Annotated in this window: 103 protein-coding genes, 11 pseudogenes and 1 riboswitch (2 of these 115 running past the window's edge); of the genes and pseudogenes, 50 read left to right on the top strand and 64 right to left on the bottom strand. The window is 70.9% G+C overall.

Features of this window, described 5'->3' with window-relative positions; genetic code table 11:
* From ACYUED_RS43530 to ACYUED_RS43515, 4 genes are all read left to right on the top strand, one after another.
* Positions 1-1,411, top strand: partial view of a SulP family inorganic anion transporter gene (locus ACYUED_RS43530; RefSeq protein WP_491289905.1) — the 3' portion only. It extends 302 nt beyond the left edge of the window; only the last 1,411 of its 1,713 coding nucleotides appear in the window; its start codon lies off the left edge, out of view; it ends in the stop codon at positions 1,409-1,411.
* 123 nt (positions 1,412-1,534) lie between these two features.
* Positions 1,535-1,999, top strand: coding sequence for a Crp/Fnr family transcriptional regulator (locus tag ACYUED_RS43525; protein ID WP_491289904.1), 465 nt, complete (start codon positions 1,535-1,537; stop codon positions 1,997-1,999).
* Positions 2,000-2,043: 44 nt separating this feature from the next.
* Positions 2,044-2,703, top strand: coding sequence for a CBS domain-containing protein (locus tag ACYUED_RS43520; protein ID WP_491294711.1), 660 nt, complete (start codon positions 2,044-2,046; stop codon positions 2,701-2,703).
* Positions 2,704-2,873: 170 nt separating this feature from the next.
* Positions 2,874-3,578 (top strand): response regulator, encoded by a 705-nt coding sequence (locus ACYUED_RS43515; RefSeq protein WP_491289903.1) that lies wholly within the window; start codon positions 2,874-2,876, stop codon positions 3,576-3,578.
* 39 nt (positions 3,579-3,617) lie between these two features.
* Here ACYUED_RS43515 and ACYUED_RS43510 read toward each other — a convergent pair.
* A pseudogene (locus ACYUED_RS43510) lies at positions 3,618-3,801 on the bottom strand (hypothetical protein); the annotation flags it as partial.
* 307 nt (positions 3,802-4,108) lie between these two features.
* Here ACYUED_RS43510 and ACYUED_RS43505 point away from each other — a divergent pair.
* The 4 genes from ACYUED_RS43505 (at position 4,109) to ACYUED_RS43490 (ending at position 7,178) form a co-directional block, all read left to right on the top strand.
* Positions 4,109-4,306: a hypothetical protein gene (locus ACYUED_RS43505; RefSeq protein WP_491289902.1), complete on the top strand. Its 198-nt coding sequence runs from the start codon at positions 4,109-4,111 to the stop codon at positions 4,304-4,306.
* Positions 4,307-4,455: 149 nt separating this feature from the next.
* Positions 4,456-5,481 (top strand): 6-phosphofructokinase, encoded by a 1,026-nt coding sequence (locus tag ACYUED_RS43500; RefSeq protein WP_491289901.1) that lies wholly within the window; start codon positions 4,456-4,458, stop codon positions 5,479-5,481.
* Positions 5,482-5,675: 194 nt separating this feature from the next.
* On the top strand, positions 5,676-6,128 hold the full coding sequence (locus tag ACYUED_RS43495) for a pyridoxamine 5'-phosphate oxidase family protein (protein ID WP_491289900.1): 453 nt from the start codon (positions 5,676-5,678) through the stop codon (positions 6,126-6,128).
* Positions 6,129-6,599: 471 nt separating this feature from the next.
* Positions 6,600-7,178 carry an Rv1733c family protein gene (locus tag ACYUED_RS43490; protein WP_491289899.1) on the top strand — a complete coding sequence of 193 codons (579 nt, stop codon included), beginning with the start codon at positions 6,600-6,602 and terminating at the stop codon, positions 7,176-7,178.
* Positions 7,179-7,456: 278 nt separating this feature from the next.
* Here the strand turns inward: ACYUED_RS43490 and ACYUED_RS43485 are convergent, their stop codons facing one another.
* The 7 genes and pseudogenes from ACYUED_RS43485 to ACYUED_RS43455 form a co-directional block, all read right to left on the bottom strand.
* On the bottom strand, positions 7,457-7,975 hold the full coding sequence (locus tag ACYUED_RS43485) for a DUF2231 domain-containing protein (RefSeq protein ID WP_491289898.1): 519 nt from the start codon (positions 7,973-7,975) through the stop codon (positions 7,457-7,459).
* Between the two features lie 107 nt (positions 7,976-8,082).
* Positions 8,083-9,561 carry an aspartate ammonia-lyase gene (locus tag ACYUED_RS43480; RefSeq protein WP_491289897.1) on the bottom strand — a complete coding sequence of 493 codons (1,479 nt, stop codon included), beginning with the start codon at positions 9,559-9,561 and terminating at the stop codon, positions 8,083-8,085.
* A 65-nt stretch (positions 9,562-9,626) separates the two neighbouring features.
* A pseudogene (locus ACYUED_RS43475) lies at positions 9,627-9,767 on the bottom strand (hypothetical protein); the annotation flags it as partial.
* 33 nt (positions 9,768-9,800) lie between these two features.
* A complete protein-coding gene (locus ACYUED_RS43470) occupies positions 9,801-12,635 on the bottom strand; it encodes an ATP-binding protein (protein ID WP_491289896.1) in 2,835 nt (944 codons plus the stop codon).
* Positions 12,636-12,857: 222 nt separating this feature from the next.
* The gene (locus ACYUED_RS43465) at positions 12,858-13,232 is read right to left on the bottom strand and encodes a WhiB family transcriptional regulator (RefSeq protein ID WP_491289895.1); all 375 of its coding nucleotides are present in this window, start codon (positions 13,230-13,232) and stop codon (positions 12,858-12,860) included.
* A complete protein-coding gene (locus ACYUED_RS43460; RefSeq protein ID WP_491289894.1) occupies positions 13,229-14,662 on the bottom strand; it encodes a sugar porter family MFS transporter in 1,434 nt (477 codons plus the stop codon). The genes ACYUED_RS43465 and ACYUED_RS43460 overlap by 4 nt, the downstream gene beginning before the upstream one ends.
* 153 nt (positions 14,663-14,815) lie before the next feature.
* The gene (locus tag ACYUED_RS43455; protein WP_491289893.1) at positions 14,816-15,805 is read right to left on the bottom strand and encodes an ROK family glucokinase; all 990 of its coding nucleotides are present in this window, start codon (positions 15,803-15,805) and stop codon (positions 14,816-14,818) included.
* A gap of 371 nt (positions 15,806-16,176) precedes the next feature.
* Here ACYUED_RS43455 and ACYUED_RS43450 point away from each other — a divergent pair, with 371 nt between their 5' ends.
* Positions 16,177-16,599: a cupin domain-containing protein gene (locus ACYUED_RS43450; RefSeq protein WP_491294709.1), complete on the top strand. Its 423-nt coding sequence runs from the start codon at positions 16,177-16,179 to the stop codon at positions 16,597-16,599.
* 53 nt (positions 16,600-16,652) lie between these two features.
* Positions 16,653-19,481, top strand: coding sequence for an ATP-binding protein (locus ACYUED_RS43445; RefSeq protein ID WP_491289892.1), 2,829 nt, complete (start codon positions 16,653-16,655; stop codon positions 19,479-19,481).
* Here ACYUED_RS43445 and ACYUED_RS43440 read toward each other — a convergent pair.
* Positions 19,478-22,228, bottom strand: coding sequence for an AAA family ATPase (locus ACYUED_RS43440; protein ID WP_491289891.1), 2,751 nt, complete (start codon positions 22,226-22,228; stop codon positions 19,478-19,480). The two genes, ACYUED_RS43445 and ACYUED_RS43440, sit on opposite strands and share 4 nt — an antisense overlap.
* Positions 22,229-22,682: 454 nt before the next feature.
* Here ACYUED_RS43440 and ACYUED_RS43435 point away from each other — a divergent pair, with 454 nt between their 5' ends.
* The 3 genes from ACYUED_RS43435 (at position 22,683) to ACYUED_RS43425 (ending at position 25,175) form a co-directional block, all read left to right on the top strand.
* Positions 22,683-23,120: an SsgA family sporulation/cell division regulator gene (locus ACYUED_RS43435; RefSeq protein WP_491289890.1), complete on the top strand. Its 438-nt coding sequence runs from the start codon at positions 22,683-22,685 to the stop codon at positions 23,118-23,120.
* 322 nt (positions 23,121-23,442) lie between these two features.
* Positions 23,443-24,798 (top strand): NAD(P)/FAD-dependent oxidoreductase, encoded by a 1,356-nt coding sequence (locus ACYUED_RS43430; RefSeq protein ID WP_491289889.1) that lies wholly within the window; start codon positions 23,443-23,445, stop codon positions 24,796-24,798.
* Complete coding sequence (locus ACYUED_RS43425) at positions 24,795-25,175, top strand: hypothetical protein (protein WP_491289888.1); 381 nt, start codon at positions 24,795-24,797, stop codon at positions 25,173-25,175. Before ACYUED_RS43430 ends, ACYUED_RS43425 begins: the two co-directional genes overlap by 4 nt.
* 14 nt (positions 25,176-25,189) lie before the next feature.
* On the opposite strand, the gene ACYUED_RS43420 is transcribed toward ACYUED_RS43425, so the two are convergent.
* Positions 25,190-25,651: a hypothetical protein gene (locus ACYUED_RS43420; RefSeq protein ID WP_491289887.1), complete on the bottom strand. Its 462-nt coding sequence runs from the start codon at positions 25,649-25,651 to the stop codon at positions 25,190-25,192.
* A gap of 187 nt (positions 25,652-25,838) precedes the next feature.
* Between ACYUED_RS43420 and ACYUED_RS43415 the strand changes: the two genes are divergently transcribed.
* Positions 25,839-26,705, top strand: a complete 867-nt coding sequence (locus ACYUED_RS43415; RefSeq protein ID WP_491289886.1) for a sigma-70 family RNA polymerase sigma factor — start codon at positions 25,839-25,841, stop codon at positions 26,703-26,705.
* A gap of 119 nt (positions 26,706-26,824) precedes the next feature.
* On the opposite strand, the gene ACYUED_RS43410 is transcribed toward ACYUED_RS43415, so the two are convergent.
* On the bottom strand, positions 26,825-27,565 hold the full coding sequence (locus ACYUED_RS43410; RefSeq protein ID WP_491289885.1) for an SDR family oxidoreductase: 741 nt from the start codon (positions 27,563-27,565) through the stop codon (positions 26,825-26,827).
* A gap of 453 nt (positions 27,566-28,018) precedes the next feature.
* Here ACYUED_RS43410 and ACYUED_RS43405 point away from each other — a divergent pair, with 453 nt between their 5' ends.
* The 10 genes from ACYUED_RS43405 (at position 28,019) to ACYUED_RS43360 (ending at position 39,285) form a co-directional block, all read left to right on the top strand.
* A complete protein-coding gene (locus ACYUED_RS43405) occupies positions 28,019-28,888 on the top strand; it encodes a patatin-like phospholipase family protein (protein WP_491289884.1) in 870 nt (289 codons plus the stop codon).
* A 26-nt stretch (positions 28,889-28,914) separates the two neighbouring features.
* Positions 28,915-30,111: a macrolide family glycosyltransferase gene (locus tag ACYUED_RS43400; protein ID WP_491294708.1), complete on the top strand. Its 1,197-nt coding sequence runs from the start codon at positions 28,915-28,917 to the stop codon at positions 30,109-30,111.
* Positions 30,111-30,599 carry a hypothetical protein gene (locus ACYUED_RS43395; RefSeq protein ID WP_491289883.1) on the top strand — a complete coding sequence of 163 codons (489 nt, stop codon included), beginning with the start codon at positions 30,111-30,113 and terminating at the stop codon, positions 30,597-30,599. The genes ACYUED_RS43400 and ACYUED_RS43395 overlap by 1 nt, the downstream gene beginning before the upstream one ends.
* Positions 30,596-31,534, top strand: a complete 939-nt coding sequence (locus tag ACYUED_RS43390; protein WP_491289882.1) for a hypothetical protein — start codon at positions 30,596-30,598, stop codon at positions 31,532-31,534. The genes ACYUED_RS43395 and ACYUED_RS43390 overlap by 4 nt, the downstream gene beginning before the upstream one ends.
* Positions 31,535-32,073: 539 nt before the next feature.
* A complete protein-coding gene (locus ACYUED_RS43385; protein ID WP_491289881.1) occupies positions 32,074-34,407 on the top strand; it encodes a heavy metal translocating P-type ATPase in 2,334 nt (777 codons plus the stop codon).
* A gap of 249 nt (positions 34,408-34,656) precedes the next feature.
* Positions 34,657-34,944, top strand: coding sequence for a CBS domain-containing protein (locus ACYUED_RS43380; protein WP_491289880.1), 288 nt, complete (start codon positions 34,657-34,659; stop codon positions 34,942-34,944).
* A 183-nt stretch (positions 34,945-35,127) separates the two neighbouring features.
* Positions 35,128-35,637 (top strand): universal stress protein, encoded by a 510-nt coding sequence (locus tag ACYUED_RS43375; protein WP_491289879.1) that lies wholly within the window; start codon positions 35,128-35,130, stop codon positions 35,635-35,637.
* Between the two features lie 69 nt (positions 35,638-35,706).
* Positions 35,707-36,213, top strand: a complete 507-nt coding sequence (locus ACYUED_RS43370; RefSeq protein WP_491289878.1) for a flavodoxin domain-containing protein — start codon at positions 35,707-35,709, stop codon at positions 36,211-36,213.
* Between the two features lie 330 nt (positions 36,214-36,543).
* The gene (locus ACYUED_RS43365; protein ID WP_491289877.1) at positions 36,544-37,878 is read left to right on the top strand and encodes a phosphoribosyltransferase family protein; all 1,335 of its coding nucleotides are present in this window, start codon (positions 36,544-36,546) and stop codon (positions 37,876-37,878) included.
* Positions 37,879-38,007: 129 nt separating this feature from the next.
* The gene (locus ACYUED_RS43360; protein ID WP_491289876.1) at positions 38,008-39,285 is read left to right on the top strand and encodes an APC family permease; all 1,278 of its coding nucleotides are present in this window, start codon (positions 38,008-38,010) and stop codon (positions 39,283-39,285) included.
* Positions 39,286-39,319: 34 nt separating this feature from the next.
* On the opposite strand, the gene ACYUED_RS43355 is transcribed toward ACYUED_RS43360, so the two are convergent.
* Both ACYUED_RS43355 and ACYUED_RS43350 read right to left on the bottom strand, forming a co-directional pair.
* A complete protein-coding gene (locus ACYUED_RS43355; RefSeq protein WP_491289875.1) occupies positions 39,320-39,628 on the bottom strand; it encodes an Rv3488 family transcriptional regulator in 309 nt (102 codons plus the stop codon).
* A 97-nt stretch (positions 39,629-39,725) separates the two neighbouring features.
* Positions 39,726-41,006, bottom strand: coding sequence for an FAD-dependent oxidoreductase (locus ACYUED_RS43350; protein WP_491289874.1), 1,281 nt, complete (start codon positions 41,004-41,006; stop codon positions 39,726-39,728).
* Between the two features lie 110 nt (positions 41,007-41,116).
* On the opposite strand from ACYUED_RS43350, the gene ACYUED_RS43345 reads away from it, so the two are divergent.
* From ACYUED_RS43345 to ACYUED_RS43335, 3 genes are all read left to right on the top strand, one after another.
* The gene (locus tag ACYUED_RS43345) at positions 41,117-41,671 is read left to right on the top strand and encodes a cation-transporting P-type ATPase (protein ID WP_491289873.1); all 555 of its coding nucleotides are present in this window, start codon (positions 41,117-41,119) and stop codon (positions 41,669-41,671) included.
* Entirely contained in the window at positions 41,568-41,924 is a 357-nt protein-coding gene (locus ACYUED_RS43340; RefSeq protein WP_491289872.1) for a helix-turn-helix domain-containing protein, read from the top strand. Before ACYUED_RS43345 ends, ACYUED_RS43340 begins: the two co-directional genes overlap by 104 nt.
* Before the next feature lie 922 nt (positions 41,925-42,846).
* Positions 42,847-45,876 (top strand): glycoside hydrolase family 2 TIM barrel-domain containing protein, encoded by a 3,030-nt coding sequence (locus ACYUED_RS43335; protein ID WP_491289871.1) that lies wholly within the window; start codon positions 42,847-42,849, stop codon positions 45,874-45,876.
* A gap of 190 nt (positions 45,877-46,066) precedes the next feature.
* On the opposite strand, the gene ACYUED_RS43330 is transcribed toward ACYUED_RS43335, so the two are convergent.
* Both ACYUED_RS43330 and ACYUED_RS43325 read right to left on the bottom strand, forming a co-directional pair.
* Entirely contained in the window at positions 46,067-46,264 is a 198-nt protein-coding gene (locus tag ACYUED_RS43330; protein WP_491289870.1) for a hypothetical protein, read from the bottom strand.
* 57 nt (positions 46,265-46,321) lie between these two features.
* A complete protein-coding gene (locus ACYUED_RS43325) occupies positions 46,322-46,786 on the bottom strand; it encodes a cyclic nucleotide-binding domain-containing protein (protein WP_491289869.1) in 465 nt (154 codons plus the stop codon).
* 306 nt (positions 46,787-47,092) lie between these two features.
* Between ACYUED_RS43325 and ACYUED_RS43320 the strand changes: the two are divergent.
* The 3 genes and pseudogenes from ACYUED_RS43320 to ACYUED_RS43310 form a co-directional block, all read left to right on the top strand.
* Positions 47,093-47,299: pseudogene (locus tag ACYUED_RS43320) on the top strand (sodium-independent anion transporter); the annotation flags it as partial.
* Positions 47,300-47,617: 318 nt separating this feature from the next.
* Entirely contained in the window at positions 47,618-48,082 is a 465-nt protein-coding gene (locus ACYUED_RS43315) for a cyclic nucleotide-binding domain-containing protein (RefSeq protein ID WP_491289868.1), read from the top strand.
* A 19-nt stretch (positions 48,083-48,101) separates the two neighbouring features.
* A pseudogene (locus ACYUED_RS43310) lies at positions 48,102-48,398 on the top strand (CBS domain-containing protein); the annotation flags it as partial.
* A 295-nt stretch (positions 48,399-48,693) separates the two neighbouring features.
* On the opposite strand, the gene ACYUED_RS43305 reads toward ACYUED_RS43310, so the two are convergent.
* From ACYUED_RS43305 to ACYUED_RS43265, 9 genes are all read right to left on the bottom strand, one after another.
* Positions 48,694-49,005 (bottom strand): SHOCT domain-containing protein, encoded by a 312-nt coding sequence (locus ACYUED_RS43305; RefSeq protein ID WP_491289867.1) that lies wholly within the window; start codon positions 49,003-49,005, stop codon positions 48,694-48,696.
* A complete protein-coding gene (locus tag ACYUED_RS43300) occupies positions 49,002-51,491 on the bottom strand; it encodes a glycoside hydrolase family 65 protein (RefSeq protein ID WP_491289866.1) in 2,490 nt (829 codons plus the stop codon). The genes ACYUED_RS43305 and ACYUED_RS43300 overlap by 4 nt, the downstream gene beginning before the upstream one ends.
* Before the next feature lie 122 nt (positions 51,492-51,613).
* Positions 51,614-52,489 (bottom strand): universal stress protein, encoded by an 876-nt coding sequence (locus ACYUED_RS43295; RefSeq protein WP_491289865.1) that lies wholly within the window; start codon positions 52,487-52,489, stop codon positions 51,614-51,616.
* A gap of 503 nt (positions 52,490-52,992) precedes the next feature.
* Positions 52,993-54,063, bottom strand: coding sequence for a zinc-dependent alcohol dehydrogenase family protein (locus tag ACYUED_RS43290; RefSeq protein ID WP_491289864.1), 1,071 nt, complete (start codon positions 54,061-54,063; stop codon positions 52,993-52,995).
* A gap of 148 nt (positions 54,064-54,211) precedes the next feature.
* Positions 54,212-54,445 (bottom strand): MBL fold metallo-hydrolase RNA specificity domain-containing protein, encoded by a 234-nt coding sequence (locus ACYUED_RS43285; protein ID WP_491289863.1) that lies wholly within the window; start codon positions 54,443-54,445, stop codon positions 54,212-54,214.
* A 2-nt stretch (positions 54,446-54,447) separates the two neighbouring features.
* Entirely contained in the window at positions 54,448-54,891 is a 444-nt protein-coding gene (locus ACYUED_RS43280; RefSeq protein WP_491289862.1) for a hypothetical protein, read from the bottom strand.
* Between the two features lie 205 nt (positions 54,892-55,096).
* Positions 55,097-55,612, bottom strand: a complete 516-nt coding sequence (locus tag ACYUED_RS43275; RefSeq protein ID WP_491289861.1) for a hydrogenase maturation protease — start codon at positions 55,610-55,612, stop codon at positions 55,097-55,099.
* Between the two features lie 234 nt (positions 55,613-55,846).
* A complete protein-coding gene (locus ACYUED_RS43270; protein ID WP_491289860.1) occupies positions 55,847-56,269 on the bottom strand; it encodes an Hsp20/alpha crystallin family protein in 423 nt (140 codons plus the stop codon).
* A 141-nt stretch (positions 56,270-56,410) separates the two neighbouring features.
* Complete coding sequence (locus ACYUED_RS43265; protein ID WP_491294706.1) at positions 56,411-57,133, bottom strand: CBS domain-containing protein; 723 nt, start codon at positions 57,131-57,133, stop codon at positions 56,411-56,413.
* A gap of 205 nt (positions 57,134-57,338) precedes the next feature.
* Between ACYUED_RS43265 and ACYUED_RS43260 the strand changes: the two genes are divergently transcribed.
* On the top strand, positions 57,339-58,229 hold the full coding sequence (locus ACYUED_RS43260) for a universal stress protein (protein ID WP_491289859.1): 891 nt from the start codon (positions 57,339-57,341) through the stop codon (positions 58,227-58,229).
* Positions 58,230-58,272: 43 nt separating this feature from the next.
* A complete protein-coding gene (locus tag ACYUED_RS43255; RefSeq protein ID WP_491289858.1) occupies positions 58,273-58,443 on the top strand; it encodes a hypothetical protein in 171 nt (56 codons plus the stop codon).
* 153 nt (positions 58,444-58,596) lie between these two features.
* On the opposite strand, the gene ACYUED_RS43250 is transcribed toward ACYUED_RS43255, so the two are convergent.
* From ACYUED_RS43250 to ACYUED_RS43235, 4 genes are all read right to left on the bottom strand, one after another.
* Positions 58,597-59,037, bottom strand: a complete 441-nt coding sequence (locus ACYUED_RS43250; RefSeq protein ID WP_491289857.1) for a pyridoxamine 5'-phosphate oxidase family protein — start codon at positions 59,035-59,037, stop codon at positions 58,597-58,599.
* A 115-nt stretch (positions 59,038-59,152) separates the two neighbouring features.
* Positions 59,153-59,827, bottom strand: a complete 675-nt coding sequence (locus ACYUED_RS43245) for a helix-turn-helix domain-containing protein (protein WP_491289856.1) — start codon at positions 59,825-59,827, stop codon at positions 59,153-59,155.
* A 253-nt stretch (positions 59,828-60,080) separates the two neighbouring features.
* Positions 60,081-61,073, bottom strand: coding sequence for a CapA family protein (locus ACYUED_RS43240; protein WP_491289855.1), 993 nt, complete (start codon positions 61,071-61,073; stop codon positions 60,081-60,083).
* 629 nt (positions 61,074-61,702) lie between these two features.
* Positions 61,703-62,932, bottom strand: coding sequence for a lactonase family protein (locus ACYUED_RS43235; protein ID WP_491289854.1), 1,230 nt, complete (start codon positions 62,930-62,932; stop codon positions 61,703-61,705).
* Between the two features lie 378 nt (positions 62,933-63,310).
* On the opposite strand from ACYUED_RS43235, the gene ACYUED_RS43230 reads away from it, so the two are divergent.
* Positions 63,311-63,682, top strand: a complete 372-nt coding sequence (locus ACYUED_RS43230; RefSeq protein ID WP_491289853.1) for a thioredoxin family protein — start codon at positions 63,311-63,313, stop codon at positions 63,680-63,682.
* Between the two features lie 44 nt (positions 63,683-63,726).
* On the opposite strand, the gene ACYUED_RS43225 is transcribed toward ACYUED_RS43230, so the two are convergent.
* Positions 63,727-64,314, bottom strand: a complete 588-nt coding sequence (locus ACYUED_RS43225; protein ID WP_491289852.1) for a rhodanese-like domain-containing protein — start codon at positions 64,312-64,314, stop codon at positions 63,727-63,729.
* Positions 64,315-64,395: 81 nt separating this feature from the next.
* Here ACYUED_RS43225 and ACYUED_RS43220 point away from each other — a divergent pair, with 81 nt between their 5' ends.
* Positions 64,396-64,683 (top strand): metal-sensitive transcriptional regulator, encoded by a 288-nt coding sequence (locus ACYUED_RS43220; protein WP_491289851.1) that lies wholly within the window; start codon positions 64,396-64,398, stop codon positions 64,681-64,683.
* An 18-nt stretch (positions 64,684-64,701) separates the two neighbouring features.
* Here ACYUED_RS43220 and ACYUED_RS43215 read toward each other — a convergent pair whose 3' ends face one another.
* From ACYUED_RS43215 to ACYUED_RS43205, 3 genes are all read right to left on the bottom strand, one after another.
* Complete coding sequence (locus ACYUED_RS43215) at positions 64,702-65,448, bottom strand: sulfite exporter TauE/SafE family protein (RefSeq protein WP_491289850.1); 747 nt, start codon at positions 65,446-65,448, stop codon at positions 64,702-64,704.
* The gene (locus ACYUED_RS43210) at positions 65,445-65,831 is read right to left on the bottom strand and encodes a rhodanese-like domain-containing protein (protein WP_491289849.1); all 387 of its coding nucleotides are present in this window, start codon (positions 65,829-65,831) and stop codon (positions 65,445-65,447) included. The genes ACYUED_RS43215 and ACYUED_RS43210 overlap by 4 nt, the downstream gene beginning before the upstream one ends.
* 66 nt (positions 65,832-65,897) lie before the next feature.
* Positions 65,898-67,262, bottom strand: coding sequence for an MBL fold metallo-hydrolase (locus ACYUED_RS43205; protein WP_491289848.1), 1,365 nt, complete (start codon positions 67,260-67,262; stop codon positions 65,898-65,900).
* A gap of 172 nt (positions 67,263-67,434) precedes the next feature.
* Between ACYUED_RS43205 and ACYUED_RS43200 the strand changes: the two genes are divergently transcribed.
* Positions 67,435-67,848 carry a DUF302 domain-containing protein gene (locus tag ACYUED_RS43200; RefSeq protein ID WP_491289847.1) on the top strand — a complete coding sequence of 138 codons (414 nt, stop codon included), beginning with the start codon at positions 67,435-67,437 and terminating at the stop codon, positions 67,846-67,848.
* Positions 67,849-67,995: 147 nt separating this feature from the next.
* Here ACYUED_RS43200 and ACYUED_RS43195 read toward each other — a convergent pair.
* From ACYUED_RS43195 to ACYUED_RS43090, 22 genes and pseudogenes are all read right to left on the bottom strand, one after another.
* Positions 67,996-68,163, bottom strand: a pseudogene (locus tag ACYUED_RS43195) (O-acetyl-ADP-ribose deacetylase); the annotation flags it as partial.
* Positions 68,164-68,295: 132 nt separating this feature from the next.
* A pseudogene (locus tag ACYUED_RS43190) lies at positions 68,296-68,459 on the bottom strand (Rrf2 family transcriptional regulator); the annotation flags it as partial.
* A gap of 53 nt (positions 68,460-68,512) precedes the next feature.
* Positions 68,513-69,730: an acyl-CoA dehydrogenase family protein gene (locus tag ACYUED_RS43185; protein WP_491289846.1), complete on the bottom strand. Its 1,218-nt coding sequence runs from the start codon at positions 69,728-69,730 to the stop codon at positions 68,513-68,515.
* A gap of 378 nt (positions 69,731-70,108) precedes the next feature.
* Positions 70,109-70,666 (bottom strand): NADPH-dependent FMN reductase, encoded by a 558-nt coding sequence (ssuE, locus tag ACYUED_RS43180; RefSeq protein WP_491289845.1) that lies wholly within the window; start codon positions 70,664-70,666, stop codon positions 70,109-70,111.
* Between the two features lie 278 nt (positions 70,667-70,944).
* Positions 70,945-72,093 carry an LLM class flavin-dependent oxidoreductase gene (locus ACYUED_RS43175; RefSeq protein WP_491289844.1) on the bottom strand — a complete coding sequence of 383 codons (1,149 nt, stop codon included), beginning with the start codon at positions 72,091-72,093 and terminating at the stop codon, positions 70,945-70,947.
* A pseudogene (locus tag ACYUED_RS43170) lies at positions 72,086-72,466 on the bottom strand (LLM class flavin-dependent oxidoreductase); the annotation flags it as partial. The pseudogene ACYUED_RS43170 and the gene ACYUED_RS43175, both read right to left, overlap by 8 nt.
* Complete coding sequence (locus ACYUED_RS43165; protein WP_491289843.1) at positions 72,442-73,818, bottom strand: NtaA/DmoA family FMN-dependent monooxygenase; 1,377 nt, start codon at positions 73,816-73,818, stop codon at positions 72,442-72,444. The pseudogene ACYUED_RS43170 and the gene ACYUED_RS43165, both read right to left, overlap by 25 nt.
* Before the next feature lie 20 nt (positions 73,819-73,838).
* Positions 73,839-75,047, bottom strand: a complete 1,209-nt coding sequence (locus ACYUED_RS43160; protein WP_491289842.1) for an LLM class flavin-dependent oxidoreductase — start codon at positions 75,045-75,047, stop codon at positions 73,839-73,841.
* A gap of 77 nt (positions 75,048-75,124) precedes the next feature.
* Positions 75,125-75,211 carry a putative leader peptide gene (locus ACYUED_RS43155; protein ID WP_366343657.1) on the bottom strand — a complete coding sequence of 29 codons (87 nt, stop codon included), beginning with the start codon at positions 75,209-75,211 and terminating at the stop codon, positions 75,125-75,127.
* 59 nt (positions 75,212-75,270) lie between these two features.
* Positions 75,271-75,996 carry a GNAT family N-acetyltransferase gene (locus ACYUED_RS43150; RefSeq protein ID WP_491289841.1) on the bottom strand — a complete coding sequence of 242 codons (726 nt, stop codon included), beginning with the start codon at positions 75,994-75,996 and terminating at the stop codon, positions 75,271-75,273.
* Between the two features lie 89 nt (positions 75,997-76,085).
* Entirely contained in the window at positions 76,086-77,111 is a 1,026-nt protein-coding gene (locus tag ACYUED_RS43145; RefSeq protein ID WP_491289840.1) for an ABC transporter substrate-binding protein, read from the bottom strand.
* 65 nt (positions 77,112-77,176) lie between these two features.
* Positions 77,177-77,974, bottom strand: coding sequence for an amino acid ABC transporter ATP-binding protein (locus tag ACYUED_RS43140; protein ID WP_491289839.1), 798 nt, complete (start codon positions 77,972-77,974; stop codon positions 77,177-77,179).
* Complete coding sequence (locus ACYUED_RS43135; RefSeq protein WP_491289838.1) at positions 77,971-78,951, bottom strand: amino acid ABC transporter permease; 981 nt, start codon at positions 78,949-78,951, stop codon at positions 77,971-77,973. The genes ACYUED_RS43140 and ACYUED_RS43135 overlap by 4 nt, the downstream gene beginning before the upstream one ends.
* A gap of 322 nt (positions 78,952-79,273) precedes the next feature.
* Positions 79,274-79,382: riboswitch (SAM riboswitch) on the bottom strand.
* A 264-nt stretch (positions 79,383-79,646) separates the two neighbouring features.
* Positions 79,647-80,009, bottom strand: a complete 363-nt coding sequence (locus tag ACYUED_RS43130; protein ID WP_491294704.1) for an ATP-binding cassette domain-containing protein — start codon at positions 80,007-80,009, stop codon at positions 79,647-79,649.
* A 17-nt stretch (positions 80,010-80,026) separates the two neighbouring features.
* Positions 80,027-80,212: a hypothetical protein gene (locus tag ACYUED_RS43125; RefSeq protein WP_491289837.1), complete on the bottom strand. Its 186-nt coding sequence runs from the start codon at positions 80,210-80,212 to the stop codon at positions 80,027-80,029.
* The gene (locus ACYUED_RS43120; RefSeq protein WP_491289836.1) at positions 80,205-81,530 is read right to left on the bottom strand and encodes an LLM class flavin-dependent oxidoreductase; all 1,326 of its coding nucleotides are present in this window, start codon (positions 81,528-81,530) and stop codon (positions 80,205-80,207) included. Before ACYUED_RS43120 ends, ACYUED_RS43125 begins: the two co-directional genes overlap by 8 nt.
* Positions 81,527-82,585 carry an aliphatic sulfonate ABC transporter substrate-binding protein gene (locus tag ACYUED_RS43115; protein WP_491289835.1) on the bottom strand — a complete coding sequence of 353 codons (1,059 nt, stop codon included), beginning with the start codon at positions 82,583-82,585 and terminating at the stop codon, positions 81,527-81,529. The genes ACYUED_RS43120 and ACYUED_RS43115 overlap by 4 nt, the downstream gene beginning before the upstream one ends.
* Before the next feature lie 49 nt (positions 82,586-82,634).
* Positions 82,635-83,366, bottom strand: coding sequence for an ABC transporter ATP-binding protein (locus ACYUED_RS43110; RefSeq protein ID WP_491289834.1), 732 nt, complete (start codon positions 83,364-83,366; stop codon positions 82,635-82,637).
* Complete coding sequence (locus ACYUED_RS43105; RefSeq protein ID WP_491289833.1) at positions 83,363-84,259, bottom strand: ABC transporter permease; 897 nt, start codon at positions 84,257-84,259, stop codon at positions 83,363-83,365. The genes ACYUED_RS43110 and ACYUED_RS43105 overlap by 4 nt, the downstream gene beginning before the upstream one ends.
* The gene (locus ACYUED_RS43100; protein WP_491289832.1) at positions 84,256-85,152 is read right to left on the bottom strand and encodes a TauD/TfdA dioxygenase family protein; all 897 of its coding nucleotides are present in this window, start codon (positions 85,150-85,152) and stop codon (positions 84,256-84,258) included. The genes ACYUED_RS43105 and ACYUED_RS43100 overlap by 4 nt, the downstream gene beginning before the upstream one ends.
* Positions 85,153-86,318: 1,166 nt before the next feature.
* Positions 86,319-86,480, bottom strand: a pseudogene (locus tag ACYUED_RS43095) (pirin family protein); the annotation flags it as partial.
* A 362-nt stretch (positions 86,481-86,842) separates the two neighbouring features.
* Positions 86,843-87,058 (bottom strand): annotated as a pseudogene (locus ACYUED_RS43090) (transposase); the annotation flags it as partial.
* Positions 87,059-87,074: 16 nt separating this feature from the next.
* Between ACYUED_RS43090 and ACYUED_RS43085 the strand changes: the two are divergent.
* From ACYUED_RS43085 to ACYUED_RS43075, 3 genes and pseudogenes are all read left to right on the top strand, one after another.
* A pseudogene (locus ACYUED_RS43085) lies at positions 87,075-87,284 on the top strand (MFS transporter); the annotation flags it as partial.
* An 87-nt stretch (positions 87,285-87,371) separates the two neighbouring features.
* Positions 87,372-87,803: a hypothetical protein gene (locus ACYUED_RS43080; protein WP_491289831.1), complete on the top strand. Its 432-nt coding sequence runs from the start codon at positions 87,372-87,374 to the stop codon at positions 87,801-87,803.
* A gap of 50 nt (positions 87,804-87,853) precedes the next feature.
* Positions 87,854-88,444, top strand: coding sequence for a TetR/AcrR family transcriptional regulator (locus tag ACYUED_RS43075; protein WP_491289830.1), 591 nt, complete (start codon positions 87,854-87,856; stop codon positions 88,442-88,444).
* Positions 88,445-88,582: 138 nt separating this feature from the next.
* Here ACYUED_RS43075 and ACYUED_RS43070 read toward each other — a convergent pair whose 3' ends face one another.
* Positions 88,583-89,389, bottom strand: coding sequence for a class II aldolase/adducin family protein (locus ACYUED_RS43070; protein WP_491289829.1), 807 nt, complete (start codon positions 89,387-89,389; stop codon positions 88,583-88,585).
* Positions 89,390-89,429: 40 nt separating this feature from the next.
* Positions 89,430-90,971 carry a succinic semialdehyde dehydrogenase gene (locus ACYUED_RS43065; protein WP_491289828.1) on the bottom strand — a complete coding sequence of 514 codons (1,542 nt, stop codon included), beginning with the start codon at positions 90,969-90,971 and terminating at the stop codon, positions 89,430-89,432.
* Between the two features lie 143 nt (positions 90,972-91,114).
* Here ACYUED_RS43065 and ACYUED_RS43060 point away from each other — a divergent pair, with 143 nt between their 5' ends.
* From ACYUED_RS43060 to ACYUED_RS43040, 5 genes are all read left to right on the top strand, one after another.
* A complete protein-coding gene (locus tag ACYUED_RS43060) occupies positions 91,115-92,086 on the top strand; it encodes an SMP-30/gluconolactonase/LRE family protein (protein ID WP_491289827.1) in 972 nt (323 codons plus the stop codon).
* 76 nt (positions 92,087-92,162) lie between these two features.
* Complete coding sequence (locus ACYUED_RS43055) at positions 92,163-93,029, top strand: SDR family NAD(P)-dependent oxidoreductase (RefSeq protein WP_491289826.1); 867 nt, start codon at positions 92,163-92,165, stop codon at positions 93,027-93,029.
* Between the two features lie 112 nt (positions 93,030-93,141).
* Positions 93,142-94,344, top strand: a complete 1,203-nt coding sequence (locus tag ACYUED_RS43050) for an amino acid deaminase/aldolase (RefSeq protein ID WP_491294702.1) — start codon at positions 93,142-93,144, stop codon at positions 94,342-94,344.
* Between the two features lie 42 nt (positions 94,345-94,386).
* The gene (locus ACYUED_RS43045; protein ID WP_491289825.1) at positions 94,387-95,658 is read left to right on the top strand and encodes an MFS transporter; all 1,272 of its coding nucleotides are present in this window, start codon (positions 94,387-94,389) and stop codon (positions 95,656-95,658) included.
* A 44-nt stretch (positions 95,659-95,702) separates the two neighbouring features.
* Positions 95,703-97,046: a D-arabinono-1,4-lactone oxidase gene (locus tag ACYUED_RS43040; RefSeq protein ID WP_491289824.1), complete on the top strand. Its 1,344-nt coding sequence runs from the start codon at positions 95,703-95,705 to the stop codon at positions 97,044-97,046.
* Positions 97,047-97,323: 277 nt separating this feature from the next.
* Here the strand turns inward: ACYUED_RS43040 and ACYUED_RS43035 are convergent, their stop codons facing one another.
* Both ACYUED_RS43035 and ACYUED_RS43030 read right to left on the bottom strand, forming a co-directional pair.
* Entirely contained in the window at positions 97,324-98,154 is an 831-nt protein-coding gene (locus tag ACYUED_RS43035) for a response regulator (RefSeq protein ID WP_491289823.1), read from the bottom strand.
* A gap of 68 nt (positions 98,155-98,222) precedes the next feature.
* Positions 98,223-99,188, bottom strand: a complete 966-nt coding sequence (locus ACYUED_RS43030) for a pirin family protein (protein WP_491289822.1) — start codon at positions 99,186-99,188, stop codon at positions 98,223-98,225.
* A gap of 109 nt (positions 99,189-99,297) precedes the next feature.
* Between ACYUED_RS43030 and ACYUED_RS43025 the strand changes: the two genes are divergently transcribed.
* The 3 genes from ACYUED_RS43025 to ACYUED_RS43015 all read left to right on the top strand — a co-directional run bounded on the left by ACYUED_RS43025 (position 99,298) and on the right by ACYUED_RS43015 (position 100,681).
* Positions 99,298-99,780 carry a MarR family winged helix-turn-helix transcriptional regulator gene (locus tag ACYUED_RS43025; protein WP_491289821.1) on the top strand — a complete coding sequence of 161 codons (483 nt, stop codon included), beginning with the start codon at positions 99,298-99,300 and terminating at the stop codon, positions 99,778-99,780.
* Positions 99,777-100,220 (top strand): MarR family transcriptional regulator, encoded by a 444-nt coding sequence (locus ACYUED_RS43020; protein ID WP_491289820.1) that lies wholly within the window; start codon positions 99,777-99,779, stop codon positions 100,218-100,220. Before ACYUED_RS43025 ends, ACYUED_RS43020 begins: the two co-directional genes overlap by 4 nt.
* Positions 100,221-100,333: 113 nt before the next feature.
* Positions 100,334-100,681 (top strand): tetratricopeptide repeat protein, encoded by a 348-nt coding sequence (locus ACYUED_RS43015; RefSeq protein ID WP_491294700.1) that lies wholly within the window; start codon positions 100,334-100,336, stop codon positions 100,679-100,681.
* A gap of 98 nt (positions 100,682-100,779) precedes the next feature.
* On the opposite strand, the pseudogene ACYUED_RS43010 reads toward ACYUED_RS43015, so the two are convergent.
* Positions 100,780-102,172: pseudogene (locus ACYUED_RS43010) on the bottom strand (PepSY-associated TM helix domain-containing protein).
* 151 nt (positions 102,173-102,323) lie between these two features.
* Between ACYUED_RS43010 and ACYUED_RS43005 the strand changes: the two are divergent.
* On the top strand, positions 102,324-102,968 hold the full coding sequence (locus ACYUED_RS43005; protein ID WP_491289819.1) for a peptide deformylase: 645 nt from the start codon (positions 102,324-102,326) through the stop codon (positions 102,966-102,968).
* Positions 102,969-103,058: 90 nt separating this feature from the next.
* Here the strand turns inward: ACYUED_RS43005 and ACYUED_RS43000 are convergent, their stop codons facing one another.
* Positions 103,059-104,492: a dihydrolipoyl dehydrogenase family protein gene (locus ACYUED_RS43000; protein ID WP_491289818.1), complete on the bottom strand. Its 1,434-nt coding sequence runs from the start codon at positions 104,490-104,492 to the stop codon at positions 103,059-103,061.
* A 120-nt stretch (positions 104,493-104,612) separates the two neighbouring features.
* Between ACYUED_RS43000 and trxA the strand changes: the two genes are divergently transcribed.
* Positions 104,613-104,999, top strand: a complete 387-nt coding sequence (trxA, locus tag ACYUED_RS42995; RefSeq protein WP_266592285.1) for a thioredoxin — start codon at positions 104,613-104,615, stop codon at positions 104,997-104,999.
* A gap of 54 nt (positions 105,000-105,053) precedes the next feature.
* Here trxA and ACYUED_RS42990 read toward each other — a convergent pair whose 3' ends face one another.
* From ACYUED_RS42990 to ACYUED_RS42980, 3 genes are read right to left on the bottom strand one after another with little or no spacing between them, the layout of a single operon-like run.
* Positions 105,054-106,490, bottom strand: coding sequence for a benzaldehyde dehydrogenase (locus ACYUED_RS42990; protein ID WP_491289817.1), 1,437 nt, complete (start codon positions 106,488-106,490; stop codon positions 105,054-105,056).
* Positions 106,491-106,520: 30 nt separating this feature from the next.
* The gene (locus ACYUED_RS42985) at positions 106,521-107,699 is read right to left on the bottom strand and encodes a 4-hydroxybenzoate 3-monooxygenase (protein WP_491294698.1); all 1,179 of its coding nucleotides are present in this window, start codon (positions 107,697-107,699) and stop codon (positions 106,521-106,523) included.
* Between the two features lie 26 nt (positions 107,700-107,725).
* Complete coding sequence (locus ACYUED_RS42980; RefSeq protein WP_491289816.1) at positions 107,726-108,772, bottom strand: LacI family DNA-binding transcriptional regulator; 1,047 nt, start codon at positions 108,770-108,772, stop codon at positions 107,726-107,728.
* A 95-nt stretch (positions 108,773-108,867) separates the two neighbouring features.
* On the opposite strand from ACYUED_RS42980, the gene ACYUED_RS42975 reads away from it, so the two are divergent.
* Complete coding sequence (locus ACYUED_RS42975; RefSeq protein WP_491289815.1) at positions 108,868-109,539, top strand: TetR/AcrR family transcriptional regulator; 672 nt, start codon at positions 108,868-108,870, stop codon at positions 109,537-109,539.
* A gap of 42 nt (positions 109,540-109,581) precedes the next feature.
* The gene (locus ACYUED_RS42970) at positions 109,582-110,715 is read left to right on the top strand and encodes an FAD-dependent oxidoreductase (RefSeq protein WP_491289814.1); all 1,134 of its coding nucleotides are present in this window, start codon (positions 109,582-109,584) and stop codon (positions 110,713-110,715) included.
* Positions 110,716-110,747: 32 nt separating this feature from the next.
* Here the strand turns inward: ACYUED_RS42970 and ACYUED_RS42965 are convergent, their stop codons facing one another.
* On the bottom strand, positions 110,748-111,107 hold the 3' portion of the coding sequence (locus ACYUED_RS42965; protein ID WP_491289813.1) for a TetR/AcrR family transcriptional regulator. 321 nt of this gene lie beyond the right edge of the window; 360 of the gene's 681 nt are visible here — the last part of the coding sequence; its start codon lies off the right edge, out of view — the gene reads right to left on this strand; the stop codon is at positions 110,748-110,750.

Below are 111,107 nucleotides of genomic sequence, written 5' to 3'. Positions count from 1 at the left end.
CGCGGGATCGGACCCGGACCGGTACGCCACGCTGGCCGCCACCCTCGCCATGACGGTCGGCCTGCTGTGTCTGGCGGCATGGGTGCTGCGCCTGGGGTTCATCGCCGATCTGCTCTCCCGCCCGGTCCTGATCGGCTATCTGGCGGGCGTGGCCCTCATCATGACGGTGGACCAGCTGCCCAAGCTGACCGGGGTGCCGACGACCGGGTCGGTCTTCTTCGTCCAAGTGTGGTCATTTTTCGGGAACTTGGGGCAGGTCCACGCGGCCACGCTGCTGTTCTCCGCCGCCGTTCTCGCCCTGCTGTTCGCGGTGGCCCGGTGGGCGCCCGCGTTTCCGGGGCCGTTGCTCGCCGTGGTGCTGGGCACGGTGACCGTGATCGTCCTCGGCCTCGACGACCGGCTCGGCATCAAGGTGATCGGGGAGGTGCCGGCGGGGCTCCCCGACCTCGGCCTCCCGGATCTGACGGAGGTGCCGCATCTGGTGCTGCCCGCCCTGGGAGTCCTGCTCGTCGCGTACACGGACTTCATCCTCACGGCACGGGCCTTCAGCGGCGGCGAGGACGGAGCGGCGGATCTGGACGCCAACCAGGAGTTCCTGGCGCTGGGCGCGGCCAATCTCGGCGCGAGCGCGGTGCACGGGTTCCCGGTGAGCAGCAGCGCCAGCCGCACCGCGCTCGCCTCCTCGGCGGGCGCCCACAGCCAGGCCTACTCGCTGGTGGCCGGCGCGGGGGTCGTCGCGGTCCTGCTGTTCCTCAGCCCTCTCCTCGCGCGGACGCCGTCGGCGGTGCTGGGCGCACTCGTCGTGTACGCCGCCACCCGCATGATCGACCTGGCGGGCTTCCGCCGCCTGGCCTCCTTCCGCCGCCGCGAGCTGCTCCTGGCGTTCGGCTGCCTGGCCGGGGTGCTGGCCCTGGACATCCTCTACGGAGTACTGGTCGCCGTCGGCATGTCGGTGGCCGAGCTGCTCAGCCGGGTGGCCCGCCCGCACGACGCCGTCGAGGGGCTGGTGCCAGGGGTGGCCGGCATGCACGACGTGGACGACTACCCGACGGCCCGCACCATTCCGGGCCTGCTGGTCTATCGCTACGACTCCCCGCTCTTCTTCGCCAATGCGGAGGACTTCCGGCGGCGTGCGCTGGCCGCCGTCGACGAACAGACCGAGGAGGTCCACTGGTTCGTCCTCAACACCGAGGCCAACGTGGAGGTCGACATCACAGCCCTGGACGCGGTGGACGACGTGCGCCGTGAACTGGTCCGGCGAGGCGTCGTGTTCGCCATGGCACGTGTCAAGCGGGACCTGCTGGACGACCTGCGGCCGTACGGGCTGCTGGACTCGGTCGGCGAGGAACTGATCTTTCCCACGCTGCCCACGGCTGTGGCGGCGTACCGGGAGTGGCGCCGCGGCCGGTAGCCGGAGGTGCCCTGCGTATGCCGCCGGGTGGCCCCGGGCCGGGGCCGGGTGGCCCATGGTCCATGCCGCTGCGTGCCATCACGCTGGAAGCGGCCAGTCGAGACGCGCTCCTGGAGGCCTGCCATGTACGGTCCCACAACGACGATCATGCCGCGGGCGCTGCCCGCCGAGCACCGGCAGCGGCTGATGGACGTGGCCCGGGAGGTGTCGCTCCCCCAGGGCACCCGCCTCTTCGAGGAGGGCAGCAAGGCCGGCCGCTTCTGGATCATCCGCACCGGCACGGTCGAACTCGACATGCGCGTGCCCGGCCGCCAGGCCGCCGTCATCGAGTGCCTCGGGCACAACGAACTCGTCGGCTGGTCCTGGCTGTTCCACCCGCACACCTGGCACCTGGGCGCGGAGGCGGCGACGCCCGTGCGGGCGTACGAGTTCGACGCCGTGGCCGTGCGCGCGATGTGCAAGGAGGATCCGGCGTTCGGCGAGACCGTCGCCCGCTGGGTGGGCGAGGTGGTGGCCCACCGGTTGCGCACGGCCCGTACCCGGCTGCTGGATCTGTACGCCCCGTACGGCAGCGGGAGCGCGCGATGAACGTGCCCTTCACCCGTGAGGAACGGAGTGCCGAAGGAGCGACCGTGCACGGGTCGCCGCACATCGTCGCCGATGTGATGACCCGCGCCGCGATCACCGCCCGACGCGAGGACTCCTTCAAGGACCTCGTGCGGATCATGCAGGACCACAGGATCAGCGCACTGCCCGTGGTGGACGCCGTCGGCCGGGTCATGGGGATCGTCTCCGAGGCGGACCTGCTGCCCAAGGAGGAGTTCCGCGACAGCGATCCGGACCGGTACACGCAGCTGCGCAGGCTGTCCGACCTCGCCAAGGCGGGTTCGGTCACCGCTGAGGAGCTGATGACCTCGCCCGCCGTCACCGTCCGGGCCGACGCGACGCTCGCACAGGCCGCCCGGATGATGGCACGGTCCAGGGTCAAGCGCCTGCCCGTCGTCGACGCCACGGGCCGGCTGGAGGGTGTCGTCAGCAGGGCCGACCTGCTGAAGGTGTTCCTCCGCGACGACGAGGCCATCGCGGAGGAGATACGGCGGGAGGTCGTGGCGTATCTCTTCCCGGCTCCGGCGTCCGCGGTGTGGGTGGAGGTCCGCGAGGGCGTCGTTCTGCTCGCCGGCCGGGTCCGGGACCGTGCCCTGGTGCCCGTGGCCGCACGACTGGCCCGGGCCGTGGAGGGTGTGGTGGACGTGCGGTTCGACCTGGCCGGGGACGGCCCGGCCGCGGAGTGAGCCACTGGGCGCCGGGCACGCGTGCCGCCCCTGTACCGCAGTCTGCCTGCCGGGCTTCTTCGATGTAGCTTCGGTGGTGGGGCCGGTCGGCCCTAGTGAGTCCGCCCCCGGCACGTCACGATCGTCTGAGGGCGGCCCGTCCGCCACTCATCGGGGAACGAGGGGTCGGCATGACCGAGGCACGCACTTTCACGGCACAGGACCCGATCCGCGTCTTCCTGCTGGACGACCACGAGGTCGTCCGGCGCGGCCTGGCCGATCTGCTCGACTCCGAGCCGGACATCAGCGTGGTGGGGGACGCCGCGAATGTCGAGCACGCGCTGGTGCGGGCGCCCGCCGTGCGGCCGCACGTGGCCGTCCTGGACGTACGCCTCCCTGACGGCGACGGCATCTCCGTCTGCCGCGACCTGCGCAGCCGCATGCCGGAGCTGGCGGTGCTGATGCTGACGTCCTTCGACGACGAGGACGCCCTGCTGGACGCGATCATGGCCGGTGCGTCGGGCTATGTGCTCAAGCAGATCAGGGGCTCCGACCTGGTCTCGGCGGTTCGTACGGTCGCCTCGGGCCAGTCGATGCTCGACCCCGCCACGACCGCTCGGCTGATGCGCACGCTGCGCACCGAGCCCGCCGAGGCCCCCGAGCTCGCACCCGAGCTCGCGAGTCTGTCGCCGCGTGAACGGGAGATCCTCGCACTGATCGGGGACGGCCTGACCAACCGCGAGATCGGCAAGCGGCTCTATCTGTCGGAGAAGACCGTCAAGAACCACATCTCGCGGCTGCTGGCCAAACTCGGCGTCCAGCGCCGGGTGCAGGCCGCCGTGCTCGCCTCGCAGCTGGAGCAGCCCGAGTCCGGGGACCGTCCCGCACGGCGGTGACGCCCCGGGGCCCTCCGGCGGTCCATGGGGCCCTACGGCGCGCCGGATGTGGCCGTAACGGTTGCGACAGCCGTTCCCAGTCCGGTTCGGCGAGGTCGCCGTAGCCCTCGAACTGGCCGATGACGCCCCGGTGGAAGGGCATGTGAAGTGAGCGGGAGACGTCCTCCCACTGTTCGCGTTCCCCTCCGTCGAGGCCCGTGCGCTCGACGAGTTCCCAACGCTGTCGACGGTGGCGGAGGTGGCCCGTGACTGGTTCTCCGCCCACCTGGCGGCGGTGGGCTCTGCTCCGGGGCGTGCGGTCCCGGGCCCTCGCCCGTGGTCGGCGCCGTGACCGGCCGTGTGCCGGGGCCGCGCCGCCCACCTCCTGCAGACCGCCCTCGTCGTCCCGCTCGGCGGCACGCACCAGCTCTCGCAAGCACGACATGACGATCGTGACCTCGTACAGGCAAGTGGTCGTCGCGTCGGACACGGCGCCACCTCCCGCCCCTCCCTCGTCATGATCGGACGGCCGCCATGAGGGGACGGCGTTCATGATCGGACGGCGGCACGGCCTGGTCATGCGGCCGAAGGTCCTCGGCGGCGGGCCTTCAGGGCGGGTCGCCGACGGAGTCACCGACGCGCCGAAGGTCCTCGGCGGCGGGCCTTCAGGGCGGGTCGCCGACGGAGTCACCGACGCTCATCATGGAAGGAGAGGCACCCGGTTCGGCGAGTCGCATGCGCAGAGGTGAGCCGCGTGGCTCTGTCCGTACGACACGGGCCGGGAAACGTGCCGGAGCGAGCCTGCGAGACCGCTGAGGCGCCCGAGGCCGAGTGCGGACAGCCGGGCTTCGAGCGCGACGACGAGGCATGCCCGCTCCGGGCGGAAAGGGAGGAAGCCATGAAGGTCGCAGTGCTGACCGGCGGCGGTGACTGTCCCGGCCTCAACGCCGTGATCCGCAGCGTCGTCCGCAAGGGCACCCAGGAGTACGGCTTCGAGTTCGTCGGCCTGCGGGACGGCTGGCTCGGTGCTCTGCAGGGCAACATCGTGCCACTGGACATCGCCCGCGTGCGCGGGATCCTGCCACGCGGCGGAACCATCCTCGGTTCCTCCCGCACCAACCCCCTCAAGCACGAGGACGGAGTGCGGCGCATCAAGGACACCCTGGCCGCGCACCAGGTGGACGCACTCGTCGTGATCGGCGGCGAGGACACGCTCGGTGCGGCCACCGAGCTGAGCCGCCAGGGAGTCAGTCTGGTCGGCGTGCCCAAGACCATCGACAACGACGTGCCCGGCACCGACTACACCTTCGGCTTCGACACGGCCGTGGGCATCGCCACCGAGGCCATCGACCGCCTCCACACCACCGCCGAGTCGCACATGCGCACCCTGGTGGTCGAGGTGATGGGCCGGCACTGCGGGTGGATCGCCCTGCATGCCGGCGTCGCCGGCGGCGCCAACGTGATCCTCCTCCCGGAGCGGCCGTTCGACATCGACCAGGTCTGTGCCTGGGTGAAGAGCCGATTCAGGATCAACTACGCGCCGATCGTGGTCGTCGCCGAGGGGGCCGTCCCCAAGGAGGGGCGGATGATCCTCAAAGACCGGACGCTGGACGAGTACGGGCATGTACACCTGTCCGGCATCGGCGAGTGGCTGGCCCAGGAGATCTCGGCGCGTACGGGCACGGATGCCCGCACCACTGTCCTTGGCCACGTCCAGCGTGGCGGCACGCCGAGCGCCTTCGACCGGTGGCTGGCCACCCGCTTCGGCCTGCACGCCGTCGACGCGGTCAAGGACGGCGACTTCGGCGTCATGGTGGCCCTGCGCGGCACCGACGTCGTCCGCGTCCCGCTCGACGAGAGCCGGGGCAGGACCAAGACGGTCGATCCGGCGCTGTACGACGAGTTCGAGGTGTTCTTCGGCTGACCTGCCGCTGTCGGACCTGCTCTCTCCGCGCCGGCCGGCTGAGCCACCCGAAGGCCGATGTGGGGCCGTTCGGTCCCGCGACGGGACCAAACGGCTCTGGTGGTGCAGGCCGACGCGTCGTTCCATGGCGTGATCGGGCCCGCACCCCAGCGGCACCGCAGCCCCTGAACGACCGACACGTACGGATACCCACCATGGCCCTCCGCCCCGCCCGGCCGATCCTCGTAGGACCACGCCGCAGCACCGACCTCGACAGGGCCGAAGCGCTGCGGCTGCTGGGCAGTGTGTCGTTCGGACGGATCGTCTTCACCAACCGGGCGCTGCCGACCATTCGGCCCGTCAACCATGTCATGGACAACGGCGACATCGTCATCCGCACACACGAGGGCGCGGCCCTGACCTCACGCACCGGCCAGGCCGGTTCGGCGGGCGTCGTCGTCGCCTACGAGGCCGACGAGATCGACCCGCGCACGCATCTGGGCTGGAGCGTGGTGGCCACCGGCTATGCGCAGCTGGTGACGGAACCGCAGGAACTGGCCCGCTACCGGCGGCTGCTCAACCCGTGGGTGAGGCAGACGATGGACTACGCCGTGCGGATCCGCCCCGAACTGGTCACCGGTGTCAGGCTCGACGCCGACGACGGCTGACATGCCGGCGGCCGGTACGGCGGCCGTGCGGAGCACCGCGTCGTCCGTGAGCGGGGAGGGTGCCTGCTCGAGTCGACGGACGCAAGGGTCCCTTCCGGGTCGGGTCCCGGGCGCGGAGCCCATACGGGACGTACTTGCCCACCTTCCGTTCCCGCCCCTGGCGACCGACAGGGCGTATCGGGTCACCTCACGGGGCCGGGGCGCGCCCCAACCGGTCGGCATCACGGCCAGAAGGCAGTGGGCACGGTGTCGGGCGGGTTTCCTTCGCCCAGGGAACACGAATGCAGGAACGCGGAGGCGAGTACCGCGCCGCTCCGCCTTTTTGCGCCTGCGCCACCAGGCCGAACGGCCCGTGTGCGGGCACCCTGAAGGTCCCGATCGGCCCTCTCGTTCCGCCTGACAGGCCCATGCCGCGGCGGCATGGCGGCTGCCACCGTAGGGAGTGAGAACCGGATGGGGAGGTGCGGTCCCGTGGGCAGCAGGCGTACGCGAAAGCTGTTCTGGCGGTGGCGCGGCAACTCGCTGCGCCGACGTGACGACGTCATCGAGGCGTGGATCGTGTTGATCGTGTGGGCCGTCGTCGCGGTGGGAGGCTCGCTGGTCGGCCTGCTCACGGCCCGTGCCGCCGACGACGTGTTCGCCCGCCAGCGCGCCGAGCGTCACGCCGCCCGGGCCGTACTCCTCACGGACACGTCCAGCAGCGTCTCCAGGTTCGCGGGCGCGAGCGACCGGATCCTCGCCAGGGTCCGCTGGACGACCGCGGACCACTCCACGCACTCGGGCAGCGCCCTGGTGGACGTGGGCATGAAGGCCGGTGCCTCGGTCGTGATCTGGCTGGACGATCGGGGCGAACTCACCACCAGGCCGCCCGGCCAGGGTGCGGCTTCCCTCGAATCGGCCGTACTGGGCGCAGGCGCCGCGCTGGGTCTCGCCGGTATCGCGTGCGGCGCCGGAGCGGTCGCACGGTGGCGGCTCGAACGGCGGCGTACCGATGAGTGGGGCGAGGAATGGGACGTGGTCGGCCCTCAGTGGGGGCACAGGACCGGTTGACGCGCTGCCTGATCCCTTGTGAGCACGATGCCGGCGAGATTCCCGTTTCCGGCGGATGCCCGCACCCGGCCCTCCCCCGCCCGGCCCTCCACTCCGACGAACCAGCGTGACGTGCAGGCCTTTCCGGGGGCCCGCGACCACCGCGACCGCGCCCGGAGAAGTCGCCGGCAGCTGCGATCCGCGGGTGTGCCGCGGTGGTCGCAGAGCCCGCACCCGTTGTCACGTGCCGGCCCGCCCCTGACCTGCCCACCCCGACGTCGGGATGAGCCCGCGTCAGGTCAGTTGTCGTCCCCGTCGCCACTCGACGCCGTCTTCGAGTAGCCGTCGTGCCAGGCGGCCTTCGCCCCCGAGTCACCGATGCGGTAGACGTCGACGACGGCTCCCGCGGACACGATGAGCGACAGCACCACGGCGGCGATGCGCATCGGCGTGGCGGACAGGCGAGTGCGGGGAGAGGTCCCCGACGCGGACGCGGCGGTGCGGCGAGCCGCCCACCAGACGACGACCGTCAGAACGAACAGGCCGCCTGCCCACGGAAGCATGCCGTCGCCGAGCTCGGCGTGCCGGCGCACCAGCGCGTTGCTGCCGACGTGTTGCTCCAGCCACTCCCCGGCCGACGTGGTGAGGGGAACGCTCAAGAGCGTGACCAGGGCCAGCAGCGGCAGCACGATGCCCAGGCGCTGTGCCGCCGTCGGCCGGATCGCGCAGACCACGAGGGCCAGAGCGGTCAGGGGGACGAGCACAACGACGATATGCACGAGCAGTATGTGCGCGGGCAGGCCGTTGACCAGGCTCATTGGTGGCTCCTCCAGCAGGGTTGGCACACGTGGTGTTGATCAGTCGCGCCAGCCTGGCACAGGAAGTTCTCAGCTTCTTCTGAGCGTACGAAGGCCTGGCCCTCGGCTCAGGGCCGGACGCTCCGGCACGGAACGTCGTCCGCTCCGTGGCCGTCCCGAACACGCCCCGGTTCCAGGTCCGCGCGCACGTGCCGGTGCCCCGTGAGGGCTTCAGGGCAAAGGATCGTGTCCAGTTGGTCGGTGGTGAGAAGACCCGATTCGGCCGCGAGGTCCTTGATGAGACGGCCGGAAGCCCTGGCCTGGCGGGCGAGGGAGGTGCTGGCGGCGTAGCCGATGTACGGGGCGAGCGCGGTGACCAGGCCGATGGAGCGGTGAACGCCGTCGTGGAGGTGGTCACGGTTGGCTGTGATGCCGGGGACGCAGCGGGCGGCGAGCGTGTCACAGGCAGCGCGTAGGTGGGTGAGGGAGCGCAACAGGCCGTAGGCGATGACGGGTTCGAACGCGTTGAGCTGGAGCTGGCCCGCTTCGGCCGCCATGGTCACGGTCAGGTCGTTTCCGATGACCTCGAAGGCCACTTGGTTGACGACTTCCGGGATGACCGGGTTGACCTTGCCGGGCATGATCGAGGAACCGGCCTGTACCGGTGGGAGGTTGATCTCGCCCAGTCCGGTGGTCGGCCCCGACGAGGTCAGGCGCAGGTCGTTGCAGGTCTTGGAGAGCTTGACCGCGACTCGCTTCAGGACGCCGGAGAGCTGGACGAAGGCCCCGCAGTCCTGGGTGGCCTCGATGAGGTCACCCGCGGACACCACCGGTTCGCCGCTGATCCCGGCGAGGTGGGCGCAGGCCAGCTCCGCATAACGGGGGTGGCCGTTGATGCGGGTCCCGATCGCCGTACCGCCGAGGTTGCATTCCAGGAGCAGGGCGCCGGCCTCGGTGAGGCGCAGGCGATCCTCTTCGATCATGACGGCGTACGTGGTGAATTCCTGACCGAGTGTCATGGGCACCGCGTCCTGGAGTTGGGTGCGGCCCATCTTCAGCACGTCGCTGAACTGCGCAGCCTTCGCCGAGAAGCTGCCCGCCAGGCCCTCCAGGGACGCGCAGAGCTGTCGCAGCGAGGTGACCAGGGCCAGGCGCACGGCGGTGGGGTAGACGTCGTTGGTGCTCTGGCCGAGGTTCACGTGGTCGAGTGGGTGGATGACCTCATAGAGGCCACGAGGGTGGCCGAGGAGCTCCAGTGCTCTGTTCGCGATGACCTCGTTGGCGTTCATGTTCGTCGACGTCCCGGCGCCACCCTGGATGGGATCGACGACGAACTGGTCATGGAGCTGTCCCGCGCCGATCTCCTGGCAGGCCGTGATGATCGCGTCGGCGACCTCCGAAGGCAGCAGGCCCAGGTCGCGGTTGGCTGCCGCGGCGGCCTGCTTGACCGCAGCCAGCGAGGCGATCAGGTCAGGGAACTGGGCGATGGTCGACCCGGTGATCGCGAAGTTCTCCAGGGCCCGCACCGTGTGCACGCCGTAGTAGGTGTCGGCGGGGACCTCCTTGTCGCCCAGCAGGTCGTGTTCGATACGCGTGACTGCCGCCATCCGGTGCTCCTCTTCATCGCGGGGCCCGTCGGCAGGCCACCGCCATCCGGGCCCAGTGTCACCCTTCAACATGCAGAATGCAATATATTGGTGATGGTGAAGATCCTCGGGGACACCGTAAGGACAACGGCGCCCTGCCCACCGAACGGGACATCCTTCAGCCTGCGCCGAGAGGAGTCATGCACCCGGTCCGAGAACCCACTGCAGTCCGGGCAGTCCGCTTCGGCCGCGCCTGCACTTCAGCGAGACCGGGCCGCCTTCACGCCTGGCGTCTCGGCCGCCGGGTGTCCGTCGTGGAGTGCCGAGAGCGCGGCGGCGAGCTTGCCGCGGCTGGTGATGCCCAGGCGGGGGTAGATGCGGTACAGATGGGCTCCGACGGTGCGGTGCGAGATGAACAGGCGCTGGCCGATCTCCCGGTTGCTCAGTCCCTGCGATGCCAGCACCGCGATCTGCATCTCCTGAGCCGACAGCCGGTCGCTGGTGTTCGCATGCCGCCGGCTGCTCGACTCTCCGGCGGCGCGCAGCTGCTCGCGAGCCATCTCGGCCCAGGGCCGCGCGCCGACCCGGTCGAACTCGTCGCGGGCGATGCGCAGCGGGTTCCGGGCGTCCACGTTGCGCCGTTGCCGTCGCAGCCAGCGGCCGTGGTGCAGGTGCAGCCGGGCCCGCGACAGGGCCCAGCCGGCGGGCAACGCGGCCAGCGCCGCGGTGTAGCGCTCCTCCGCCGTGTCGTCCGGCGCCAGCACCGCCTCGGTGTAGGCCTGGGCCACCACCATCATTTCCGAGGGCAGCCGGGCGGCCAACTCGGGGAGCCCGTCCAGGAGTTCCCGGGCCCGCCGCACGGTGCCCGCGGCCACTGCGGCGTCCGCCAGGTCCGGTGCGAGCAGCCAGCGGCTGACCGAATGGTGGTGCGGGTCGGTCGGATCGAACGCGCGCGCGAGAATGTCGTACGCCTCGGTCGTGTGGCCGTCGAAGAGCGCGAGCAGGCCCTCGACCTGCTGCGCCATCACGGCGGCGAACGGCATGCCGGGGAACAGCCGGTGGGCACGGAGCTCGCCGAGCATCCGCGCCGCGGCGTCGGTCTCCCCGCGCAGCGCCGCCACCAGGCTCCCCGTCGCCTTCACTCCCAGCCAGACGATCCATTCCCCGGTCTCCTCGGCCAGGGCGAGTCCTTCGCCGGACTCCTCGCGGGCCCGATCGAGCTGACCGAGGTAGACCCGCGGCCAACTGCCGGCAAGTGACCGGGCGAGCAGTCCGAGCCTGCCCTGCGACCGCCACGCCGCGGCCGCCAGCGACAGGTACCGAGCCGCGCGGGTGACGTCGCCCAGGACCATCGCGCCGCTGCCGAGAAAGTGCATGATCCGGCCGTCCTGGTGGTCCGGCCGGAGGGCGTCGAGCCGTGCGATCACCTCGGCGCCGTGCCGGTACGGTTCGGTGTACGCCCTTACCGTCAGGACGACGGGCCCGTCCGGATCGGGGTCCCAGCGGTCCAGTTCGGCCGCGGCCAGCGTGCGCACCCGTGCGTCGCCGTCCTGGAAGAAGCAACGGGCAGCGGCCCGCCACAGCAGGTTCTCGGCGACCCGCACGGCTCCCGCGTCGAACGCGCCGGCCGCCGTGGTCACCATGTCCTCGATGCGGCGGTGCGGGTCCTCGGGTTCGAACGCCGCCTTGTCGGACACGACCATGAGGCGGGCCCGTTCCAGTGGGCCGAGTTCGGTCATGTCGGCCTGGTCGAGCAACAACTGGGTGTGGATCCTGTCGTTGATCTCACTGGCCGACTCGACAGCCCGGACCAGGATTTCGGTCCTGCGGCGCGGGTCCTGGACGAGCTCGGCCGCCTGGCGCAGGGCCGGGACGGCCGACGCCACCTTGCCCCGGGCCAGCGCGGTGTCGGCGAAGCGTTCGAGCCGCGCTGCGAGTTCCGCGTCCGGGCCCAGCGATGCGGCAGCGAGGTGGAGGAGTTGGCGTTCGGGGGTGTCGGCCATGGCCGCGGCGATGGCGCGGTGGGCGGCCAGCCGGTCGGCGACCGTGGCGCGGGTGTAGATCGCCGAGCGCATCAGCGGATGCCGGAACTCAAGAGCGCGGCCGACCAGGACGACCAGGCCCGCGTCGACCGCCTCCTGCACCGTCTCCACGGAAACCGCCGTGCCCGTCAGACGACTCGACACGTCCAGCAGCCGGTTCAGTGGTGCGTTGGGCTCGGCGGCCAGGGCCAGCAGGAGCGTGCGGCACTCCGGGCTCACCGAGTCCGTACGTGCGGCGAACGCGTCCTCCAGCCGCTTGGTCAGCGGCAGATCGTCCAGCTGCGGTGCCATGTCCTGCACCGTCTTGGGCAGCTCGACCAGGGCCAGCGGGTTGCCCTCGGCGCGTTCCAGGATGAGGGCCCGCATCGGCGCCGGCAGGTCCGGTGCACCCGCGTCGAGCAGTTCGGCGGCGGCCGACCGGCCGAGCGGCTGCAGAGGCAGATCCGGCTGCGCGCTCGGGGCGTAGGTCTCGGGCGGGCGGGGCCGGGAGGCCGCGATGACCAGTACGGGGAGGTCGCGGGTGCGCCGGGCCACGAATCTGAGGACGTCCCGGCTCGGCGCATCGATCCACTGCACATCGTCGACGAGCAGCAGGAGCGGCTGCCGGTCGGCCTGGTCGGCGAGCAGTTCGAGTACGGCGAGTGCGACCCGGAAGATGTGGGGCTCGTTCTGCGTGGCGCTGAACGCGTCGACCAGTGCCGTCCGATGCGTGGCCGGCAGCTTCCCGATGCCGTCGGCGGCCGGCCGCAGCAGCAACTGCAGGGCTGCGAACGGCAGCCACAGCTCGGTCTCCACACCGGCTGCGCTCAGCACCTTGAAACCGCCCTCGGTGCCCTCGGCGCCGACCGTGCGCAGCAGAGCCGACTTGCCGACGCCGGCGGTGCCGTGGATCAACAGCGCAGCGCCGCGTCCGTCCGCCGCGTCCGCCAGCAGCCTGCGCAGGACGCGCAGCTCCTCGTCCCGGCCGATCATCGCGCGGGGGCTGGGTTCGGCCTGAGGAAGGCTCCGGCTGCTGGGCTGAGCATGTGCGGCTTCCTCCGTGCAGAGTGTCACGTCGCACGGCATTCTAATCCCGACCCATTACACCCTCGGCGGGATCGCACCATCAGTCAAACGACTTAACCGTCGCCAGTACGGCGACGCCGAGGTGGGGACTCGACGGCGCAGACGCGACAGAACCGGCCGGGCTGGTGGCCCCCGGCCGGTTCTGTCGATGACGGCGCCGTCGGGATCAGCCCGGCGTCAGGATGAACGCTTTGCGGAAGTTCGCCATGTTCACGGCGCAACCCATGACGACTCCGGAGGGGCGATCCACGTCCTCGGTTCAACGAGGAGTTCGGCGGGTTCAGGTGACCGGGTGCGTACGGCCGGCGGCGGCCCCATGCGGAGGAGCGTCTCGCGTGTCTCCTCGGTCAGACCGCCCCAGATCCCGTGTCGTTCCCGGTGATCGAGCGCGTACTGCCGACACAGGATCTGCACCGGGCACCGATCGCAGATCATCAGCGCCCGCCGGACGCTCTCCAGGTCACCCGGAGGCGGGAAGAAGGTCTCGATGTCGGTGCCTCGGCAGGACGCGGCCGGCCACCAGCCCGCCACCGAACGGACGGGCAGGGCACGGTTGTCCGGCCGGAGGGTACGTGGCGCTGTCATCCCATCTCCTCCAGCTTCCTGCCGTTGGTCTCGCGCACCCGGACGGCGACGAAGACGAAGGAGAGCACGGCGAAACCGGCGTAGACGGCGTAGGTCGACGACAGATTCCAGTCGGACATGCGGGGGAAGCTCTCGGTGACGGCCCAGTTGGCGATCCAGTTGGCGGCGGTCGCCACCGACATCGCGGCGGCGCGGATCCGCAGCGGGAACATCTCGCCGACCATCACCCAGAGCACCACACCCCAGGAGACCGCGAAGAAGAAGACGAAGGCGTGGGCGGCGACCAGCGCCACGGTGCCCTGCGTGTCCGGAATGGACAGACCACTGCCGCTCCCCGTCTTGTACGAGAACGCCCAGGCGGCGACGGACAGCGAGACGGCCATGCCGGCGGAGCCGGTCAGCGCGAGCGGTTTGCGGCCGACCCGGTCGATGAGAAGCATCGCCACGACGGTTCCCACGATGTTGATGATCGACGTGGACAGACTGATCAGCAGGGAGTTGGACTGGTCGATGCCCACCGACTGCCACAGCAGCGACGAGTAGTAGAAGATGACGTTGATGCCGACGAGTTGCTGGAAGACCGCCAGCCCGATGCCGACCCACACGATCGGCAGAAGCCCGAAGCGGCCGTCGAGCAGATCGCGTACCCGCGGCGTGTGGCCGGTCTTGAGCGCGTGCTGGATCTCGGTGATCCGGTCCTCGGCGCCGTCGTAGGTGCCCTGCAGGTCGCGCAGTACGGCGAGGGCCTTTACCTCGCGGCCCGTGGCGACGAGGAAGTGCGGCGACTCCGGGATGCGCAGGGTGAGGAACAGGTAGGCGAGTGCCGGGACGACGGCGGCCATGAGCATCCACTGCCAGGCATGCAGGGCACCCAGCTGGTTCTCGCTCCTGCCGTCGGCCCCTTGGGCGATGCCCCAGTTGACGAGTTGGGAGGCGGTGATGCCGAGCACGATGGCCGCCTGCTGGAACGAGGCCAGCCGGCCGCGGTGGTCGGGCGGTGCGACCTCGGCGATGTAGGTGGGCCCGATCAGCGAGGCTAGGCCGATCGCCATACCGCCGACGACACGCCAGGCTCCCAGGTCCCAGGCGGAGAAGGGCATGGACGAGCCCAGCGCACTGATCGCGAAGAGGACGGCGGCGAGGTGCATCACGCGCGGACGGCCGATGCGGTCGGCCAGACGCCCGGCGACGGCCGCTCCGAAGGCGGAACCGAGCAGGGCGGAGGCGACGATGGTGCCCGTCTCGCTGGAGGTGACGTCGAATCGGTGCTGGATTCCGGTGACGGCACCGTTGATGACGGCGCTGTCGTAGCCGAACAGGAAGCCGCCGATCGACGCTGCCGCAGAGATGTAGGTGATGCGCCGGAGGTTGGGCCGGTGGAGCGTGGCCCTTGATCGGGCCTGCCCCCTGGAAGAGGCGTTCGCGGTCATGGACAAGGACTCCTTCACAGGACCGGGTGCACGGACGTACGGCGGGGCTGCCGGCCAGGCGGGCGTGCCGGTCGTAGAGGACGTGGATCTGCATGACGACTGCGCTGGTGCGCGGGCACCGCTCTGCGTGTCTGTCGGCGTGTGCGCCGCCGGTCAGAGACTGGCTGCCGGGGATGAGAGCAGTTCGTGGACGCGGGCGAGGCCGGCTGCGCCGACGAGACCGGCGTCCGGTCCGAGGGTGGCGGTGCGGACCGCGGCGTGGACACGGTGCTCGCCGCCGCCGAGGGCCCGGCGGTAGGAGATCTCGGCCGGACGCCTGATCAGCTCGCCGGTGTCGCCGAGGCCGCCGCCGATGACGAGGACGGACGGGTCGAGGATGGACGCGAGGTCGGCGAGAGCCTGTCCCAGCCAGCGGCCCGACTGCGCGAACACATCGAGGGAGAAGGGGTCACCCCGGAGGGCCGCCTCGGTCACGTGGTGCCCCTCAAGGCCGGAGGGGGTGCCGTCGCCCAGGGCGAGTACGACCGCGGCCCGTGCCGGATCGGCGGCCGACATCTCGCGGGCCCGGCGTGTGTGAGCCGCTCCGCTGGCGTACTGCTCCATGCAGCCGTACTGGCCGCAGGGGCACCCGAGCCCGTCGGGGACCGCTCGGTAGTGGCCGATCTCCCCGGCCATGCCGAAGTGGCCTCGGAAGAGCCGGCTTCTGCTGATGACGCCTCCGCCCAGGCCGGTACCCGCCATGACCATCAGCATGTCGTCGTGCCCGGCACCGGCTCCGTGAATGAACTCGCCCCATGCGGCGGCGTTCGCGTCGTTCTCGACGACGACCGGAAGCCCGGTGGCCTCCTGGACGATGTCCCGGATCGCCTTGTCGTGCCATCCCAGGTTGGGTGCGAAGCGCACCGTCGAACGGTCCGCGTCCACGTATCCGGCGGCGCCGACGCCGACCGCCCGGACGTCGTCCCAGCCCCAGCGGACCCGCTGGACCGCCTCGGCGATCGCCTCGGCGATCCGGTCCGGGTCGTTCGGGGTGGGGATGCGTACACGGGAGACGACCTTCCCGGCGGGGTCGACCGCCCCGGCGGCGATCTTCGTGCCGCCGAGATCGACACCGAGAGTGAGACCGCCGTTCTGTTCGTTCATGCGGCACCGCCCACACCGTCGAACCGACGGGACGCGTGCCGACGCGTGTGTCCGCCTGACCACCGCGGACCGACGAGAGCGAGAAGCATGGTGTGTTCCTAACGTTGTGACGCAGTGTGAATGTGCGGAAGAGCCGGCTCATCACCATCCGGAACTCCGGGCACGGCGGCCTCGGCACCCCGGGGCGACGGTTCGCCGCAGGCCCGGGAACTGCTTCAGCTTCCGGGATCCGGCCGCGATTTGCTTGAGTCATTCGACTGCGTCGTGAACGCCGTCCGCCCGCGCTGTCACACACGCGGACCGTGCCCGGTCTTTTCCTGTGAAGCAGATCGGATCGACGGAGGGATGACACGGTGTTGGAGATGGGATCAATGGGCGGGCACGGCGGACACGGGGACCAGGAGGGGACCGGCCCCAGGATGCTGGCGGACGTCAGGCCGCCCTTCGTGCCGGACGGCGCTTCGGCGATGACCGTGCTGGTCGAGTGGCCTCCGGGACACCCCGGTACGCCACCGCACCGGCACTCGGGGCCGTGCTTCGGCTACGTCACCGAAGGCGCCGTCCGGTGGGAACTCGAAGGCGAGCCCGAGCGGGTGATCAAGGCCGGTGAGACCTTCTGGGAGCCGGGCGGTGAGGTGATCCACTACCAGAACGGCAACGCGCTGTCGGACACCCCGGCCAAGTACGTCGTCGTCATGATGTGCGCGCCCGGCGAGCCGATGCTCACGCTCGTCGACGACGAGGAGCTGGAGAAGCGGGCCCACCTGCGCGCCCCGCGGCCTTCCGCCGACTGAACCACGGCCCGCAGACGGGGAGTTCGTCACGTCAGTTCTCGAAGGGGGCCACTGTGGCCGGTGATGGGTCGGTGTCGCACGGCACGGCCGAGGGGTTGGTGGGACGCGACCAGGAGCTGGAGCTGCTCCGGTCGTACGTCGACCAGGTGCTCGGCCACGGTGGGGTGCTGCTGCTGTCCGGGGAGCCGGGCGTGGGCAAGTCCGTTCTCCTGGACGCCGCGGCGGAGGCGGCGACGGCGGTCGGTGCGCTCGTGCTGCGCTCGGCCGGGGTCGAGTTCCTCGCGGATCTGAGCTTCTCCGGGCTGAACCACGTACTCGAACCGTTGCTGCACGAGCGCGACGGGCTCGACCCGGCACACCGCGAGGCACTGGCAGTGGCGTTGGGCGCGGGTGACGGTGACCCAGTGGACCGGCTGGTCGTCTACGGGGCCGTACTGGCGCTGCTCCACCGGGCCGCGAGCACCCGTCCGGTTCTGCTGATCGTCGACGACCTGCAATGGATCGACCGGGCCAGCGCCACGGCGCTGGCGTTCGTCGCCCGGCGGCTGACCGGGAGCCGGGTGGGCCTCCTCGCCGCTTCACGGCCGGGGTTCGAGAGCTTCTTCGAACGTGCGGGACTTCCGGAACTCACCGTGTCACCGCTGGACGACTGGGCCGCAGCCGACCTGGTCGGCAACCGGTTCCCGCTGCTCGCCGGGCGGGAGCTGCGGCGTGTCCTCGCACAGGCCCAGGGCAATCCGCTGGCCCTGCTGGAACTGCCGGCCGCACTCGACGACTCGCGGGGCAGCGCGGGAGTGGTGCTGTCCGAGGTGCTCCCGCTCAGCCGTCGACTGCAGGATCTGTACGCCTCCCGGGTCGCGGAGATGCCGGCACCCACCCGCCGGCTGCTGCTTCTGGCCGCGCTGGAGGACAGCGGCGACCTGCCGGTCCTACGGGCCGCCGCCCCCGGCGAGGACGTGCTGTCCCTTCTGGCCCCCGCGGAGCGGGCACAGCTGCTGCGGGTCGAGCACCAGGGCCTGGGACGGCTGTCCTTCCGCCATCCCCTGATCCGCGCGACGATCGTGTCGGGCGCGACCAGCTCTCAGCGCCTGGACGCCCACCACGCTCTTGCGGAGGCACTGCCCGATCAGCCCGATCGCCGGGCGTGGCACCTGGCCGAAGCCACACCCGATCCGGACGAGCAGGTCGCGGCGCTCCTGGAGCACACCGCCCATCGGGTCCGCCGGCGCGGCGACGCCGTCGGCGCCTTCAACGCGCTGGTACGAGCCGCCGACCTCACTCCCGGCACCGCGGAGCGCGGCAGACGGCTGGCCGAAGCCGCCTTCGTGGGTGCGGACGTCGCCGGAGAGCTGCGCACGGCGGCCGAACTGCTCGTGGAGGCCCGGCGCGCCGACCCCGAGCTCAGGGGATCGCTGCGGGCGGCGGCCGCGGCCTCCAACGTGCTGCTCAACCGCGACGGTGACGTCAACACCGCGCACCGGCTGCTCGTCGGTGCGATCACCACCCGCGAGGGCCGGTCCGACGGCGACGACGAGTCGCTCGCCGAGGCACTGTGCACGCTGCGCAGGGTGTGTCTGTTCGCGGGCCGACCCGAGTTCTGGGACGCGTACCACGCCGCAATGTCCCGGCTGACCGTGCGGATGCCTCCCCTCCAGGAACTGCTCGGCGATGTCTACGCCGACCCGGCACGCTCGTCCGCGACCTCCCTCGGCCTGCTCGACGCGGTGATCCACGACCTGCACCGGGAAGCAGACCCGAGCCGGATCGAACGGATCTCGTTGGCGGCACTCTTCGTGGACCGGGCGACGGGGTGCCGTGCCGCTCTCTGGCCCGTCGTCGACGACGGGCGCGAAGGCGGCGCGGTCACCTCGGCTCTCATCGCGCTGGTGGTGTTGTGCCTGGACGACTTCATGACAGGTCGGTGGGAGGAGTGCGGACGTCTCGCGGCAGAGGGGCTGGCGCTGTGCGAGGCCCACGGCTATCAACTGCTGGCCCAGCAGTTCCACCGGGCCCGGGGCCTGCTCGCCGCGGCGCGGGGCGAGGACGGCACGGTAAGGGAACTGGCGCAGGGGATCACGGAGTGGGCCGGACCCCGCGGCGCCCGAACCGTCGAGCACTTCGCACGGCACATGACGGCACTGGCCGCCCTGGGACGCGGCGACCACGAGGAGGCCTACCTCGACGCATCGGCGATCAGTCCTGCAGGGGTGATCGCCCCCCATGCCCCGCTGGCTCTGTGGGTTCCGATGGACCTCGCGGCAGCCGCCGTCCGCAGCGGACGCCGAGCCGAGGCACTCGCGCATGTCGCCGCGATGCGACAGACAGGTCTGCCCGGCATCTCCGGCCGCCTCGCGCTGGTCACCGCCGGTTCGGCCGCGATCGCCGCCCCCGAGGACCGGGCCGCGGGCTTCTTCGAGGAAGCGCTCGCCGTTCCGGATGCCGAGCGCTGGCCCTTCGATCTCGCCCGGGTCCGCCTGGCCTACGGGCAACACCTGCGTCGCACACTGGCGGTCAAGGACGCCCGGGTGCACCTCGCCGCCGCCCTCAAGACCTTCCGCCGTCTCGGGGCCGTCCCCTGGGCCGCGCGGGCGGCCGAGGATCTGCGGGCCACCGGCCGCACCGCCACCCGGGCCCACCAGGACCTGGGGACCACTCCGCTCACGGAACAGGAACACCAGATCGCCGCCCTCGCCGCCTCAGGAATGACCAACAAGGAGATCGGCGAACGTCTGTTTCTCTCCCACCGAACCGTGGCGGCCCACCTGCACCGGATCTTCCCGAAGCTCGGCATCACCTCCCGTGTCACGCTCGGCGAGGCCCTCGCCCAGCTGCCGCAGCAGCAGCCCCGCGCGGAGCGGTCTCCCCCCTCCTCGCAGCGCTAGAACGCGGCACCCGGGGGAAGAGACGCGAGCGCGTCCCTGAGTGCCGCGCGTGAGGCGATTCCGAGTTTCGGGAACAGCTGATAGAGATGCGAGCCCACGGTCCGGGGCGAAAGGTGCAGACGTTCGCCGATCTGCTTGTTGGTCATGCCCGAGACAGCAAGCGCGGCGATCTCCCGTTGCTGCGCGGTGAGAGTCACGGAGCCGCGCTTCGAGCCGGTCCGGGACCGGCGGGTGGCACGCAGTTCGCCCGCGGCCCGCTCGGCCCACGGCTCGGCCCCCAGGAGCTCGAACGCCTCGGCCGCCGCGTCCAGTTGTGCCCGGGCCTCCGTGACGAAGCGCATGCGCCGCAGACGCTCCCCGTAGGCCAGTCGTATCCGGGCCAGGTCGAAGGGCTGATCCTGCGCCCCCGGGACGGCCAGGGCCCGCTCGAAGCGTCCGACCACGTCGTCATCGGGTGCGACGAGTGCGGCAGAGCCCGCCACCAGCAGCGCCAACTGCGGGGAGAGCGCCGCGATACCTGCCTCCTGCATCGCACGCACGTGTGCCTCCGCCTCAGCGGTGCGCCGGGTGCGCACCGCCGCCTCCACGAGGTCCATGCAGGACCACAGCGCCTGCGGAGCGTGGGCCGCGAGTCGGCCGGCGGAGCTGATCGCCACGGCATGGCGGTACGCGCACTCGTAATCGCCCGCACCGAGTTCGGCGAGGACCCGGGCGTGGTCGGCGAAGGCCACCGCCTGCAGAACCCCACGAGGCATGGCCCACTGCGTGATCCGGTCGGCCAGTCCCCGGCTCTCCTCGACGCGTCCGTGGACGGCGGCGAGCAGGGCCTGGTGGTACTCGAAGTACCAGGAGAAGAACGGGACTTGGCGCTCCTCGCAGATCCTTAGGCCCTCGGCGGCCAGCGTCCCGGCCTCCTCCCACCGGCCGTTCGGGAAATCCTGCAGACACAGGTGCATGAGCGCGTCGATGTGCCGACGGAGGTGGCCGCCCCGGCGTCCCTGACGGACCACACGCCAGGAGGCGTCCCGTAGCTCCGTGAGCCGGTCGGGATGGACGGAGGCCGTACCGATGCGGACGATCTGCCCCGGATCCTCTCCGTTGTGGACGCCGACGAGGATCGAGTCGAGTTCCTGACGGTCGGTCAGGTCTGTGGGTGCCGGGTCCGCCGGTGTCCTGCCGCAGGCGGAGAGCAGCGGCGGAGCAGTCGGCTTCAGGCGGTCGAGGGCGGCGTGGAAGGGTTCCCACAGGGCATCGCGACCACCGGACCAGCACACCAGCAGCAGGACGTGCAGTGCCTCGATGAGGGCGTCGTCCTCGGCGTCGTATCCGTGGGTGCCGCTCTCGATGGCCTCCACCAGGAGGCGGTGAGCCATGTCGATGTCGCCGTCACCGCCGTTGAGCAGGAGGAGTGCTGCCGTGGCGGCGGTGAGCGGAGACCGAGGGAGGTCCGGGTCCGCGTGCCGTGCGCGGTCGAGGAGCTCCGACGCCGCGCGCAGCTCGCCGGTCGCGTCGGCACCGAGGTAGGCGGCCCGCGTGAGTCGGCGTCCTCGGTCCGCGGGACGGGGGCTGAGCTCGGCGGCCCTGGTGAACGTGGCGACGGCTGCCGTGGCGTCACCTCGTCGGGAGGCGCGATGCCCGGCCTCCTCGAGCAGGGCGGCAACCCGCTCGTCGGGAACGAGGGTTGCCCGGCCCAGGTGCCAGGCCCGCCGCTCGGGTGTCTCCGCGCGGATCTCGGCGAGCGCGCGATGAGCCTGGCAGCGCTCGGTCAGGGTGCTGGTCTCGACGACCGCGGCCCTCATCAGCGGATGGCGGAAGGCGACCCGGCGGTTCGTGTCGTCGACGGTGATCAGGCGGTCCGATTCCGCCTCTGTCAGCGCTGCGAGAGTCCTCGTGTCCTCCGATCCGGCCCGCAGGACACCCGGATCTCCGGTGTCGTCGAGGGCGAGGAGCAGGAGGAGGCGGCGCGATTCGGCCGGAAGGCCGGCCACGCGCGAGGCGTGCAGGTCCCGCACACGTGGGGACAGGGGCAGTACGTCGGGCAGATCGGCCAGCGCCCTGCGTTGCGGGCCGCTCAGCGCAGCGGGCAGTTCGACGAGCGCCAGCGGATTCCCGTGGGCCTGCCTGAGGACGCGGTCCCGTACAGGCGCGGCCAGCCCCGGAAATCGGGCTCCGAGCAGTTCCACGGCCGCGTCGCGATCCAGCGGCGGCAGCTCGAACTCGGTGAGCCCGTCCGGCTCGAAGAAGGTCTCGGCTCCCGACCGGGAGGCGGCGAGGAATCCGATACGGCTTCCCGCCAGCCGCCGGGCGACGAAGCCCAGGACAGCCGAACTGGCCCGGTCGAGCCAGGCGAGGTCGTCCACGACGATGAACACAGGGCGTTCGGTTGCCGCTCGGCGCAGCAGGAGGAGCACCGAGTCGCAGACGTGAAGCTCGTCGGGCAACGGATCACCGCCGTAGCCCAGCGCGCCGCGCAGAACCCTCCGATGTGTGTCTCCCAAGCGCTCGAACCGGTCGTTCAGCGGCAGCAGCAACTGGTGAAGACCGGCGTAGGCGAGTTCGGTCTCGAACCGGACGCCGACGGCCGACAGGACCTGGGCACCCGCCCCCGACATGCCCCTGGCCATCTCATCGAGCAGTACGGTCTTGCCGACCCCCGGCTCTCCGGTGAGCAACAGGGCACGGCCCGCGGCCGTTCCGGACCCGAGCAGCGCCCTGATCTCCTGGAGTTGCCGCGCACGGCCCACCACCCTGCCCACCACGCCAGGGGGCTGACTGCCGTCCGCGTCCAACCGCACGGTCTCACTCGGCGGTTCGGGCGTGGCGCTGCGTGATTCCGGTGTGGGACGGTACTGCGGCCATCGTGAGGGCAGGTGCCCTGCAGCGGTCGGGGGCAGCCGTTCGACACGCGAGCCGAGGGACATGGGTACTCCGTAGGTTGCGCCGTCCTTCCCACCCGCACGGCGGGAAAGCTCGGGCTCACCGTGCACCCGGCCCGCGAGGACAAACATCAGTAACGTGACTGCGCGGCGACTCTCGGGTCATTTGTGCGCGGCGGCTCCCGAGTCATTTGACTGATGGTGCGAGGGCGCGGGGCCTCGCAGAATCGTGATGTCCCTGAATCACACCGACGGGCACATGACGCACCACACCGTGTGCCCACCGAGCCCCCTTGACCCCACCGGTTTACCGAGCGGTGATGTGATGAGAGAACCCGACAGTTTCACTGTGGTGGTGTGCCGGATGCTTGTCCGCCTGGTCGTCGCCGAAGGAGTGGACCGGCCCGTGATGCTCGATCTGTCCTACGACAGAGGCGATCCCTACGCGGTGTCCCTGACGTTCCACCTGTGCACTGACGCGACCGTGCGCTGGGTGGTCGGCCGCGATCTCCTTCTGGACGGGCTGGAGAAGCTCGCCGGCGTCGGCGACGTCCAGGTCTGGCCTTCCCGGCGCCCATGGGCGGGCAGGGTGCACATCGCGCTGTGCCCTTGTGCCAAGCAGGAGGCGGTCGTCGTGACCGCTTCGGCACGAGCCCTCGAAGCCTTCCTGCGGCGAACGCTGGCGATGGTGCCCTCCGGCACCGAGGAATGCCACCTGGACGTGGACGCTGCCGTCCACCAACTCCTTGAGCGACCCCGGTGAGTCGCTTCGACAGGGGCCGTCCGAGCCGGACGGACCGGCGCGGGACAAGGTCGCAGGCCGAGCCCCGGCTACAGCCCCCAGACGCAGACCCAGGCGCGAGACGCAGGAACTCGAACTGCATCACGACACGGAACTGACGGAACTCGTCCACACGCTCACCATCGAGATCCACAAAGCGGTGAACGCCGCGGCCGTTGGCGAATCGAACACGGGCGACAACACGGAGCAAGTACCCACATCTCCGGCCTGAGCCGCCCTTGTATGTCACATCAGCCGGGCCCGGGCGGTCTAAGTGGTGGCGGAGAACAAAGCAGAGGGAATCATGCGTGAGATTTTGATCGTCGGCGGCGGCTATGCGGGCTTTTACACCGCGTGGGGTCTGGAGAAGGCGCTGCGTCCGGGCGAGGCGCGGGTCACGGTCGTCGACCCGCGCCCGTACATGACCTATCAGCCCTTCCTCCCGGAGGTGGCGGCGGGTTCGGTGGAGGCACGCCACGCAGTGGTGTCGTTGCGGCGGCATCTGCGTCGTACCCGGCTGATCGCGGGGACCGTCACGGAGATCCGTGACGCGGACCGTACGGTGCGCGTCCGCCCGGCGCACGGGGAGGCCTACGACCTGAGCTACGACATCCTCGTGGTCACCGCCGGGGCCGTCACCCGCACCTTCCCCATTCCCGGCCTCGCGCAGCAGGCCATCGGTCTCAAGCACGTCGAGGAGGCGGTGGCGATCCGGGACCGGTTGCTGACCGGGTTCGACCAGGCGGCATCGCTGCCGCCCGGCCCGGAGCGGCGACGGCTGCTCACCGTCACGGTGGTGGGGGGTGGCTTCTCCGGCGTCGAGGGCTTCGGCGAACTGCTGTCGCTGGCGAGTGCGCTGCTCAAGTCCTATCCGGAACTGAGCAGCAGCGACCTGTCCTTCCACCTGGTGGAGGCCAGAGGCCGGATCCTGCCCGAGGTGAGCGACAAGCCCGGGGCCTGGGTGGTGCGCCATCTGCAGGGCCGCGGTGCGCACGTGCACCTGAACACGCAGCTCGTGTCCGCCGAGGACGGGCATGTCGTGCTCTCGGATGGAACGCAGTTCGACTCCGCGCTGATCGTGTGGGCCGCGGGCAATGCCTCGAACCCGGTCGTGCACAACCACACGGACCTGCCCCTGGACGAGCGGGGCCTGCTCCTGGTGCGCTCCGATCTCCGGGTGGGCACGGACAGCGAGCCGGTGGCGGACGTATGGGCGGCCGGAGACGATGCCTCCATTCCCGACCTGGCCTCGCCCCTGCCGGGCGCCCGGACGGTGCCCAACGCCCAGCACGCCGTACGGCAGGGCAGGCGGCTGGCCAAGAACCTGGTGGCCGACCTGCGCGGCAAGCGCGTGCGGGAGTACCGCCACAGCAGTCTGGGTGTCGTGGCGACGCTGGGGCTGGGGCGGGGAATCTTCCAGTACAAGCGCATCGTCATCAAGGGTTTCCCGGCCTGGCTGATGCACCGGGGCTACCACGTCCTGGCCGTGCCCAGCTGGGAGCGCAAGATCCGCGTACTGACGGTCTGGCTCACCGCGGCCCTGACCGGCCGGGACCTGGTCTCGCTCGCCTCCGTGCAACACCCCCGCGATGCCTTCGTCACGGGGAGCCGGACGCAGGGCCAGGGCGCCGGCCGTGCGAAGGAGGGGAGCGCGGCATGACCATGTGGAGTTCTCGTTTCCACCGGGGGTACACCATGGACGCACGCGAGGAGGCCGCCCGCGGCCTGACCGACATCGAGGGCTACCTCTACCAAAGGGCCCATCTGGGAGCGGCACACCGGCGCGTGGCGGACTTCACCGCACGGGTCAAGGACCTCACCCCGCAGCAGAAGCGGGACATCGAGGGGTGGTACCTCGACGAGCAAAAACACGTCGCCCGCATGGTGACCGACCACATCGCCGAGCGCGTCGACGTACTGGAAACACAGCACCAGGCCCGAATCCGGCAATGGCTTCGGGGCACACTCACCGCCATGACGCTGATCACCCTGGCGATGATCGCGTGCGTGGCGGTCATCCTGGAATCCTCGGCGTGACCGCCGTAGGCCCGCTAGGAACGACCGGCGCGATACAGCCCGCGTCCGGCGCGCCGGATGCGGGAGGAGGCGACGAGGCGATCGAGTGTGCTGCGGACCGCGTTGATGCTTCCACTGTCGGCGTCACGGCCGAGCGCCACCGCAACATCGCGGGCCCGCACATCGACGTCACCGACCTTGGTGAAGTACGCCATGATCTGCTCGGTGAGCCTGCCGTACTGCTTGTGCCCGTCTTCGTCGGTGTCCGGCTGCGAGGCGGCGGGCGCGCCGTCCTCGTCCACCGGCGCATCGACGATCGGGGCGACGCCCACGCTGGCCAGGGCGCCGAGGGCACGCTGGAGCGAACCGAGATGTGCCACGACCGCGGCCAACTCCCTTTCCAGCGCCTGCTTCTGAATCTGTAGCCGGGCCAGTTCCTCCTGAAGGCCCTCGGCCGTGACCTCGATGCTGTGTGCCGTACGGCTCGCGGAGACCATGAGTTCTCCCCCTCCTCAACCCTTGTCGACATCATATGCAGTGCTTCGAGTGTCAGACAGAGCATTTCAGTGTGCCGAACAGTGGGATTTCGCAGGTTCGTGAAAGACATTGTCCAGTTCTGTCACAGGTACCCGTCTGCCGCGGTTCAGGCAGCCGACGGGGCGGAGCAACGGAGGTCAATGGATCATGTACGTCCAACCGTCCCCCATCCCACCTGGCGACCTCGACGAGGCCGTCGCCGTGTTCGTGCGCCACCGCGGGCGGCTTTTCGGGATCGCCTACCGCATGCTCGGCAGCGCGGTCGAGGCCGAGGACGTGGTCCAGGAAGTGTGGCTGCGCTGGCAGACGACCGACCGCTCGGTGGTGGTCAGCCCCGTGGCCTTCCTGTCGAGCGCGACGACCCGTCTGGCCATCAACGTCGCGCAGTCGGCGCGCGTGCGTCGGGAGACCTACATCGGGCCGTGGCTGCCAGAGCCCGTCGACACGGGCGCGGACCCGGAGGTCGGCGCGCAGCGTGCCGAGGCCCTGGAGTTGGCGCTGCTGCTGGTGCTTGAGCGACTGAACCCCGTCGAGCGCGCCGCCTATGTGCTGCGCGAGGGGTTCGACTACGCCTACGCCGAGATCGCCGACATGCTCGAGCTCAGCCTCGTCAATGTGCGGAAGATCGTCAGCCGTGCGCGTCGGCACCTGCTGGACGAGCAGCGGGAGAGCGTGGACGCGGCCGAGCACCGACGCCTGCTGAACGCGTTCGTCTCGGCGGCTCGCACGGGAGATGTGGCGTCACTGGAAGCCCTGCTCACGCCTGATGCCGTCAGCTTCTCCCACGGCAACGGCACGCGGGGCCGTGCCCGGGTGGCCGGACTCCCGGCCCGTCGGCAGCTCCGGCGGGAGGCGGAGCCCGAGCTGGTCGATGCCAACGGCCCTACGGGCGTGGTGGTTCCACCGGGACGGCCGGACCCTCGCTTCCATGACCGCCGCCTTCCTCGATTCGCGTCCCCGTCCCGCGATGTTCCCCGGCGCCGTGCCGCTCGGTGTGTGACGGCGGCGTCGTGACGTCCTCTCAGCTGCCATGGCCTCTCGTCCGAGCCGGCGCCTTTGGCGGTATGGGGCCGGTTCCAGGACCGTCGTCAGTCGGCGTCGAGCCCGAAGAAGACGGTTGGGTGCCGGCGACGTCATCGCCGCGCGAGCCACTCGGAGAAGGTTTCACGGCCCAGGTGGGCGTCCGCCCCGGGCAGCAGCGCCCGCCGCGCGAGCATCGCCCCGAAGAAGGGGGTGTGGGCGTCGGCGACCACGTCACACATGTAGCCGCGCGCGGCCAACAACTTCGCGGTGACGTCGTCGAGGCGATGCTCCTCCGGGCCGGCGACCTCCAGAACACCGGACAGCGGTACCCCCACGGCGACATGGGCGATCTCGGCGGCGACGTCGTCGGCCGACACGGGACGGATCAGTACGGGCGCGACATGAACGGCGTCTCCGTACGTCGCCACGCGCGACATGTACTCCACCGACTCGAAGAACGGCGTGGTACGCACGATGGAGTAGGGCGTGGGAGAGTGCCGCACCCGTTCCTCCTGCAGCGCCTTCGCGCGGAAGTAGCCCGACTGCAGGCGGTCGGCCCCCACAATCGAAAGGATCACATGATGTCCGGCGCCCGCCTTCGCCGCGGCCTCCAGCATGTTGTGGGTTCCCGCGCCGAAGAACGCCCGGCTCTCCAGTTCTCCGCGGGAGGGCGTGTCGGTGAGGTCCACCAGCACATCGGCGCCGCGCATGGCCTCGGCGAGGCCCTTCCCTGTCGTGACGTCGACGCCGTCACGACGTGATACGCGCATGACCTCCACACCGTGATCCCGGAGTCTGGCGACCGTCCTGGAACCGATCAGACCAGTGGCTCCTGCCACGACGACTCGCATTCCTGGCCCTTCCCGTCGAGGGGTCGGTGACCCCACTGAGCTTCGTGAGGCGGCTGTGGTGTCGACCCCTCACACCATCTAGGACAGGTCTCACCTCAATGTTGTGACACTGATGTGGGGCTGGGTGTCACAGATTCGTGCGGAGCCCGGTCATCACCAAGACGGCCGTGTCGGTCATGGCCGACGCCCTCTGCTTCACAGCCCGGCGTCCCTCAGGACGGCTTTGCCCTCTGCGCCAGGCAACCGGTGTCACACATTGTGTGGCAGCCCGGTCCTAGTTGGGGAAGCGATCCGATTCGGTGCCCATGGTGAGAAAGGTGGATCATGAGAGTTGCTCGCCGCCGGAAATCAGTCTCATCGGCGCACTTCGGCCTCAGCGGAGGAGAATCGAGCCAACCGGCCGGAAAGCCGACGACGGCGGGTTTGCGGGCCCTTCCCCGTCCTGTGGCCGTCGTGGTGGGCGCCGGCGGTGTGCTCGGAGCGGCGCATATTGGTGTCGGGTACGCGCTGGAGCGCCACGGATTCGTCCCGGACATGATCATCGGAACCTCTGTGGGTGCGCTCAACGGGGCCATCGCGGCCGCCCATCCCGACAGGGCCGCGCCGTGGCTGGACCACGTGTGGACCCAATTGCGCCGCCGTGACGTGTATCCGCTCGGCTACCTGTCCTCACGGACCAGCCTCTTCACCGATCGCGGCCTGCGTCGACTGATCGCCCGGGCAGGACTGCCGTCGCGGATCGAACAGTTGGCGGTCCCCTTCACCGCGGTGGCCATGGACCTGGTCACCGGCGCTCCGGTGCTGCTCGATCGGGGAGACCTCGAATCCGCGCTCCTGGCCAGCGCAGCAGTTCCCGGGATGCTGCCCCCCGTGGATCGCGCGGGCCGGACTCTCGTCGACGGCGGGGTGATCGCCTACGTCCCGGTGCTGGCGGCCCGGCAGGCCGGGGCGGCCAGCGTGGTGGTGGTGGCGACCGGGCCGGAGAGCTCGCCGTTGCGCCCCACGGTTCCGCGCCGCCGTGCCAGTGCGATCGCGGCGCGGGCCGGGCTGCTGCTGTTGCACCACCAGATCGAGCGTGATCTGCAGGAGGTGTCCCGGCACATCCCGACCGTCGTGCTGCCGACCGGCATCGAGGACTGGCCCGCACCGTGGGACTTCGGCCACTCACAACGGCTGATCAGCACCGCGTGCCTCACAGCGGGGAATTTTCTGGACGGACTGCGCATCACGGGGCCGGGGCTGTATCGGGTCGCCGACTCTCCGGTGGCATCCGCAAGCGCGGACGCGGCATCGATTTCTTCCATGTCAGGGGTGGGCCTGTGAGTACCATCGCGTTCCTCAGTATCGGCATGCACGGGCACATCAACCCGACGCTTCCGGTCGTGGCCGAGCTGGTTCGGCGCGGCCACGCCGTCACGTACCACACCTCGCCCGCGTTCCGTCAGGAGATCGAGTCGACCGGCGCGACGGTGCACCTGTACCCCGGGGGCGACCGGCCGTTTCCCGATCCGCCGACGCCGGTCACGTGGATGGAGTCACTCGCGAGCACCGCCGTTCGCCTGCTGCCCGCTGTGCTCACCGACCTGCGCCGCGACCGTCCTGACCTGATCGTCCACGACAGCGCCTGTCTGTGGGGCGCGGTGGCGGCACGCGAACTCGGGGTGCCGGCGGCCTCCTCGTTCACCACGTTCGCCCTGAACCGGCATGTCCCGAGCCCCACCCGTGGCTCCTGGGAACTGCTGACCGCGGCGGCGGCTCAGCCTCGCAGTGTCCAGGGCTACCTGCGGTCCCGCTGGGCGCTGCACCGTCGCTTCGACGCCCGCGGGCTGCCCCTCCTCGACCTGGCGAACATCCGCCAGCCGCTCAATCTGGTCTACACCTCACGCGCGTTCCAGCCGGCCGTCGAGGAATTCGACCACTCCTACCGGTTCGTCGGCCCAAGCATCGGCGCCCGACCGGTCGATGTGTCGTTCCCGGCCGATCGGCTGCGAGACCCGGTGCTGTTCGCCTCGCTGGGCACGGTGTTCAACGCCGACCCCCAGTTGCTGCGCAGCCTGGCCACCGCGCTCGCCCCGCTGGGCGGCACCGTGATCGTCTCCACCGGGCAGACCGATCCAGAGGCGTTGGGTCCGTTGCCGGCCAATGTGCTTGCCCGCCGCTTCGTGCCACAGCCGGAGGTGCTGGCCCGCGCGGCGCTGTTCGTCACCCATGGCGGGATGAACAGCGTCAACGAGGCCATGTACGCCGGGGTTCCGCTGCTGGTGGTCCCACAGGGCGCCGATCAGCCGATGGTGGCCCGGCGCGTCGTCGAACTCGGCGCCGGCCTGTCGCTCCGTACCCAGGACGTCTCAAGGGACTCGGTGCGCGCCCTCGCCCAGCAACTGCTCCACGAGCCCCGGTTCCGAGCAGCCGCGAGCACGCTGCAGGTCGCCCAGCGCGAGGCGGGCGGATATCGGCGCGCCGCCGATGAACTCGAGCGGTACCTGCAAGCGGCCGGCCCGGCGAGTCAGCCGTCTGCGTCGATCCGGCGCATCGAGGCTGAGTGATGTCGTACGCCGTCGTTGTTCTCCTGCTGCTCGCCGGGCTGTCGGAGGCCGCCGGGCGCATCGTGCCTCTGGTAGCGCGCCGGCCTGGTATGTCGCGGACTCTCGTGGCCAAGTCGCTGCTGGCCGCCGGCCTGGTCGAGGGTGTTGTGTTCGCGCTGTGGCCGCTGACCGCGTGGACCCTGGCCGGGTTGGCGCTGTCCTCCACGCCGCCGGGCGCCGGCTTGGTGTGGACGCCGAGCCTGGTCGCCCCGCTGGTACTCGCTGCCGTCCTCGCGTTCCCCTTGCTCGGGCCTCTGCTCCACTTCTTGCTCTTTGTGGGGGTGGGGGCAGGTCTGGCGAGCCCGCTCGCCGCGGCAAGCGGGCTCGGCTGGTGGAGCGCCGCCGGATGCGTCGCCGTCGCCGGAGCCGGGCTGGGTCTCGCCGTAGAGGCTGTTCGGCGTCTTGTCGTCAGGATCAGCGCGACCGCAGCACAGGAGTCGATCGCATGAACGACTACTTGCTCTGGGTCTGCCTGATCGGGCCTGTTCTGCTGGCCGAAGCTCTGCTGGCCCGCTACGAGGTTCTTGCCTACGCCGCCGGCTGGCGGGCCCCTGTCAGCGAGCTCCCGGAAGGCGTTCCCTACGCCCGGGGTGCGGCCCCTGACAGCCCCCCGGATGCCTATCTGGTCTACCTCGACGGCATCGGCAAACGCCGCGTCCGTGACAGCCGGGACGGCGGCCAACTGGTCAGGGCCCTGATCTCCGGCGCGCCGGAGCTGCGAGTACTGGGACAGGTGCAGCCGTACTCCCCACTGGCCGACCCGCTTGCCGATCGGCCGGCGTGGGCGTGGCTACGCCGCCACATCGGGCTGCTGCTGTTCCTGCACAATGTCGTGCAGACCTTCGTCGCTGCCGACCAGCGCTACCGCCCCCTGTACAACCGGGCCGTCGGCTCCCAGATCGGCACTCAGCTCCGGCTCGCCGGCTACCGGCCCGACAGCGGTGTCCCCGTCGTGCTGCTCAGCTACAGCGGCGGCGCCCAGGTCGCCACGGGCGCGGTGGCCGAACTGCACACCCAGCTACGCTGCCCTCTCCTGCTGATCACGCTCGGTGGGTTCCACAACGGCGCCAACGACCTCACTCATGCCGAGCACCTGTATCAGCTCACCAGTGCGAACGACCAGATCGAGCGGGTCGGCACCTGGATCTTCCCTCAGCGCTGGCGACTGTTCCGTCGTAGCGGTTGGAACCGGGCCCGCCGGGCCGGGAAGATCACCGTGCAGCGGCTCGACCCGGCCACTCACTTCGGCCCGGACAGCTACATCAGCCCGACGGCTCAGCTGCCCGATGGCCGCAGCCACCTCGACCGCACCGCCGACACGGTGATCGCGGTCATTCACGCCCACCGCAGCGCGACCGTCGCGCAAGGCGACCCGATGCCATGAGGGTCTCGACCGGAGCGCACAGCGCAGGGCCCGGCACGACGGCTCGTTCGGCCTCCCGTGCCGCGCTCTGTACCGCGGCCGGGCTCGACGGCGATCCGTCGACTCCCACCACAACCGGACCGTTCATGGCAGCCCCTCCGACTCCGGCCTGCTCCGGGCCGGCTCCTCCGTGAGGCGGGACCATCGCGGCATAGTGCGGCGGGGGCCGTACCCGCCCCTGTCGACGGGACGGCCCCCGCCTCCCCTGACGGGACCCAGCGTCCGCCCGCGAACACCGGGCCGCAGTGGGCCGTACGGGCCCAATGGCACACCGTCCGGCCCTCCCTCACCGCTCGGTCGGCGGCCAGCCTGGAGGTAGGAGGCACGTTGCGCGGCATCCGTCGCGCCGACTCCGGAGGTGTGCCATGACCGGACCTGTCGTCGTCGGACTCGACGGCTCCCCCGCAAGCGTGACGGCCGCATGGTGGGCGGCTCGCGAAGCCATGGACGCCGTCGTCCCGCACGACTGAGCCGCACCGGCCGAAGGAGCGAGGCCCGACATGGACCGTGTCACCGCGAGGAAGCAGCTGCGCCGGCTGTACACGGCCCTGTTCGTGCCGCCGACGCCCGAGTCCGTACTGCTGTGCCTGACCACGGCCGCGCTGGTCGCGGGCGCTGCCTTCCGGCTCGCCGGAGCTCCCGGGCTCGCCGATCTGTGCTGGGCCGTCGGCACTGTGACCGCCGTGGTCCCGGCGATCGGCTGGGTGCTGGAGACGCTGCGGCACGGCCGCGCGGGCGTCGACGTGATCGCCGTTCTCGCCCTCGGCGGCACTCTGGTGGTGCACGAGTACCTCGCCGGAGCGCTGATCGCGCTGATGCTTGCCTCCGGTCGCACCCTTGAGGCGGCGGCACAGCGGCGCGCCTCGCATGATCTGCGGGCCCTGCTGGTACGGGCGCCACGTACCGCACGGGTCCGTACCGAGACCGGCGTGCGCACGGTTCCCTCGGCCGAGGTAGCCGTCGGTGACCTACTGGTCGTGGGGCCCGGCGAAGTGGTGCCCGTGGACGGCCGGGTGGCCGCGGTGACCGCAGTCCTGGACGAGTCCGCGCTCACCGGCGAGCCGCTGGGTGTGGAGCGTCCGCAGGGCGAGGCGGTGCGCAGCGGAGTGGTCAACGCGGGCGGCGCCTTCGAGCTGCGGGCCACCGCGACCGAGCAGGACAGCACGTACGCCGGGATCGTCCGGCTGGCCCGGCAGGCGGGCGCGGAGTCGGCCCCCGTGGTGCGGCTGGCCGACCGGTACGCGGCCTGGTTCCTGCCGCTGTCGCTGGCGGTCGCCGGTCTTGCCTGGCTGGTCAGCGGCTCCGCCGTGCGGGCGGTGGCGGTGCTGGTGGTGGCTACGCCGTGTCCGCTGCTGCTGGCGGCGCCGGTGGCGCTCGTATCCGGTCTGTCCCGGGCCTCCCGGCTCGGGGTGGTGGTCCGGGACGGCGGCGCCCTGGAGAACCTCGGCCGAGCCCGCACGCTGCTGCTCGACAAGACGGGCACACTCACCGGCGGCCACCCCCGCGTGCTCGACGTGGCCGCCGCGCCGCGTTGGCAGCCCACCCAGGTGCTTCGCCTCGCGGCATCGCTCGACCAGTACTCGCCGCACGTCCTGGCGCGGGCCCTGGTCGACGCGGCCCGCGACCGCGGCCTGCACCTGTCCGTGCCCGCGGACATGTCGGAGGAGCCCGGGCGGGGTGCGTCCGGAACGATGGCCGGGCGCCGGATGACGATCGGCCGGCGTGCCGACGACGCTCGACTGCCGGACTGGGCACGGTCGGTGGAGAACCGGGCGCTGCTGGACGGAGCGGCCGTGGCCTGGCTCTCCGTGGACGGCGATCCCGTCGGTGCGGTGCTCCTGCGCGATCCGCTGCGTCCCGACGCGCCGCGTACCCTGCGCCGCCTGCGCGCCTCGGGTATCGAACGACTCGTGATGATCACCGGCGACCGTGCCGGGCCCGCGCGCGAGGTGGGCGCCGTCCTCGGCCTCGACGACGTGCGGTCCGGCCTCACGCCCGCCGACAAGGTCGCCGCGGTCCGCGCCGAGCGCGAGCGCGCGGTCACCGTCATGGTGGGCGACGGCGTCAACGACGCCCCGGCCCTGGCGGCCGCGGACATCGGTGTGGCCATGGGTGCTCGGGGCTCCACGGCCTCCTCGGAGGCCGCCGACATCGTCCTGACCACGGACCGGGTGGACCGGCTGGCCGACGCCGGGGCCATCGCCGTACGGGCCCGGCGCATCGCCGTGCAGAGCGCGCTCGGCGGCATGCTGCTGTCCCTGGCCGCCATGGCCGCGGCCGCCTTCGGGCTGCTCCCGCCGGCCGCCGGCGCACTGCTGCAGGAGGGGATCGACGTCGCGGTGATCCTCAACGCCCTGCGGGTGCTGCGCGACGACCGGCGGGGCCGGCCGGTGCTGCCGCCGTCGACGGAAGCCCTCATCCGCCGCTTCGCAGCGGAACACGACGACCTGCAGGATGTCCTGGACGCCGTACGCGACGCGGCCGACCGGCTGTCGGACGGCGCAGGGACCGAGTCCCTTGCCGCGGTGCGCGAGGTGCACCGGCTGCTCACCGAGCGGCTGCTGCCGCACGAGTACGCCGAGGAACACCAGTTGTACCCCGCGCTCGCCCCGACGCTCGGCGGCCCCGAGGCGACGGGCACCATGAGCCGCGCGCACGCGGAGATCGAACGGCTCGCCCGCCGCGTCGCCACCCACCTCACGCTGACCGGCTCCGACGGGTCCCTGTCCCCGGAGCAGCTCGACGACCTGCGGGCCTGCCTCTACGGCCTGCACAGCGTGCTGCGCCTGCACTTCACCCAGGAGGAGGAGAGCTACTTCTCCCTCGCACCCTGAGTACCCGCCCGCGGGACCCGCCTCGCCCGCCGGCCGGGCTGCCGGTGCGCCAGGTGATGACCCGCGAGCCGGTCACCGTCCGGCCCACGACGACCGTCGCTGCGGTGACGGCATGCACCGCGAGACGACCGTCGACCGCCTGACGTTCGCGGCGGACGGCACCATCCAGCCGGTGCTGCCGACCCTCCAATCGGTCGGGCCTTCCTGGCCGAGAGGCCGCGTCGGCGCCTGCCGTCACTCCGCTTTCCGGTGCTCGCGGCGGACGGCACACCGGCCGGACCGGTCACGGTCGGACTGATCAACCGGGTTCCCCTGCAGGCCCGTTCGGCTGCCACCGTCGCCGACGTGATGCACCCTCACCGACGTTGCGACCACGACCCCGGCGAACCGGTCGTGGACCTGATGCCGCGCCGGGAGGCGAGCAGGGACCGGCGGGCCCTCGTCCTCGACACCGGGCACCTCGTCGGCATCGTCACACTCGCCGACATCAGCCGTGCCGTGTCCAAGCTGACGGCGACGCCCCGGCAGCGGACGTGACCTCCCAGCAGCTCAACAGCAGAACCCTCCCGGTCCCGCTGAAGGCGCCCGTCGAGAGGTCCGACGTGCCCGCCGCGGCCCCGGGACAGGGCCCGTTGGTCACCCACACGGTGCCGCTCGGCCCACGCGACGGCCCGCCGGTACGGGGCACGGTGAAACCAGAGACCTTCAAGGGAGGCAGCCGTGACCGAATGCGCCGAGGGCAAGGGCATCGTCGTGGGCGTCGACGGTTCCGAGGCCTCACGCGCCGCACTGCGCTGGGCCGTCGAGCAGGCACACGTCCTCGACGCGGACGTGATCGCCGTGCACGCCTGGGAACCGGCCACGACGTTCGCCCCCTACGCCCCCGTCTCCGCGTGCCCCACGCCCGCCGAGCAGCGCGAACGAGCGGCCGAGGTCCTCGCCACCACCGTGCGCGCGGCCTTCGGCTCACGCGTCGACGCCCGCATCCGCGCCGTGCTCATGGAGGGACCGCCCTCGCATGTCCTGCTCCGGCAGTCACGCGGCGCCCTGCTGCTCGCTCTTGGCCGCAGGACCCACGAGCAGTGGGAGCTGCCCGCAGTCGGGCCGGTGGGCCGCGAGTGCCTGCGCCACGCACCGGTACCCGTCGTCATGGTCCCCGCCCCCGACCGGTCCGAGGTCCCGCTGACGGCGGCCGGGGCGCCCGGTCGCGTGCGAAGTGGCGTCGGGTAGCCGACGCCATCCAGGACACCGGACGCTCGGTCCGCGGAGGACCCGGGCTTGCAGAACGAGGTGAGATCCATGGACGTCCTCGTCGGATACGCGACCGCTCACGGTTCCACCCGTGGGATCGCCGACCGTGTGGCGGCCGGACTGGACAAGGCGGGCCTGCGCGTCGAGGCCAGGGATCTGCAGACCGTGGACGACGCCGACGCCTACGCCGCTTTCGTCCTCGGCAGCGCCGTGCACGGACAGACCTGGCTCGACCCTGCCAAGGCCTTCCTGCGCGACAACGCCGACGTCCTCGACTCCCGCCCGGTGTGGATCTTCAGTGTCGGGATGCCGGCCGCCCTGCGCGGGCCCTGGAAACGCCTCGCACCCAAGGAGAAGCCGGTGATCGTGGAGAGCCTGCCCGGCGAACTGCCCTACCGGGACCATCGCCTCTTCTCGGGTGTCATCGCGCCGGACCAGCTACCCCTCACCGGGCGCCTTCTGTTCCGCCTGGTGGGTGGCCGTTTCGGTGACTACCGTGACGGGGACGCCGTGGACGCCTGGACCGCCGGGATCGCGGAGGAGCTGGCGCGCTGACCGCGCGCCCGGCCCCGGGTTCGCACTACGGGCCGTACGGCCTCGTGACCGCGGCGCACGGGTGGGCCGATCGGGCCCGACACGGTCCGCTTCGGCCCGTGATCCGGGGTCGAAGGCCTCATGGTGGCGCCCTCCGTCCGGGACAAGGCTGGTCGGTGTACGCGGCGCCGGGATCACCGGCACCTTGTGGGCCACTCGGCGGGAGGCGGCGGTCACGAAGGGGATACAGGAAGCCCGTCGCTCCAGGATTCCGTACCGGCCGGAGCCTCAGGCCCCGCGCACGCCCTCGGGGCAGCCTCTCCCCCACTGAGCGAGAACGAGGCGGTGACCATGCGTTTCGAGGACCGTACGGATGCGGGCCGCCGGCTGGCACGCCTGCTGGGGCAGCTGCGCGGCCAGGATGTCGTCGTCCTGGGACTGCCCAGGGGCGGGGTGCCCGTCGCCTTCGAGGTGGCGCGGGAACTCGACGCTCCGCTGGATGTCCTCGTGGTGCGGAAACTGGGCGTGCCCCGGCAGCCCGAGCTGGCCTTCGGCGCCGTCGGAGAGCACGGGGTCCTGGTGCTCAACGACGACGTGATCGAGCGGACGGGCCTGGGACCGGCCGAGCAGCACAAGGTGGAGCAGGTCGGACGGGCCGAACTGCGGCGGCGGTCGGACCGCTACCGCCGCAACCGTGCGCCCATCCCGCTGACCGGGCGGACGGTCGTGGTCGTCGACGACGGGCTGGCCACCGGCGCCACCGCCGAGGCCGCGTGCCGGGTCGTCCGAAATCTGGGTGCGGCCCGGGTCGTGCTCGCCGTGCCCGTCGGCGCGCAGCGGACCGTCGTCCGCCTGCGGGGAGCGGCCGACCAGGTGGTCTGTCTCTCCTCGCCACGCTTCTTCGGCTCGGTCGGCGCCTGGTACCGGGACTTCACGCAAATCCCCGACGCGGAGGTGACCGATCTGCTGCACCGGGCCACCCGCCCCGCTCGGTCCTCTCCCCTCTCGTCCGCCGCAGATCCCCCGCCCGGGAACCGGGAGATCGAGATTCCCACGCGGCATGTGCGGCTGGCCGCGCGGTTCGTGCTGCCCGCGGGGGCACCGGCCGTCGTGGCCTTCGCGCACGGCAGCGGCAGCAGCCGCCACAGCCCGCGCAATCGGTACGTCGCCGGAGTCCTGAACCGGGCGGGGCTGGGCACGCTGCTGCTGGACCTGCTCACCGAGGACGAGGAACGCGTCCGGCACAACGTCTTCGACGTCGTGCTGCTCGCCGGTCGGCTGCGTACCGCCGCGGCCTGGGCGCGCCTCGAAACCGGCCTGCCCGTCGCCTACTTCGGGGCCAGCACCGGGGCCGCCGCCGCCCTGGAGGCCGCCGCCGGTGATGCCGGGATCCGCGCGATCGTCTCCCGTGGCGGCCGCCCCGACCTGGCCACGCCCGCCGCGCTGGCGCAAGTGCGCGCCCCCACCCTGTTCGTCGTCGGCTCCCTCGACACACGGGTCCTGAGCCTGAATCGGCTCGCCGCCGACTGGATGCACTGCGACCACCGCATCGCCGTCGTCCCCGGCGCCACCCATCTCTTCGAGGAGCCCGGCACCCTGGACACGGTCGCGCAACTGGCGCGCGACTGGTTCACCGCCCACCCCGCGCTACCACCCGCCGGAATGTCGCCACGCCGGTCGGCGTGATCGACCCGACCCATGACGGTCAGGGCATCCGACGTGCGAGGTGGTGTGGATACGGCAGCGCCACCTGTCGTTCATCCCCGCTCTATATCGTCATGCGATATCGGCGGACGACAGAGAGGCGGGGGCGCCGTGAGGCAGGCGTCGCAGGGCGGCACGACGGCTGTGTTGGAGCGGCGGCTGGGTGTCTTCGACGCCGTCGTCATCGGGCTCGGATCGATGATCGGCGCCGGGATCTTCGCCGCCCTGGCGCCGGCCGCGCGGGCGGCAGGCTCGGGGCTGCTGGTGGGACTGGCGGTCGCGGCCGTGGTGGCGTACTGCAACGCCACGTCCTCGGCCCGGCTGGCGGCCCGGTATCCGCAGTCGGGTGGGACGTATGTGTACGGCCGCGAACGGCTGGGCGAGTTCTGGGGATACCTCGCCGGCTGGGGATTCGTGGTGGGCAAGACCGCGTCGTGCGCGGCGATGGCGCTGACCGTCGGCTCCTACGTGTGGCCGGAGCAGGCGCATGCCATCGCGGTGGCCGCCGTGGTGGCCCTGACGGCGGTCAACTATGTGGGCGTGCAGAAGGCCGCCCGGCTGACGCGGGCGATCGTGGCCGTGGTCCTGGCGGTGCTGGCTGCGGCCGTGGTCGTCTGCCTGACCTCCTCGGACGCCCGATCCGGACGGCTGGACATCGGCTCGGACGCCTCCGTCACCGGCGTGTTGCAGGCGGCCGGGCTGTTGTTCTTCGCGTTCGCCGGGTACGCGCGGATCGCCACTTTGGGCGAGGAGGTACGCGATCCCGCGCGCACGATTCCGCGGGCGATTCCGCTCGCCCTGGGCATCACCCTCGCCGTCTACGCGGCGGTCGCGGTGTCCGTGCTCACCGTCCTCGGGCCGAGCGGCCTGGCCCGGGAGAGTGCGCCGCTGGCCGAGGCGGTGCGGCAGGCCGGGGTGCCGGGGCTGGTTCCGGTGGTTCGTGTGGGGGCGGCGGTGGCCGCCCTGGGCTCCCTGCTCGCTCTGATTCTCGGCGTCTCGCGCACCACGCTGGCGATGTCCCGTGACCGTCACCTGCCGCATGCCCTGTCCGCCGTGCATCCGCGTTTCAAGGTCCCGCACCGCGCCGAGCTCCTGGTCGGCACCGTCGTCGCGGTCCTCGCCGCCACCACGGACGTACGCGGCGCGATCGGCTTCTCCTCCTTCGGCGTGCTCGCCTACTACGCCGTCGCCCATGCCTCCGCCTGGACGCTGACCGAGGAGGAGAACCGGCCGCCGCGCCTCGTCCCCGTCGTCGGGCTGGCGGGCTGCCTGGTGCTCGCCTTCACGCTGCCCGCCTCGTCGGTGGCCTGGGGTACGGCCGTTCTGGTGCTGGGAGCCGCAGCCCATGGCGTGCGCCACAGCATCACCGCGCGCGGGGCGTCGTCGTAAAGCCTGCCCTTGGACGAGGCCGTGTCCGTGTTGTTCAGGCGGAGTTGTCGTCGCCCAGGACTTCGCGGGCCAGTTCGGCGAGCGCCTTGCGGTCCTCGGCCAGGGCCTGCCTCCCGGCTTCGGTCGCCTTGTAGATGCGGCGGGTACGGCCGTCCACGAGGCGCTGTTCGGACGTGAGCAGCCCTTCGGCCTCCAGCCGATGCAGGGTCGGATACAGGGTGCCGGGGCTGATGTCGTAGCCGTGGTGGGCGAGTTCCTCTGTCATCCAGGCGCCGTGGATCTCGCCCTCAGCCGCGTGATGCAGGATGTGCAGCCGTACCGCGCCGCGCTGGAACTCCCGCACCCGTCCACCTCCGCGCCCCGACAGGCGGTCACGAAACCGATATCGGCAACCGATCCTACGGGGGAGCAGGCGGACGCTCGACGGGAGTTCAGGAGCCTCAGCCGTTGGCGGCCGAGCGGGCAGCGTGACGGGCGATGCCTGTCGCGGCGAACTCGGTCCCGGCCACGAACCGCATCATCGGCCCGAACATCGGAGCGGCGAGAGATCCGGTGAAGTACAGGCCCGGCACCGACGCCTCCAGCGCGGCCGACAGGTGAGGCGCATTCGAACCACGCACGCAGACCAGAGCGCCCCGCAGCGCGGGAGACAGGAACGGCACCGCGTCCAGGTCGAGCCGATAGCCCGTCGCCGCCAACACGTGATCGACGATCAAACTCTCGGCCCCATGCGGCCCGGCCAGTTCCAAGCGCACCCCGGCCTGAACCGCCTCGGCCCGTGTGACCCGGCAGGACGTGCGTACCCGCACGATGCCCTCGACCCGGTCTCGCAGCCACCAGCCTCCCGACGGCCCCAGCGCCCGCCGGAACAGCAGCAAGCGGGCGGCCGCCGGCATCCGCCGCACCCCGCCCGGCGCCTTGCACACCGCGGCCAGAATCCAGCCAGTACCCAGCGGCGAGGCGGGTTTGGTCACCCGCTCGGTCCAGGCCCGGGCCGGCTCCGGCCTCATCCCCCACAGCACGCGCGACTCGCGGACCAGTACCTGCGCCTCGGCGCCGGACTCGTGCAGCAGGGCGGCGCTCTCCAGGGCGGACTGACCGCCGCCGATCACGGCGACGCGACGACCGGCATAGCGTGACAGGTCGGTGTGGTGGCTGGTGTGGGACACCGACGCGCCGGCCCCCGGCCCCTGCGGGGCGAGGCGCCGCAACTCCGCGGGGATGTGAGCGAGACCGTTGAGGCCGGTGGCCACCACCACGGCGGCCGCCGCGATCTCCTGCCCGTCATCAAGACGGACGCGGAAGCCCGACCCCGGCGAGATCTGGTCGACGGCGACCACCCGGGAAGGTTCCACCCCGCCGACGTACTGCTTCTGGAACCACATCCCGTAGCGCACGAAGACATCGCAAGGGATCGGCGTCAACTCGGTCAGCTCCGGCTCGCCGTGCACCCGACGGAAGTCCGCCAGTCGCCCGCCCGGCTCCGGCGCCGAGAGGTCGGTGGCCTCCGGGGTCGACTTCAAGAACATCCCGGTGGCCATGGCATGCCGCCAACTGCCCATCACCTCACCGAAGATGCGCACGGGCACGCCCGCGGCCAGCAGGTGGGCGGCCACCGACAGCCCGTACGGGCCGGCCCCCACGACGACGACCGGAAGCCCGGCGCACCCGGTGAACCCCCGCCGATGGGCAGGGCGTTGCCCCGGAAGCGACTGCGTCATGCATCCCCCTGCATGTCCCGACGCCGCCTTCCCCAAAGCAGCGCAAACCTCGGGATGGCGCGCACGGCGCTACGCCGAGACACCTGTCCCCCTCCGCAGCTCAGTCTGACGTGTCGCCCGGTATCGGTCGACGATATCGGCGCACGTTGACCAAAACCTGGTCGAACCGAGGCTGCGGATTGCCCACCCATCCCCCTGGCCTCAGCAGGCCCACGAGCAGGCGTCCGGTTTGGTCATGTCCGGGACTCCTGCGCCGAAGGCGCCCACAGGGAAAATCCGCCGCTCCTGCAGGCCGGGGGGCCCATGGCGGTCCCGTCTCCCGCGGCAGAGGGTGGAGGGGAGAGCCGTCCTACGAGTCCGGGGGTCCGGTGCCGAGTCGTCTCACAGCGCGTGCCTCGACCAGCGGCGTCGCATCGGCGACGGGCACGGCCTCGCCTCCCGACCCGTCGGCGCCACCCGTGCAGCGGCTGCGTGCGGACGAGGTGTTCACGGCGTTCGGCGGTTCGCCGCGCGGGCTGTCCACCGGTGAGGCAAGCGCGCGGCAGGGGATGCATGGACTCGATGAGCTGCCTCGCCCGCGGCGCGAGGGCGTGTGGCGGCGCTTCCTGGCCCAGTTCACCGCTGCGCCAGCTCATGGCCGAACGGGGCATGTTCCAGACGTCTGACTTGGTCCCGCTGCTGGCCGAGCGGGGCATCGCGCTTTCGCGCGAGCAGGTCTACCGGCTGGTGACGCAGCCGCCGCAGCGGCTGAGCATGGATACCCTGGTCGCGCTCTGCGACATCCTGGAATGCACCCCGAACGACCTGATCAAACCCGAGGTCGTCAACGCACAGGTCCGTAAGACCGCCGACGGCCAGACCGGAGACCTCCCGGTCACTCGGCGCCGGACCGTTATCCGCCGCCCCGATGGATCATGACGAGCGAGCAGACGCTCCGGCAGCGCCGACGTGAACTTGAGCAGGTGAGGGTCCGTCTGGTCGGCCACATCCAAGGGGCGACGGGCCGGCGCTTGACGCCCGCGCAAGTCCAGGCCGCTCTTGGGCAGGCGAAGGCCTGGGCGCCCGCTCCCGCCGGGGAGTTGGACAGGCACCTGGCAGAGCATCCGAATGCGCTGTCCGCTCCGTCCCCGCACTGCCCCGAGACGCTCGTCCGGCTCGCACATCTGCTGGACGAGGCGGGCTTCGGCGACGCGGTCAACAGGCCACGATGTGTCCGCTGCGGCCGCACGGACCCGCTGCCCCTGCGGGCGTCGCCGCAAGGCCGGTGCTGCGGCTGGTGCGCCTCCAAGACCCGGATCAAGATCTGCGGCCGGTGCAAGAAGGACGGGCTGATCGTGACCCACCGTGAGGACTGTCCGATCTGCCGACGCTGCTACGTCAAGGACCCACTGGTCGTGACGGAGTGCGCCGGCTGCGGCAAGAAGCGCGCTCCGGGCAGTGCCAAGGACGACTGGAGTACCTACCCGGCAGCCCGCGTGATGACCAAATCCCGGCCGTCGTCGTGCCGCCCAGTACCGACAGGACCCCGTAGCTGGCCATCGTCCGGACGCGTCCGGACTCTCGCCCAACTGCGGGGTACCAACCCCGACCATTCCGTCGACGCTAGGCGGCTCGTGCGTCAGCCACGCCCTCCGCCGCTCGTCTACTGGGGTGTCGGCGCGGCGTTGGCCCGGATCACCCTCGCCCCACCGGACCATGTCACCCAGTCCGAGGGCATCCCCGCGCAGCCTCGCAGCACAGCCCATCCCCCGCAACGGCCCCGTGCGATGGCGGCGCTTCCCGCAAGACGCCTTCGATAGTACGGTCGCGCGCGTCACCTGCGCCCGCCGGAGGATTCTGCATGTCCGCACGCTATTTCGAGGACTACACACCAGGCCACGGCAGGGCCGCGCCACGCGCGGCCCTGGACTCCGACGCCCCCAGAATCGACCTCAACGGGGAGTGGGCGTTCCGGTTCTCACCCACCCTGCGCCCGGAACCGGACGGATTCGAAGCCCCGGACTTTGACGACGGCTCCTGGGACGCCCTTCGCGTCCCCTCGCACTGGCAGCTGAACGGCTACGGCCGGCCCATCTACGTCAACATCGCCTACCCGATACCGGTCGACCCGCCCTTCGTCCCGGACGAGAACGAGACCGGGGACTACCGCAGGACCTTCGACCTGCCCGCCGGCTGGGCGGACACGCCGGTGGTGCTGCGCTTCGAGGGCGTGGACTCCTGCGCCCGGGTCTGGCTCAACGGCCGCGAGCTGGGTGTCACCTACGGCAGCCGTCTGCCGAGCGAGTTCGACGTGACCGGGCTGCTGCGGCCCGGTCGCAACGTGCTGGCGGTCCGGGTGCACCAGTTCTCCGCCGGCACCTACCTCGAGGACCAGGACACCTGGCGCCTGTCGGGTATCTTCCGCGACGTGTCCCTGCTGGTCCGCCCCGCGGGCGGCATCCGGGACGTCTTCGTGCACGCCGACTACGACGCGGACACCGGCGCGGGCCGGCTCCGGGTGGAGGCCGACGCGGACGCGCCCGTGCGGATCGACATCCCGGCCCTCGGGATCCACGACCAGCCGGCCGAGAGCGAGTTCGCCTTCGCGGCGGTACGGCCCTGGAGCGCGGAGGATCCGCAGCTCTACGAGGCGTACCTGGCCACCGGCAGCGAGCGGGTCCGGATCCGGGTCGGGTTCCGCAGCGTGGCCGTCGACGAGGCCGGGGTGCTCCGGGTCAACGGCCGTCGGACGGTGCTGCGCGGCGTGAACCGGCACGAGTTCGACCCCGATCACGGCCGTGCACTCTCGCTCGAAGCCATGTGCCGCGACGTGGAGTTGATGAAGCAGCACAACATCAACGCCGTGCGCACCGCGCACTACCCGCCGCACCCCGCGTTTCTCGACCTGTGCGACGAGCTCGGCCTGTGGGTCATGGTCGAATGCGACCTCGAGACCCACGGCTTCGAGCACGCCGACCCGGAGCGCTGGCAGCGCAACCCCTCCGACGACCCCCGCTGGCACGACGCCTGCCTGGACCGCATCGAGCGGACCGTGGAACGGGACAAGAACCACCCGAGCGTCATCCTGTGGTCGCTCGGCAACGAGGCCGGGGACGGCCGTAACCTTCGGGCCATGTCCGAGTGGGTCCGGCAGCGCGACCCGTCCCGCCCGATCCACTACGAGGGCGACCGGCTCGGCGAGTACACCGACGTCCACGCCGAGATGTACCGGCCGCCCGCCGCCGTCGCCCGGATCGGCCGCGGACAGCTGCTGCCGGGCGAGGTCAACTACCCACCCCGCGCCGGCTCCGGCGACCCGGCGGACGACCCGCGCAACCGCAAGCCCTTCCTGCTCACCGAGTTCGCCCACGCCATGGGAAACGGGCCCGGAGGGCTGGCCGAATACCTGCAGCTGTGCGACGAGTATCCGCGGGTCCAGGGTGGCTACGTCTGGGAGTGGATGGACCAGGGACTGCGCACCCACGACGCCCAGGGGCGCGAGTTCTTCGGCTACGGCGGCGACTTCGGCGAGGACCTGCACGACGGCAACTTCATCTGCGACGGCCTGGTCCTGCCCGACCGCACCCCCTCCCCCGGTCTCCTGGAGTACGCGAAGGTCATCGCCCCCGTCCGGATCGGCCCCGGCCCGCAGGCGGACACCCTCACGGTGGAGAACCACTACGAGGTGCTGGACCTGTCCCACCTGCGGTTCACCTGGTCGCTGGCCCGCGAAGGGGTCGAGCTGGACCACGGCGTGCTGCCCACACCAAGGCTCGCGGCCGGGGAGCACGGCCGGCTGCCGCTGCCCCGGCCGGCCCCGCCGGGCGGACAGGACGGCGCAGGCGAGCTCTGGCTCACCGTCCAGGCGGAGCTGGCCAAGGCCACCGACTGGGCCCCCGAAGGTCACGTGGTCGCCTGGGGACAGCTCCAGCTCTCAGCGACCGGCCGCCGGCAACCGATCGGCCTGCCGGGCCCGGCCCGCAGCGAGGGCGAGCACATTCTGCTCGGCCCCGGCCGCTTCGACCGGACCACCGGAGCTCTGCTCTCCATCGGCGAACTCCCCCTCCACGGACCACGGCTGAACCTGTGGCGCGCCCCCACCGACAACGACCGCGGCTGGCACCAACGCGACGCCGCCTACTGGAAGGACCGCGGGCTGGACCGACTGCGGTGCCGCACCGTCTCCGTCACCCCTGACGCACATGGCATGACCGTCGTCGTCCGCAGCGCCGCCGCCGCGGGCAGCTCCGGCTACCTCACCACCTACCGCTGGGACAGTGACGGTGACAGCCTGCGCCTGCGAGTGCATGCCGAACCCGTCGGCCACTGGCCGGAGCGAGGCGACGACTTCCCCGACACCATGGTGGACCCGGCACTCCCGCCGGAGGAGTACCACGAGCTGGTCCGCAGGAACAGGTCCCGCTCACTGGCCCGCATCGGACTCGACTGGGAGATCCCCGCCGTCTGGTCCCAGGTCGAGTGGTTCGGCGCGGGCCCGGGCGAGGCCTACCCCGACTCGCATCAGGCAGTTCGCGTCGGACGTTTCCACGCGACCGTGGACGAGCTGCAGACGCCCTATGTGCGCCCCCAGGAGAACGGCAACCGTGCGGACACCCGCCGGGCCACCTTCACCGACGGAGCCGGGAACGGACTGCGCGTCGCGGGCGAAGAGCCGTTCCATTTCGCCGCCCGCCGCTGGACCGACCAACAGCTTGACGCCGCACGGCACCACAGCGATCTCGTCCCGGGCCCGGTGATCCACCTCCACACCGACCACGCCGTCCAGGGCCTCGGCACCGCCGCTGTGGGTCCCGGTGTCCTGCCTCAGCACCGGCTCGAACTCACGTCGGCGGAATTCGCGTTCATCCTGACTCCCCTGCACCAGAGCTGAGACCACCGAGCGGCCCGCCGCACCAGAGTTCCTGGTGCGGCGGGCCGCTCCGTGCTCCGATGGCCAGCCCTGCTCGGCCCCACGCGAGAACCGCATCTGCCTGTCCCCGTCGCCGCGCCCGCCGTGTCTTCCATGCCACTGACCGGTGTTCGACAGGATCAGGACCCACACAGCCGCCCGGATCCAAGGTCTACCGGAGGTCCGCGGTCCACGCCCGGTACGGAGCCCACGTCAACACTGCGCCGCCAGTCCGCTCGCGCAGCCAGGCCAGTTGGACGGGCGGGTTGGAGCCATGGCCGCCGCCGTGGTCGGCGAAGGACCAGACGGTCATGGTGCAGTCCTCGCCCGCGTAGTGGTTGAAGGAGGCCTTCATCGCGGAATAGCGCATGGTCAGAAAACTGCTTCTTCACCAGTAAGGCCCGGCCCCGTGCCGGTCACCACGACCTCAGCCCCGGGCTCCACTGCCATATGGCGCGTACAGGTCCAGCAGACGGGTGCGGGCCGCGTTCAGCCTGCGGACGACGGCCTCGCCCACCCACAGCGCGATCGAGCGCCCCATCTCGGGATCGGCCTCACACATCTGCCGGACAGCCTCGGCGTCGAACTCGTGGGCCCGCACCGGACCCACCGTCCGGGCACCGAACCGCCACCTGTGAGGCTGGTACAGCCAGGACCAGCCGAGGAGTTCACCGGCTCCCAGGGTGTCGATCACGGCCGCGCGGCGTCCGGGCACGCGCATGTCGAGGGCGATGGTGCCGGACTCGACGATCCAGAAGTGATCGGCCCGGCCACCCTCGACGAACAGGCGGGTGTCCGGTGGGTAGCACACATCGTGCGCCATGCTCATGAGCCTCCCCCGGTGCACGGCGGGGAGGTTCCGCGTGATGCGAGATGTGGTCACGGTGGTCATGGCTGCGCCTCCTCCTGCGATCCCCTGCCTTCAGAGTCGGCCACGAGAGCGGGGAGCACATGGGCCGATCGGCCCCCGTCAAGAAGGCCGGCGGGGCCGGCTCCGCCTCCCACGGGGCCCCCGGGTACGGCTCAGTCGTTCCAGGTCCGGCCGGCCGGCCCCACACAGTCGCGTGGCGGACCCCGGCAGACGGGATCCGCCACGCTGCCGCGGTCGTCGACTCCACGACCGACGGCTCACAGCCTCTCCGCGATCACGCTCCGGCGCCCCGTGCCGAAGGTCGGTCCTCGCCGTCCTGGCGATGGACCGGTGCAGTGGTTCGGCCCGAACACCGAGGCCACCGTCAGGTGGACATCACCGCCCTTGACGCGGTGTCGACGACGTGCGCCGGGAACGCACCCGCCGCGGGTTCATGTTTGCCCTCGCCCGGGTGGAACAGGACCTCCGGGACCACCTGGAGGCGTACGGGCTCGCCGAAGCGGTGGGCAGGGAGCGCGGATCTTCCCCACCCTGCGCATGGAGCCATGTCAGCCCTTCACGAGCGGGGGGCCGCGGTCGGGTGCGGTCACGCGTCGTCGTTCCGGGAGGCGGGGTGCTCGATTGGCGCCGCTCCACGCGCCGCTGCTGCGCGCGCAGATACGGCGCGTCGAGCGCCGTACTGAGCACGAAGGTGACAGCCATGGCGATCACCAGGAGCGAACTGTCGCCTGCCACCAGGGTGGCGCGGGCCGCCGGACGGCCCGTTCGTGGGACCGGGTGGCCCCTGGCCCGTCGCGGGCGGCGGGCCCACGCTGGCAGTGGTAGCTCCGTACGCCTGACCGGAGGCACGTCATGAACGCTCCAGCCATCATGAGCATGCCGCGGGCGCTGTCCGCCGAGCACCGTCAGCGGCTGCTGCGACTCGCCCGGGAGGTGTCGTTCCCGATGGGAGCCCGGCTCTTCGAAGAGGGAGGTCGCGCCGACCGGTTCTGGATCATCCGCACCGGCACGGTCGACCTCGACATACGTGTGCCCGGTCGCAGGCCGGCCGTCATCGAGTCCCTCGGACACAACGAACTCGTGGGCTGGTCCTGGCTGTACCCCCCGCACACCTGGCAGTTGGGCGCCGAGGCGTCCTCGCCGGTGCGGGCGTACGAGTTCGACGCCACCACCGTGCGGACGATCTGCGACGAGGACCCCCACTTCGGCCGGAGCGTGGCCGTGTGGGTCGGCATGGTCGTGTCGCACCGGCTGCAGGCGGCCCGCATCCGGCTGCTGGACCTGTACGGCCCGTACGGCAGCGGGAGCCTCGGGTGAACGCGAGCGCCAAGGCGTCATGCATGCCTTCCCGCACATCGTGAACGACGTGATGACCCGGGACGTGACCGCCGTGAGCCGTGGGACGGCCTTCAAGGACATCGTGCGGGTCATGCAGGACCGCAAGGTCAGCGCGGTTCCCGTGGTGGACGGCGGCGACAAGGTCCTGGGGATCGTCTCCGAGGCCGGCCTGCTGCCCGAGGAGGAGTTCCGTGACAGCGGCCCCGACCGCCGTACCCGGCTGCGGCGGCTGTCCGACCTGGCCAAGGCCGGCTCGCTCACCGCCGACGAGGTGATGACCTCACCCGCACTCACCGCCACGCACGTCTGACCTTCCGCATCGGTCACCCCCCTCAGGCGCGCCCCGAGGACGGACACGCCTGAACGGTCTCCCCAGATCACCGCTGACGGGAGGAGTGGTCGCCCGTCGGGGCTCGCCGACGCGGAGGAGCGGGGCCGTGGTCGGTGAGATCTGGAGGCCTTCCGCGGCCCGGCGCAGGGGCCCGCCCTCCTCGACGACGCAGACGGCCGGTTGCTGTCAGAGGTGCATCACGGTGGGGCACCTGGGCCCTTCTCCTGCTGGTCGGGGCGGGCGGTGCGACCGCTGCGAGTCAGTGTTTGGCGAGGGTGGGGCCGTCCCCGCGCAGCACGGCCAGGTGGCGGCGGTACTGCTCCTCGTCGATCTCTCCCCGGGCGAAGCGCTCCGCCAGCAGTTGCTCGGCCGAGGCGACGGTGGCGTCGGGGGGAGGGGTGGTGGGGGTCTGCGGGGGCATCGAGGCGTTGTTCAGGCTCCGGTAGACGAGCACGGCCACGGTGATGAGCAGAGCCCACAGCAGGACCATGGCGATCGACATCGTGAACCAGCCCCATCCGTTCATGTCGTGCCCGTTCCAGTACATTCCGGACCTCTTCTCGTCGCTCATGGCGTGCGACATGTCGTACGCGCGAAGTCCTCTTGACCGACAGCCTCACACCCCGGAGGGCCGACGGAGATGGGCCGTCCGGTCTCGGCCCGGGTCCATGCGGCCCCCGTCTGCCCTAACTCCCCCAGCACCAGCCGGCCGGTGTCCCCCGGCTGCATGCAGACCGCCCGGTCCGGCAGTCGTACGTCGATCGGTGAGCCGTCGGACGACGGCACCGCGATCTCCAACAAGCCGCGCTCCAGCCGCAGCCGCACACCCCAGTGCTCCTGGTAGCGCAGGGCGAACCCGTAGGAGGACAGCTCCGGCAGCGGCACGGGATCGAGCCACAGCGCCCCACCTCGCGTCTCCAGTCCGGTCAACCCGCGCTGGACGAGATCGAGAGTGCCGGCCATGGCGCCGAGGTGGATCCCCTCGCCGGTGGTGCCGCCCTGCACGTCGGCGATGTCGCCCCGGAGGGCCTCCAGGCAGAACTTCCACGCCTCCGCGCGCCGGGCACGGGCCAGCACCCAGCCGTGGACCAGCCCACTGAGCGTGGAGCCGTGGCTGGTGCGCTGCAGGTAGTGGTCCACGGTGCGCCGCCAGACGTCCTCGTCCAGCCGCAGCCCCAAGCGACGGAACAGACCTTCCAGTTCGGCCGGTGAGAAGAGATAGCCGAGCATGAGGACGTCGGCCTGTTTGGAGGCCCGGTAGCGGTTGGCGGTGTCGCCCTCGGCCTCCAGGATCCGGTCCAGGCGCCGGATGTCGCCATAGCGTTCGCGGTAGCCCTCCCAGTCGAGCTCGGCCAGGTCGCCATAGCCCTCGAACTGGCTGATCACACCCTCGTGGAAAGGCACATGGAGCGTCCGCGAGACGTCCTCCCACTGTTCGAGTTCGCCGCCGTCCAGCCCTGCACGCTCGACGAGTTCGCGCCGCCGCGGTTCCGGCAACGACTCCAGCAGCTCCATGGTGCGGGCGAGCACCCAGGCTGCCGTGACGTTCGTGTACGCATTGTCGTCGAGGCCGGGCTCCTTCGCGTCGGGGTACGCATCGTGGTACTCGTCGGGACCCACCACGCCTTTGATGCGGTGCCGGCCGAGGCTCTCGTCCCAGGTGGCGGAGTCGGCCCAGAAGCGGGCGATCTGCAGCAGCATCTCGGCGCCCTTGGTGTGCCGGAACTCGGCGTCACCGCTCGCCTCGCAGTACTGCCACACGTTGTACGCGATGGCCGATCCGACGTGGTGCTGGAGGCGGGAGTGATCGGGCAGCCACCGTCCCGAGCGCGGGTTGAGGTGCAGCCGCTGGGACTCCTCGCGCCCGTCGCTGCCGCTCTGCCAGGGATAGAGCGCACCACGGCGGCCCAACTCCCGCGCGGCGGTGCAGGCCTGTTCGAGGCGCCGGTGGCGGTAGCGGAGCAGCGCGCGGGACACCTCGGGGAAGTGCAGGTTGAGGTAGGGCAGGACGAACAGCTCGTCCCAGAAGACGTGTCCGCGGTACGCCTCGCCGTGGAGTCCGCGGGCGGGCACGCCGACGTCGAGGTCGGCGGTGTGCGGGGAGAGCGTCTGCAGGACGTGGAAGAGGTGCAGTCGCAGCACAAGGCCCGCCTCCCCGTCGACGTCGAGGTCGGCCCGGCGCCAGAGCTGGTCCCAGGCCGTGAGGTGCGACTCCAGCAGGTCGTCGAAGCCCGGCGCCCGGGTCACCCGGTCGACGGCGGCGAACAGCGGATCGCTGATCGCCGGGTCGCGCGAGGTGTGCACGGCGACGGTCTTGTCCACGACGGCGGTACGTCCGGCCACGAGGTCCAGGCTCAACCGCTGGACGGCGCGCGGGACTTCGTGGCTGATCGTGGCCGGCACGCCGGCGTCGAGGCGGGCCGCCATGGCGATGCGGATGTCCGAGGTGCGGGTGCGGCAGCGCAGCCACACCGTGTCCGGGGCGGCCGTCCCGGTGTGCACGTGGGTGAGGTGGCGGCCGTCGAGGTCCCGGTAGCGGGTCACGCCCGCGTTGGTGACGGAACCATCGAGGGCGGCCTCGACATCGAGCAGGCCGGAGAAGCCATCGGCCGTGAACTCGGTGCGCAGGGCGGCGACATGGGGATCGGCCATGTGCACGAGCAGCTGCTGACGCACCGCCAGTACGCGCCCCGCACCGAGGTCGAACCTCGTTCGGCGCTCCATCAGCCCCGCGGACAGGTGCAGGGTCTCCCGGTGCTCCAGCACGGTCGCCGTGTCGGGCGTGAGCCACGGCCCGCCGGCGAGGCGGAAGCGGAGCGGCAGCCAGTTCGGCAGGTTGACCATGTCCTCGTTCTCGACCTGACGGCCCGCCACGTCCGAGGTGAGCCGGTTGTAGCAGCCCGCCACATAGGTGCCGGGGTAGTGCACCCCGTCGGCGGGGCACTCGGGCAGCGCCCCCCGCGTGGCGAGGTAGCCGTTTCCCACCGTGCACAGCGCCTCCCGCAGGCGCGCGTCGGCGGGCTCGTAGCCCTCGTACTCCCAGGTCCAGCCCGTCACGTCGGTTCTCCTTGTGCGACCGGTTCTCCAAGATCGGGTACGGCGATGTCGGCACCGTGCCACAGCACCGACCGACGCCCCGCAGCATCGCGGGACGTCATCGGGTGTGCGGCGGCGCGTGGTCACGTCTGTTGCGGCACGATGGCCACCGGGCAGTCGGCGTGGTGCAGCAGCATGTGCGCGACCCGGCCGAGCTGGAGACCGACGTGACCCTTGCGGCGCTGGGCTCCGACGATCAGGAGGTCGGCGCCGGCCGAGCGGTGCAGCAGCACCTTGCGGGCCGGTCCCTCCACGGTGATCCGGCGCATCCGGACGTTCGGGTGCTCCGCGACCGCCTCCTCCAGGAGGTCGTCGAGCAGGGCGGACGCCTGCTCCTCGTGCAGGTGCGCCGGTTCCTCAGCTAGCTTCGGGTGGTCGGCACTCTCGTGGGCGGGGCAGCGCCAGGCGCGCACGATGTCCAGGGAGCATCCGCGCACCTCGGCCTCCCGGAAGGCGAACCGCACGGCCTCACGGCCGGTCGCCGGGTCCCCGGCGCCGAGCAGGATCCGCTCGTGGGCAGCCGTCAGCCCGGCCTTGTCGCCGCGGACGACGATCACCGGGCCGTGGGCCCGGGCCGCCACGGCCAGTCCGACCGAGCCGAGCAGCAGACCCGCCAGCTCTCCGCGGCCGCGGGAGCCGGTCACCAGGACGGAGGCGTTGCGGCCCTCGCTCAACAGCGCAGAGACCGCGTCCTCGGGGATCACCTCTGCGGTGACCTTCACTTCGGGGTCGCGCCGCCGGGCACGCTCCGTGGCGGAGGCGGCGATGTGCTCCGCCAGCACCCGCTCCGAGGGGCGTTCCACACTGCCGGAGGGTACGTCGCCCTCGTAACGCTCCCACTTCGAGGCATACACCAGGCGCAACGGCAGGCCGTGCCGGGCCGCCTCGTCCACGGCCCAGTCGACCGCTGCGAGACTCCCGTCCGATCCGTCGACACCCACGACCAGGGGCAGCTCCATCTTCCCCACCGCCTTTCGTCGGTCCGTGCGGGGACGCGGTTCAGGGCTCCCACCTCACCGTGGCACCGGTGGAACGGCTTCAGCAGGGGTGATTCGGCCCCGGCGGCGGGGCCGCTCGGCCCAGGCTCGTGCCCGCTCAGCATCTGGGCCGCTCACCACCACGCCCGGACACTGAGAGGAACTCGACCGTCTCATTGGGTCCGGATCGAGGTGCACCACCGACTCCAGGAAGGCAGTCATCGTCCCTCTCATCCTGATCGGTGCGGCCGTATGGGGAGCGTGCCTGATCTTCGTGCCGGTTCGCTCGTCGTCGCTTCGTCCTTCTGGCCGCCGGCATCCTGGGCCTGACCGTCCTCATGGGCACGACCGGCGGGGTCCGGCGGCCCGGTGAGGGCGAGACGGTCATCGAGACGCACTTCATCGGCGACCCCGATCACCCTCGGCACTACCGGACCTGAATGGCACGGACTCCGGCCGGAGCAGTGGCCCGGCCGGAACTCTCTTCATGCCGGGGGAACGGGGACGACCTCGCGCTGCGGCCCGCCGAGCACGACCTTGAGCGCGCCGGTGTCGGCGGCGTGGGCGAAGACCTCGTAGGCCTCCTCCATGCGCTCCAGCGGGAAGCCGTGCGTGACCAGCTGTGAGGTCGGCAGCCGTCCGGCCGCCGCCATGCGCAGCAGGGTGGGCGTGGAGTGCGTGTCGACCAGGCCCGTGGTGATCGTCACGTTCTTGATCCACAGGTCTTCCAGGTGCAGGATCGCGGGCTTGCCGTGGACACCGATGTTGGCCACGTGCCCGCCGGGCCGCACCATGCGCGTGCACAGCTCGAAGCTCTCCGGCACGCCGACCGCCTCGATGACCACGTCTGCGCCGAGCCCGTCGGTGAGGTCGGCGACCAGCTGCTCCGGCTCCTCGCTCGCGTCGGCCACCGCCTCGGCGCCGAGCTTCCTGGCCGCCTCCAGGCGGGACGCGGCGAGGTCCACGGCGACGATGCGCTCGGGCGCGAACAGCCGGGCCGTGGCGATCGCGGCGAGCCCGATGGGGCCGGCGCCGACGACGGCGACGGTGTCTCCGGGACGCACGTGCCCGTTGAGCACGCCCACTTCGTACGCGGTGGGGAAGATGTCGGCCAGCAGTACGGCGTCCTCGTTGTCCACCGCACTGGGCAGCGCGTGCACGGACAGGTCGGCGTACGGGACGCGGACGTACTCGGCCTGGGTGCCGTTGATCAGATGGCCGAGGATCCAGCCTCCGCCGCCGCGGCACTGGCCGTACATGGCCTCTCGGCAGTAGCGGCACCGCCCGCAGGCGGTGATGCAGGAGACCAGCACCCGGTCCCCGGGACGTACGGTGCGCACGTCGCCGCCGACCTCGACGATCTCACCGACCGCCTCGTGACCCAGCACCGTGCCCGGGCTCACCTCGGGCACGTCGCCCTTGAGGATGTGCAGGTCCGTGCCGCAAATGGTGACGGCGTCGACCCGCACGATCGCGTCCGTGGGCTCTTCGATGCCCGGGTCCGCAACCTCTTCCCAGGCGCCCTGTCCCGGGGCGTGGAACACGTAGCCTTTCATGTCCGACCTCACCCTCTTGATGCGCGTGATCCTGAAGTCGCCGGAAAACTCCCCCGCAGTCCAGCTTGGCCAGAACCTGGGGGTTCCGCATGGGCCGGTCGGCCCTGCGGGGCAGCCGATCGGCGTCGCAGCCGTCGTGGCGGCCCCGTCAACGGACGAGCACGCGCTCTCCGGAGCGGGGCACGACGGCAGTCCCGCCCAGCGTGCGGTCGATGCGGTCGCGCAGCGCGTCGGCCGCATCCGGCTCGCCGTGCACCAGGTAGGTGACGCGGAGAGGCACGGTGCCGCGCAGCCGGCCGACGACCTGTACGGCGTCGGCATGCGCCGAGAAGTGCGGCACGTCGGGGACCTGCGCCCGCACGGGCACGTACGCGCCGAACATCTTCAACGCCTTGGCGCCGTCGACGAGGTCGCGGGCGCGGGTTCCCTGGGCGGCGAAGCCGACCACGACGACGGCGTTGCGCGGGTCGGGCAACAGGCGCCGGTGGCTGTTCCGGACGCGGAGACGATTACGGCCGGGCCGCCGGCCTCGGCGATGTCCGCCGGCTCCTGAATCGAGCGGGCCGGCAGGAACGGCTCGGGGCGCATCGCGGCGGTGCCCACGGCCATGACCTCCTCACGCAGCTCCGGCGCCCCGCAACGCACGGCGTCGCGGTAGACGTGGAGTGCCGCGAGGGCCATGGGGCTTTCGACGTACACCGGCACCGCGGCCGGCAGCCGGCCCTGGCGGCGCAGTCCGGCGGGTTCGTGCGGGACGACCTCGGTGCGGTCGAGAGCGAACGAGGGGATCACGACGGTGTCGCCGAGGGCGAGGGTGCGGGTCGGCACGTCCGCGAAGTTCTCATGGGCCTCGGCCGGGATTCAGGGCCGAGTGGCCCTGGTATGTCCGAGGCGCGCGTGTTGTCCTGGAGTTGACGGGAAGGGCCCGCAAAGGACGCGGAGAAGCGGCCGACAGCCGCGCACCACGCGATCAGGACCCGCGAGAAGTGGGTGGAGCCCTTCCCGCCTTCCATGTCCGCATGCGAGCTGCCGCTCATGTCCGGGTATGGGCGCCCATGTCCCGCGCCACGGCTGCCAGTTGGCGGACGATCTCGTCCTCGACCCGCCCGGCCAGCTCGTCGACCGTGGCGGCGACCGACAGGGACAGACCCCGGCCGACCGAGGTGTCCGCACCGTCGACGGCGTAGGCCACCAGTCGCCCGGGCAGACGCCCCAGCGCACGGGCCAGGTCGACGGCCTCCCCGAGGCCGTGCGGGCTCATGGCACCCGGCCGCCACAGCTGCGCGGCGTCCAGTTCGAGACGGTAGACGCGCCCGGGGTGACCGTCGCCGCTGTGGGCCGGCTGCAGCACGACGGCGAGTTCGGCGTTCTCCCACAGCCGGATCAGGAGGGCCGGATCGGTGTCGGACTCCGCCAGCAGCGTGCCGGGCGGCAAGGGGCGTTCCGCGGCCCGCTCCCGCAGTCGGGCGAGCACGGCGCGGGCCACGCCGTCGTCGTGCCGGTCCGGGTCGCCGACGGCGATGATCGCGATACGTGTGGAGACAGCCATGGTTCCTCTCCCTCCACTGCGGTTCCGGTGCGGCACCGGTGCGTGGATCTCCACTCTCTGCGAAACGAGGCATTCCGGTCACTGGGCCGATAGGCCTCCGCCGGGCCCGGGCGGCCCTGCGCCGTGTCCGGGCCGGGCAGGCGTGCGCCCTGTCACGTGCCCGGCCCGGGCAGGCGTGTGCGCGACCGGCGTACCGGCCGCGCACAGCGGTTGCCGCCGAGCGTCCACCTGCACTCAGCCTTGCCGCACCGGGATGGTCCTCGTGCCCGTCTTCGTCTCGGGCACCGGGATCGTGACGGTGAGGACACCGTCCTTGTAGTCGGCAGTGGCCTCGTCGCCCCTGGCCCCGGCCGGCAGCCGGACGGAGCGGGCGAAGGTGCCGTAGTGGAACTCCGTGCGGTGCTTCTGTGTCGTCTCCTCACTGCGCTCCGCCCGCAGGGTCAGAACGCCTTCAGTGACAGTGATCTCGACGTCCTTGGCGGGGTCGATGCCCGGGAGTTCGGCCCGGAGCACGTACTTCTCGTCCGCCAGGAACTCCTCGATGCGAATGCCGTGCAGTCCGGGGACCGTGTGCGCCCCGGGGATACCGGACTCGACCCAGCCGAACAGGTCGGGCAGGGTCGGCCAGCCCGGCAGCCGCTCGATCATGCTGGTCATGTCTCCCTCCTCCTCTTCTTCTTCGCCACTTCCAGCGTCCCGCGGCCGGGGCGGGGCACGCGTGGGCCGAGCGGACCCGTACCGGACCCGGTCGGCCCTGGCGCCCCAACGCCCCGGGCGTTCCGCGGTTGAGGCACCGGCTCATGTCTTGCCCGCGACTCCCGACGGCGGTGCCGCGGTCCCGGAGGCCGGCAGGTCCGGGTCGAGCACCGGACGCCGACGGGGCCCCATGAGCGCGCAGTCCACGTCGACGACGCCCTCGACGGCCCGTACCAGCCGTGCCGCGACGGGCACGAGGGCGGTGTCCGCGATTCTTCCGGTGAGCTTCACGACGCCCTCGCGCGCCTCGACCCGGATCGATTCGGTCTGGGCCGGGAACAGCTGGGCGACGACCGCGCGCCGCACCTCCTCGGCGATGTCCTCGTCGTCGCGCAGGAACACCTTGAGCAGGTCGGCCCTGCTCACGATGCCCAGCAGCGTGCCCTGGTCGTCGACCACGGGCAGCCGTTTCACCTTCTTCAGGGCCATGATCCGGGCGGCCTGGGCGAGAGTGGCGTCCGCCGGCACGGTGATGGCCGGCGCGCTCATCAGCTCCTCGGCGGTCACGGCACCGGCCTTGACCAGGTCGGCCAGGCGGCGCAGTTGGGTGCGCCGGTCCGGGTCTCCGTCGCGGAACTCCTCCTTGGGGAGCAGATCGGCCTCGGAGACGACCCCGACGACCCGCGTCCCGCCCTCCACCACGGGCATGGCGCTGACCCTCCACTGCTGCATGGTCTTCACGATCTCCTTGAACGTCGCTCCGCGGCCGAGGGCGACGACGGTACGGGTCATCACATCGCTGACGATGTGCGGAGTGCCGTGCATGGCGTCCTCCTGGGTGCTCGTGTCACGCGGCGTACTCACGTCGCCCTACACCCTTCAGCGTCGGCCACGCACCGGCTCACGACAGGGGCCGTTCGGCCCGTTGCCGAGGCCACGCAGCCCCTGCCCTGTGGCACCGCGGGCCAGGACGCTGGTGGTAAGGAGGCCCGCCGCGATGGGCGGGCGACGATCCGGGGAGGTGGTGGCCGTGCTTCGCCCCGTTGTCGTAGGCCTGGACGGTTCTCGTGAGAGCCTCGCCGCCGCCGAGTGGGCGGCCGGGGAGGCGTTGCGGCGCGGCCTGCCGCTGCGCCTGGTGCACGCGTGGGAGGGGCTGCCCCCCGACGCCTCGCAGCTGCCCGAGCTCGAGGCGCCGCGCTACTGGGCCCGGCGGATCCTGCGCGGAGCCATGGACCAGCTCAACGAACGCCACCCGCAGGTGTATCTGAGTGCCGAACAGATCGCGCGGCCCGCGCCGGACGCGCTGGTCGAGGCGAGCGCCGAGGCCGAACTGCTGGTCCTGGGCAGCCGGGCGTTGAGCGGATTCGGCGGATTCATGGCCGGTTCGGTGGCGCTCGCGACGGTGGCCCGGACGACGCGGCCCGTCGTGCTCGTGCGGGCCGACCGCACCGCCGAGGACGATCATCTGCCCGGCTCGGCGGGCCGACCCTCGCAGCACACCCCCTACCGCGACGTGGTCGTCGGTGTGGACATCGCCCAGCCGTGCGAGGAAGTGCTCGCCTTCGCCTTCGAGAGCGCGGCGCTGCGTTCCGCGCCGCTGCTGGTGGCCCACGCATGGCACATTCCGTACGCCCCGCCCGCGACGGCGGCCACGATGAGCCTCACCGCGCTGCGGACCGCCGAGCAGGGGCTGGCCGGCGCGCTCCAGCCGTGGCGGGAGAAGTTCCCGACGGTGGAGGTCCGGACGCTGGTGGAGAGCGAGCGCCCGGCGCAGCTGCTGCTGCACGCCACGCGGGACGCCGGCCTGCTGGTCGTGGGCCGCAGGGTCCGTCCCGCCCGGCTGGGCGCGCACACCGGGCCCGTCGCCCACGCGGCGATGCACCACGTCCGCTGCCCGGTCGCCATCGTCCCGCACGACTGAAGCCTTGACGGGCACAGAGCTCCGTTTCGGAAGGGAAGGTGCCGTGTTCCAGGTTCGCATCCACGGCCGCGGCGGCCAGGGCGCCGTCACGGCCGCCGAGTTGCTGTCGGTGGCGGCGTTCATGGCACCGTCGACATCGGGTTCGGCTGTCTGTCGGGCATGTTCGAGCGCCGAGTGCCCGAGCGGAGCGATCGACATGGTGCCCGAGGACTGAAGACCCGCGCCGGGCGGCCGCGGACCACTTCGTGGTGGACTTCCAGATCCCGGCTCCAGGCGCGCCGCCTGACCGGCGTCACGCCGCCAGCCCCATGAATTCGCCGCGAAGAGGGGGCCGGTGAACGCCCTGCGGTCGTATCCGAGCCTGGGTTCAGTGCCTCAGCTCCAGCCCGTACGGGCTCTGCCCGCCCACGAGTTCGCGGCCGGTGACGAGTTCGGGCTCGACGCGGACGAAGACCTCCACCGGCGAGGGCACCCAGGAGCGTGGTCCGGTCCGCATCAGGCGTTCGTGCTCGTCGGGGTCGGTCACGACGGTGGCGGAACCGGTGACGACGACGCTCCATCCCGCGTGGTTCACCGCGTCGACCTCGTCGGCCTCGAAGGCGACAACCGCGCCGTCGACGGCGCTGACCAGCTCCGAGGCCGCCGAGGTACGCAGAACCACCGATCCGTCGCCGTCCAGGACGAAGTTGACGGGCAGCACGGCCGGCAGGGCGTGGCGCGTGTGGACGATTCGGCCGACGGGCACCTTCGTCAGAAGCCGCAGGCACTCCTGCCGGTCGAGTTCCCGGAAACCGTCGTTCGGATACATGGGCCAGTCCATCTCTCACCTGGGTACACCGCTGGAGCGTCCTCGTTCATCCTCCGGCGGGGCAGGGTCCGAGGTGAGGGCCCTTCGGCCCCGGTCCGCCGGAGAACGTCCCGCCTCACACGGTGATGCGGCGTCCCGTGATCACCAGGGGGTCCACGCGCACCCATACGTCACGGTGCCCGCCGGCCCAGGGCGCGCTGCGGGCCCGCTCGGTGAGCCGGCGTGCCTCGTCGGGCTCCGTCACGGTGCGGGCATGGCCGCACACCAGCACGCTCCAGCCCCGGCTGAAGGCGTCGTCGATGCGGTCGACCTCGAAGGCGACCTGGCAGCCCGACGCCTGGAAGGGCGTGCTTCCGATCTCGGTTCTGAAGACGAGCGCGCCGTCGACAACGCTGTAGTTCAGGGGCACGACGACGGGTCCGGAGGCGGTGGGCACCGCGATCCGCCCGACTCCGTGCGTGGCGAGCAGGGCCCGGCACTCCGGGACACTCAGCTCGGTGAGGCGGGCGGTGCGGGCGGGCTGCCCCAGCCCGGGCGGCAGGTCGGTGTCACCGCCGGTGAGGTCCCGCACGGTGGTCTCCAGTACCTCGGCCAGCCGCAGCAGAGCGCCCGACCCCGGCGCGGCACCAGGGTGCTCCTCCAGGTACTCGAGGTAGCCGGGCGCCATACCGGCCCGCGAGGCCGTCTGCGCCCTGGTCAGTCCGAGTTCCGTGCGTCGCGCGGCGAGACGACGGCCGAGATCGCCCAGCGCATGGTCTTCCGCCGCTCGGGACGGTGCCGATTCCGCCATGGCCCGTCACTTCCTCTCGTCCGACCGGGCGCGAGCCCGGTGCCGGGATTGCCCCGTAGGTTCAGCTTGTCCGGGTGTGCAGCGGGGCGCTTGGGCCGGTCGGCCCTGCCTGCACGGCCGGACGGAACCCGGCGCCTGCCCCTACGCTTGTCGCGAAGGCCGGCCATGGTGAAGCGCGGCACCGCCACGCGTCGGTGACGGACCTGCGCCCTGTGACCTTCATCGACTGCGGCGGTCTGCCGCTGCTGCGCGGTCAGCTCGCGCGGGCCAGGGGGCCGCGGGGCCAGTCGACGGCCAGCCGGTCGCCCTCGTCGGTGACGTCCGTGCCCATCTCGGCGCAGACGCGGATCAGCCGGTCCGCGGTCCACGCGTACTCGGCCCGGTCGACGAGGCGGGTGTGGCAGTAGTCCAGGGCGATCGGCACCGCCTCGGTGCGCACAGGGCCGTGCTCGTCCAGGGTGACCAGCCACAGCAGGCCCAGGTCGTTGCGCAGGGCCGGGTGGACGGCATAGTCGTCGATGAGGTCTCCCAGGTCGTACAGGACGTTGCGGGTGAAGCCGTGGAAGACGTGTGCGGAGTGGCCGAAGACCAGATCGGCCCCGGCGTCGGTGAGGGCGGGGGCGGCGCGGCGGACGTGCTGGACCGGGCGGGCGGTCATGTTGGGCCCCCAGTGGACGCTGACCAGCACGATGTCGGTGGTGCCGGCCAGCCTGCGGATCGTGTCGGTGAGCCAGTCGGGCACGCTCTCGTCCCACAGGTCGGCGTACGCCACACCGGGCCTGCCGTCCGCGGCGGCGAACGCGGCGGGATGGTCGGTGACCGCGACGAACCCGATGCGCAGCCCGCCGGCCTCCAGGACCAGCGACGCTCGGGATTCCTCGGGCGTGGCCCCGGCCCCGGCCGCGCGGATGCCCGCGCGGGCCAGATGGATACGGGTGTCCAGGAGCGCCTCGGGGCCGTGGTCGAGGGCGTGGTTGTTGGCCAGGGACACGGCGTCCACGCCGAGGTCGGCCAACACGCCGGCGGCACGGGGCGGGGCACGGAAGAAGAACGCCTTGCCCGGCAGGTCGACGGGGGTGCCCCGGTCGGAGATCGAGCATTCGAGGTTGAGCAGGAAGAGGTCAGCGGCTCCGGCGGCCCTTCGCACGGCGGCGGTGAACAGGGGGTGCGGCTTCCGGTGCGCCAGCGCCTCGGCGACCCCGCGGCCCAGCATGGCGTCCCCTGCCAGGGCGATCGTGACGGCCATGGTCTCTCGCCTCCACTCACTCTGCCCGACCACAGGCTCCGGGACGACAGGATCCGACTTCCCGTCCGCTCGCCCGGCGCGCCCGGGTCCGATCGACCCGGACGCCACACCTTCTGAGTGTCGCCCTCACAGGCGATGGGCGGGAGGGCCGAAGGGACCGCGGCAAGGGGCGGTCGGCCCCCCTCGACGGCACCGCTGGTATCCGACGGCAGTGCCGTCGGGTCACATGGAGGAGGCCGACATTCCGGGGAGCGGGCAGTGTGCGGCAGGGATCAATCGGCCCCCTGGCGGAGCTGGTGGCGGGCGGCCGGGATGCGGTTCGGCGGCCGGGCCGATCTCCTGGCGAACCTCGATCAACAGCCACCCGGAGTGGCGGCGGATCCGGGCAGCCGATCGGCATGACCATGGCCGAGCCGACGCGCACGGGATCGTAGCGGAGTGTGCGGCGAGCCTCCAGGAGACCGGCCTCGTCGTCCAGGGACCGGCGGAGTGGCCGCGGCAGCGTCGGCCTGGGAACGCCGGGCCGTCCCTCGGCCGCTCTCGGTCCTTCGGCAGGCGGACATGGAGCGAAACGACCTCGCGCCCCGGAGGTGCATCCTCCGGGGCGCGGCTCCGCGGCGGCCGCTTCGTTATGCCGCGGTGATGCCCTCCATGCCGGATTCGGCGAAGGCGGGCAGTCCGGTGGCGGTGGTGACCTTGGTGAGGGAGCCGTCGCGGCCGATGCGGAAGCCGTCGACGGTGCCGGACGTGGCGTTCTGTACGTACAGGAACTTCTCGTCGGGTGTCACCGCCAGGTCGATGACGCCCTGGGACGTGGCGGACGGCGGGGTTGCGATGCCGACGCCGTTGGTGAGGGACAGGCGGCCGTGCCGGTCGGTGCGGTAGCCGGTGACGGTGGAGTTGCCGGTGTTGCCGCCGTAGAAGAAGGAGCCGGCGCGCTCCAGCCAGCACAGCGTGTCCTGACCGTTGGTCAGGGGGTTCCGGAGGATCTTCAGGCGTCCGTCGGAACGCACCTTGTAGGTGGTGACCGTCGAGTTCTTGGCTTCGGCCACGAGCATCCGGCCGGCCTTGTCGAAGGTGATCGCGAACGGCACCTCACCGGCCGACTTGTTGACCACCGGCTGCGTCGTGGCACGTCCGTCGGCCCACACGGGGAAGACCTCGACGGTGTTCGCGGACTTCGTGGTGACCACCAGCGCCCGCCCGTCCGGGGTGAACGCGACCTGTCCGGGAGAGCTGCTGAACAGCGGCACCTTCATGTTGTCCAGGCCCAGGGAGCGGTTCGAGTGGGACAGGGGCCTCAGACCGGCGGAGGTGATTCGGAAGCCCTGGATGCTGCCCTTGCCCCCCGCGTTCATGACGTAGGCGAGCTTGCCGTGCACCGCGATCGACGACGGGAAGTCCCCGCCGGAGGCCACCACCTGACGGTGGGTCAGCTTCTGCCCCTGGACCTGGAAGCTGGTGATGGTGCCGCTGCCCGCGTTGACCGCCATCAGCAGGTGGGATCGGTCGTCGTAGACGAGGGACCCCTGGGAGGCGAGGGAGTCGGTGGGCGCGTCGACCTGGTCGCCGCCCTTGCCGCCGGTCGTGTACCGCCCGGCCGCGGTCAGTGTGCCGTCGTCGCCGCGCTTGAAGACGTGGATGGTGTTGCCGTCGAGTTCGTTGCCCTGGACGAAGACGGCGTGGTCGGCGCCTAATCCGCTGGGGGCGGACTTCAGCGACACCCCGCTGCGATGCCCCGGCTCCCCGGCCGAGGCGACGGTCACCGTCGCGACGGCGCCCACGACCGTGACGACCGAGGCACCGGCCACCATCATCCGCCTGTGCCGCGGCGACCTGCGCCTGGTGTGCCTGCTCATGCTCTGCTCCTCCCGCCTTCGCCACCGCCGCGGAATCGGCGGGTGCGGGGCCAGAGTTGCTCCAGAGGCGCAGGCAGTTGGTCGGCTTTCCCTGCGCGTCAGAGTCCCGTAAGAACTTTCGACGGCGTCCGAGGACAGGACCTGGCCAGGGGACCGGTGTGGGAGGAGGGGCCGGTCAAGTCGCCCGCGCCCGCGAGGTACTGGCCGCTCGTCCCGACCGGCTCGACGACGGCCTCATCGGACTGTCGGCCGACGTCGAGCGCATGCGCGGGTTCCCGCTGCCGCCAGTCTGTGTGGAACAAACCCGGGCCGGCACCGGTTGAACCGAGCAGACCAATATACCCCACCGGGTATGTGGGATGGAGTGGAGGGAACCCCATGTCGACCGTCGAACTGACCAAGGACAACTTCGAGGAGACCGTCACCGGCTCCGCGATCCTGCTGATCGACTTCTGGGCCGCCTGGTGCGGACCGTGCCGGACGTTCGGCCCCGTCTACGAGAAGGCGGCCGAGCGCCACCCGGACATCGTCTTCGGCAAGGTCGACACCGAGGCACAGCCCGAACTCGCCGGCGCCTTCCAGATCTCGTCCATCCCCACCCTGATGGCCGTCCGCGACCGGACCGTCCTGTACTCGCAGCCCGGCGCGCTGCCACCGCAGGCCCTGGAGGAGCTCATCGGCAAGATCCGGGCCGTTGACATGGAGGACGTGCGCCGGACTGCCGCCACGGGATCGGCGACAGCGAACTGACCAGGGCGCCCTTCAAGCAGGAAAGGCGCCCTGGAACGTCGGGTTCAGTGGGTGCGAAGAGCAGCGAGTACGGCGTCGAAGTCGGCTGCGCGCGGGCGGTTGTGCGGCAGCTTGCCGAGCATGACCGCCATGCCGCAGGTGTCGGTGAGAGCCGAGAAGACCAGGCCGCCCGCGATGCCGGCCGAGATCAGCAGGAGGCCCGGATGCACGAGCAGGCCCAGAACGAGGCCGAGAAGAACCAGGCTGCCGGCGGTGAAGCGCACCTGTCGTTCCATGCTCCAGCCGGAACGGGTGTCGCAGGCGGCCGGGGTGTGCAGGCCGTGCCCCGCGGCAGCCCAGGCGCCGGTGCCGCCGGCGAGGGTCGCCGTGGTGATGCCCTGCTCGGCCAGCAACTTGCAGGCGTTCTCCGAACGGGCGCCCGAGGCGCACACGACGAGGACGTCGCCGCGCTCGGCGGCGTGCCGAATCTCCGGCAGCGCCCTCCGGACGTGATCCAGGGGGATGTTCAGGGCACCGGGCAGATGGCCGGAGGCGTACTCGGCGGGCGTGCGCACGTCGATGACGGTCAGCTCGTGCAGCCGCGTGCGGGCCTGGTCAGTGCCGAGGGTGACAGGGGGCGGGAAGTTGGTCATGACAGGTGTGATCCTTGATGGTCGACGCCGCCCCGAACCGGGACGTACAGTACCCCTAGGGGTATTTTTGGAGGAGTGATCGTGGAACTGGAGCTTGAAGGTGCGAACCTGAAGGCCGTGCTGAACCGGCTGCGCCGGGCACAGGGTCAGATCTCCGGGGTGATCCGGATGATCGAGGAGGGACGCGACTGCGAGGATGTCGTCACGCAGCTCGCCGCGGCATCGCGCGCACTGGACCGTGCCGGTTTCGCCATCATCGCGACGGGCCTGCAGCAGTGCATCACCGACATGGAGTCAGGGCGCAAGAACGGCGAGGACCCGGAGGCGATGCGCGCCCGTCTGGAAAAGCTGTTCCTGTCTCTGGCCTGATCCGCATCCGGCACGACCTCATACCACCGCGTCGATGAGCATAAAGGCGGCCACGGCCAGCAACCCCAGGGCGAAGATCCGTTGAAGCGAGTGCCCGGTGACCTTCGCGGCCAGCCGCTTGCCGTCCCAGGCACCGAGGATCGCGGCCCCGACGAACGGGCCGACGACCGCCCAGTCCAGCCCCTCGACCGAGCCGGCCCGCATCGTCAGCGCGGCCAGCGAGTTGACGGTGATGACCAGCAGGCTGGTACCCACCGCGCTGCGCATCCGCATGCCCAGCACACCCACCAGCGCCGGTACGGCGAGAAAGCCGCCGCCGACACCGAGGACACCGGTGACCGCGCCGAGGCCGGCGCCGGCCGCAGCCGCCCGCCCCGGCCGTACCGTCACAGCGCCTTCCGCGGCGGGCCGGGAGCGCAGCATGCGCACGGCGGCCGCTCCCGCGACCACGCCGAACGCGGCGGTGAGTTCGCCCGCCGGGACACGGGCGACGAGCGCGCCGCCGAGCATCGCCGGGCCGATCCCGACCGCCGCGAACAGCAGCCCGGTACGCCAGCGCACATGCCCGTCGCCGGCGTGCGCGACCATCGCGGTGACCGAGGTGAGCGTGACGATGACCAGGCTCGCGGTCGTCGCCCCGACGGGGCTGAAGCCGAGCAGGTAGATCAGGGCCGGGACGGCCAGCACGCTGCCGCCGCCCCCGAGCGCGCCGAGCGCCAGGCCGATGACCGCTCCGGCGGCCAGGGCGAGTACGAGTGCGCTCACGCGACGGTGCCGTTCTTTCCGCGCGCGTCAACCACCGGCAGCCCCGCCTTGGCCCAGTCCCGCATCCCGCCGATCACGTCGGCGGCTTCCGAGCCACGTGCGACGAGCAGTTCGGCGGCCTGTCGGGAGCGGTTGCCGGAGTGGCAGATCACGATCAGGGGCCGTGCCTGCGCATGGGCGGGCAACCCTGCCCCGGCGGCCAGCGCGGACAGGGACAGGTGCACGGCGCGCGGCGCATGGCCCGCCTGCCACTCGTAGGGCTCGCGCACGTCGAGCAGCACGGCATCACCGCCGCCTTCGGCGTTGCCGTGCCCGGTGCGTATGGCTGCCTCCTGCACGCTCACGCGCCTCGGGCCGCCCCGGGTCCGTCGGAAGATGCTCATCTCGGTGTCTGGCTCCTGTTCGTCACGTCAGGGAAGTTCGGCCGGCCTCTGCGGCGTCCGGCGCCGTCAGGGGGTCCGGAGGGCGAGTCCCGCCTTCTCGGCCGCGTCGAAGGAGTCGTCCACGGCGACGACGTGCCGGCCGGCGGCGTCCAGCAGGGAGGCGGCGATCGCGGCGCGCATGCCGCCCGCGCAGTGCACCCAGACCTCGCCCTCGGGTACCTCGTCGAGGCGGCGGGGCAGGGCGTGGATCGGGATGTGGACCGAACCCTCGACGAATCCATCCGTGCGTTCGGACGCCCGGCGCACGTCGAGGACGACGACTCCATCCCGGGAACGCCCCGCGAGATCGGCGAACGTCGCACGGCGGAAGGCGGCCGGTGTCTCGTCCGCGCGCACCCAGTCGGTCGGCCCGCCCGTGGTCGCGGCGGCCGGGCGGTCGATACCCACTCGCACCAACTCACGCTGTGCGGCGGCGAGTTGTTCGGGCGACTCGGCGAGCAGGGTGACCGGCCTGCCCCAGGGGATCAGCCAGGCCAGATAGGTGGCGAGCTGCCCCTCCGCCTCGAAGTTGAAGGCCCCGGAGACATGCCCGGCGGCGAAAGCGATCCGGTTGCGCAGATCGACCACCCACTCCCCCGCGTCCAGCCGCGCGGCGATCTCGTCGGCGTCCGCGACGGACGGCGGGGTCAGGTCGACGGGCGCGGGTCCGGCAGCGTTGGCCGGGCCCATGTGCGTGTAGTAGGCGGGCACGTCGTCCAGGCCGGCCAGCAGGTCGGCGACGAAGGTGTCGACGTCCCGAGTGAGGGCCTCGTTGGACACCTTCTCCTTGCCGATGGTGGTGTCGCCCCCCTCGGCCTGGGAGGAGGAGCAGAAGCTGCCGAAGCCGTGGGTGGGGAGCACGGCCGTCTCGTCGGGCAGCTCGGCTGCCAGCCGGTGCGCGGAGGCGTGCTGGGCCCGGGCCAGCCGTCCGGTCAGCCGGGGCTCGACCAGATCGGGGCGGCCGACCGTGCCGATCAGCAGCGAGCCGCCGGTGAACACCGCGATCGCCGCGCTGTCCTCCTCAAGCACATAGGACGTGTGGTGCGGGGTGTGCCCGGGGGTAGCCAGCGCGCGCAGGGTCAGGCCGGCTTCGCTGTCGATCTCTGTTCGGTCGCCGTCGCGTACGGGTACGCGCTCGAAGGAGACGCGGGCTCCCGCAGGCACGAGGTAGGCGGCGCCCGTGACCCGGGCAAGCTCCAGGCCGCCGGTCACGTAGTCGTTGTGCACGTGCGTCTCCACCACGTGGGAAATCCGCACTCCACGCCGGGAGGCCGCCGCGATCACCCGGTCGAGGTCGCGCGGCGGGTCGACCGCGACCGCCGTCCGCTCACCGCCCGCCAGATAGCTCCGATTGCCGAGCCCCGACACCTCGATCGTGTCGACGAAGAACACGAAGTACTCCCTTCAGTGAAGATTTACCCCAGGGGGTATATCTTCGACGGTAGCATGAGTACCCCCGGGGGTATTTACGAGGACAGGGAAAGCCGCGGACACACCTCCCGAGCACCCCGTACACAACGGCTGGACACCCGCCCCGCGCCGACCGACGAGAAAGGCCACCGCCATGCGCTACGACCGCACCGTGCACCTCGACACCGACTTCGCCACGACCGTGGAGCGCGTCCGCGGCGCTCTCGCCACCCAGGGCTTCGGCATCCTCACGGAGATCGACGTCACCGCCACCCTCAAGGCAAAGCTCGGCCGCGCCGCAGAGGAAATGGAGGACTACGTCATCCTCGGCGCCTGCAACCCTCCTCTGGCCCACCGCGCCCTGGACATCGACCGCTCCATCGGCCTGCTGCTGCCCTGCAACGTCGTCGTCCGCCGCGACGGCGACCGCACCACCGTCCAGGCCCTCGACCCGAACACGATGGTGGCCCTCACCGAACTCGACGCCCTGCGCCCGGTCGCCGAGGAGGCCACCCGCCGCCTCGACGCCGCCCTCGCCTCACTCACCACAGCCGACACGAAGAGCTGAGCGGGGGTGCAGCCCTCACGGAACTCGCGTCGCGGGCGAGGGCGGCCCCATGTCACAAACCTGGCCGAGGGGCGAGCGCCAGGGGGACCCAGACCGTCATTCGCGCAGGTCAGCGGCCACCGTGCGCCCATCGCTGCGTGGTTTCCATCAGCCGAATCGCCGGGCGAAGGCCTCGTACGCCCGGTCATCGAAGAGAACGAGCCGTACCTCTTCGACGCCCGTCGGTACGCCACGCACCGTCTCCACCGCGATACGAGCCCCATCCCCCGTCGGCCACCGATACACGCCGGCGGAGATCGCCGGAAACGCAGCGCCGGCCACGCCCGACCTGCCGGCCCGTGGCTTTACCGCTGACGCTCCCGGGCGCAAACTGGTCAGCGATATCACCTGCGTTCACACCTGGGCCGGGTTCCTGTATCTCGCGACCGTCATCGACTGCCACACCACCACAAGACCGCCCCGGCGCAGGTCGCCGAGGATGCCCTCCAGGACCTTGTGCGGGATGCCTGCGCCGCTGCGATCGCCTCGGCCTTGAGCGAGGCCTCGCTCCCTGCTGCGGCCAGCTCCAGTGCCGCCCGCACCGCATAGTCCGCCCGCGCCGACATCCGCATGCCGCGATTATCCATCGCTGTCGTGTCGGCCCCCGCACCGGTCGACCTCCCGGTCAGGCTGGAAGGGCGAAGGGTGGGTGCGCGCCGTTGAGGAAGTAGTCGCCCACCTCGCGCAGTCTGTGGGCGACCGGCTCGCGCAGGGTGTGTGTCCGGGCGTTGCGCCAGAAGCGGTCGAAGCCGTGCCGCGCGGAGGCGGCGTCGGCGCCGATGACGTCCAGGGCACGGGTGGTGATCTCCTGCGCGGCCCGGGAGGAGGCTGACTCGGCCACGCTCGCGAGGACGGCGATCTCCGCGCACTCCTCGTCGTCGAGATCCTCGCCCTCTACGAGGCCGCGCACCAGGGCATCCACCGCCTGCTCGGCCAGGGCGGACGCGGCACGTGCGACGACGGTGAGCTCGCCGTACACGGTCAGCGCGTACGGATCTTGCGGCGGGCTGTCCGGCCAAGGCTGAGGCGAGAAGGGCTGCCAGGGGGACCTCATGCCCCTTCCGCACTCGCGAACCTCGGCCAGCAGGCCCTCTGCCACGCCAAGACAGAACTGGACGGAGACCAGACGCGCGGTCGGCGCGGCCAGAGAGGCGAAGGGTGACAGGACGCCCTCGTCCGCCGAGAGGGAGCCGAGCACATCGTCGGCCGCGACCGGCACGGAATCGAACTCCACGCCGCCACCGGCCGCCAGCCGCTGGCCGAAGGCGTCCCCGCTGCTGCCGCTCACGACGCCCGAGAGAGCGGGGTCGACCAGGACGGCCAACGGCTCACCCGTGCCGTACTTGGCGGCTCGAACCACCAGCCGGTCGGCGATCCCGACTCCGGTGGCATACCTCTGGTAGCCGTTGAGCAGATAGCCGCCCGACGTGGGGGTCAGGATGAGTGGTGGTTCATGTGAGGCGATGCCGCCTCCCCAGCACCACTGCCCCGCCGTCGACTCCCGCTCGATGCAGGCGGCACGGGTGCGGTCGGCGAAGAACCGGGCGCTGCAGGACAGGAAGTAGTGGTTGCCCAGCAGGTGGCCGATGGCCCCGTCGGCCGCGGCGACGGTCCGGATGACCGCGTAGGCCGTGCGCCAGTCCCCACCGCCTCCCCCGAGTTCGGCCGGCGCCGGCAATGTCAGCAGTCCCGACTCGCGCAGCCGCGCCACCTCGTCGAGCGGTGCCTTGCCGGCCTGTTCGCGCTCGACCGCGTCCGTGGCCAGGTCGTCCGCCATCTCACGGGCGATGTGCAGCCAGTCGGCCTGCCCAGCTCCCTCGTCGGTCACCTCGCCTGCGGTCACCGTCATATCCTCGCCCGCTTCATGCGGCTGCGGCTGTCGCTACAGCTCAGAGCTGTGGTCATGGCGTCTTCCTTCAGGGGACCGAGGACGACGCGGTGCCCGGCGAGGCGGCGTGGGAGTGCAGCGGTGCGCGGTGACGCGTCGGCTTCATCATCCTCACTCTCCTCTTCGACCACCGTCAACAGTTTCCCTAGTAATTCGATAGGAAAACTATGAAAGCTGATGTCTTCCGGCTGATTCGCGCTCCCGGATGGCGAGTTCGCGGTGACGGGCGGCCGGGTGGTCATCGTCCTGACCCGGGGGCTGCCGGCCGCGCCGCGGCCGGCGCCGCGGCCCCGGCAAGGGCCTCGGCGTCATCCGCGATGACGTGCGCGACGCTCATCCGGCGGCCGCCAGCAGCGTCGTACGGCCGCCCAGCGCGGCCGAGAACTGGTCCGTTACCTGCGCCAGAGCCTCGGCCGATCCCGGCGAGACGGTCAGCGTGCCGTCCTCGCCCACCGTGATGTCCTTGTCGAGCGTGAACCAGCCCGGCGTGATGTACGCAGGGCCCATGGAGGCCAGCACCGGGCGCAGGGCGTAGTCGATGGCCAGGACGTGGGCGGTGGTGCCGCCGGTGGCCAGCGGGAGGACCGTCTTGCCCGCCAGGGCGTACTGCGGGAGCAGGTCGAGCAGGGACTTCAGCAGTCCGGAGTAGGCGGCCTTGTAGACGGGGGTACCGATCACCACCCCGTCCGCCTGCTCGAACAGGGCGGTGGCCCGGACGATCGCCGGGTGAGAGAAGTCGGCCCCGAGTAGCGCCTCGGCAGGCAGGGTACGCGCGTCCAGCGCGATGACCTCGTGTCCCTGCGCTATGAGCCGCTCGTCCAGGTGGCGCAGCAGCCGAGCGGTGCGGGAGGTGGCGGAGGGGCTTCCGGAGACGGACAGGACTGTGGCCATGGGAGGACCTTTCGTTCGTCGTTTCGTGTGCGGGCCGCGGTCAGGCGTGGGCGGCGGCGGCTCGGACGCGGCTTCCTGTGCCTCCAGTTCTCGCACCAGGGGCATCACCCCCTTGCCGAAGTAGTCGACCTCCTCCAGGTAGTGCAGGAAGCCGAGGAGGAAGAGGTCGACGCCGAGCCGCTTGTAGGCGACGAGCCGCCCGGCGATCTACTCAGGGGTGCCGATCAGACCCGTACGGGAGCCGTCGCGTGCAGCCGGTCGGTGGGGATTCCCGAAGATCAGCTCGACTGGAAGGAGTGCCCCCGTCGGCGCCATTCCTCCGCGAGTAGTTCGTACGAACGGACTCGGTCCGTGTGGTCGTGTGTGATCGTCGTGATGAGCAACTCGTCCGCGCCCGTGGCCTCCTGGAGTTGTTCCAACTGGTCGGCCACCCGGCCCGGCGAGCCGACGAACCGGGTGTCGAGGCGGTCCTGGACGAGGGCCTGGTCCTCGTCGGTCCATGGGTGGGCGCGCGCTTCCTCCGGCGTCGGGTACTCGATGGCGCCCTCGGCGGTGCGGATGCTGCGGACCCACGGGCCGTAGCCGGTGGCGAGTGCGCGGGCGGTGGCGTCGTCCTCGGCGACGACGACGTCCGCCGAGACGCTGACGTACGGCTTGTCCAGGAACTCGGAAGGCTGGAAGAAGGACCGGTAACCCTCCACCGCCTCCAGGACCGTGGCCGGGCTGACGTGGTAGTTCGCCGCGAACCGCAGACCGTTGCGGCCCGCGACAGCGGCGCTCTGACCACCGCTGCTGCCCAGGATCCACAGCTCCACATCGGCGCCCTCCCCCGGCACGACGTGCGCCTCGACGCCCTCCGGGGAACGGTAGGTGCCGGCGAGCAGGGAGAGGATGTCGTCGATCTGCTCCGCGTAGTCCTGTGACTCGGCGCCCGGCAGCAGAAGCAGCCTGCGCTGCAGCGCGATGCGGGGTGACCCGAGCAGATGCTCGAAGGAGAAGCGGGGCGGGATCAACAGGCCGTTCGGGGTGCGGTCGTCGAGGACCGGGGTCGCCGTCGGCAACGGTGGGGCCGGCTGTCCCGGCGGGCGGCCGCCCGAGCGGCCCAGGCCCAGATCGAAGCGGCCCGGGTGCAGCGCGTCGAGCAGGCCGAACTCCTCCACCGTGGACAGCGCCGTGCGGTGCCCGAGCTGCACGGCCCCGGAACCGAGCCGGATGGTGGAGGTGGCGGATGCGGTCAGGGCCAGGACGACTGCGGGTGACGTGCCGGCCACGCCCGGATTGAGGTGGTGCTCGGCGAACCAGTAGCGGGCATATCCGAAGCGCTCGGCCTGCTGTGCGAGGTCGATGGAGTGGCGCAGGGCATCGGCTGCCGTCGAGCCGGAGGGGATCGGGACCAGGTCGAGAACGCCGAGGGCAACATCAGACATGGACGGACTCCTGGGTGAGCGGTGGCGCCGGAAGCACGGGTCCCCATACGAACGGGGGGTCCGGGATCTCGCGGCGCAGGACGGGGGCGACCTCGGACTGGAACAGCTCAAGGGAGGCACGGTGCTGGGACGCCGTCAGCCCGCTCGCGTCGGCGTGCAGGTGGAGCACGGTGTGCCCGAACTGCTCGTGGTAGCGGTGCACCTTGTCGATGACCTGCTGCGGGCTGCCGATCAGCGCGGAGCTGCGCTCGACGAAGTCCTCCAGCGTCTCGAAGACGACCGGCAGCCCCGCCTTCTTGAATGTGAGGGGATCCGGGCGGTGCACGACGAGTGTGATGGCGAGGAATTTCACGACGCCACCCGCTCCTCGCCCCGCAGGTCGTCCGGGTGGACGAGCCCGAGGTGGTCGCGGAGGGTCGGGCCCTCGTAGTCGGTGCGGAAGACGCCCTGTTCCTGTAGGAGCGGGACGACCTTGTCGGCGAAGACATCGAGGCCGGTCGGGGTGATGTGCGGGACGAGGATGAAGCCGTCACTCGCGTCCGCCTGGACGTACTCGTTGATGGTGCGGGCGACGGTCGCCGGGGAGCCGATGAAGTTCTGGCGGTTGCCCGTCTCGATGACCAGGTCGCGGATCGACCAGTTGTTGGCCGTGGCCAGCTCACGCCACTCGCGGGCGGTGGCCAGCGGGTCACGGTACATGCGGACCTGGGCCCGGCCCTTGGAGATGTGGTCGGCGCTGACGTCCGGGTCGATGTCGGGCAGCGGGCCCTCGGGGTCGTAGGAGGACAGGTCCCGGTTCCAGACGAACTCCAGGTGCTTGAGCGCGGTGGCCCCGCTGACCTGCTGGCGGCGCACCTCCTTGGCCAGTTCCCCGGCCTCTTCGTCCGTGTCGGCGAGGACGAAGCTCCCGGCGGGCAGGATGAGTAGTTCGTCGTGACGGCGGCCGTACTTGGCGAGGCGGTTCTTGACGTCCGTGTAGAAGGCCTGGCCTCCCTCCAGGGTGGCGTACCGGCTGAAGATGGCGTCGGCGCTGGAGGCGGCGAACTCGCGGCCCTCGTCGGAGTCGCCGGCCTGGAAGATGACCGGGCGGCCCTGCGGGGAGCGGGGGACGTTGAACTGGCCGTGGATGTCGAAGTGTTGCCCGGAGTGCACGAAGGAGCCGGCCTTCGCGTCCCGGAGGAAGACGCCCGTGGCCTGGTCGGCGATGATCTCGTCGCCATGCCAGGAGTCGAAGAGTTCGTGGGTGGTGGCCAGGAATTCCTTGGCGCGGGAGTATCGCTCGTCCTGCGGGAGGAAGCCGCCGCGGCGGAAGTTCTCGCCGGTGAAGGCGTCCCAGGAGGTGACGACGTTCCAGGCGGCGCGTCCGCCGGAGAGGTGGTCGAGGCTGGCGAACTGGCGGGCGACCTCGTAGGGCTCGTTGAAGGTGGAGTTGATGGTGCCGGTCAGGCCCAGGTGTTCGGTGACGGCTGCGAGCGCGGCGAGGACGGTGAAGGTGTCGGGGCGGCCGACGACGTCCAAGTCATAGAACTTCCCGCCCTGTTCGCGCAGTCTGAGGCCCTCGGCGAGGAACAAGAAGTCGAACTTGGCGCGTTCGGCGGTCTGCGCGAAGTGGACGAAGGAGCTGAACTCGATGTGGCTGCCGGCCTTCGGGTCGCTCCATACGGTGGTGTTGTTGACGCCCGGGAAGTGCGCGGCCAGATGGATCTGCTTCAGCGGCTTGCTCATGTCGGTGGGGTCCTTCCGGCTCAGGCGGTGGCGTAGCGGTTGGCGGGGCGGGCCAGGCCAAGCAGGCCGCGCAGGGTGTCGGCCTCGTAGGCGGTGCGAAAGGCGCCCCGACGCTGGAGTTCGGGGACCAGCCCACGGGTGATGGCCGGGAGGTCATGTCCGGCGACGGCGGGCCGCAACCGGAACCCGCTCAGCCCCTCCGCAGCCAACCCCAGCACCAGATCGGCCAGTTGGGCCGGCGTACCGGCGAAGACACGGGCATCGCCGGTGTGCGGCTCTCCCGCGAGGGCGTCGAGGCGGGCGCGGCGGTCCTCCGCGGCGGCCTGGTCGTCGTCCAGAAAGACCACCAAGTCACCGAAGACGTGCACGAGTTCACCGGCGCGTCCGGCCGTCTCCTGCTCGGCGCGGATCTGGGCGACGATCGCGCGCGCCTGCTCGGCGTCGTGCGGGGTGACGTAGCCGACGTCGGCCTGGCGGGCGACCAGCCGGTACGGGACGGTCTGGTGGGCCAGGGCGGTGACCAGGGGCTGACCCTGGGGCGGGCGCGGGGTGACGGAGGGGCCCTTGACGCTGAAGTGCTTTCCCTCGAAGTCGATGTAGTGGAGCTTGTCACGGTCTACGAAGCGGCCGGTGGCGGCGTCCCGGATCTCGGCGTCGTCCTCCCAGCTGTCCCAGAGGCGACGGACGACCTCGACGTAGTCGGCGGCCTCGTCGAAGTGGTCGGTGAGCCGCTCCTGTCCGGCCGGGCTCTGGAGTTCCGCCAGGTTGATCGGCGGGAAGGTACGGCGGCCGAAGTGGTCGGCCTCGTGCGGGCGGGCGCTGATCTGGACGCGCAGGCCGGCTCGGCCGTTGCTGACGTAGTCGAGGGTGGCGATCGCCTTGGAGATGTGGAAGGGCTCCGTGTGGGTGGCGATCACGGTCGGCACCAGGCCGATGTGCCGGGTGAGCGGCGCGATGCGGGATGCGATCAGTACGGCGTCGAGGCGGCCGCGGACCTGGTCGGTGCGGCCGTCCAACTCGCCGTAGTGGGAGGACTGCAGGCCGAGTCCCTCCTCGAGGGTGACGAAGTCGAGCAGGCCGCGCTCGGCCTCGGCGACCAGATCGGCCCAGTAGCCGGCGGTGAACAGGTCCCGGGGGCGGGCGACCGGCTCACGCCAGGAGGCGGGGTGCCAGCCGGTGCCCTCAAGGGCGACGGCAAGGTGCAGGTGGAAAGAGGGAGTTGAGGACACGATGGTGCCTTCCTGGAGGTCCGTACGAGATCGCCGGCCCGCGGGAATCGGGGCGCGCGGCGGCTGGGCAAACGGGGTCAGGAGCTACAGAGGGAGCCGGCCACGCGCTGGAGGTCGATATGGGGCCGGGAGTGGAGGCGGACGACACGGAGTACACGTGTCACGTGCCGCACCTCCGTCCGAGTGGTCCAAGCACTCACCTTCGACAAGGACAACGACACGGCTATGCCGTTTCTTCCAGAGCGGCGGCTCCGGTGTGCCGGACGAGCGAGAAGACGGTACGGCGGCGCAGGGTGAACCCGATCGACTCGTACAGCCGGATCGCGTTCGCGTTGTCGGCCCTGGCGTGCAGGAAGGGCCGCTCGCCGCGCTCCCTGATGCCGGCCGCGACGGCGCGGACCAGGCAGGTGGCCAAACCCCGGCCGCGGTACGCCGGGTCGGTGCACACGGCGCTGATCTCGGTCCAGCCGGGTGGATGGAGGCGTTCGCCGGCCAGGGCGATCAGGCGGCCGCGATGGCGAATGCCCAGGTAGGTGCCCATCTCGACGGTGCGGGGCAGATAGGGGCCGGGTTCGGTGCGGGCGACCAGGTCGAGGATCTCGGGCACGTCGTCGGGGCCGAGCCGTACGGCCTCGGGGTCGGGCTGCGCGCGCAGGCCGGTGTCCACGAGCTGGACGCCGTGTCCGGTGCCGACGACCTCCCAGTCCTCCGGCGCCTCGGTGACGCCCTGCACCGAGGCGGTGCCGCCTGCGCCGACGAGCGCGGCAAGGTCGACCCAGGCGCGCGGGTCGTCCTCGCCGGAGACGGCGTAGAAGGGAGCCACGTCCTGGTGATAGCGGGCGGCGTGGCCGATTCGTTCGGCGAAGTGGGCGTGGGGGCCAGTGAGCGCGGCCCAGGCAGGGTTGTCCAGGATGTGCGAGGAGCTGGCGGTGGGGGTGGTGACGGACATGGTGTGGCGGTCTCCGGGGTGCGGCTCGGTGTGTCCGGCGGGCGGGGACCCCATCGCGGGGCGGCGGTGGAGTCCCCGGCACGCGGTGGTCAGGAGTTGTCGAGCGGCAGGCCCGGCGGGTTGACCTCGGGCTTGGCGACGGCCTCGTCAAAGAGGTTGTACGCCTTGAGCCACTCGGCGTACTGACCGTTCTTGATCAGGTAGTTGATGGCGTCGGCGAGCGGCTTGGCGAGTCCGCTGTCCTTCTTCGCCGTTGCCGCGATCAAGCCCTGGAGGCTCGCGCCCGCGCCGGAGTAAGTGCCCGCGGTGCGGGTGGCGTTGGGCGTGTTGGCGACCTGACGGTTGTGGTAGGCGAAGCCGGGGTTGGGACCGAAGGAGGCGTCGATCTTGCCGCTGTTCAGGGCGAGGAAGGTGCTGGGGCTGTCCTGGAAGTACTTGACGGTGAGCTTCTTGCCCTCCTTGGCCAGCTTGGCCTTCCACTCCAGGAGGATCTTCTCCTGGTTGGTGCCGGAGCCGACGGCGATCGTCTTGCCGGCGAGGTTCTCGTAGTCGCCGTCGAAGTTCCAGGTGCTCTTCTTCGGCACGATGAAGGCGAGGTTGTCCTGCCGGTAGGAGGCGAACTCGTACTTCTTCTTGCGCTCCTCGGTGTCGGTGACGTTGGAGAAGGCCACGTCGACCTTGCCGCTGTCGATGCCGACGAAGAGGTTCTCCCAGGTGGAGTTCTTCACCTCGGGCTTGAGACCGAGGACCGCGGCGACCAGGCGGCCGAGGTCGGGCTCGGAGCCGGTGAGGGTCTTCTGGTCGTCGCCGACGTACGCCAGCGGGGGAAACCCGGCGGGCAGGGCGCCGATGCCGATCTCCAGCGTGCCGCTCTTCTTGACGGCGGCGGGCAGTTCGGCGCTGATGGACTTGACCTCGGAGACCTTGATGGTGGTCTGGGTTGCCGCGCCGTTGGAGACCCGTCCGATGACGACCTCGCCGGACTTGGCGGCTTCGGTGGTGGTGGCCGCGTCGCTGTTGCCACCGCAGGCGGCGAGCCCGGTGGCGAGGTAGGCGACGGCGGTCGCCGCGGTGATGCCGCGTATCAGGCTGCGTCGGGTGAAGTGGGTGGGCATGGCCGTTCCTTGTCGCTGGAGGTGATGAGGGTGGCGTGGGGGGGAGGTCTTGGGGATGCGGCAGGTCAGAGGACCTTGCTGAGGAAGTCCCTGGTCCGCTCGTGCCGGGGTTTGTCGAGGACCTCGGCGGGCGGGCCCTGCTCGATGATCTTTCCGCCGTCGAGGAAGACGACCCGGTCGGCGATCTCGCGGGCGAAGCCGATTTCGTGGGTGACGATGACGAGTGTTGTGCCGCTGGTGGCCAGGTCCTTGATGACAGCGAGGACTTCGCCGACCAGTTCGGGGTCGAGGGCGGAGGTGGGCTCGTCGAAGAGGATGACGCCGGGGCGCAGGGCGAGGGCGCGGGCTATGGCGACGCGCTGTTGCTGGCCGCCGGACAGTTGCCGCGGGTAGGCGCCGACGCGTTCGCCGAGGCCGACGCGTTCGAGGAGTTCCTTGGCCAGTTGCTGCGCCTCGGGCTTGCCAAGCTTTCCGGTGGCGACGGGGGCGGCGGCCACGTTGTCCAGGACGGTCAGGTGCGGGAACAGGTTGAAGTTCTGGAAGACGAACCCGATCCGCCCGCGCTGGGTGAGGATGGCCCACTCGCTCAGCTCCTTCAGGCGGTCGCCGTGCCGCTTCACGCCGATCAGCTCGCCGTTGATGCTGACGTAACCGATCTCGGGCTTCTCCAGGTGGTTGATGACCCGCAGCAGGGTGGACTTGCCGGAGCCGGAGGGGCCCAGGATGACGGTGACCTCGCCGGGGCGGACGGTCAGGTCGACGCCGTCCAGTACCCGGTGGGTGCCGTACCACTTGTGCACGTCGTGGACCTCGACGGTGGCGGCCTCGACGTCCTCCACGGCTTCGAGCGTCTCGGCGGTCATACGGCGGCCTCCCGGCGGATGCGGGCCCGCAGGTCGCAGAGACCGGTGCGGAGCTTCTGCAGTGGCGTCGGCGGCAGGCTGCGGGTGGCACCGCGGGCGTAGTGCCGCTCGACGTAGAACTGCACGACGGACACGATGCTGGTCAGGATCAGGTACCAGACGGTGACGACCAGCAGCAGCGGCACGATGTCGCCGGGGTAGGTGGACCCCATGGTCTGCGCGGAGCCGAACAGGTCGAGCAGGGAGACGTAGAAGACCAGTGAGGTGCCCTTGATCAGGCCGATGAGCTGGTTGACGTAGTTCGGGATGATCGAGCGCAGCGCCTGCGGGAAGACGATCCTGCGGAACTGGTAGCTCTTGGGCAGGCCGAGCGCGGCGGCAGCCTCGTGCTGGCCCTGGTCGACGGAGAGGATGCCGCCGCGTACGACCTCGGCCGCGTAGGCCGCCTCGTTGAGGCTGAGGCCGATGACGGCGACGACCATGTCGGTGGCGAGTCTCGACTCGTCGAAGGAGAAGAAGGCCGGCCCGAAGGGGATACCGACGCTCACCGTCTTGTACAGGGCACTGAAGTTGTAGAGGAAGATCAGCACCACGATGAGCGGGATAGAGCGCAGCGCCCAGACGTAGGTCCAGCTGACCGCGCGCAGCACCGGGCTCTTCGAGAGCCGGCCCAGTGCGAGCACGATGCCGCCGACAAGGCCCAGCACCGCACTGTAGGCGGTGACTTCGAGGGTGATCAGCAGGCCGTCGAGGATGGTGGGGCGCAGGAACCAGTAGCTCCAGCGGTCCCACTGGTAGAAGGGGTTGGTCACCAGTCCGTGCACGAACTGGGCGACCAGGACGAGTACGACCGCGGTGACGATCCAGCGGCCTGGCCGTCGCAACGGAAGAACTCGCTGGGCAGTGAAAGGTTTTGACGGACCGTCGGTGATCGGCGGCTCGGCGAGGGCGACGGTGGCACCAGGGGGTTCACTCATGGTGGGCTCCGGCTGGGTCGGACCTCCCGGAAGCACGGCGGCATGCGGCGGCGCACGCGACGGCGGGTACCGGGGGCGGGGAGGACGACGGCACACCGCGGTCGCGGTGTTCGTCAGGAAGTGCGGGGGCTGCTGAGAGAGGTCAGCCCCGACAGCGGGCGCGGGCCGGTGCGGTACACAGTGCGCTGTTCACGCGGAGCAGATCGACGGCACGATCGCCGACGAGCAGGTTCGCATACGACGGGACGCAGCCCTGGGAGCGGCGTGCGGCCGTCCTGGGAGCTGCGTACATGGCGTCACCGTCACTCTTCCGGCCCTGTGGGCCTCGCGCTTACCGAAACTTCATCGGCCGGGTCGTCACCTGGGGCACCCCACCGCGGTGGGAGGGTTGCCGGTCAGCAAGCCAGGGCTTGTCGCTGACGCTCATGACCGTTCTGAACGGTAGTTAAAACAACGGCCCGAACATTTGTCAACGCCGGTCCAGCAGATGGAAAGGCAGGCGAGCGGTGGGGGCCGTCCGGTCCAGGATCCGGCCGGCCGCTCCGGCGGCCTCCAGGCGAGGCGGCGGAGCCGCGGTCGACGATCCGGCCCGCGCGCAGCAGCGCGATCTCGCCACACACGGTCTCCGCCTCCTCCATGTAGTGAGTCGTCAACAGCACAGTGGTGCCTGCGGAGTTGAGGCCCTGGACGACCCGTCAGATCTCCGAGCGCAGCTCGACGTCGGCACCGGCCGTCGGCTCGTCGAGGATGAGCAGGCGGGGCCGGTGCATGAGGGCCCGCGCGAGGACGAGGCGCCGTTGCATGCCGCCGGAGAGTTCGTAGGCGCGTGCATCGGCCTTGTCGTCGAGGCGGAACAGGGCGAGCAGTTCGTCGGCGCGCCGGGCGGCCGCCTTCCGGCCGATGCCGTGGTATTCGGCGTGGTAGATCAGGATCTGCCGGATGGACAGGGACCGGTCGACGTTGATCTCCTGAGCGGCCGGACCGAGGCGCCTCCGGGCCTGACGGCTGCGGTGGTCGTGGCCGAAGACGGAGAGCGTGCCTGCGGTGGGTCGGACGATGTTGCACAGCGAGCCGATCAGCGTGGTCTTCCCGGCGCCGTTCGGGCGAGCAGGCCGAAGAAGGCGCCGTCCGGTATCTCCAGGTCGAGCCCGGCGACCGCGGTGAAGCCGTCTTCGTACGTCTTGCGAAGGCCCTCGACCCGCAGTGCGGGCGGACTCCCGCCGCTCCGGAAAGCGGCGGGAGTCGCGAGCGGGTCAGGCATGGAACTGGTTCGCCGGGACCGGGAGCCCGTAGTGCTCGCGCAGGGTCGTGCCTTCGTACTCCTCGCGGAACAGCCCCTTGCCGCGCAGGATCGGCAGCACATGCTCCACGAAGGCCGCGAGACCCGACGGCAGGGCGGGCGCCATGATGTTGAACCCGTCCGCGGCACCGCCCTCGAACCAGGCGGTGATCGTGTCCGCGATCTGCTCGGGTGTGCCGACGAACTCGAAGTGGCCGCGCCCGCCGCCGAGCCGGGAGATGATCTGCCGGACCGTCAGCTGCTCGCGCACTGCGAGATCGATGATCAGGTCGGAGCGGCTCTGCGAGCCTTCCAGCTTCGGTCTGGCGAGGATGAAGTCCGGCAGGGGCTCATCGAGTTCGAAGACCGACGGCTCGGTCTCGAACACGGCGGCCAGCTGACGCAGCCCGTACTCCGGAACGCGCAACTCGTCGAACTGCCGCGCAAGCGCCCGGGCCTCCTTCTCGGTCGAGCCGATGTACGGGACGATCCCGGGCAGGACGATCACGCCGTCCGGGTCGCGGCCCGTGGCCCTGGTCCGTGCCTTGATGTCGGCGTAGAAGGCGGCCGCGCGCTCGTACGTCGTGTGGGCGGTGAAGATGGCCTCGGCGTGGCGGGCCGCGAAGTCCTTGCCGTCCTCGGAGGAGCCGGCCTGGACGAGCAGCGGGTGCCCCTGCGGCGGGCGCTCGACGTTGAGCGGGCCGGCCACCTTGAAGTACCTGCCCTGGTGGTCGAGCCGGTGCAGCCGACCGGGGTCGGCGTAGCGTCCGGTGGCCCTGTCCGCGACGACGGCCTCGGACTCCCAGCTGTCCCACAGCGCCTTGGCGACCTTCAGGAACTCGTCGGCACGGGCGTAGCGTTCCGCGTGGCCGGGGCGGTCGTCGAGGCCGAAGTTGGCCGCCTCGTCCGCCCCTGCCGAGGTGACGATGTTCCAGCCGGCGCGGCCGCCGCTGACGTGGTCGACGGACGCGAGCCGGCGGGCGAGGTTGTACGGCTCGTTGTACGTCGACGACACGGTCGCGATCAGGCCGATCCTGCTGGTCGCCTGGGACAGCGCGGTCAGCAGGGTCAGCGGCTCGAGCTGGCCCGGCGGCCGGAACTCGCCGGTGCCGATGAGGGCCGGGCCGTCCGCGAGGAACAACGAGTCGAACTTGGCGCTCTCGGCCAGCTGCGCCAGCTCGATCCAGTGCCGCAGGTCGAAGTCCGCCCGGGGGTTGCTGTGCGGGAGCTGCCACGCCGCCTCGTGGTGCCCCGCCTCCATGAGGAAGGCGTTGAGGTGGAGCCGCCGTCCCCCGCTCATGAGGTGACCTTCAGCTTGGAGCTGTCGTAACCGGCCGGGAGGAGGTTGTCGGTGATCGACGTGACGTCGACCTTCTTGGTGATCTGGCCCGCGTCGAGGAAGGCGTCCGCGAGCTTCTGCTCCAGTTCGATGTCCGACTGCTCCACCGGGGTCACCCGGTTCGAGTAGGCGGCCAGGGACGTCTTGGCGTCGGCCAGCGGGATGCCCTGCTCCTTCGAGAGCGCCTGCGCGTACTTGTCGGGGTTCTTGACGGCCCAGGCGAACTCCCGCGACAGCCTCTTCAGGACGTCCGTGAGAGCCGCACGCTTGGTCTTGTCCTTCAGCGAGGTGTCAGTGGCGACGTAGTAGCTGCTCGTCTGGTCGATCGGCGGGAGACCCTTCACCAGGATCCGCGCGCCGTTCTTCACCGCGATCGCCGACTGCGGGTTCCAGATCGACCAGGCGTCCACCTTGCCCGTGTTGAACGCCGTCGCGCCGGCCGCCGGGTCGAGGAAGACCAGCTTCACGTCCTTGGGGGTGAGGCCGACGCTCTTCAGCGCGTTCAGGGCCAGGCCGTGGGCCGAACTGCCCTGCGGAACAGCGATCTTCCTGCCCTTGAGATCGGCGGCCGACTTCAGTGTCGAGCCCTTCGGCACGATGATGTTCTCCACCGCCTGATCGGGCGTGAGCGAGCGGTTGACGGCGACGACCTTGAAGCCGTACTCCTTCGCTGCGCCGGTGATCGGCGGTACGTCGCCGACGCTGCCGAGGTCGATGTCGCCCGACGCGGCGGCCTGCACGAGCGGCGGGCCGTAGGTGAACCGGGCGAACTTCACCTTGTAGGGCGCGTTGTCGAACACGCCGGTGATCTTCGCCAACTCCTGGCTGCCGTCACCGCCGTTGTCGCCGATGGTGAAGGTGTACTTGCTCCACTCGGTGTGCTTGGCGTCGCTCGCGTCGGCGGCGTTGCTCAGCGGCGCGGCCGTGTCCGACGACGACGATCCGCAGGCGACGAGGGTGCTCGCGAGGGTGAGCGAGCCGGCGGCGCCGATGAGTCTGCTGGTTCTCTTACGCATGGGATGTGGTGTGCTTTCTGTGCTGGGTGAGGGTGTGTGTTCGGTGAGGTCAGTGCTGGCCGGCGAGGCCGAGATCTTCCAGGAGCCGGGCGCGGAGTTCCTCGCGTGCGACGCTCGCTTCGCGGTCCGCGGCGGAGAGGTGCACCTCGTGCGAGGTGCCGATGCGGCCGTCGCTCATGACGACGATGCGGTCCGCCAGGGCGATCGCCTCGTCGACGTCGTGGGTGACGAGCAGCATGGCGGCGTGGTGTCTGGTCCGCAGGGCCCGTACGAGGTCGTGCATGCGCAGCCGTGTGATGGCGTCCAGGGCCGCGAACGGCTCGTCGAGCAGCACGAGTTCGGGTTCCGACACCAGGGCTCGCGCCAGCGACACCCGCTGGGCCTCGCCGCCGGAGAGCTCCTTGGGCCATGCCTTCTCACGGCCCGCGAGGCCGACCTCGGCGAGCACCTCGCGGGCTCGCTGTTCCGCGTCGGGTCCGTGCAGGCCGAGGGTGACGTTGCGCAGGACCCGCTGCCACGGCAGCAGCCGGTCGGCCTGGAAGACGATCGCACGTCGTGCCGGGACCTCGACCCGCCCTCCGTCGGGCCGGTCCAGTCCGGCGAGCAGACGCAGAAGGGTGCTCTTGCCGCAACCCGAGGGACCGAGCAGGATCACCAACTCCTCGTCGGCGATGGTGAGGTCGAGGTGGTCGAGCACCACCCGGTCACCGAACCGACGGACCACCTGCTCGACGACAACCCCGGTCTGCCGGCGGGCCTCGGTCGCGATCGTGCTGCTCATGACGCCTCATAACTGGGTCGCCACCGCAGCAGCACCCGCTCGAGAACCCGGACGAACTGATCGGCGAGCAGACCGAGGAGCGAGTAGATCACCAGCCCCACGAAGACCTGGTTGGTCTGCAGATAGGTCTGCCCCTGAGTAATGAGGAAGCCAAGTCCCTTGTCGGCGTTGACCGTTTCGGCGGCGACGAGGCCCAACACGCTGTACGCGAGGGAGAACCGCAGGCCGACCAGGAACCCCGGCAGGGCCCCGGGCACCAGCACCCGCGTCACCAGACGCCAGGTGCCCGCGCCCGTCGTCCGCGCCATCTCGATCAGCCGCTGGTCGACGCCCCGGATCGCGGCGAACAGGTTGAGATACATCGGCACACCGGCGCCGAAGGAGATCAGCAGCACCTTGGTGAGTTCGTCGATGCCGAACCACACGATCATCAGCGGCAGCACCGCGAGGAGCGGGATGGTGTTGAGCACCTGCACGAGGCCGTTGAACAGGTACTCGCCGCTGCGCAGTAGCCCGCCGAGCACCCCGGTGACGATGCCGACCGTCAGCCCGATCGCGAGACCGATGCCGGCCCGCTGCAGCGAGATGGCCAGGTCCGGCCCGAGGACGCCCTGCTGCCACAGGTCGGCGGCGGACTTCACGATCGAGGTCGGCGCCGGAGCGTAGGTCTTCGACACCACTGCGGCCCGGGCGAGTACCTCCCAGGCGATGAGGATCACGACCGGGGTCGTGTAGATGCCCAGCGGCCAGCGCAGGCGCTCGCGGAGCGCGGTGAGCGGAGTCGTCCGGCGGCGGGCGTCGCGCGGCAGGAACACCTCGCGTTCCTGCGCTCTCGTCGTCTCGACGGCCGGGCCCTTGGTAACGGGCAGGGCCGGGATGCGGACTACGGTCATGCGGCCACCGCCAGCACGCTGCTGTAGTGCGAGGCATCGCCGACGAGCTGCTCGCTGCGGCGGCCGTCGGCACCGGCCGGCACCTCTCCGGCGACCGTTACCCGGTTGAGGCGGCGCGGATGGTCGTCGTAGTTGTCCACCCCGTAGTGCTGGGTGATCCGGTTGTCGAAGATCAGCAGCTGGTTCGGGGACCAGGCCCAGCGCAGGATGTTCTCCGGACGGGTCACGTACGACTGGAGGAGGCGCAGCAGATCGGCCGAGTCGCTGCTCGACAGGCCGACGATCCGCTTGGCGAACCCGCCGATGAACAGCCCGAATTCGCCCGTCAGCGGATGAACCCGCACGACCGGGTGCTCGGCCTCGAACGGCGTCGAGACGAAGACGCGGTCGTACCCCTGCTGCTGCGCCGTCGTGGCCGAAGGGCGGGCGTAGTCGTACTGGTTGGTGTGCACGACGCGCAGCGTGTCCGCGAGGGCGCGCAGCGGTTCGGGCAGGTCGCGGTAGGCGGCGGCCGCGTTCGCGATGAGCGTCTCGCCGCCGTACGGCGTGGTCACGACCGACCGGAGCGTGGTGAGCTGCGGCGGGTTGATCACGAAGGTGACGTCCGTGTGCCACTCGTTGGCCTTGGACGTCTCGCTGTCGACGGCGAGCACGTTCGTCGTGCCGTCGGCGGCCGGCACGTTGGGGTGGGCGGTGGTCAGTTCGCCGAACCACCGGGCCACGCGTTCCTGGCCGGCGTTGTCGAGGTTGACGTGATCGAAGACGATCGCCTTGTACTCGTTGAGGGCGTCACGGAGCGCCGTGACCGTCGAGAGATCGGGGGTCGCCGTGAGGTCGACGCCCTCCACGACGGCGCCGATGCGGCCGGTGAGCTTACGGATGGACACAGACATGAGGGAGCCCTTCTCGGGAGGAAGTGGGCGCACAGCTGAGAGCTGGGTGCTCCGTGCGGGGAGCGGGGAGCGGGGAGCGGGGAGCGTGAGTGAACGGCCGACTCGCGAGCCGATCAACGGGGGATCGGGCAGTCGGTGCGATGGCGACGCAGGGGAGACCGAACCTCAGCCTGTGCGGAGCGCGCGGAAGAGGTGAGGCCGGAGGAGCAGTCGCTCAGGAGGCGGACACGGCGATCCCACAGGGCGGCGCTGCATTACGGGCGGTTTCGGACCGCCTCCGCACGACGCGCACCGGTTGCCGCCGGGGACCACTTACCGGGTCAGCAACAACAAAACGCGCTGGAGACGTGCGCCAGATCGATGTGGCGCCGCCGAGTGAGCTCCACGCGCGGGTTCATGGCACGGGAGTTCAGCAGACGTCCACCACATGGGTCAATAACTTTCCGGACAGGTCTCGCATCGCGGACAGAGGAGCGCGGCCTGCTGCCCCCACCGCAGCGTACGGCCACCGACCAACGCCGGTACGGAGCGGACGAGGTGACCACGTCCGCGCCATCCGCGAGCTGCTCGGCCTCGGCTCACCGTCGAGGATCTGCGCGGCATCGCCGACCGGGTCCCCCGCCTGGCCAGGGACCCACTTCCGCCTGTCCGCCTACGAGGGTGGGCAGGCAAGTCGCCGGCTCTTCCAACTGGGCAGAGCACTGCGCCATGTCAGCAGACCAAGAACCTGCTGGTGGAGTTCCGCCACGCACCCCTCGCGCCGCCCCGCAAAGCAGCGGTATCGGCAATGAGCGACGACAGCGGGGTCTGTTGAATCTCCACAAGACGGCAATACGAAGACCGCCATCCCGCACCGGCACGCTGCTCAACGGCGCGCTGGTTCGGCGATGGTCCAACCGTCACCGCACCGACGACGTTCGACTCTTGCGGCAGAGAGATGTGCAGAACTTCGCAGCCCAACCTGGCGGCACGTCAACCAAGGCAGCAAAGGTCAGCAAAGGCTCTGCCACAGTCGCCCGCAGACTGCCACACGCTGGAGTCGCCAGCGCACTGGCCCGAGACGGCAGGGTGGTGAACTGCCTGCCCGTGAGCGGACGACCGGAGCAAGCATCACTTGATCGTCCCTCATTCGTCAGGGCAGCCCCACGCTCGGGAAATCCTGCAGGTCAGCGCACTCTTCCGCGCGGCTTCAACGGCAGCGGCGGCAGTTCCGGGGCAGGCAGCGGAGCGCCGTCATAGCCCTTCACCTCCCCGAACCTTGCCCCCTCCATCCAGTCCCGACGCGCCTGGACGATCTCTTCTTGGGACCGCCCGATCCAGTTCCAGAACCATTGCATCGCTCGGCGTTTCCGCAGGTCAGGGCCGTTCGAGTCCTGCAAAGTCAGCAAAAGTCAGCATCAGAGTGTCACTTGGGCAGGTCGTTATACGCCTGTTTGCCCCCGTCACACTGGCTGGCAAGGGGTCCCTGTATGTCGGACTGATCTCCGACGGACTCGCGCATGCGGTTGCCCACGTGAGCAACGCCCGTTAAGCCCAATGCCGTTGCGTTACGTCGTTGCCGGTTGGGGTCGTTGGATGCGGACTGCTCGGGTGCCGGTGCGGGTGGGTTGCGGCCAGGTGTGGTGTTCGGCCCGTTTGAGCCGGTAGTTGGACATCTTGCGTTTGACGACGCGGGGCTGACTGGTCTCACCATCAGCTCACGCAGCGCGTGATGGACCAGCAGGTGGGCCCAGATCTGCTGCAGGATGCCGTCGGGCGTCTTGCTGGTGAGCACGACGTGCGCTCCACGTTGATGGGTCTTGAGTTCGGCGAAGACAGCCTCCGCCTCCCAGCGCTCTTGGTAGAGCGCGGCCAGCTGGCGGGCGGGATAGCGACGGGCATCGAGCAGCGTGGTCACCAGCCGGTAGTGCTCGCCTGCGCCCGCCTCGGGCATCGGCCGTATCGGCTCCATCGTCGGCCCGTCGATCACCGGTGCCCTCGTGGCGTCAGGCATCGGCCACCCCTGGGGCTTCTACTTCTTCGCCGCCGTGGCGGTCGCCGGATTCCTGGCCGTGCTCACCCTGCCCGGCCGGGCCGCCGCGGCACAGGCGGAGGCAACCGCGGCCGCGCCGGCCGCCGAACCCGCCGTCTGACCCATCACGGAAGGGCGGTACGGCACCGAACGGGCCGTACCGCCCTGTACTTGATGCGGTGAAGAACCCGACAGCCACACTCAACCCATGGAATACGTCGGCCGGGTACCCGCTCCGCCGCTCGACCAGTTCATCGACGACATCTGCTGTCCGACCGGGGTGCCGCACCACCGGCTGATGAACGTCCCGCGCCGGTCGCCGCCCTCGGCATGGCCTACGACCTCGCCCGCCGCGCCCTCGACGAGCATCACCATCCCTGACGCCACCGCCGGGCCCACTCCAGGGCCCCGGCCCGACGGCTACCCGGACATCTCCGGCAAGGACTGCTACTCCGCGGAGCTGATGGACCACCGCGTCGGCATCAGCAAGGACCAGTACTTCGTGGGCTCGTGGACGAGGGCATCGACAGCGATGACCAGGCCCACGCCGGCTACTGCCTGGAAGCCCACGGACGAGATGTACGCCCTCGACTCCGACGACCGAAATTACAGTTGGTCGATCGTCCAAGACGCCGGTTAGCATGGAGTGAGCATTTCACTCTTGATGAAACGGTGGACCGAATGTCTCGCATGGCAGCGAAGGATCGGCGGGAAGAACTCATCGCCGCGGCGTTCCGTGTCATGGTCCGCGACGGAGTCGTCAAGACCACGACACGCGCTGTCGTCAACGAGGCGAAGATGCCGCTGGGCGTTTTCCACTACTGCTTCAACTCACGTGAGGAACTCCTCCAGGAAGTCATCACCCGCATCACGGACAGCGGCGTGGCCAAGGCCCGGGACGTGTTCGAGGGAGAGGGCGACCTCGGCGCACGCATCGCCAAGAGCCTCTGCACCTTCTGGGAGGGGGTTGAACTCAGTCCGAGAGAGCACCAGGTGGGGTACGAGCTCACCCACTACGCGTTGCGCCAGGAGGGCTTTGAGGATCTGGCCCGGCGGCAGTACGAGCATTACCTGGAAGTCCACGAGCAGCTCCTCGCTGAAGCCGCCGAGAGCACGGGCATCAAGTGGACCGTGCCCCTTCCCGTTCTGGCCCGCTACCTCAACGCGGTGCTGGACGGCGTCACGCTGTGCTGGCTGGCCGACCGCAACAGCGAGAACACCCGCGAGGTGCTCCGCCTGACCGGCGAGCACCTCATGAGCCTCGCCGCCAAGGACGCGTGAGTGAGTCGCCCGTGAGCACACGCTCATGGACACTGGCCGCCCCCCGTCGCACGGTGGCCATACCAGAACGTCGGGTGGGTGCGGCGGCCGTAGCAGCCGCACCCACCCGACGTGGCTTCCCAGGGTCAGCGCGTGAGGTCAGTCGAACAGGTCGGGCTGTTCCGCGGTGATCTGGTCCCACAGGGGGCGGAACTGGAACCAGCCTGGCAGGGGGCCGGAGACCTGGTCCCTCACCATCCGTGCCGTCTCCGGATCGATGAGCTTCGGTTCACCCGCGGCCATGGCCAGCAACTGCGCCTGACAGGAGCGTTCCATGGTGATGAAGTACCAGGCCGCCTCGGCGACGGAGGCCCCGACCGTGAGCAGTCCGTGGTTTTGCAGGATGACCGCCTTGGCGTCGCCCAGCGCCACACCGATCTTCCGGCCTTCCTCCGTGTCGTTGACGACCCCGCGGTAGTCCGAGTAGATGCCGTGGTCCTCGAAGAAGGCACAGGCGTCCTGGGTGATCGGGTCCAGCGGTGCGCCGAGGCTGGAGAATGCCTTGCCGTGCACGGAGTGGGTGTGCGCGGCCGCGACCACGTCGGGCCTGGCCCGGTGCACCTCGGAGTGGATACAGAAGGCGGCGTTGTTGACCGGGCGCTTGCCTTCCAGGAGTTTGCCTTCGTGGTCGACGAGGATGAGATCGGAGACGCGGATCTGGCTGAACGACATCCCGAAGGGGTTGACCCAGAAGGCCGAGGGGTTCTCCGGATCGCGGGCCGTGATGTGTCCGGCCACGCCCTCGGAGAAACCGAAGCGGGCGAACAGGCGGAAGGCGGCCGCGAGTTCCTGCTTGCGGACCTGACGCTCCTCCTCGGTGCTCAGGTTCTGCTGGGGCAGCGGCAGGGTGACGCCCTCGGGCATGGCGCCGACGGACATGTGCGGGGCGGCGGCTGTCGTGGTCATCGGGATCTGGCCTTTCGTGATCTGGTGGGCAATGGCGCGGTTACTTGCTCCGGCGGCGCAGGCGGTTGCCGTACATGAGGTCCACCAGGCGCAGGATGGACCGGTAGGCCGAGGGGTCGAACGGGATCATGTGAAGGTCGCGGCGGGTCGGGAAGCGGTTCACACTGACGGCCTGGAGCCTGGTGTACTTGCGGATTCCTTCGGCGCCGTGCCGTACGCCGAGGCCCGACTCCTTCCAGCCGCCCATGGGCAGGCCGAAGGCCATGTAGTTGGTCTGGGCGTCGTTGATGGTGACGCAGCCTGCCTCGAGACGCTCCGCGAGGTGTCGGGCACGCTTCATGTTCGAGCTGATGATGGAGGCTTGCAGGCCGTAGGTGCTGTCGTTGACGAGTTGGAGGGCCTCCTCGGCACTGGCGACCTTCATCACGGGCAGCGTGGGTCCGAAGGTCTCCTCACGCATGCATTTCATGGTGTGGTCGACATCGACGAGCAGCGTGGGTTCGAAGAACCGGCCCGGGCCGGGGGCGGCGTGGCCCCCCACGAGGACGCGCGCTCCTCGGCTCACGGCGTCCTTGACGTGGTCCTCGACGATCGCCATCTGGGGCGGGAAGGTCATGGCGCCCACATCGGTGCTGCCCAGCCCTGCCGGCCTGCCGGCGGTGACCTCCTCGAACCGCTGGCGCAGCCTGGCGACGAACGCGTCGTACACCGGTTCCTCGACGTAGACGCGCTCCACCGAGGTGCACATCTGCCCCCCGTTGCACAGAGCACCGTGGAGGGTGACGTTCACCGCCCGTTCCAGCGAGGCATCGGCCAGCACGATCAGGGCGTCCTTGCCGCCGAGTTCGAGTGAGCACGGGATGAGCCGTTCGCCCGCCCGCGCGGCGACGGCCCGGCCGGTCTTCGTGGATCCGGTGAACATCACGAAGTCGGCGGTGTCGACCAGGGCCTGGCCGGTGGCGCCGGCGCCGGTCACGACCTGGAAGACGTCCTTGGGCCAGCCGCATTCACGGGTCATCTTCTCCATGAGCAGCGCGGTCAGCGGCGTGTACTCGGACGGTTTGAGGACGACCGCGTTGCCGGCAGCCAGGGCCGGGATGGCGTCACCGAAGGAGTTGATCAACGGGTTGTTCCAGGGGCCGATGACTCCGACCACACCGAGGGGGACCCGCCGGGTGTACATGCTGCGGCCGAGCACGAACGGCGAGAGCGAGCGGATCTTCGTGTCGGCGAGGAGGTGCCGTGCGCGCTTGGCCCAGTAGGCGAAGGCGCTGACGCAGTAGACGATCTCGACGATCGCGTCCTCTTCGGTCTTGCCGTTCTCCGCGACGATGGAGTCGAGGATCTCCTGCCGGTGAGTCAGCAGCCACTGGCGACCGCGCGTGAAGAATTCCGCACGACTTCGGGAGCTCAGTTCAGCCCAGCCCGGCTGCGCCCGCCGAGCTCGTGCGACCGCTTGCGCCACCTCCTGCGCCGACGCGTCTGCGACGTGGCCGACCACTGCTCCGGTGGCCGGGTTGTCCACTGCGATGGGTGCGTCCGCCCGGGCGCCGTCGGACGTGAGCGATCGAGTCTGAGCCACGGAAAAACTCCTGCCGGAACGTTGACTTCGGTTTGCCCAGAATGAGACGGTCGCCCGTACAAGTCAAGCGTCTTGTACACATGACCAACTTGTTGTGCGACAGAGACATCGCACCGAAGGCCCCACACCAAGGAGCGGCTGGAATGAAACGGACGACATCGGTCGCGTTGAGCGGCTTCGGCGTTCCCGAGTCACTGCGCTGGCATCAGGGAGCCCTGTGGTTCTCCGACCTGGCACACGGCACGGTGCACCGCTGGGACGGCACGGGAGAGGCCGAGACGGTCCTCAAGGTTCCCGGTCGGGCCGGCGGACTCGGCTGGCTTCCGGACGGGCGCATGCTCGTCGCCTCCATGGACGGAGGCGTCGTGTACCGGCTGGAAACAGACGGCGAGCTCGTCGAGCACGCGGATCTGCGGCACCTTGTCGGCGGCCCGGTCAACGACATGCTCGTCGACCCGCACGGACGTGCGTACGTGGGCAACTTCGGCTTCGACTACCACGCGTTCGCCCGCGAGCACGCCAACGCCATGCTCTACGCGCCGCCCGGCCCGACGAAGGCACCGATCGCGTGCCTGGCTGCGGACGGGACCCTGCTCGGGGTGACCGAGCCGGTGCTCTTCCCCAACGGATGCGTCCTGACGGCCGACGGCACCACCATGGTGGCGGCCGAAACCCTGGCCATGCGGCTCACCGCTTTCCCCGTGCTCCCCGACGGCACACTCGGGGAGCCGCGCCCCTGGGCCCCGCTGATCTCGCCGTTCCTGTGGCATGCGGTGAACCATCCGGGGCTTCTCGGCCGGATCACCCGCAGGATCTCGGCGCTGCTGGACCACCCGGCCATCGCCAAGCGTTCCGCCTCACCGATCGCCCCCGACGGCATCGCCTGGCACAGCGACGGCGAGACGATGTGGATCGCGAACGCACTGCGCGGCGAATGCGTGCGCGTGGCCGAGGGTGGCCGCGTCCTCGACCGCGTGACGACGAGCCAGAACACCCTGAGCTGCCTGGTCGCAGGTCAGGACGGGCGAACCCTGTTCGCCGCGACCGTGCCGACCGACGACCCCGTCCGCGCCGCAGAGCTGAACGGCGGCCGCATCGAGATGCTCCGGCTGTGAATCCCCGGGTGACAACCGAGGACAATCTCGTGTCGGACAGTTGACTTGGACAGTCGACCAGGAGACTCTGTTGGCCATGAGCGAAGCGTCTGAAAACAGCCGGGTCCTTCTCGTCACCGGCGCGGCCTCCGGCATCGGGGCCGCGATCGCGCAGCTGGCGGTCGCACGCGGTCACCGCGTGATGCTGTCCGATGTCAACGAGCAGGCCGTACAGGCCAGGGCGCTCAGTCTGGGCAGCCGGGCCGCCGGCTGCGTCCTGGACATCCGGGATCCGGCGGCGTGGGTCAAGGCCTTCGAAGCGACGCAGGCCGCGTTCGGAGCCGTCGACGTACTGATCAACAACGCCGGCATCACCCACACCGGCCACGCAAGTGACCTCCGCCCCCAACAGCACCGCGACATCCTGGAGGTCAACCTGCTCGGCGCCATCACCGGCACCTGCACGGCGATCGAGCGGATGACCGCGCAGGGCCGCGGCCACATCATCACCGTCTGCAGCATGACGTCGTTCCTCCCGCTGCCCGGATACGCGACGTACTGCGGCTCGAAGCACGGGCTGCGCGCCTTCCACCACAGCGTGGCCCTGGAAGAACGCGACGGGCCACTGGACTTCACGATCATTCATCCTCCGTCCACCCGCACGGACATGCTTGAGCAGGAACTGGCCGACCCCGCATGCGCCATCTCCTTCGCCGAGAAGTCCTACGCACCGGAGGAGATCGCCAAGACCGTCGTCGACGCGATCGTCTCCAAACCGGTCGAGGTGGTGTTCCCTCCCCTGGGCGGACGTGTCCAGCGGATCGCCGGCGTCTTCCCCCGCCTGATGCGGTGGGTGATCCCGCTCGCCGAGGCCAAGGGGAGGAAGCAACGAGAGCGGATCATCGCCCCCACGGGCCGCCGCCGGTCCGATGCGGCGCGGCCTTCGGACGGCTCGACCGTCTGACGCGGTTCCCGGCCGCCGCTTACCAGGCCGGTCCACTGAACTACCGAGAAAGGGTGCGGATGTGAGCGCACATGTGGCGTCCTGGCCGGACGTGAAATCGGCCGCCTCCGCCATGGCCGGTTTCAGCGAGGTCCGGATGGCCCAACTGGAGCGGGCCACCCAGCACTTGGATCCGCCGTTCGCCGTGGTGGACCTCGATGCCTTCGACGCCAACGCCAACGATCTGGTGCACCGCGCGGGCGGCCGCGCCACGATCCGCCTGGCCAGCAAGTCGGTCCGCAGCCGCGACCTGATCCAGCGCGTCCTGAAGCGCCAGGGCTACCGGGGCATTCTCGCCTTCACCCTGCCCGAAGCCCTGTGGCTGGCCGAGGACCACGAGGACGTGGTCATCGGCTACCCGACCGCGGACCGCGCCGCGTTGCAGCAGCTGGCCAAGGACGAGCGGGCGGCCTCACGCATCACCCTCATGATCGACTCCGTCGGACAGCTGGACTTCATCGACGAGGCCGTCGGTGCCGCCCGCACCCCGCTGCGGCTGTGCATCGATCTGGACGCCTCCCTGGAACTGGCCGGCGGGCGCATCCACCTGGGCCCGTACCGCTCCCCCGTGCACACCCCGCACCAGGCCGTCACGCTTGCCCGGGCGATCCAGAGCCGTCAGGGGTTCCACCTGGCCGGGGTCATGTCGTACGAAGGACAGATCGCCGGCATGGGGGACAACCAGCCCGGATCCCCTCTCAAGCGCGTCGCGCTCCGTGCCATGCAGCGTCTGTCGGCACGTGAACTGGCCGACCGGCGCGCCGCCGCGATCGCCGCCGTCGAGACCGTCGCCCCGCTGGAGTTCGTCAACGGCGGCGGCACCGGCTCCGTGGAGCAGACCTCGGCCGAGCACGTCATCACCGAGATCGGCGCGGGTTCGGGCCTGTACGGACCGGGACTGTTCGACTTCTACCGGCGCTTCCGTCCCCGGCCCGCCGCCTACTTCGTCATGCCGGTCGTACGCCGTCCCACGGACAAGATCGCCACCGTACTCGGGGGCGGCTGGGTCGCCTCCGGCCCACCCGGCCGCGACCGTCTGCCCACTCTCAGCTGGCCCCGGGGCCTGCGGATGAACCCGCTGGAAGGAGCGGGGGAAGTGCAGACACCCGTGCTCGGTCCGGCAGCTCAGGGGCTGCGCCTCGGCGACCACGTGTGGTTCCGGCACGCCAAAGCCGGCGAACTGTGCGAGCGGGTGAACACCCTCCACCTGGTGTCCGGCGGCGAAATCGTCGGCCAGGCGCCCACGTATCGGGGTGAAGGACACGCCTTCCTCTGACCCATCTCCCCCATCCGCGGCCCACCTTCTCCCGGAGGCCCGATGCTCCCCGACTTCAACTCCCCCGCTCCTGCCCTTGCAAGCCCCCTCGGCCCGGCCACCGCCCAGGGACCGGCCGCGCCCGTCTCGCGCCGCTGGACCAGTCTGTACGGCCTGGTGTGGTTCGGCTTCTGGATGGCAAACCTCGTCCCCCTCCAGTTGCTGCTCCCCCAGCAGCTGGAGGCGATCGATCCGGCCTCGAAGGTCTACGATTTCGCCGTCGTCAACGGTGTCTCCGGGCTGGTCGCACTCGTCGCCCTGCCCCTGTGCGGCGCCCTGTGCGACCGTTCCCGCAGCCGCTTCGGCCGGCGCAGACTCTGGCTGACGGCGGGCGCTGTCGCCTTCGCCGTCGGGCTGATCGTCACCGGCGCGCAGACCAGTGTGACCGGTGTGGTCGTGGCGTGGGCGGCCAGCATGATCGGTCTCAGCGCAGCCACCGCCGGGCTCACCGCCGTCATCGCCGACCGCGTTCCCGAAGACCAGCGCGGCATGATCTCCAGTGCCATCTACGGTCCCCAGGCCCTCGGCGTGGTCGTCGGCATCGCCCTCGTGTCGGCTTTCGGACTCTCCCCCATGTCCGGGTTCACCGTCATCGCGGTCCTGCTGATCATCTGCCTGGTGCCGTTCCTGGCCGCCCATCGCGACATCGCCTTCAACGTCGAGGCGCCGCTCAGCATCGGGGAAATGCTCGCATCGATGGGCAGCTCGCTCAGGAACCGGGAATTCGCCTGGGCCTTCGGTGGACGGCTCCTGGTCAATCTGGCGAACTCGCTGGGCACGTGTTACACGCTCTACTTCCTCAGCGATGGCCTCAAGGTCCCCGATCCGGCCGGCAGCCTGCTGGTCTGCACCGTTCTCTATCTCCTGGCCGGCCTTCTGGCCACCGCCGCCGCGGGTGTGCTGTCCGACCGCCTCGGCCGACGACGGATTTTCGTCGCCCTGGCGGCGCTGCTCCAGGCTGCTTCCGGCTTCCTGCTGGCGAGCGCCCCAAGCCTCACCGTCATGATGGTGGCATCCGCTCTCATGGGCGGCGGCTTCGGTGCGTACATGGCCGTCGACCAGGCGCTGATCACACAAGTGCTCCCCGACGCCGAGAGCCGGGCGAAGGACCTCGGCATCATGAACATCGGCTCGGTCGTTCCCCCGGCGATCGCCCCGTTGATCGCCGGAGCGATCATCAGTTCGGAACCCGGCTACCCGCTTCTCTTCGTTCTCGTGGGTGCGGCCGCCGCCGTCGGAGCGGTCCTCGTCTACCGCATCCGTTCCGTCCGTTAGATACGCGTGGCACCACCGCCCACCTCACCGAGGAGGAGCAGGACGTGGCAACGACCCGCTACGGCGCGCACGCGGGCAAGGACCGTGCGAACAGGAGTGTGTGGCGGAACTGGGCCGGGAACGTCACGGCCCTCCCGGTGAGGGACACCGCACCCACCTCGGTCGATGAGCTCTGCGCCGTTGTGCGCGAGGCGGCCGAGGAGGGCCTGCCGGTGAAGCCCGTCGGCAGCGGCCACTCGTTCACCGCCGCTGCCGCGACCGAGGGCGTGCTGATACGGCCCGACCGCCTGACCGGTATGCGCGCCATCGACCGGGAGGCCGGAACCGTGACCGTGGAAGCGGGCACACGGCTCAGGGACCTGAACGTCGCCCTGGCCCGGGAAGGCCTGTCACTCACCAACATGGGCGACATCATGGAGCAGACCGTCGCCGGCGCGACCAGTACGGGCACCCATGGCACGGGCCGCAGCTCAGCCGCGATCTCGGCCCAGATACGCGGCCTTGAACTGGTGACGGCGGACGGCTCGTTGCTCACGTGCTCCGATAAGGAGAACCCGGACGTGTTCGCCGCTGCGCGCATCGGGCTGGGTGCGCTCGGGGTTGTCAGTGCCATCACGTTCGCCGTGGAACCGCTGTTCCTTCTCACCGCGCGCGACGAACCGATGACGTTCGACAGGGTCACCGCGACCTTCGACGAACTCCATGCGGCCAACGAGCACTTCGAGTTCTACTGGTTCCCGCACACCGACAACTGCAACACCCTGCGCAACAACCGCAGCACAGGTCCGCTCGCCCCGATGGGCCGGTTCAGAGGCTGGTTCGAGGACGAGTTTCTCTCCAACGGTGTTTTCCAGGCAGTCAACTCGCTGGGGCGGGCCGTGCCCGCCGGCGTCCCGGCCATGGCGAGGGTGTCGAGCCGGGCTCTTTCCGCCCGCACCTACACGGACATCCCGTACAAGGTCTTCACCTCCCCGCGCCGCGTGAAGATGATCGAGATGGAGTACGCCCTCCCGCGCGAGGCACTGATCGACGCCCTGCGCGAGGTGAAGGCCATGGTCGACCGTTCGGATCTGCGGATCAGCTTTCCCGTCGAAGTGCGTACGGCACCCGCGGACGACATCACCCTCTCCACGGCGTCGGGCCGGGAGAGCGGATACATCGCCGTCCACACCTACCGGGGCATGCCCTTCCGTGAGTACTTCGCCGCGGCGGAGCGCATCTTCACCGCGCACGGCGGACGCCCGCACTGGGGCAAGCTGCACACACGTGACGCCGACTACTTCGCGGCGGCGTATCCACGCTTCGGTGAATTCACCGCACTGCGTGACCGCCTCGATCCGGATCGGCGCTTCGGCAACGCATACCTGCGACGAGTCCTGGGCGACTGACCCGGCCCTGTCCACAGCTCTCATTACAGAAAAGTGGGAGTTAAACCCACGTCCTCCACACAGCTGACTTCGGTGGAAGTCGTTCAGCAGGAACGGCGCTGTGTCGTCTGGCTGGATGACCTTCAAAAGTATCTGGGCAGCGACGGGCTGACGGCGCATCTGCTGGAGAGGCTTCTCGGTGATGGCACCCGGCATGTCGTGGTCCTCGCCACCATGCAGGCACAGGAGCGTGCCCGACCGGCGCGACCGACAGGTGCCGTTGTCCCCTCCTCCTCTGTCACAGCAGGCCATGCGTGCGGGCGTTGGCGATGAGGTGGGCCCGGTTGCGGGCGGCGAGCTTGTGCATCACTTCCCGGAGATAGCTCTTGACGGTGTTGACCGACAGGTTCAGCTCGTCGCCGATCTCCGGGTTGGTGTATCCGGCCGCGACCAGGCGCAGCACGTCGTACTCGCGCGCGGTGACGGGAGCCGCGGAGGGGTCGGGGAGGTCGGCGCGGAAGGCGCCGGTGCGGGCCACGCTGCGGATCGCGTCGCGCACGGCCGTGCCGCCGGCGTCCTTGACGAGTAGTCCGCTGGCTCCAGCGGCCAGCGTTGGTGCGACGGCGGCGTGTTCGGGGAAGGCGGTGAAGAGCAGGACGCGGCTGTCGGGACTGACCCGGTGCACCGCCGGGACGACGTCGGCGGCGAGGCGGTCGGGGAGGCGCAGGTCGAGCAGGACCACGTCGGGCTGTTCTCGCGCGCACAGTTCAACGGCGGCGGCGCCTGTTTCGGCGTGGCCGACGACGGCCATGTCGGCATATCCGTTCAGCTGCGCAGCGACGCCGTCGTGGACGACCGGGTGGTCGTCCACGACGGCGATCCGCGTGGGCCGGCCCGTCAGCATGGCAGCTGCGCCCGCCAGACCGTGCCGCCGTCCGGGTCGCAGAGGACGCGGACGGAACCAGTCCCCTCCGTTGGGGACGTTGATCAGCTTCCCGGAGGTGTCGTAGGACCAGCCGTGGTAGCTGCACGTGAACGCCTTCGTCGCCCCCGCGTCGGCGCGGCACACCCGCATGCCGCGGTGGCGGCAGGCGTTGAGGAAGGCACGCAGTTTCCGGTCCTTGCCCATGGTGGCGATGACCGGTCATCGCCCAGCCTTTCGCCCTGCGGCCACCAACGTTGACGCGTCTCCGCAGGTCAGCGCACCCTTCCCCGCGGTTTCAACGGCACCGGGGGCAGCTCCGGTGCGGGCAGTGGCGCCCCGTCGTAGCCCTTCACCTCCCCGAACCGGGAGCCTTCCATCCAGTCCTGACGGGCCTGTACGATCTCTTCCTGAGATCGCCCGATCCAGTTCCAGAACATGATGAGTTCCTCGTCGAAGGGCTCGCCGCCCAGGAGCATCAGTCCGGCGTCCGACTCCGCGCGCAGCGGGAGTTCGGTGCGGCCGCAGCCGAGGTAGAGCATCGAGCCCGGCAGCAGCGGCACACCGTCGACGTGGGCCTCGCCGGACATGGACAGCACGGCGTACTCGAAGTCCGGCTGCAGCGGCAGGCGTACGTCCGCGCCGCGGGCCAGGGCCAGGTCGGCGCCGACGATCGGGGTGTACGCCGTTCCGGGCGAGGTCGCGCCGTCGAGGTCGCCGAGGATCAGCGTGCCCTTGAGTCCGGGCGCGGTGACGACCGGGAGTTGTGCGTGGTGTTCGAAGCGGGGGTCGGTGTGGCGGTGGGTGTCGGGGAGGGCGACCCACAGCTGCGCACCGTGCAGCAGCCGGGCGTGGGGCCTCGGGCTCTCCTCGGAGTGGCTGATCGCCCGACCGGAGGTCATGAGTCCCAGTTCGCGGGGGCGGATGGTCTGCAGGCTGCCGGTCGAGTCGCGGTGCAGCACCTCGCCCTCGTGCAGCCAGCTGACCGTCTGCAGGCCCATGTGGGGGTGCGGCGGGACCTGCATACCGGGCTCGTCGGCGATGTCGTCGGGACCGTAGTGATCGACGAAGCACCAGGCGCCGACCATGCGGCGGCCCAGGTTGGGCAGCAGGCGGCGGACTTCGGTCGACTCGCCGAGCTGGACGCGTCGAGGGCTGAGGAGTTCACGCACGGGTTCTGCCACCACGAAGCCGCGGCCGCCGCACAGAGCGGGAACCGCCTCGCGATCAAGATTGCTCATGGCGCCAACCTAGCCCCGCCGGGGGCGTCCCGTCAGTCCGTCACACGGGCGGTCTCGCCGGCGTCGCAAATAGTAGCCATGGATATAGTAGCCATGTACTGTATCTGCTATGAGCACAGGTTCCGAGAAGGCGACGCCCGGTTTCCTGGTGTGGCGCCTGTCCATGAAGTGGCGTGTGGCCGTCGACCGTGCGGTGGCGCCGCTGGGCCTCACGCATGCGCAGTACTCGCTGGTGGCCTCGCTCTACGGCATGCAGCGCAGCGGAGAGCGTCCCAGCCAACGCCGCCTCGCCGACCGCACCGGGCTCGAACCGCTCTACGTGTCCAAGCTGGCCCGCGCACTGGAGGCGGCCGGCCTCGTGGAGCGCACCCGGGACCCCCGGGACCCGCGCGCCGTGCGGCTGGCCCTCACCGAGCAGGGCCGCGAGGTCACCGGGCGCGCCATCAAGGTCGTACAGGGACTGCTGCAGCAACTGCTGGAGCCGCTCGGCGGCCTCGACAGCGCGCGTGCGCGGGAGTTCAGCCGCGACCTGGCGACCCTGCTAGACGCACCTCTTGATCCATTCAGTGACAACGAGACGGAGCAGTCATGACCACCACCCCACCGACCGTCGACGGCCGCGTCATCGCCCTCGCCCACTACGCCGGCCGCGCCGTCCTGGAGCACGTCCTGGCCCGCCGCGGCCTCGCCTTCCAGCAGCAGATCACCCTCAGGCCTCTGGCCATCGCGGAAGGGCCGGTCGCGCGCGAGGAGCTCGTCGAGCAGGTCGCCGACGCCCTCAAGGCCGACGCGGCCGACATACACGGCGTCGTCGAAGAGCTGATCGCCAAGGGGCTGGCGGCGGCCGACGCGTCCCGCCTCCACTGCACGGACGCCGGACGGGAGCTCTACGCCGAGGTGGTCGCCGAGACCGGGAAGATCTCCGCCCGGATCTACGCCGGCATCCCGGCCGAGGAGCTGGCGGCTGCCGGTCACGTCCTGGCCCTGGTGACGGAGCGGGCCAACGCCGAGCTGGCCGCACTGCCGGCCTGAGGACTCCCCCGCAGCGAAATCATGTAGTGGAATGTTCAACCACCCCTCGCGGTTGCAGCACTCCGAAGGAGGTCACAGTGGAGGCGACGGTCGAGGCGAGGGTGGAGAAGACGGTGGAGACGACGTACTACGACCATGGAACAGCGGCCGAGCGCTGGGAGCGTGCGCGGATGTTCTTCGACGCCAAGGACTACGCCGCCGCGGCGCGCGTGCTGGGCGGGCTGGTCGAGGAGGTGCCGGAACAGACCGGACTGCGGCTGCTGCTGGCACGGGCCTACTACCACTCGGCCCAACTGCGGCGCGCGGAGAGCGAGTTGCGCGTCATCGTCGAGCGCGACCCGGTGGAGCACTACGCCCGGCTGATGCTCGGCCGCACGCTTGAGCGGCAGGGGCGGCAAAAGGAGGCGGAGTCGCACCTGCGCATCGCCTCGGCCCTCGCGGGCGACTTCGAGCAGGCCTGAGGACCGTTTCGGCCTGAGGACCGTTTGGGACAGGGCTCGGACATGGCGGGGGCCCGGAAACCCGGGCCCCTGTTCCTTGCTTGACGGCGACTTGACGGCTATCTGACGGCCGCGCTCCGCCGGTGGGCGATCTCGCCGAGCAGGACGTCGGTGACGACGAAGGCCGCCAGCGGGATGCCCAGCAGCGGCACGAAATAGCTGAGGACTGCGATGACGGCGACCGCCGGCACCAGGATCTGGGGAGGCACCTGCTGCCAGGCGCCGCGCGGGATCGGCCGGCCGAAGGCGGAGCCGCGCCCGCGCTGCCACCACATGCGGTAGCCCCAGACGATCAGCAGGACCAGGGAGAACGCGAGCGCCATCAGGGCGAGTTGGTTGACCAGGCCGAAGAGGACTCCGGTGTGCAGGTCGATGCCCCAGCGGGTCAGCTTGGCGAGCAGCGGGTAGTCGTCAAACCGCAGGACGTCGGTGACCTTGCCGGAGGCCGGGTCGATCGCGACCGAGTCCTGCTTCTCGGGCCAGCTGCGCTGCACCTGCCGGACGACGTATGCCGACTTCGCGTCCGCGGGCGGCACGATCTCGACGGGGTCGGTCAGGCCCTCGGCTCGGGCTGCGGAGAGCACCTTGTCGAGGCCGACGCCGTGCTCGGCGTCCCCTGTGGAGGCGGAGGCGCCGTGGCCCTCGTGCGCACCGCCGGCCGTCGCCGACACCGACGGGGTGGCCTGGCCGAGCGAGGTGCGTAGTTCGTCGACGTTCGCCCCGGCGTAGGTCGACCAGGTCAGACCGGTCGCCGAGAGGAATACGAACCCGGCGGCGGCCCAGACACCGACGGTGCCGTGCAGGCCGAGCGTGCGGCGCCGTCCGCTGGTGCCGCGCACCGTGCGCAGGGCACGGCGTCGGGAGAACCACAGCACCAGGCCGCCGCCCGCGATCACCCACAGCCAGCTCGCGGCGAACTCGCTGTAGAGCCGGCCGGTGTCGCCGAGGTGCAGGTCGCGGTGGAGTTCGTCGATCCAGGTCCGCAGCGGGAGCGCTCCGGTCGAGCCGTACTTGTTCGAGGGCGCCGCGGACCTTGCCGGTGTACGGGTCGACGAACACGGCGAGGGTGTGGTCGGGATCGACGCCCTTGATGCCGGACAGCAGCACCCTGGTGGTGGCATCGGCCTGCGGGGAGGGGCGTACGGCCGAGACGATGCCCCCGGGGTGGGCCTTGCGGGCGGCGGCCACCTGCTCGGAGATGGGCAGTTCGGTGCCGCCTGTTCTCGCGACGGTCATCTCATGCGCGTACACGAGCTTCTCGGCCTGGAAGGCGCCGGCGTACAGGAAGCCCGTGACCGCGGCGACGAGCAGGAACGGTGCGACGATCACTCCGGCGTAGAAGTGCAGGCGCAGTACCGGTGGGCGGAGCGGCGCCCATCGGCTGGGGGACGGCACCGGGGCGGTGGCCGGTGGCGGGGCGTCATCCTTGGTGGTCGAGGGAGCGATGGACATCGGCTGGCTTCTCCGAGGGACGGGGGCGGGGAGGTGATGCGGCGTAGCAGTTCAGTAGTCGGGCGCGTGGGACGCCGAGTTCCCGGAGACAGAAGTGGCGTGTGTCACACGGGGTGACGTCTGTCGCCGGTGGCCGTGGCATGCTGGACCGATGGCAACTGCCCGTGACCACGCGCCCCTTGCCGAGCGGGTCGAGGAACTCCTCGCCGCCGAAGGGCCGCTGCCCATCGTCGCGGCCGGCGACCCGGTGCTACGGCGAGGCGCCGAGCGATTCGACGGTCAGCTCGACCCGGCCCTGCTCGCCCGCTTCGTGGAGGCCCTGCGCGTCACCATGCATGCGGCGCCCGGCGTCGGAGTCGCCGCGCCGCAGGTCGGCGTGGAGCTGCGGATCGCGGTGATCGAGGACCCGGCGCCGGTGCCGGACGAGGTACGGCTGACCCGCGGCCGGGTGCCCCAGCCGTTTCGGGTCCTGGTCAACCCGTCGTACGAGCCCGTCGGTTCGCAGCGGGCCGCCTTCTTCGAGGGCTGCCTGAGCGTGCCGGGCTGGCAGGCCGTGGTGGCACGGCACGCCCAGGTGCGGCTGACGGGCGAGGACGAGCAAGGGCGTGCGCTGGACGAGGTGTTCACCGGCTGGCCCGCGCGGATCGTGCAGCACGAGACCGACCACCTCGACGGGATGCTGTACCTCGACCGCGCGGAACTTCGCTCGCTGTCCTCCAACGCATCGATGGCGGAGCGCTGGACGCAGTCGACGCCGGAGGAGGCGGCGAAGGCACTCGGCTTCGAACTGCCGTGAATCAGGGGCGCTTTGCAGCGAATCGAGGGCGCTCATCGCAGCGCCCTCACCTTCCCCCCTCCCTCGCCGCGCCCCCGCTCTCCGCGGACGTCAGTTGTCGCGATAGGCCTCCAGCAGGCGCAGCCACACCTCGCTGATCGTCGGGAACGACGGCACCGCGTGCCACAGCCGGCCGATCGGGACCTGGCCGGCCACGGCGACCGTCGCCGAGTGGATGAGCTCACCGACGCCGGGTCCGACGAAGGTGACTCCGCGCAGGATCTCCTCGTTCAGGTCGACGATCATGCGGGCGCGGCCTCGGTAGCCGTCGGCGTACAGTCCCGCGCCGGCCGCCGAGGACATCTCGACGTCCACGGCCCGTACCCGGTACCCGGCCTGTTCCGCCTCCGCGAGGGAGAGGCCCACGGCCGCCGCCTCCGGGTCGGTGAAGACGACCTGGGGGACGGCGTGGTGGTCGGCGGTGGCGGTGTGGGCGCCCCAGGGGTCCGACTCCAGGATCGGTACGCCGGAAGCGCGGGCGGCGATGGCGGCGCCCGCGATGCGCGCCTGGTACTTGCCCTGGTGGGTGAGGAGCGCGCGGTGGTTGACGTCGCCGCACGCGTACAGCCAGTCGCTTCCGTTCACCAGCATGCTGTCGTCGACGGGCAGCCAGCCTCCCGGTTCCAGGCCGACCGTGTCCAGGCCGATGTCGTCGGTGCGCGGACGGCGGCCGGTGGCGAAGAGGATCTCATCGGCCTCGATGCGCTCGCCGTCGCCGGTCACGACGACGACCGTGCCGTTCTCGCGGGCGACCGACTCGACCGACGTACCGGTGCGGATGTCCGCGCCGGCCTCGGTGAGAGCCTCGGCGACCAGTTCACCGGCAAAGGGCTCCATGCGGTTGAGCAGGCCCTTGCCCCGGACCAGGACGGTGACCTGCGAGCCGAGGGCCTGCCAGGCGGTGGCCATCTCGGTGGCGACGACTCCCCCGCCGACCACGACGAGACGGCCCGGCACTTCCTGCGCACTCGTCGCGTTTCTGCTGGTCCATGGCTTGACGTCGGCCAGGCCCGGCAGGTCGGGCAGTACGGCGTCGGTGCCCGTGCAGACGGCGACCGCGTGTCGGGCGGTGAGAACGCGTCGCCCGCCGTCCGAGCCGGTGACGGTCACCGTGCGCGGGCCGGTCAGGCGGCCCCGGCCGCGGTGGAGGTCGGCCCCGATGCCCTCCAGCCACCCGGCAGCGCCGTCGTCGTGCCAGTCGGAGGTGTAGTAGTTGCGGTGCGCGAGGACCGCGGCGGCGTCGAGGGGGCCCTGCACCGACTGTCGCAGGCCGGGCACCCGGCGGGCTTCCGCGCGGGCGATGGCAGGGCGCAACAGCGCCTTGCTGGGGACGCAGGCCCAGTAGGAGCACTCGCCGCCGACCAGTTCGCTCTCCACGACCGCGGTGGACAGGCCTGCCGCACGCGTGCGGTCGGCCACGTTCTCGCCCACGGGCCCGGCCCCGAGCACCACGACGTCGTACGCGATGGTTTCCGTATCCGTCATGGGCCCAGTCTGGTGGGTGGTGTGCGCTCAGGCCACACGGGTAGGGGCGCGGAATACGTGACCGGCCGGCCGTGTTGTGCCGACGGCTTCGCCCGACAGCAGGAAGAGGGATTTCAGGTCATGAGCAGCACCGTGGAGCTCACCAAGGAGAATTTCGACCAGACGGTCACGGACAACGAGTTCGTCCTGATCGACTTCTGGGCGTCGTGGTGCGGGCCGTGCCGTCAGTTCGCACCTGTGTACGAGAAGGCGGCCGAGGAGAACCCGGACCTGGTGTTCGGCAAGATCGACACCGAGGCGCAGCCGGAGCTGGCCGCGGCCTTCGGTATCCAGTCGATCCCGACGCTGATGATCGTCCGTGACCAGGTCGCCGTGTTCGCGCAGCCGGGCGCCCTGCCCGAGGCCGCCCTGACGGACGTCATCGGGCAGGCGCGCAAGCTGGACATGGACGAGGTCCGCAAGGCGGTCGCGGAGCAGCAGGCCCAGGCCGACCAGAACGGCCAGTAGGGCACTGCGCACTACGCACCACCGGAGCACTGTCAGAGCGCCAACAGGGCAGTCCTAGAACGGATACGGCGCCACGTCCCCACGCACCGTCGTCCAGCGCACGTCGGTGAAGGCCTCAAGGTTGGCCTCGCCGCCGAAGCGGGCGCCGGTGCCGGATGCGGCGATGCCGCCGAAGGGGGCCACGGCCTCGTCGTTCACCGTCTGGTCGTTGATGTGGACGATGCCGGTCGGGATGCGCTCGGCGAGGTCGAGACCGCGGGCCGTGTCACGGGTGACGATGCCCAGGGAGAGGCCGTACTCGCCGTGGGCCGCCAGGGCCGCCGCCTCGTCGACGGTGGCGAAGGAGCGTACGGGAGCGACCGGGCCGAAGACCTCCTCGGCGTAGGCCGGAGTGCTGTCGTCGACGCCCGCCAGGACCGTCGGCCGGTAGAAGCGCCGCTCGTGGGTACCGCCCGCGGCCAGGGTGGCACCGCGGGACGTGCTGGCCTCCACCAGACCGTGCACCTTGGCGAGCTGGGCGTCGTCGATGATGGGGCCCAGGTGGACCTGCTCGCGGTGCGGGTCGCCGACGGCGAGTGCGTCGGCCTTGGCCGCGAGCCTCTCGACGTACTCCTCGTACACCGACTGGTGGACGAGGTGCCGGCCGGTCGTCATGCAGATCTGGCCCTGGTGGAAGAACGAGCCCCAGGCGGCCGTCGAGATCACCGCGTCGAGGTCGGCGTCCTCCAGCACGACGAGGGCGGAGTTGCCGCCGAGTTCGAGGTGGACGCGCTTGAGGTGGCGTCCGGCCGCCTCGCCGACCGCCCGGCCCGCCGCAGTGGAACCGGTGAAGGAGATGACCGGCACGTGCGGGTCGGCGACCAGGGCCTGGCCGACGTCCGGGCCGCCCGGCAGCACCTGCAGCAGGTTCTCGGGCAGGCCGGCCTCGGCGAAGACCGCGGCCAGGGAGAGTCCGCCGCAGACCGCCGTGCGCGGGTCCGGCTTCAGGACGACCGCGTTGCCGAGGGCGAGGGCCGGGGCGACCGAGCGGATCGAGAGGATCACCGGCGCGTTGAACGGGGAGATCACTCCCACCACGCCCACCGGGACCCGCCGTGTGTACGACAGGCGGGGCGCCTCGCTGGGCAGGATCTGTCCGGCCGGGCGGGAGGCGAGCGCGGCGGCCTCGTAGCACTCCTGGGCGGCGACGTGCAGCTCGAAGTCCGCCTTGCCGGGGATGGATCCGGACTCGCGCACGATCCAGTCGCGCAGTTCGGCGGCGTGCGCGGTGAACAGGTCGCCGGCCCTGCGCAGGACGCCGGCGCGGACGAAGTGCGGGACGCGCGCCCACTCGGCCTGGGCGGCGCGCGCGGCCTCGGCGGCCGTGCCGACATCCTCGGCGGAGGCGAGGGTGACGGTGGCGAGGGTGTCCCCGGTGGCAGGCTCCGTTACGGCGTACTCGGCTCCCGACAGGGGGCGGGACTGCCAGGTTTTCGATTCGAGCAACGGCATGACGGCTCTCCGTTTCGTCACTGGCGGGACTCAGGTGATCAGCGGAAGTCCCGTGTAGTTCGCGGCCAGTTCGGCGGCGGCGTGGCGGGATGAGGCGATCCGGCGCAGGCGTGCCAACTGCAGCCGGTTCTCGAACACATCCCCATTTGGTTGAGCGTGCAACATCCTAGTCATGTCGTACGAGAAACGCGTGGCCTGCCACACACGTGCGAGGCATGTCCGGGAGTAGGCGTCGAGGAGTTGCTCGGTTCCTGAGCGGTGCAGTTCGGCGAAGGCGCGGGCGAGGACGCGGACGTCCGAGACGGCGAGGTTGAGGCCCTTGGCGCCGGTCGGCGGCACGATGTGGGCGGCGTCGCCGGCCAGGACCAGGCGTCCGTGGCGCATGGGTTCGTGGACGTAACTGCGCATCGGCGTAACGGACTTGGCGGTGATCGGGCCGCGGTGCAGCGTCCAGTCGGCGTCGACGGCGAAGCGGGCGTCGAGTTCGTCCCAGATGCGGTCGTCGGGCCAGTCGTCGGCATCGGTTCCGCCCGGGACCTGCAGATAGAGGCGGGAGACCCGGGTGGAGCGCATGCTGTGCAGGGCGAAGCCGCCCTGCCCGCGCGCGTAGATCAGTTCGTCGCAGGACGGTGCCACGTCGGCGAGGATCCCGAGCCAGGAGTACGGGTAGTCGCGCTCGTACGAGTGGCTGCTCTCGGCCGGGAAGGTGGCGCGGGAGATGCCGTGGAAGCCGTCGCAGCCGATGACCCAGTCGCAGGTGAGCGTCTGCTCTCGGCCCTCGTGCAGGAACCGTACGACGGGCGAGGCGCTCTCCGGCTTCTCGACCGCGAGTGCCTGCGCCTCCCACAACAGCGGTGGTCCTTCGGCCAGTTGGAGGGCGACGAGGTCCTTCACGATCTCGGTCTGGGCGTAGATCGTGACGGTACGGCCGCCGGTGAGGGCCGGGAAGTCGATGTGGTGGCGTTCACGGTCGAAGCGCAGCTCGATGCCCTGGTGGACCAGGCCCTCCGCGTCGAGGCGTTCGGCGGCGCCGGCCTCGCGCAGGGCGTCGACCGTGCCCTGCTCCAGCATTCCGGCACGCTGGCGCTGTTCGACGTACTCCCGGGTCCTGGCCTCCAGGACGACACAGTCGATGCCCGTGCGGTGCAGCAGCCTGGCCAGGAGGAGCCCGGCGGGGCCGCCGCCGATGATGCCGACCGTCGTGCGCATGGGCGCCATGCCTACCTCCCGGAGGGTCAGCTGGAATCGCGGTGGACCACCGTGGCTCCCAGCACCTTGTGGGACTCGGGCGCGGCGGCGGGGTTGCGGACCGCACGGTCGACCAGTTCGGCCAGGTCACGGCCGGACGGCAGCTCGATGTGGACGGTGCTCAGGCGGGGCCGCAGCAGCCGGCCGAGCATGAGGTCGTCGGCTCCGATCACGGCCACCTCCTGCGGGATGCGTACGCCCTCGTCCTGCAGGGCCCTCATCACCAGCATCGCGTATTCGTCGTTGTACGCGAACACGGCGTCGAGGCCGAGGTCGCGCCAGCGGGCGGCGAGGCGCGCGGCCGCCTCCTCCTCGTAGGCGAGGGGCAGTTCGATGACGGATGCGCCGGTGCCGTGCAGGGATCCGCGCACGCCTTCGAGACGGGGCAGGCTGAAGGACTCCAGGCCGCCCGCCTCCGGCACGACGACGCCGATGCGGCGCCGGCCGCGGTCGAGGAGGTGACTGCCGGCGCAGTGGCCGATGGCTTCCTGGTCCATGACCAGGGCGTGGGCGCCCTCGACGGACCCGGAGCCGAGGGTGAGTACGGCCCGGGCGCCCGAGCGCTTGAGGACCGTCACGCCCTGCGGGCCGAGGCCCGCGCCGGGCACCAGGACGGCGACGGGCCGCAGTTCGGCCCAGGCTCGGGCGGCCTCGTCGCCGTGCACGCCGACCGAGCCGTACTGCACGACCGTGTAGTCGAGGCGGCCCAGCGCCCACTGCAGCTCGCTGATGAACTGGCTGTAGAGGGGGCCGATCGGGAAGTCCGGGGCGGGCATCAGGACCATACGGCTGTGCCCGGCGCGCAGGCTGCGGGCGGCCGCGTGCGGCACGTACCCGAGTTCCTTCGCGGCCTCGTGGACCCGGCGGCGCGTGGGCTCGCTGATCCGTACGGCACTGGTGTTGTTGAGGACGTAGGAGACGGTCGCGCGCGAGACGCCGGCCAGGCGGGCCACATCGGCGCTCGTGGGCACGGAGCGCTGCGTGGACGAGGTGGGCGCGGGCGTTTTCGGTATCTGCACCATGACGTACGGCATCTTTGCAGAACCTGTGGCCGAGGCCACAGGCGGGCAGGCGCGAACATGTTCGTCACGAACTTGTTCGCAACGAACATGTTCGTTACCCTGGAGGCATGACAGACCGCACCGACACTCCCCGCAGCCGCCGCGAGCGCCCGGCCAAGCCCGCCCTGACCAGGGATGGCATCGTGAACGCGGCCGTCGCGATCATGCGCGCCGAGGGACTGGCGAAGGTGACCATGCGACGCCTGGCGCGGGAGCTCGACACCGGTCCGGCCTCGCTGTACGTCTACGTCCGCAACACCGCGGAGCTGCACGCGGCCGTCCTGGACGAGCTGCTGGGGACGGTCGGTCCGGCCCCCGCCGAGGGAACGTGGCGGGATCGGCTGGAGCGGGTGCTCACCGCGTACACCGCGACGCTCTTCGAGCACCCGAGCCTGGCCCGCTCCGCGCTCACGGCCCGGCCGAGCGGCCCCCACTACCTGAACCTGATCGAGGCGCTGCTGGCCCTGCTCGACGAGGGCGGCGTGCCGCCCGCGCAGGCCGCGTGGGGCGTGGACCTGCTGCTGCAGCACGCCACCGCGACAGCCGCGGAGCACGCGCAGGAGGCCTCCGAGGAGGAGTGGGACGCCCTGCGCCGCGCCCTGCACGGCATCTCGGACCGAACCCATCCGCGCATCGCCGCACTGGGCGGCGAGCTGCTGTCCGGCGCGCCCGAGTCCCGCCTGTCATGGGGCCTGCGGGCTGTGATCGCGGGCATCGAGCAAACCGCCGTATCCAACTGACTTGTCCGACTGACGTATCCGACCGACTTCAGGGAGTGCGGCATGACCACCCACCACCCCATAGCCATCGTGGGCGCCGGTCTCGGCGGCCTCACCCTGGCCCGGGTTCTGCACGTGCACGGCGTCGAAACCGCCGTCTACGACCTGGACGCCTCCCCCGCCGCCCGCACCCAGGGCGGCATGCTCGACATCCACGAGGACTCCGGCCAGGTGGCGCTGCGCGCCGCGGGGCTGTACGAGAAGTTCCGGGCGCTCGTCCATGAGGGCGGCGAGGCCATGCGGATCCTCGACAAGGACGCCGTGGTGCGCATGGACGAGGCGGACGGCGGAGACGGCGGACGCCCCGAGATCGATCGCGGCGACCTGCGCGGCCTTCTGCTCGGTTCGCTTCCCGAAGGCACCGTCCGCTGGGGCGCGCGGGTCATCGGAGCGCATCCGCTGGGCGGCGGCCGGCACCAGGTGGAACTCGCGGACGGCAGCGTCTTCACCACCGACCTCCTGGTGGGCGCCGATGGCGCCTGGTCCCGGATCCGGCCACTGGTCTCGGACGCCGAGCCCGCCTACACCGGGATGTCGTTCGTCGAGGCGGACCTGCGGGCCGCCGACGTGCGCCATCCCGTCGCCGCCGAGGTCGTCGGCGGCGGGTCACTCTTCGCGCTCGGCGCGGGCCGGGGTTTCCTCGCCCACCGCGAGACCGACGGCAGTCTGCACGTCTACGCGGCCGTGGAGGCACCCGAGGAGTGGCTGGACGGCATCGACCTCACCGACACCGAGGCGGCCAAGGCGTATGTGCTCAAGCACTTCACGGGCTGGGACAAGAGCCTGCGGGCACTGGTCGCCGACGCCGACGGCCCGCTGATCCCGCGGCGCATCCACGCGCTGCCCGTAGGACACCACTGGCAGCGCGTCCCGGGCGTGACCCTGCTCGGGGACGCCGCGCATCTGATGTCGCCGTTCGCCGGTGAGGGCGCGAATCTGGCGCTGCTCGACGGGGCGGAACTGGGCCTGGCCCTGACGGCGCACCCGGGCGACACCGAGGCCGCACTGGCCGCCTACGAGAAGAAGATGTTCCCGCGCAGCGAGCGCTCCGCCGACGAGTCGGCTCGCAACGGAGTCCTGCTGTTCCGCGCCGACGCACCGCAGGGGCTCGTGGGCGCGTTCGCCGCCCGGCGCTGAACCGGGGATCGCCGCCTGGCGCTGAACCCGGTTCAGCGGGGCGGCTCCGTGCCCGTGACCTGGGCGACCAGATCGGTCCAGCCCGCCTCGAGCCGCTCCAGCGACATCCCGCGCTGCCGGGTCAGGTGGTGGATCAGGGCGGGGTCGAGATAGCCCATGAGCGTCTGGGCGAGCAGGTCGCAGTCGGCTCTCGGCACGATCTGCCGCAGCAGCATCGTGACGTGCATGGTGAGCACCCGCATCGACGGGTGGTCGAACCGGCGGGTCGGCTCCGGCTGGGCGGCCAGCTGCAGGTCCAGCTGCTCCGCCGAGCGGTAGAGCAGCGCCACACCGAACGCCCGCAACCGGGCGACCGGCGGCGCCCCGGGTCCCAGTGGCGGTGGACCGCCGAG

It is taken from the genome of Streptomyces sp. DF42, assembly GCF_058267695.1.
This window is presented reverse-complemented; position numbering and strand designations above follow the sequence as displayed.

Coding starts and splice junctions, on each gene's coding strand:
- ACYUED_RS43465 (WP_491289895.1), bottom strand. CDS start 13,232: ATGACAGCGCCACGTACCCTCCGGCCGGACAACCGTGCCCTGCCCGTC.
- ACYUED_RS43225 (WP_491289852.1), bottom strand. CDS start 64,314: ATGACCAACTTCCCGCCCCCTGTCACCCTCGGCACTGACCAGGCCCGC.
- ACYUED_RS43330 (WP_491289870.1), bottom strand. CDS start 46,264: ATGCGCTATTCCGCGATGAAGGCCTCCTTCAACCACTACGCGGGCGAG.
- ACYUED_RS43050 (WP_491294702.1), top strand. CDS start 93,142: ATGGCCGGTTTCAGCGAGGTCCGGATGGCCCAACTGGAGCGGGCCACC.
- ACYUED_RS43460 (WP_491289894.1), bottom strand. CDS start 14,662: ATGACCGCGAACGCCTCTTCCAGGGGGCAGGCCCGATCAAGGGCCACG.
- ACYUED_RS43290 (WP_491289864.1), bottom strand. CDS start 54,063: ATGAAAGGCTACGTGTTCCACGCCCCGGGACAGGGCGCCTGGGAAGAG.
- ACYUED_RS43105 (WP_491289833.1), bottom strand. CDS start 84,259: ATGACCGTAGTCCGCATCCCGGCCCTGCCCGTTACCAAGGGCCCGGCC.
- ACYUED_RS43390 (WP_491289882.1), top strand. CDS start 30,596: ATGAACGACTACTTGCTCTGGGTCTGCCTGATCGGGCCTGTTCTGCTG.
- ACYUED_RS43505 (WP_491289902.1), top strand. CDS start 4,109: ATGATCGGACGGCGGCACGGCCTGGTCATGCGGCCGAAGGTCCTCGGC.
- ACYUED_RS43495 (WP_491289900.1), top strand. CDS start 5,676: ATGGCCCTCCGCCCCGCCCGGCCGATCCTCGTAGGACCACGCCGCAGC.
- ACYUED_RS43400 (WP_491294708.1), top strand. CDS start 28,915: ATGCACGGGCACATCAACCCGACGCTTCCGGTCGTGGCCGAGCTGGTT.
- ACYUED_RS43275 (WP_491289861.1), bottom strand. CDS start 55,612: ATGGCTGTCTCCACACGTATCGCGATCATCGCCGTCGGCGACCCGGAC.
- ACYUED_RS43410 (WP_491289885.1), bottom strand. CDS start 27,565: ATGCGAGTCGTCGTGGCAGGAGCCACTGGTCTGATCGGTTCCAGGACG.
- ACYUED_RS43335 (WP_491289871.1), top strand. CDS start 42,847: ATGTCCGCACGCTATTTCGAGGACTACACACCAGGCCACGGCAGGGCC.
- ACYUED_RS43315 (WP_491289868.1), top strand. CDS start 47,618: ATGAACGCTCCAGCCATCATGAGCATGCCGCGGGCGCTGTCCGCCGAG.
- ACYUED_RS43035 (WP_491289823.1), bottom strand. CDS start 98,154: ATGGGCAAGGACCGGAAACTGCGTGCCTTCCTCAACGCCTGCCGCCAC.
- ACYUED_RS43500 (WP_491289901.1), top strand. CDS start 4,456: ATGAAGGTCGCAGTGCTGACCGGCGGCGGTGACTGTCCCGGCCTCAAC.
- ACYUED_RS43430 (WP_491289889.1), top strand. CDS start 23,443: ATGCGTGAGATTTTGATCGTCGGCGGCGGCTATGCGGGCTTTTACACC.
- ACYUED_RS43175 (WP_491289844.1), bottom strand. CDS start 72,093: ATGTCTGATGTTGCCCTCGGCGTTCTCGACCTGGTCCCGATCCCCTCC.
- ACYUED_RS43020 (WP_491289820.1), top strand. CDS start 99,777: ATGACCACCACCCCACCGACCGTCGACGGCCGCGTCATCGCCCTCGCC.
- ACYUED_RS43115 (WP_491289835.1), bottom strand. CDS start 82,585: ATGCGTAAGAGAACCAGCAGACTCATCGGCGCCGCCGGCTCGCTCACC.
- ACYUED_RS43000 (WP_491289818.1), bottom strand. CDS start 104,492: ATGACGGATACGGAAACCATCGCGTACGACGTCGTGGTGCTCGGGGCC.
- ACYUED_RS43235 (WP_491289854.1), bottom strand. CDS start 62,932: ATGAGCAGGCACACCAGGCGCAGGTCGCCGCGGCACAGGCGGATGATG.
- ACYUED_RS43480 (WP_491289897.1), bottom strand. CDS start 9,561: ATGGCGGCAGTCACGCGTATCGAACACGACCTGCTGGGCGACAAGGAG.
- ACYUED_RS42975 (WP_491289815.1), top strand. CDS start 108,868: ATGACAGACCGCACCGACACTCCCCGCAGCCGCCGCGAGCGCCCGGCC.
- ACYUED_RS43420 (WP_491289887.1), bottom strand. CDS start 25,651: ATGGTCTCCGCGAGCCGTACGGCACACAGCATCGAGGTCACGGCCGAG.
- ACYUED_RS43425 (WP_491289888.1), top strand. CDS start 24,795: ATGACCATGTGGAGTTCTCGTTTCCACCGGGGGTACACCATGGACGCA.
- trxA (WP_266592285.1), top strand. CDS start 104,613: ATGAGCAGCACCGTGGAGCTCACCAAGGAGAATTTCGACCAGACGGTC.
- ACYUED_RS43240 (WP_491289855.1), bottom strand. CDS start 61,073: ATGGCCGTCACGATCGCCCTGGCAGGGGACGCCATGCTGGGCCGCGGG.
- ACYUED_RS43165 (WP_491289843.1), bottom strand. CDS start 73,818: ATGAGCAAGCCGCTGAAGCAGATCCATCTGGCCGCGCACTTCCCGGGC.
- ACYUED_RS43075 (WP_491289830.1), top strand. CDS start 87,854: ATGGCAGCGAAGGATCGGCGGGAAGAACTCATCGCCGCGGCGTTCCGT.
- ACYUED_RS43265 (WP_491294706.1), bottom strand. CDS start 57,133: ATGCACGGCACTCCGCACATCGTCAGCGATGTGATGACCCGTACCGTC.
- ACYUED_RS43150 (WP_491289841.1), bottom strand. CDS start 75,996: ATGTCCGTCACCACCCCCACCGCCAGCTCCTCGCACATCCTGGACAAC.
- ACYUED_RS43025 (WP_491289821.1), top strand. CDS start 99,298: ATGAGCACAGGTTCCGAGAAGGCGACGCCCGGTTTCCTGGTGTGGCGC.
- ACYUED_RS43450 (WP_491294709.1), top strand. CDS start 16,177: ATGGGCGGGCACGGCGGACACGGGGACCAGGAGGGGACCGGCCCCAGG.
- ACYUED_RS43230 (WP_491289853.1), top strand. CDS start 63,311: ATGTCGACCGTCGAACTGACCAAGGACAACTTCGAGGAGACCGTCACC.
- ACYUED_RS42980 (WP_491289816.1), bottom strand. CDS start 108,772: ATGCCGTACGTCATGGTGCAGATACCGAAAACGCCCGCGCCCACCTCG.
- ACYUED_RS43525 (WP_491289904.1), top strand. CDS start 1,535: ATGTACGGTCCCACAACGACGATCATGCCGCGGGCGCTGCCCGCCGAG.
- ACYUED_RS42985 (WP_491294698.1), bottom strand. CDS start 107,699: ATGCGCACGACGGTCGGCATCATCGGCGGCGGCCCCGCCGGGCTCCTC.
- ACYUED_RS43285 (WP_491289863.1), bottom strand. CDS start 54,445: ATGTTCGGCGCGTACGTGCCCGTGCGGGCGCAGGTCCCCGACGTGCCG.
- ACYUED_RS43270 (WP_491289860.1), bottom strand. CDS start 56,269: ATGACCAGCATGATCGAGCGGCTGCCGGGCTGGCCGACCCTGCCCGAC.
- ACYUED_RS43030 (WP_491289822.1), bottom strand. CDS start 99,188: ATGAGCAATCTTGATCGCGAGGCGGTTCCCGCTCTGTGCGGCGGCCGC.
- ACYUED_RS43060 (WP_491289827.1), top strand. CDS start 91,115: ATGAAACGGACGACATCGGTCGCGTTGAGCGGCTTCGGCGTTCCCGAG.
- ACYUED_RS43100 (WP_491289832.1), bottom strand. CDS start 85,152: ATGTCTGTGTCCATCCGTAAGCTCACCGGCCGCATCGGCGCCGTCGTG.
- ssuE (WP_491289845.1), bottom strand. CDS start 70,666: ATGGCCACAGTCCTGTCCGTCTCCGGAAGCCCCTCCGCCACCTCCCGC.
- ACYUED_RS43005 (WP_491289819.1), top strand. CDS start 102,324: ATGGCAACTGCCCGTGACCACGCGCCCCTTGCCGAGCGGGTCGAGGAA.
- ACYUED_RS43145 (WP_491289840.1), bottom strand. CDS start 77,111: ATGCCCACCCACTTCACCCGACGCAGCCTGATACGCGGCATCACCGCG.
- ACYUED_RS43415 (WP_491289886.1), top strand. CDS start 25,839: ATGTACGTCCAACCGTCCCCCATCCCACCTGGCGACCTCGACGAGGCC.
- ACYUED_RS43245 (WP_491289856.1), bottom strand. CDS start 59,827: ATGGCGGAATCGGCACCGTCCCGAGCGGCGGAAGACCATGCGCTGGGC.
- ACYUED_RS43515 (WP_491289903.1), top strand. CDS start 2,874: ATGACCGAGGCACGCACTTTCACGGCACAGGACCCGATCCGCGTCTTC.
- ACYUED_RS43055 (WP_491289826.1), top strand. CDS start 92,163: ATGAGCGAAGCGTCTGAAAACAGCCGGGTCCTTCTCGTCACCGGCGCG.
- ACYUED_RS43455 (WP_491289893.1), bottom strand. CDS start 15,805: ATGAACGAACAGAACGGCGGTCTCACTCTCGGTGTCGATCTCGGCGGC.
- ACYUED_RS43305 (WP_491289867.1), bottom strand. CDS start 49,005: ATGAGCGACGAGAAGAGGTCCGGAATGTACTGGAACGGGCACGACATG.
- ACYUED_RS43435 (WP_491289890.1), top strand. CDS start 22,683: ATGAGAGAACCCGACAGTTTCACTGTGGTGGTGTGCCGGATGCTTGTC.
- ACYUED_RS43070 (WP_491289829.1), bottom strand. CDS start 89,389: ATGACCACGACAGCCGCCGCCCCGCACATGTCCGTCGGCGCCATGCCC.
- ACYUED_RS43080 (WP_491289831.1), top strand. CDS start 87,372: ATGGAATACGTCGGCCGGGTACCCGCTCCGCCGCTCGACCAGTTCATC.
- ACYUED_RS43140 (WP_491289839.1), bottom strand. CDS start 77,974: ATGACCGCCGAGACGCTCGAAGCCGTGGAGGACGTCGAGGCCGCCACC.
- ACYUED_RS43120 (WP_491289836.1), bottom strand. CDS start 81,530: ATGAGCGGGGGACGGCGGCTCCACCTCAACGCCTTCCTCATGGAGGCG.
- ACYUED_RS43200 (WP_491289847.1), top strand. CDS start 67,435: ATGCGCTACGACCGCACCGTGCACCTCGACACCGACTTCGCCACGACC.
- ACYUED_RS43395 (WP_491289883.1), top strand. CDS start 30,111: ATGTCGTACGCCGTCGTTGTTCTCCTGCTGCTCGCCGGGCTGTCGGAG.
- ACYUED_RS43110 (WP_491289834.1), bottom strand. CDS start 83,366: ATGAGCAGCACGATCGCGACCGAGGCCCGCCGGCAGACCGGGGTTGTC.
- ACYUED_RS43385 (WP_491289881.1), top strand. CDS start 32,074: ATGGACCGTGTCACCGCGAGGAAGCAGCTGCGCCGGCTGTACACGGCC.
- ACYUED_RS43295 (WP_491289865.1), bottom strand. CDS start 52,489: ATGGAGCTGCCCCTGGTCGTGGGTGTCGACGGATCGGACGGGAGTCTC.
- ACYUED_RS43210 (WP_491289849.1), bottom strand. CDS start 65,831: ATGAGCATCTTCCGACGGACCCGGGGCGGCCCGAGGCGCGTGAGCGTG.
- ACYUED_RS42970 (WP_491289814.1), top strand. CDS start 109,582: ATGACCACCCACCACCCCATAGCCATCGTGGGCGCCGGTCTCGGCGGC.
- ACYUED_RS43045 (WP_491289825.1), top strand. CDS start 94,387: ATGCTCCCCGACTTCAACTCCCCCGCTCCTGCCCTTGCAAGCCCCCTC.
- ACYUED_RS43350 (WP_491289874.1), bottom strand. CDS start 41,006: ATGACGCAGTCGCTTCCGGGGCAACGCCCTGCCCATCGGCGGGGGTTC.
- ACYUED_RS43485 (WP_491289898.1), bottom strand. CDS start 7,975: ATGAGCCTGGTCAACGGCCTGCCCGCGCACATACTGCTCGTGCATATC.
- ACYUED_RS43365 (WP_491289877.1), top strand. CDS start 36,544: ATGCGTTTCGAGGACCGTACGGATGCGGGCCGCCGGCTGGCACGCCTG.
- ACYUED_RS42990 (WP_491289817.1), bottom strand. CDS start 106,490: ATGCCGTTGCTCGAATCGAAAACCTGGCAGTCCCGCCCCCTGTCGGGA.
- ACYUED_RS43125 (WP_491289837.1), bottom strand. CDS start 80,212: ATGCCTGACCCGCTCGCGACTCCCGCCGCTTTCCGGAGCGGCGGGAGT.
- ACYUED_RS43340 (WP_491289872.1), top strand. CDS start 41,568: ATGAGCTGCCTCGCCCGCGGCGCGAGGGCGTGTGGCGGCGCTTCCTGG.
- ACYUED_RS43325 (WP_491289869.1), bottom strand. CDS start 46,786: ATGACCACCGTGACCACATCTCGCATCACGCGGAACCTCCCCGCCGTG.
- ACYUED_RS43250 (WP_491289857.1), bottom strand. CDS start 59,037: ATGTATCCGAACGACGGTTTCCGGGAACTCGACCGGCAGGAGTGCCTG.
- ACYUED_RS43135 (WP_491289838.1), bottom strand. CDS start 78,951: ATGAGTGAACCCCCTGGTGCCACCGTCGCCCTCGCCGAGCCGCCGATC.
- ACYUED_RS43370 (WP_491289878.1), top strand. CDS start 35,707: ATGGACGTCCTCGTCGGATACGCGACCGCTCACGGTTCCACCCGTGGG.